Raw genomic sequence first — 92,311 nt, 5'->3', positions numbered from 1 at the left:
AGGAACAGGAAAACCCTGTAGAACAGAGACTGAGATTCCAAGGGCAGTACTACGATCAGGAAACAGGGCTGCACTACAACCGGTTCAGGTACTACGATCCGGATATCGGGCGCTTCATCAGCCAGGACCCAATCGGCTTAAGGGGAGGGATCAATAACTACCAGTACGCGCCGAATCCGGTGGGGTGGATTGATCCCGTTGGATTAATAAGAAAATCTGGTAGATATCATGGTAAAAAGCCGACATACGAAAATGCTGGTCATCACGATCCTGCCTCACCTAACTTTCGTGGGGGTGGGAGTAAAACATCTATTCTTCCTTGTCACCATCGGCAATTAGCCGCAAAAGCTATTCCCGATAACGAAGGCAAGCATTGGTATGCAGTAGACGATAGAGGGATTTTTCATCGCTTTGGAAATAGTAATAACGGAAAGATGCACTGGAATGGTGATTCTGCGCAGGAAAGGGGTTTGGTTATTCCCCCGGACGTCATGAAAAGGCTTAGAGATATGATAAAAGACGGTAAGGTTGTATCTGTATGTTAAATGAATTGTCGTCATTGGGTATTAAATATGATTTTTCTCCAGCTACGGTGGGAGGATATTGCTTTGTCTCTATGTCCATCAGTGTGGATGATTTTGTTGTTGGGGACATGAGGGCAGTATCTGTTCTTGGCTTGATGGTAGGAGAGGCAGAGAAAATAGTTAGTGGCTTGCTGGCCTTAAAAGATGATAATTCTATAGATGTAGGGTTGGATTGCTTTAGTGGTTTTGGTGATCTTTTTGATTATTGTTTTGAGTGTGTTCTTGGTGGGGTTAAGGATCCGGTCAGACATAAAATATTTGGGTGGGTGGTAGATAGGACGATTGTTGCGTTCCCTTTTGCTAATGAGTGCTTCGATGGTGAAATAGGTTTTTTTTCTTACCTAGGGGGTAACAAGGGTTTTTTGATGTGGCGGGATTTTGAAACTCTGCAGATAAACAGTCGACTAATATCCTATTCGTCCTATGTTGACTTGTGGCAGGGGTTTCTTAGGGATGCTAGTGCTTTCGTTGATTAATTCGTGCATTGAAGTTCTCTCGCGTGTGCGGTAAGTCTCTGCTCGGTAACGTTGCGAGGAAATATGAAGGTATCTTTAAGGTGCCTGATTTTCTTGTTGGATGTTATCTAAAAATATGTTGGTCTCCTTGGGTTGTTCGGGTTTTAATAATTACCTTGTTTATGGTTGGTGTGGGGTGGCTTTTGATGGGTTGTTTCTGGGTTTTTCAAGGTTGGAGAAGAATTAGATAGGGTCGGTAATCTTTTTTGCATAAGGCTCTAGGCGAAAGGCTAGGGTTGTCAGGGGTGTTCGATTTTGGTTTTGGCAGAAATTAACTAATTTTTATAATCACTTAGGTGCTAATGATTGATGGGGGAGGGGTAATAGGGAGGGCTAGTAAAGTTCGTAGTAGGGGCTGTGACAATCAGATTGTTATATAGACGAGGTCACGACTGATTCGGAAACTCCCTTTTATTCTTGATGGCGTCATGGCGCTGGCTAAGTAAGGCAGTTATTTTTACCGAAGGTATTTGGCCGGCCTTGGATTGACTACGCAGAGAGCCCGATCAGCCAAAGCAGGCTGAACAAGCAGCCTCTCTAATGGCATTGCTGCAGCACTCAGCGGCCGAAATCGTTACTCGCTATTCACCTGGCTACGCGTTTTCACCAGCGACAGCACCACCCCTCCCGCCAGCAGGCCAAAGGTCACGCCGAGGGAGAGTAGGGCGGGGATCTTGCCGATGAAACCGTGTAGGAAGATCTTGCCGCCGATGAAGATCAGCACCAGCGCCAGCGCGTACTTGAGGTAGACGAAGCGGTGCATCAGCGCCGCCAGGGCGAAGTACAGCGAGCGCAGGCCGAGGATGGCAAAGATGTTCGAGGTGTAGACGATGAACGGGTCCTGGGTGATAGCGAACACCGCGGGCACGCTGTCCACGGCGAACACCAGATCGGCCAGTTCGATCAGCACCAAGGCGAGGAACAGCGGTGTAGCGTAGAGCAGGGGGCGCTCAGCGCCCGGTGGACGGCGGCGGATAAAGAAGTGGCCATCGTGCAGCTCGTCGGTCACCCGCATATGCCGGCGCAGGAAACGCAGCATGGGGTTCTGCGACAGGTCGGGGTGCTGTTCCTCGCGGCTGAACATCATCTTCACGCCGGTGAACAGCAGGAAGGCGCCGAAGAGGTAGAGAATCCACTCGAACTCCTTCACCAGCGCCGTCCCCAGGCCGATCATGATCGCCCGCAGCACGATCACCCCGATGATCCCCCAGAACAGTACCCGGTGCTGGTAACGCCGAGGGATGCCGAAGAAGCCGAAGATCATCGCCATGACGAACACGTTGTCCATCGACAGCGACTGCTCGACAAGGAAGCCAGTGTAGAACTCCAGCGCGTGCTGGCTACCGAGCTCGAACCAGACCCACAGGCCGAACAGCACGCCGACGCTGAAGTAGCCGCTGTACAGCAGCAGACTCTCGCGCATCTCGATTTCGTGCTGATCGCGGTGCAGGATGCCGAGATCGAACACCAGCAGGGCGATGACGATACCGAGGAAGCTCAGCCACAGCCAGGTAGCCGTGCCGAGCAGGGGAGTGGTGAAAAAAACGATGAGCTGATCCAAGAGCGCGCCCCTTAGCCGTTGCCATTTCAGACAATGACTCCGACATCACGGCGAGGGCTCGCCGCCAGAGGGGCCCGGCGTCACTGGCGGCCACCGACCGGCGGCCATCCAGTTACAAGGCTAGAGCGGTTCCAGGGGTTCGGCAATGTGCCTGGTGTCGCAGGAGTAGTGCCTCAGTACACCCACACTTCCACGCGGCGGTTCTTCAGGCGGCCGTCGTCACCGCTGTTGGCGGCGACCGGCATCTGTTCGCCGAGGCCGGTGATCTCACGGAAGATCACCCCGCCCTTGGACAGGTCACGGCGTACGGCCATGGCGCGCAGCTTGGACAGCAGTGCGGCGCGCTGGGGATCGCTCTTGGCGTCGCCGAAGCCGACCAGCACCACTTTCTGGCGCAGTTTGTCGTTGTTCCTCAGGTAGTCCAGTACCCGCGTCAGGTCGCGTTGGGCCTTGTTGTCCAGTTCGGCGCTGCCTTCCTGGAAACGGAAATTGACGGACAGGCGCTGGGCTTCGCCGGTCAGCTTGCGATAGTCGTCCGGCATACCGGCGGAGGGCTCCACCTTGACCGCCTGGACTGTCTGGGGGATGAAGCCGCTCTGCTCGACGATGGCCTGGCCAGCCGGGCTATGAGCGAACTGCACCAGCGACTTCACCCACTCGTTGGTGGTGCCCGGCGGGTTGTAGAGGAACAGGCGGCGGGAGAGCGGGTAATCCTCGGTAGCGATCAGTGTGGCGCTGGGCAGCATTGGCTGCGACTGGCCATCGGCGATGGCCAATGGCTTGCTCTGGCGCACGTACGGCAGACCGATGAAACCTATGCCGCCCGCGTCCTGGCTGACGCCGTCGGATAGTTGGTTGCTCGACTCGAAGCGCTTGGCATTGCCGGCCAGGCTCTTGCCGTTGGCGGCCAGAACCAGTTCCTTGAAGGTGTCGAAGGTGCCGGACTTGTCATCGCGGGCATACAGGTGGATCTCGCCCGGGTTCCCGCCGAGGGCGGCCCAGTCCTTGATCTCACCGGAGAAGATGGCGGCCAGTTGCTCGGTGGTCAGGGCCGATACCGGGTTGCCGGGGTGAACGATGATGGCCAGGCCATCAATGGCGATTACCTGCTCGGCGCCAGCACCCTGCATGTTGCCAAGTGCCTGCAAACTGGCCGCCTCGGCATCCTTGATCGGTCGCGAGGACGCTGCCAGGTCGGCGCTGCCGTCCTGTAGCGCGACGAAGCCAGTGCCCGAGCCGTGGGCCGCCACTTCGCTCTGCAGGGTACGGCCGAGCTTGTCTTCGGCCAGCACCAGTTGCTCGTTCTCGGCTGCACCGGGGGCGACGCGGATATTGCGGAAGCCCTGGCTCTCGTACAACCCACTGATCAGTGCCGGGCCGAGCTTGGCGCCGATGGTGTTGGAGCCCTGGATGCGCATGAGGGTAACGCTCTCGGCTGCGAACACCGACCAGGGCAGGGCGTAGCAGATGAAACCCAGGAACAACCATACGTAGGCATGGTTGAAGATGTGCCGATTGCTGGCTGGCAGGGCTTGCGACATTGAGCGAACACCTTGTGCTAGAGGGGTTAAGGCGTCGCGGAGATTAAGTCGAAAAGATTGCGGGGATGTGACAGGGGGCGCGACTGCGCCCCCTGGATCAGCTCAGTTCCAGCCAGATCGGCGCGTGATCGGAGGGCTTCTCCATCCCGCGCAACTCGTAATCCACTCCCCCGTCCTTGATGCGCGCCTGCAGGGCCATTGTGGTGAGAATCACATCGATACGCAGGCCACGCTTGGGCTCGTCCTCGAAGCCGCGGCTGCGGTAGTCGAACCAGCTGAAGCGGTCGTTCACCGACGGGTTCAGGTGACGGAAGCTGTCCGTCAGGCCCCAGCCCTTGAGGGTCGCCAACCATTCGCGCTCTTCCGGCAGGAAGCTGCACTTGCCGGTCTTCAGCCAGCGCAGGCGATTGGGCTCGCCGATGCCGATGTCGATGTCTTCCGGCGAGATGTTGATGTCGCCCATCACCACCAGCGCCTGGCTCGGGTCGAAGCGCTCCACCAGCAGTTGCTGCAGGTCAGCATAGAAGCGCTGCTTGGCGGGGAATTTCACGGGGTGATCGCGGCTTTCGCCCTGGGGGAAATAGCCGTTCATCACGGTCACCGGGTTGCCATGCTCGTCGGCGTAGGTGCCATAGATGAAGCGCCGTTGGGATTCCTCTCCATCGTTGGGGAAGCCCTTGTGCAGCTCCAGCGGCGCTTGGCGTGAGAGCAGGGCGACACCGTAGTGGCCCTTTTGCCCGTGGTAGTGCACGTGGTAGCCGAGCTGGCGGATTTCCGCTTCTGGGAACTGGTCGTCGGAGACCTTGGTTTCCTGCAGGCCAATCACGTCCGGCTGGTGTTTCTCGATCAGCGCCTGCAGCTGGTGCGGGCGGGCGCGCAGGCCGTTGATATTGAAAGAAACGATCTTCATGAAAGGCTTCCGGCGGTAAAAAAGGCGATGCTAGCCCAGCTCCCTCGCGACGGCCAGCGTCTGGCGAGGGTGGGGTGGCGGTGCTACCTTGGCAGGCGACCCGTCGGATGCATAACAACAAGAAATTCCTAAAAAGAGGTCAGCCTGATGCCCCATCGTACCGCCGAAGTTCGCATGCTCGACCATGGCTACAGTCGCGAGGCACGCTCCCTGCTGTACCACGCCTACCGTCACGACCCGACCTTCGCTTATCTGTTCGAGAGCGAACGCCCCGGTTTCGACCAGCGGGTGCGCGCTACCGTGCGCGAGTTGGTGCATCAGCACTTCTCCGAAGACCTGCCGGCGATAGGCCTGGTGATCGAGGAGCGGCTGGTAGGTATAGCCCTGATCGCACCACCGATCCGCCGATTGGGCATCACGGAGAGCTGGGGCTGGCGTCTGCGTATGCTGATGACCACGGGGTTTCGCTGCACCAAGCGTTATCTGGAATACCACGATGCGGTGCTTGCCTGTTTGCCACCAGGGCCATACCACGTGCTTCCGCTGATCGGTGTGCACCCGCAGTTCCAGGGCCAGCGCCTGGGAGAGCAACTGCTTGCCGCACTGCATGACTGGTGCGCCGCCGATGCAGGTTCGCAAGGCGTGGTGTTGGATACCGGCAATCCGCACTATCTGGAATTCTACAAGCGCCAGGGCTATGAGGAGATCGGTGAGGTGGCGCTAGGGCCCATTCGCGAGCACGTATTCTTCCATCCCAACCCGCAGGCGGCTCGGCAGGCCAGCGCTTGAACTCATAGCGGAGCAGCCCGCTTGCGGCTCGTGATTCGCCGCGAGCGTGCTAGCATCCGCTGCCATGAGTGTTCCAGGAAGGCTCCTCGTCGTTTTCGTTTCGTTCGTCCTCGCGTCCAGCGCCTTGGCGCAGGCCCGTCTCGACCTGCGCATCGAACCGCCCAACGGTGAGCTGAAACACAATATCGAGGGCTACGTCGGCACCTTGCAGGCCGACGATGAGACAGAGCTGCAGCGCCTGGTGCCTATCGTCGAGGCCCAGGCCCAGCGCGCTGGGGAGGCTCTGGGCTTCTACCAGGCTCGAATTGCCAGCGATGTGCGCAGCGGCCGCGACGGCCTGCGCCTGGTGCTGCGCATTACCCCAGGCGAGCCGATTCGCCTGCGTAACGTGGATATCCGCATCGTCGGCGCAGCGCAGAAACTAAAGGGGCTGCGTCTACCCTCCAGCAAGCACCTGCGTAGCGGCGCTCAGCTCAACCATGGGCACTACGAAGACGCCAAGCGGCTTATCCAGAACCAGGCCTCGCGCTATGGATTCTTCCGCGGGCACTTTACCCGGCAGAGCCTGCAGATCGATCCACAGGCCGGCGTCGCCGACATCGAACTGGTCTACGACAGTGGCCCGCGCTACCGGCTCGGCGCGGTGCGCTTCTCCGGCGATGCGCCGTTCGACGAGGAACTGCTGCAGCGCATGGTGCCATTCGAGGCTGACACCCCATACGACGCCGAGCTGATCGCCGATCTCTACCAGTCGCTGCAGGGCAGCGGCTACTTCGACAGTGTGCGGGTCGATGCCGTGCCGGCGCAGGCCAGTGGCGAGAGCATCCCGGTTGCGGTCCAGCTCACCACGCGCAAACCCCGCACCTTCGGCATCGGCGGCGGCTTTTCCACGGATGTCGGCCCGCGTGGACGCTTCAACTGGACTCGCCATTGGGCCAACCCGCAGGGGCACAGCTACGGTGTCGAGAGCGAGCTGTCGGCCCCGAGGCAGAACGTTGGTCTGTGGTACGACGTGCCGCTTGATCCGCCACTGACCGACAAGCTGCGCTTCGCCGGTGGTTACCAGTACGAGGAAATCGCCGATACCGACAGCCTCAGCAAACTGCTGAAGATCGGCCCCGAATGGCATCACCGCCTGGACAGTGGCTGGCAACAGGTGCTGTCGCTCAAGTGGCAGCGCGAGGAGTACGAGCTAGGCGACGACTCCGGGCTGAGCAACCTTGTGATGCCCGGCGCCAGCTACTCCTACCTGCAGAGCGACAACCGCCTGGACCCCAACAATGGCTATCGCATCCAGGCCGACGTGGCGGTAGCCAAGAAAGGCCTGCTGTCGGATGCTGACGTGGTCCACGGCAACCTGATGCTCAAGGGCCTGGTTACCCTGTATGAACGCCACCGCTTCCTCGGACGTCTGCAGCTGGGCGGCACCGAGACCAGCGACTACGACTCGATCCCGCCATCGCTGCGCTACTTCGCTGGCGGCGACCAGAGCGTGCGTGGCTACGACTACCAGTCGCTGTCGCCTGAGGACGACGAGGGCCGCAAGGTCGGTGGCCGCTACCTGGTCGCCGGCAGCCTGGAATACCAGTACGCCTTCGCCGAGAAGTGGCGCGCGGCAGCCTTCGTCGATCAGGGCAACGCCTTCGACTCGCTGGAAATTCCGACCCTCAAGAGCGGTGTCGGCTTCGGCATTCGCTGGGTCTCGCCGGTCGGCCCGCTGCGCCTGGACCTAGCCCGCGCGCTGGACGATGACGGCGGCTTCCGCCTGCACTTCTCCATGGGGCCGGAACTGTGAAGCGGCGCATCGCGTGGGCGGTTTTGCTCGTCGTGCTGGGCGTGACGCTGCTGCTGGCGTCGTTGCTGGGGACGACCACGGGCAGCAGTTGGCTGCTGGCGCGCCTGCCGGGTGTGGCGGTCGAGTCTTTCAGCGGCCGCCTGGGTGGTGACTGGCAGGCCGAGCGCCTGAGCTGGACCCAGGGCGAGCAGCGCGTGGAACTGCTGCGCCCCCGGCTGGAGTGGAGGCCCCGCTGCCTGCTGCGCCTGACCCTGTGCCTGCAGCGCGTCGAGGCCGAGCGGGTTGATCTGCGGTTGCCACCGACGAGCGAGGCGGACGAAGCGCCGCTCGAGCTGCCGGTGTTGCGCCTGCCGCTGGCTATCGAGCTGGAACAGGCCAGGGTTGGCCAGTTGAGCATCGACGATGCCGACCCGTTCAGCGATCTGCAGCTGAGCGCACGCTGGGTGGGCGATGGCTTGCGCATCGAGCGCGCCACGTTGCGCCAGGGCGCCTTGGCGCTGAACCTGAGTGGTCACCTGCAGCCGGAAGGCGATTGGCCGCTGCAGGCCGAGGGCACTCTCGACCTGCCGGCACCGGACGATCAGCCCTGGCGCCTGGCCCTGCGAGTAGAAGGCGAACTGCAGAAGAGCTTGGCGCTCAGTGCCGACAGCAGTGGTTACCTGGCCGGGCGCCTGACAGGCGAGGCACAGCCCCTGGCCGAGCACCTGCCTGCCAGCGCGCATATAGAGGTGGAGGCCTTCAAGGCTGTCGCCGAGTTGCCGGATACGCTGCGCCTGGAAACGCTCGTGCTGAATGGCATCGGCAACCTCGCCGAGGGTTACCGGATCGACGGTAGCGCCAGCCTGCCGGGTGACGGTGGCGCGGTGGCAGTGAAACTGCAGGGCAGGGTGGATGCCGCGGGCGCCGAGATTGCCGCGCTGCGTCTGGATGCCGGCGAGGAGCGGTACGCCGAGCTGAGCGGGCAACTGGACTGGCGAGAGGAATTTGCCGCCGAGGCTGCGCTGGACTGGCGCGACTTCCCCTGGACACGGCTGTACCCGCAGCAGACGCCACCGGCGGTGATTGCCCGCAAGCTGCAGGCACGGGCGCACTACAGCGAGGGCGCGTACCGGGGCCAGGTCGACGCCGAACTGATCGGACCTGCCGGTGATTTCAGCCTGAGCACGCCGGTCGAGGGCGACCTGAGCGTTGTGCGCTTGCCGGAACTGCAGCTACGGGCCGGGCAGGGCGAAGTGTTGGGCAGCCTGGGCCTGCGCTTTGCCGAGGGCGTCGCCTGGACGGCCGATCTGAACGTCGACCGCCTCGACCCTGCGTACTGGCTGGCCGAGCTGCCCGGCAGCCTCGCCGGCAAGTTGCTCAGCCAGGGTGAATGGCGCGCCGGCCAGCTCGCTGCCTCTGCCGATCTCGATCTCAAGGGACGGCTGCGTGGTCAGCCGGCAGCCCTGCAGCTGAAAGGCGCGGGCAACGACAACCAATGGCAGTTGGGCACGCTGGATGTTCGCCTCGGCGATAACCGGATTTACGGTGACGGGGCGCTCGATCAGCAACTCAAGGCGCAGCTGCAGCTGGCTGCGCCCCGGCTTGGCCAGCTCTGGCCAGGGCTGCGTGGCGGTCTGCAGGGCCAGCTGACTTTGGCCGGCAATCTGTCTGCACCGCAGGGCCAACTCGACCTGAACGGCCAGGGCATCGGCCTGGAGGATCGTGAGCTTCGCCAGCTGACGCTCGCCACACGCCTGGACGCGGCGCAGCGCGGCAGCCTGGCGCTGACGGCGGCTGGCATCCGGCTGGGCGATACAAGCCTCGGCACCCTGACGGCCAACGGCAGCGGCGACCGCCGGCAGCAACGCCTGAGCCTGGACCTGCAGGGAGAAAAGCTGCAGGCCGCGCTGGATTTGGATGGCTTGCTCAAACAGGAAGCCGCTGGCTGGAGCTGGAGCGGGCGGCTGGCCTCCGGCGAGCTGCGCAGCGGCGGCCAGGACTGGCGCCTGCAACAGCCGGCCAACCTCACCCGGCTGGCCGATGGCCGCCTGAGCCTGGGCGCACATTGCTGGTTGTCTGGCGAGGCAAGCCTCTGCGGCGAAGCGGCGCGCCTGGCACCGGAACCACGGCTACGCTATCGCCTGCAGGATTTCCCGCTGGCCAGCCTGGCGCCCTGGCTGCCGGAGGATTTCGCGTGGGAAGGGCAGCTCTCGGCCGAACTCGCCCTCGACCTGCCCGCCGCCGGCCCGCGAGGCGAGCTGCGGGTGAATGCCGATGGCGGGCGTTTGCGCGTGCGCGAGCAGGAGCGTTGGCTGGATTTCCCCTACCAGCAGCTGAATCTGCTCACGACCCTGAGCCCGCAGCGTATCGACAGCCGACTGGCCTTCGCCGGCGGGCCTCTCGGCACGCTCGACATGCAACTCAAGATCGACCCACGCTCGGCCAGCCGACCGCTGAGTGGCGACTTCCGTCTGGCCGGCCTCGACCTGGCCGTGGCTCGGCCATTCCTGTCCGGTGTCGAGCACCTGGCAGGGCAGCTGAATGGCAGTGGCCGCTTCAGTGGTGGCCTACTGGCGCCCCGTGTCGATGGCAGTCTGGCGCTCAGTGGCGGGGAGGTCTCCGGTGCGCAGCTGCCGCTGAGCATCGAACAGTTGACCCTGCAGGCATTGATCGCCGGCGAACAGCTGCAGTTGCGTGGAGACTGGCGCAGTGGCGAGCAGGGGCAGGGCAGCCTGACTGGCCAGATCGCCTGGGCGCAGGGCGCGCTGGACGGCGACCTGCGTCTGCGCGGGCAGCGTCTTCCGCTGCGGGTGGAACCCTATGCCGAACTGGAGGTAGAGCCCGATCTGCTTGCACGTCTGAGCGAAGGGCGCCTGGCGATCAGCGGGGCGGTGAACGTGCCACGCGGCGCGATCCGGATTCGCCAGCTGCCGCCCTCGACCGTGGCGGTGTCACAGGATGCCGAGGTGGTCGGGCGCCAGCCCACGCAGCGACAGGCGTTGCAGATGGCCATGGATGTGGATGTCAGCGTCGGACGCGACAAGCTCACCTTCGAAGGCTTCGGCCTGAATGCCGAGCTGGCCGGGCGCCTGCGCATCGGCGACAACCTCGACACGCGCGGTGAGCTCAATCTGAACAAGGGGCGCTATCGCGCCTACGGCCAGCGCCTGGACGTGCGTCGTGCACGCTTGCTGTTCACCGGTCCCATCGACCAACCGTTCCTTGATGTCGAGGCAATCCGTCGGGTCGACGACGTCACTGCAGGCCTGCGCATCAGCGGCAATGCAGCGCAGCCACGTACCCAGGTGTTCGCCGAACCGGCGATGAGCGAGGAGCAAGCGCTGTCCTACCTGGTGCTCGGCCGGCCGCTGGGTGGCAGCGGCGAGGACAGCAACCTGCTGGCCGAGGCGGCGCTAGGCCTGGGCCTGGCCGGTAGTTCGTCGATCACCGGCGATCTGGCCAGCCGCCTGGGCATCAGCGATTTCCAGCTCGACACGGTCGGCTCTGGGCAGAAGGCCAGCGTGGTGGCCAGCGGGCGCTTGTCCGAACGGCTCAGCCTGCGCTACGGCGTTGGTGTGTTCGAGCCGGCGAATACCATCGCGCTGCGTTATGACCTGACCCGCAGGCTCTATCTTGAGGCGGCCAGCGGGCTGGCCAGTTCGCTGGACCTGTTCTACAAGCGCGACTTCTGAAGCGCAGCGAATGCCTGACTGTCAAGCCAGGACATTTGCCGGCGACCGTGCTTAACTCTGTGCCCGATCCAACCTCACCCAACCAAAAAAGGACCCTCTCCATGGCTCAAGTCACCCTCAAGGGCAATCCGATCCAGGTCGAAGGCCAACTGCCGCAGGCTGGCCAACAGGCTCCGGCGTTCAGCCTGGTCGCCAAGGATCTGTCCGACGTCAGCCTCGCCAGCCTGGCCGGCAAGCGCAAGGTGCTGAACATCTTCCCGAGCATCGACACCCCGACCTGTGCCACCTCCGTGCGCAAGTTCAACGCCGAGGCCAGCGCGCTGCCCAACACCGTGGTGCTATGCATCTCCGCCGACCTGCCGTTCGCCCAGGCGCGCTTCTGCGGTGCCGAAGGCCTGGACAACGTGGTCAACCTGTCGACCATGCGTGGCGCCAATTTCCTCAAGGACTACGGTGTAGCCTTCGCCAACGGCCCGCTGGTTGGTGTTTCCGCCCGCGCCGTGGTGGTGCTGGACGAGAACGACAAGGTGCTGCACAGCGAACTGGTTGGCGAGATCGCCGATGAGCCGAACTACGCCGCTGCCCTCGCTGCCCTGAAGTAAGCGAAAGCGCGTCACCGACAACGGCCTGCCATATGCAGGCCGTTGTTTTTTCTAAATTTCCAACTTCCTGTTACGTCTATCTAGGTAAAAAGGCGGTAAAGACCCTTTGCCTGGCCGCTGGGAGTACTTATCGTTCACCTTCCCCAGGACAGTGACCCCGCGCCATGCCCGAATCCCGCAGTATTTCCAGACCTTCCCGTTCCTGGCTGATTGCCCTGATCGTTCTGCTCATCGCCCTGGTTGCCTGGTGGCTGTGGCCGAAGGCACCTGAGCAGAAGCCCGGTGGTGACTTCGGCCCCTGGGGCGGTCCGGTACCGGTGCGGCTGACCGAGGTGGGTAGCGGCGACTTCCACATCGAACTCAAGGCGCTGGGCACCGTCACGGCGCTGAACACCGTCAACGTGCGCTCGCGGGTGGATGGCGAGCTGGTCAAGGTGTTCTTCGAAGAGGGGCAACTGGTCAAGGCCGGCGACTTGCTGGCGCAGATCGACCCGCGCCCCTACCAAGTAGCGCTGCAGCAGGCCGAGGGCACCCTGGCGCAGAACCAGGCGCAGCTGAAGAACGCCGAGATCGACCTGGCGCGCTACCAGGGTCTGTTCGCCGAAGACAGCATCGCCAAGCAGACCCTCGACACCCAGCAGGCGCTGGTCGGCCAGTACAAGGGCACGGTGAAGAGCAACCAGGCTGCCGTCGCCGACGCTCGCCTCAACCTCGATTTCACCCGTATTCGCGCACCGATCACCGGCCGCCTCGGCCTGCGCCAGGTGGACCTCGGCAACCTGGTGCGCAGCAGCGACACCACGCCGCTGGTGGTGATCACCCAGGTCGAGCCGATCGCCGTCAACTTCACCCTGCCGGAGAAGGACCTGCCGCCGGTGCTGGCCAAGGTGCGCGACAACCAGAAGCTGCTGGTGCAGGCTTGGGATCGTGGCGAGCAGCAGTTGCTGGCCGAGGGCGAGCTGCACAGCCTGGACAACCAGATCGACGTGGCCACCGGCACCGTCAAGCTCAAGGGCCGCTTCAGCAATTCCGGCGAGCAGCTGTTCCCCAACCAGTTCGTCAACGTGCGCCTGCGTGTCGAGACCCGCCAGCAGGCCACGCTGATTCCGTCCGCCGCCGTGCAGTTCGGTGCCCGAGGCACCTTCGTCTTTGTCCTGGGTGCCGACGACAAGGTGCAACTGCGTGACATCAAGGTCGGTGCCAGCGATGGCGCCACCAGCCTGATCGACTCGGGCGTCAAGGTCGGCGAGCGTCTGGTGCTGGAAGGTACCGACAAGCTCAAGGAAGGCAGTCAGGTACAGGTGATCGGCAATGAGCCGGGCGCCCTGGCGCAACCGCAAGGCCAGGCCGCACAGAAGCAGGGCGCATGAACGCCTCACGCCTGTTCATCCTGCGCCCGGTCGCCACCACACTGCTGATGGTGGCGATCTTCCTTACCGGTCTGATCGCCTACCGCCTGCTGCCGGTTTCCGCGTTGCCGGAAGTCGACTACCCGACCATCCGCGTGCTCACTCTCTATCCGGGCGCCAGCCCGCAGGTGATGACCAGCGCGGTGACTGCGCCGCTGGAGCGCCAGTTCGGCCAGATGCCGGGCTTGAAGCAGATGTCGTCGACCAGTTCGGGCGGCGCCTCGGTGATTACCCTGCGCTTCACCCTGGATGTGAATCTGGATGTGGCCGAACAGGAAGTGCAGGCGGCCATCAACGCCGCCACCAACCTGTTGCCTGATGACCTGCCGGCGCCGCCGGTGTACAACAAGGTCAACCCGGCGGACACCCCGGTACTGACCCTGGCGATTCGCTCCAACACCTTGCCGCTGACCCAGGTGCACGACCTGATCGATACGCGCATGGCGCAGAAGATCGCCCAGATCAGCGGCGTCGGCCTGGTCAGCCTGGCTGGCGGCCAGCGCCCGGCCGTGCGCATCAAGGTCGACCCCGAGGCGCTGGCCAGCCACGGCCTCAACCTGGCCGACGTACGCACCCTGATCGCGGCGCAAAACGTCAACCAGCCCAAGGGCAACTTCGACGGCCCCACCCGCGTCTCGCAGCTGGACGCCAATGACCAGCTCAAGTCCGCCGCCGAATACCAGGACCTGATCCTCAAGTATGAGAACGGCGCGGCCCTGCGCCTGCGTGACGTGGCCACGGCGGAGGATGGGGCCGAGAACGAGCGTCTGGCCGCCTGGGCCGACCGCAACGAGACCGTGCTGCTGACCATCCAGCGCCAACCCGGCGCCAACGTCATCGAGGTGGTCGACCGCATCCAGAAGCTGCTGCCGCAGATCACCGCGTCGCTGCCGGCCAGCCTGGAAGTGCAAGTGCTCACCGACCGTACCCAGACCATTCGTGCGGCGGTCAAGGACGTGCAGTTCGAGCTGGTCCTGGCCATTGGCCTGGTGGTGCTGGTGACTTTCCTGTTCCTGCGCAAGGTTTCGGCCACCGTCATCCCGTCCATCGCCGTGCCGCTTTCGCTGATCGGCACCTTCGGCGTGATGTACCTGGCCGGTTTCTCGATCAACAACCTGACGCTGATGGCCCTGACCATCGCCACCGGCTTCGTGGTGGACGACGCCATCGTCATGCTGGAGAACATCGCCCGCCATCTGGAGGAGGGCGAGACACCGTTCAACGCCGCGCTCAAGGGCGCCCGGCAGATCGGCTTCACCCTGATCTCGCTGACCTTCTCGCTGATCGCCGTGCTGATCCCGCTGCTATTCATGGCCGACGTGGTCGGACGGCTGTTCCGCGAGTTCGCCATTACGCTGGCGGTGGCCATCCTGATTTCCCTGGTGGTGTCGCTGACCCTGACGCCGATGATGTGCGCACGCCTGCTCAAGGCCGAGAAGGAAGAGGAGCAGGGGCGTTTCTACAAGTCCGCCGGCGCCGTCATCGACGGCCTGATCGCGCGCTACGCAGTGGGTTTGACCTGGACCCTGCGCCACCAGGGCCTGACCCTGCTGGTGGCCATAGGCACCCTGGCGCTCACCGTGGTGCTGTACCTGGCCGTGCCCAAGGGTTTCTTCCCGGTGCAGGACACCGGGGTGATCCAGGGTATTTCCGAGGCGCCGCAGTCGATCTCCTTCAAGGCCATGAGTGAGCGCCAGCAGCGCCTGACCGCCGTGATTCTGCAGGACCCGGACGTGTCCAGCTTGTCGTCCTACATCGGCGTGGATGGCGACAACCCAACGCTGAACAGCGGCCGTCTGCTGATCAACCTCAAGCCGCACCGCGAGCGCGATGTCACCGCCAGCGAAGTGATCGAGCGCCTGCGTCCCGAGCTGGCCAAGGTGCCTGGCATCGCCCTGTACCTGCAGCCGGTGCAGGATCTGACCATCGAGGATCGGGTCAGCCGTACCCAGTTCCAGTTCAGCCTGGAGTCGCCGGACGGCAAGCTGCTGGAGGAGTGGACGCCAAAACTGATCAGCGCCCTGAGCGAGCAGCCGCAGCTGCGCGACATCGCCAGCGACCTGCAGAACCAGGGCCTGCAGGTGTTCCTCAATATCGACCGCGATGCCGCCTCGCGTCTGGGCGTCAGTGTTGGCGACATCGACGATGCGCTGTACGACGCCTTCGGCCAGCGGCAGATTTCCACTATCTTCACCCAGGCCAGCCAGTACCGCGTGGTGCTGGAGAGCAAGGGCGCCGGTGAGCTGGGTCCGCAGGCCCTGCGGCGTATCCATGTGGCCACGGCCAGCGGCGGCCAGGTGCCGCTGTCGTCCCTGGCGCGGGTGGAAGAGCGCCCGGCCAGCCTGCTGGTCAACCATATTGGCCAGTTCCCGGCGGTCACCGTGTCCTTCAACCTGGCTCCGGACGTGTCGCTGGGCGAGGCGGTCGAGGTGATCGAGCGGGTGGAGCAGGAAATTGGTATGCCGGCCGGCATCCAGAGCCAGTTCCAGGGCGCCTCGGAAGCCTTCCGCGCCTCGCTGTCGTCGACCCTGCTGCTGATCCTGGCGGCCATCGTCACCATGTACATCGTGCTGGGCGTGCTCTACGAGAGCTATATCCACCCGATCACCATTCTCTCGACGCTGCCCTCGGCCGGGGTCGGCGCGCTGCTGGCGCTGCTGCTGACCGGCAACGACCTGGGCCTGATCGCCATCATCGGCATCATCCTGCTGATCGGCATCGTCAAGAAGAACGCGATCATGATGATCGACTTCGCCCTGGAGGCCGAACGCAACCAGGGCATGGCCCCGCAGGATGCGATCTACCAGGCCGCGCTGCTGCGCTTCCGGCCGATCCTGATGACCACCCTGGCTGCGCTGTTCGGCGCCATTCCGCTGATGCTGGCCTCGGGCTCCGGCGCCGAGCTGCGTCAGCCGTTGGGCCTGGTGATGGTCGGCGGTCTGCTGCTCAGCCAGGTGCTGACCTTGTTTACCACCCCGGTGATCTACCTGGCCTTCGACCGCATGTCGCGGCGCCTGCTCGGCCGTAGCGCTTCGGGAGTGGCACTGGCGCCATGAACCTATCCGCGCCCTTTATCCGCCGGCCGGTGGCGACCCTGCTGCTGAGCCTGGCGATCATCCTCGCCGGGCTGGTCAGCTTCCGCCTGCTGTCGGTGGCGCCGCTGCCGAACATGGACTTCCCGGCCATCGTCATCAGCGCCAACCTGCCGGGCGCCAGCCCGCAGACCATGGCCTCCAGCGTCGCCACGCCGCTGGAGCGGGCCCTGGGCAGCATCGCCGGCATCAGCGAGATGACCAGCCGCAGCGCCCAGGGCAATACGCGAATCATCATCCTCTTCGAGATCGGCCGGAACGTGGATGCTGCGGCGCGCGAGGTACAGGCGGCGATCAACGCTTCGCGCAATCTGTTGCCCAGCGGCATGCGCACCATGCCGACCTACGAGAAGTTCAACCCGTCGCAGGCGCCGATCATGGTGCTGTCGCTGACTTCGCCGCAGCTGGACAAGAGCCAGCTGTACGACATGGCCTCCACGGTGATCGCGCAGAAGCTGTCGCAGGTGCAGGGCGTGGGCAAGATCGAGATCGGCGGCAGTTCGCTGCCGGCCGTGCGGGTGGAGCTGGAGCCGCGTCTGCTGGACCAGTACGGAGTGGCCCTGGACGAGGTGCGCAACGCCATCGCCGAAGCCAACCGCGACCGGCCCAAGGGTGACCTGGCCGACGCCAACCGCCACTGGCAGATCCAGGCCAACGACCAGATGCACAAGGCGGCCGAGTACCAGGACCTGATCATCCGCTACGAGAACAACGCGCCGGTGCGCCTCAGCGATGTGGCCAAGGTCCGCGACTCGGTGGAGAACCGCTACAACTCCGGCTTCTACAACGACGAGAAAGCCGTGCTGCTGGTGGTCAACCGCCAGCCGGGGGCCAACATCATCGAAACCATCGAGGATATCCGTGCCGATCTGCCGGCCCTGGAGGCGGTAATGCCCGCCAGCGCCAAGCTGGAAGTGGCGATGGACCGCTCGCCGGTGATCCGCGCCAGCCTGCACGAGGCCGAGCGCACGCTGCTGATCGCGGTGGGCCTGGTGATCCTGGTGGTGTTCCTGTTCCTCGGCCGCTGGCGCGCCTCGCTGATCCCGGCGCTGGCGGTGCCGGTGTCGCTGGTCGGTACTTTCGCGGTGATGTACCTGCTGGATTTCTCACTGAACAACCTGTCGCTGATGGCGCTGATCATCTCCACCGGCCTGGTGGTGGACGATGCCATCGTCGTGCTGGAGAACATCTCGCGACACATCGAGGCTGGTGAGAAACCCATGGCCGCGGCGTTCAAGGGCGCTCAGGAAGTGGGTTTCACCCTGCTGTCGATGAACCTGTCGCTGGTGGCGGTGTTCATGTCCATCCTGTTCATGGGCGGCATCGTCGGCAGCCTGTTCGGCGAGTTCGCCGTGACTTTGACGGCCGCCATTCTCATCTCCCTGGCTGTGTCGTTGACCCTCACGCCCATGCTCTGCGCCCGCTGGCTCAAGGCCGAGGAAGAGGAGCGCGAACCGAGTCGCCTGCAGCGCGCCGGTTCGCGTGTGCAGGAACGTGTACTGGGCTTCTACGGGCGCAGCCTGGAGTGGGCCCTGGTGCATTCCAGACTGACGCTGTTCATCCTGCTGTTGACCATCTTCGGCAACTTCTACCTGTTCGCCACGGTGCCGAAGAACCTCATGCCGGAGCAGGACACCGGTCAGTTGATCGGCTTCGTGCGTGGCGACGACGGCCTGTCGTTCCAGGTCATGCAACCGAAGATGGAACAGTTCCGCCGCGGCCTGCTGGCAGACCCGGCGATCCACAGCGTGGCTGGTTTCATCGGTGGCGAGAGCGGTATCAACAACGCCTTTCTGGTGGTGCGCCTGAAGCCTATCGCCGAGCGCGAGCAGTCGGCCCGCGAGGTGATGGACCGTTTGCGCAAGGAAATGCCCAAGGTGCCCGGCGCCCGTCTGATGCTGATGTCCGACCAGGACCTGCAGTTTGGTGGCCGTCAGGGTCGCAGCTCGGACAGCGAATACGTGCTGATGGCCAGCGAGATGGACCTGCTCAAGGAGTGGTTGCCCAAGGTGCGTGATCGCCTGGCCAGCCTGCCGGAGCTGACCGATATCGACGCCAACGAGGGTGAGGGCGCCCAGCAGATCAACCTGGTGGTGGATCGCACCACCGCCCAGCGCCTGGGCGTGGACATGGCGATGATCACCAGCGTGCTGAACAATGCTTTCAGCCAGCGGCAGATATCCACCATCTACGAGACGCTCAACCAGTACAGCGTGGTCATGGAGATGGACCCGAAATACGCTCAGTACCCCGAGGCGCTGGATCAGATCCAGGTGATCGCCGCCGATGGGGCGCGGGTTCCGCTCTCCGGCTTTTCCCGCTGGGAACGCAGCCTGGAAGAGGACCGGGTCAACCATCAGGGCCAGTTCGCCGCCGAGAGCATCGGCTACAGCCTGGCACCGGATGTGACCCAGGACCAGGCCAATGCGGCGATCCGCAAGGCAGTAGACGAGCTCAACCTGCCGACGGAGGTGCAGGGCCAGCTCGGTGGTACCGGCGGCCAGTTCGAGAAGGAGGCCCAAGGCCAGCCGGTGATGATCCTGATCGCCCTGCTGGTGGTGTACATCGTCCTGGGCATCCTCTACGAGAGCTACATCCACCCGTTGACCATCCTCTCCACGCTGCCCTCGGCTGGCGTCGGCGCACTGGCGGCGATACTGCTCACCGGCGGCGAGTTCAGCATGGTCTCGCTGCTCGGCCTGTTCCTGTTGATCGGCGTGGTGAAGAAGAACGCCATCCTGATGATCGACCTGGCCCTGGAACTGGAGCGCAACGAGCACCTGACCCCGCAGGAGTCGATCCGCCGTGCCTGCCTGCTGCGCTTCCGGCCGATCATGATGACCACCCTGGCCGCCATGCTCGGCGCACTGCCGCTGCTGCTGGGCCAGGCCGAAGGCGCCGAGATGCGCCAGCCGCTGGGCCTGGCCATCGTCGGCGGCCTGGTGCTCAGCCAGTTGCTCACTCTCTACACCACCCCGGTGGTCTACCTGTATCTCGACCGCCTGCGCCATCGGGTCAACCGCTGGCGTGGTGTGCGCACTGACGCCGCTCTGGAAACTCCGCTATGAAGTCCGCATTGCCTCGTATTTCCTTCCTGTTCGCTGCCCTGGCCATGGCCGGTTGCGCTGTCGGCCCGGATTACCTGCGCCCGCAGAGCGCGCCCTCGGCCGAGTTCAAGCAGGCCGCCGGTTGGAAGGCCGCCGCGCCGGCGGACACCGCACTGCGTGGCGACTGGTGGAAGCTTTACGGCGACGCCGAGCTGGATGGGCTGATCGAGCGCCTCAACGCCGACAACCAGAACCTTGCCAGCGCGGAGGCCAAGTACCGCCAGGCGCGAGCGCTGGTGCGTGGTGCGAGGGCAGGCTTTTTCCCGACTGTCGGCTTCAACACCGGCGTGACCCGTGCGGGTCAGGGTGGTGGCGACAGCACCATCAGTACCAACGACGGCGTGAGCGTCAGCGGCGCCAATGCCTCGAACGTATCCAAGAGCTACGAGGCCAGCCTCGGCGTGAGTTGGGAGCTGGACCTGTGGGGCAAGCTGCGCCGTCAGCTGGAGTCGGAGAATGCCGGGCTCGACGCCAGCGTCGCCGACCTGGCAGCCGTGCGCCTCAGCCAGCAGTCCGAACTGGTGCAGAACTACCTGCAGCTGCGGGTGATGGACCAGCAGAAACGCTTGCTCGACGAGACCGTGGCGGCCTACAAGCAGGCCTACCGGATCGCCGAGAACCAGTACAAGGCTGGCATCGTGCCGAAGTCCGATGTGACCCAGGCGCTGACCCAGCTCAAGGGCACGGAGGCCGAGGCGGTGGACCTGGAATACCAGCGTGCCCAGCTGGAGCACGCCATTGCCGTGCTGGTCGGCGTGGCACCGTCCGAGTTCGGGCTGGCGGTACGCGAGGACGTGCCGGCACTGCCGAGCGTGCCGGTCAGCCTGCCTTCGACCTTGTTGGAGCGCCGCCCGGACGTGGCTGCCGCCGAACGCCGGGTGATGGCCGCCAACGCCGAGATCGGCGTGGCCAAGGCCGCCTACTATCCAGAACTGAGCCTGTCCGCCACCGGCGGCTACCGCAGCGGTGGCCTGGACAACTGGATCAGCTCGCCGAACCGCTTCTGGTCCATCGGCCCGTCCTTCGCCCTCAACCTGTTCGACGGCGGCCTGATCCGCTCCCGAGTCGAACAAGCCGAGGCCAGCTACGACCAGACCGTGGCCGACTACCGGCAGACGGTGCTGGGCAGCTTCCGCGAAGTGGAGGATTACCTGGTGCAGTTGGCCGTGCTGGAGCGCGAGGCGGTGGTGCAGCAGGAGGCGCTGGATGCCGCCCGCGAATCGCTGCGGCTGATGCTCAACCAGTACCGTGCCGGTACCGTGGAGTTCACTGACGTGGTCAGCGTGCAGACCACAGCATTGTCCAACGAGCGCACCCGCCTGACCCTGCAGGGCAGCCGCCTGACCGCCAGTGTGCAGCTGGTGGCGGCGCTCGGTGGTGGTTGGCAGGGACTGCCGGAGGAAGAATAAGACGCCATCTACAGATGCCGGGCTGTCCGGCATCTGTAGATGGGCCTTTTGCTCAGGGCCGGATGGTTCCCTCGATCCGCACGATCTTCGGCTCACCGTCGATCAGGCGTAGGCTGACGGTCTCGTGCATGCCGGTGCTCATCTCCCGCCCCTGGATGCTCAGGGTCTCCTTGGTGACGTCCTTGACCGTGGCGCTCTGGCCATCGTTGGCAATCTCGATCGATTCGATATCCACCTCCATGCGATAGCTGTCCAGCCCGCTCCAGCCCTGCTTGAGCAGCTGGCGATACTTGTCCGCGTCGAGCTCGATGCTGCCGTTGGGGGCGCTGATATGGATGCGCACGTCGTCGCTCATGTAGGACAGCGTGGCGTCGATGTCGCGCTGCGAGTTGGCGGCAGTCACCTGATCGTACAGGTGGCGAACACTGCTCTCGGTCAGTGCGGAGTCGGCGTGAGCCAGTGGGGCGAACAGGCAGAACAGAGACAGTGCGAGCTTTTTCATCGACCTTCCTTGTGGGGTGCCCCCGACACGAGGGCGATGTGCCGATGCTAGCGGCATCGTGCTGACGAAAGGAACCCCACGGTCGCGGGTTGTGGATCAGTCGCGGTCTGGTGCGCCCAGTGGGAAGAATGCCCGGTACGGCCGCGCTTCCTCCACCGCACGAGCGAAAGATGGCCGTTGTAGCAGGCGCTGGCGATAGGTACGCACGGTCGAGAAGGCCTCGGCTATCGGCAGGGTCCAGTCTGCGTAGAACAGGAACGGCGCCGCGGCGCAGTCGGCCAAGCTGAAGTGCTCGCCGGCTGCCCAGGTGCGTCCCTGCAGTCGCTGCTCCAGCCAGGCGTAGGCAGTGGCCAGCATCTGCCGCGCCTCGTTCACGGCGTAGGCATCGCGGTTTTGCTCTTGGCGCAGAGCATCGAATACGCACTTCTGCTGAGGCGTGGAGATGTAGTTGTCGAACACCCGATCCATCAGGCGCACTTCCAGAGCCTGAACCGGGTCTTCGGGGATCAGCCGCACCGGCCCGGGGCGGTGCAGTTGCAGGTGTTCGATGATGACACTCGATTCCAGCACCACTTGGCCTTCATCCAGCAGCAACGGAAAGCGTTGCAGCGGCCACAGCTCGGCCAGACGCTGCATGTTCTGCGGCTGCTCCGGCGCCAGCAGGCGATATTCGAAGGGCGTGCCGTTCTCGTAGAGGGCGATCAGCACCTTCTGGCAGTAGGAAGAGAAGGGGTGGGCGAAGAGTTCCAGGGCCATGTTGCGCGTCTCCGTGGGATGGGCTTGCTACTGGTCGAATGGCGCCCGGCTCAATCGACAGCCGTCGTGCTTTCTCGCAACACTTCCTCGGCCAGCCAATCCAGCAGTGCCTTGACCGCCGGCTGGCGCTCGCGGCCTGGCACGCACAGCGCCAGGTACGGCGCACCGGGCAGGCTGATATCGGCGTGATACGGGCGCAGCAGGCCGCTGGCCAGGCTGTCCGACACCAGCACCGAGCTGGCCAGTACCAGACCCTGGCCGGCAATGGCCGCCTGCAGGGCGTAGTGCTCGTCTGGATAGTCGCGACGGGTGGCTGCGAGCACCCAGTTCTCGCCAGCCTGTTCAGCCCAGCTCTCCCAGACTGGCAGACCGGACATCGGCGCGTCCCAGCCAACACCGATCAGGTCCGGGCGCCGCTGCGGCATGTCTTCCAGCAACTGCGGCGCGGCGTAGGCAGCGAAGTGTTCGCCCATCAGCTGTTGTTGGTGCAGTTGCGGGTATTCGCCCAGCCCGCAGCGAATCACTAGGTCGAGGCTGGCGTCGCGCTCCAGTTCGACCAGCTCGTTGCTGGTTTCGATGCGTACGCGGATGCCGGGATGGCGTCGATAGAAGCGACCCAGGCGTGGTACCAGCCAAAGCGCGGCGAAGGCTGGCATGGTGTTGAGGCTGACGCACTGCTCGCCACTCGGTGGCCTCAGGGTGTTGAGGCTGCGGTCGATCTCCATGAAGGCGCCGTGCAGGCTGCGTTGCAGTTTCTCGCCGGCTTCGCTCAAGCGCACACCGCGTCCCAGGCGCTCGAACAGCAGAGTGCCGAGCCATTGCTCAAGGCCACGGATCTGATGCGATACGGCGGTAGGGGTGACGTTCAGCTCCATCGCGGCAGCGCGGAAGCTGGCCAGGCGGGCTGCTGATTCGAAGGTACGCAGGGCGGTAAGGGGAAGGCGGGCGAACATCGGTAGCTCGGTATCAGGTGAGTTGAATTCATCCAGGCAAACTATAGGTCATTTGTACCAGCTTCCCGGCACACATAGATTGCCTGGCACTGAGGCTGCCGAATGGAACCGATCCGAAGCCGAACCGGCGCCCAGCTATATCGGAAAGGTGAGGTGAATTATGCAAGGCGCGAAGCGGAAAGTGGTTCAGGCATTGCTCTACGAACTGGTCGCAGCCCTGTTCGTCTCGCCGGTGATTGCCTGGGGCTTCGACGAGAGCCTGGTCTACTCCGGTACCCTGGCACTGCTGCTATCGCTGGTAGCGCTGAGCTGGAACATGGCGTTCAACAGCCTGTTCGAGCACTGGGAGGCACGGCAGAGGCGGCGTACCCGTACGCTGGGGCGGCGTCTGTTGCACGCCCTGGGCTTCGAGGGTGGTCTGGCGTTGCTGCTGATACCTCTCATGGCCTGGTGGCTGACCATCTCGTGGCTGGAAGCGCTGATTGCCGACATGGGCCTGCTGCTGTTCTTCTTTTTCTATGCCTTTGCGTTCCAATGGGCATTCGATCTGCTATTCGGTGTGCCTGACTCCGCTCAGCAGGAGGTAGAGCCCGGCAGGCTTGGCGTCGTGGATTGAGTTGCAGACGGGGCTGATCGATAGAGCGGCCGTTGAGCAGAGAATAAAAAAAGCCCGGCCATGAGGCCGGGCAAGGCAGTGCTCCGCAGGAGCGAAGGGGGGATCAAGCAGTCGCTGCCAGCAGGCTGATCTGCTGCAGTGCCGCCACCTCGCCGATCACCAGGATCGCCGGGCTCTTCAACTGGAAATCGAGCGCCGCCTGCTGCATGTCGGCCAGGGTGCTGCGGCATTCGCGTTGTTGTGGCAGCGAGGCGTTTTCGATCATCGCCACCGGCATGTCGCCGCGCATGCCGCCGGTCAGCAGGCTGTCGCGTACCTCTGGCAGCTTGGCCACGCCCATGTACACCACCAGCGTGGTGCCGCCTTGGGCCAGCGCCTGCCAGTTCAACGTGCTGTCATCCTGAGTGTGGGCGGTGACCAGGGTCACGCCGCGGGCCACGCCGCGCAAGGTCAGGGGGATGCCGCAGTTGGTGGCGCCGGCCAGGCCTGCAGTGATGCCGTTGACCATCTCCACCTCGATGCCATGTTCGGCCAGCCAGTCGGCTTCCTCGCTGCCGCGGCCGAAGATGCAGGGGTCTCCACCTTTCAGGCGCACCACGCATTTGCCCTGGCGCGCATAACGCAGCATCAGGCGATGGATGAAGGCCTGTGGGGTGGAGCGGCAGCCGCCGCGCTTGCCCACCGGCACTACACGGGCATTGGGGCAGTGCTCCAGTACGGCCGGGTTGACCAGATCGTCGATCATCACGATCTCAGCCTGGTTGAGGGCCTTCACGGCCTTCAGTGTCAGTAGCTCGGGGTCGCCGGGGCCGGCACCCACCAGCCAGACTTTTGCGCTCATGTTCGAATCCTCATACTCAGGCAATGGCCGCCACTGGCTGCTTGGCCAGCAGTCTCTTGATCTCGGGGACGCAGGAACCGCAACTTGTGCCGCACTTGAGCTCACGCTTCAACCCGTCTAGATCAAGGTTTTGCGCGATCCCGGCACAAATGTCGTCCTCGCTGACGTTCATGCAGTTGCACACCACCTTGCTGGCCTTGCGCCCGCCCCCCGGTGGCGTGGCCAGGGGCGCCAGCAGCCAGCGGCGCAGATCCATATCGGTGGTGCCCTGTAGCCACAGCCCCTTGAGCCAGTCGCGAGCAGCCGTTTCACCGGCCAGGCGCACGGCGACGATGCGACCTTCTTCGATGCGTACCCGCTTGCCCACGCCACGTTTCGTGTCGTCGTAGGCCATCACCGGGCCCTGGTCGACGCCCAGCAGGGCATCGATCTGCGCCAGCAGCGCGGCGTCCGGTGCCGACTCCGCGGCGGCACGAATCAGCAGAGCGGGGCGCTCCTCTCGGCCGGTCGGCGCCAGGTTGGCATAGGCGAAGCCCTCGAACAGTGGGCGCAAGGCCTCGAAGCGACGCTGCACGTCCTCTTCCACCAGGGCGAACAGCTGCCAGGGCAAATCGGCCTTCTGCACCTCGACGCTGCTGATCTTCAGTTCCGGCTGCTTGGACAGAGGGTCGAAGGCCGGCTGAGTCAGCACGTTGGTGCCCAGGCCCTTGAGGAAGCGGTCGCCCCAGTGCATCGGCAAATACGCCTGGCCAGGACGCAGGGTGTCGTCGGACTGTACCGGCAGCACCAGACCGCCGCGGCGGCTGCGCAGTTGTACTAGATCACCGGACTGCAGGCCGCGCTGGCGCAGCTCGCCCGGGTGGAGGCCGAGTACCGCCTCCGACACGTGGCCGAACAGGCGGGCGGCGGTGCCGGTGCGGCTCATGCCGTGCCACTGGTCGCGCAGGCGGCCGGTATTCAGCAGCAGGGGGAAATCCGCATCGTGCGCCTCGCGTGGTGGCTGATAGGCATCGGCGATGAAGCGCGCACGGCCGCTGGCGGTGGGAAATATCCCATTCCCGTACAGCCGCGCGGTGCCCTGCTGGGCACCGGCCGGGAAGGGCCATTGTTGCGGACCTTGGTCGTCCAGAATGGCGTAGCTGAGACCGGAAAGATCCAGGTCGCGGCCTTGGGTCAGGTGTTTGTACTCCTCGAACAGCGCCTGCGCGCTATCGAAGTCGAACAGGCTGGGCAGGCCGGGGCGTAGCTGTTGTTCCAGGCGACGGGCGAAGTCACAGACGATCGCCCAGTCCGGCCGCGCCTCTGCGGGCGCTGGCACGGCGCGGCGCACATGGGTGATGCGCCGCTCGGAGTTGGTCACGCTGCCTTCTTTTTCTCCCCAACTGGCGGCCGGGAGCAGGAGGTCGGCGTACTTGCAGGTTTCGGTGGTGAAGAAGGCTTCCTGCACCACCACGAAGGGACAAACGGCCAGGGCCTCGTGGACTTTCTGCTGGTCCGGCAGGGATTGCGCCGGGTTGGTACAGGCGATCCACAGGGCCTTGATCTTGCCTTCGCGCACCGCGTCGAACAGCTCGATGGCGGACAGGCCGGTGCTCTCCGGCAGGCTGTCGACGCCCCAGTAACGGGCGACTTCGGCGCGGTGTTCGGCGTTGCCGGCCTCGCGGTGGCCGGGCAGCAGGTTGCTCAGGCTACCGGTCTCCCGGCCGCCCATGGCGTTGGGCTGGCCGGTAAGCGAGAACGGGCCGGCTCCGATCTTGCCGATCTGCCCGGTGGCCAGGTGCAGGTTGATCAGCGCGCTGTTCTTGGCTGAGCCGGCAGTGGACTGGTTGAGACCCATGCACCACAGCGACAGGAATGCAGGTGACTTACCGATCAGTTCTGCGGCGCGGCGCAGGTCGGCTTCGTCAATGCCGCACAGGTGCGCCACTTCGCTCGGCGGATAGTCGGCGGCCAGCTCGCGCAGGGTGTCGAAACCTTCGGTGTGCGTCTCGATATAGGCGATGTCATAGCTGCCGTCCGCCAGCAGCAGGTGCAGCAGGCCGTGGAACAGGGCCACGTCGGTGCCCGGGGCGATGGCCAGGTGCAGATCGGCCAGCTCGCAGGTATCGGTGCGGCGTGGGTCGACCACGATGATCTTCATCTCCGGCCGCGCGGCCTTGGCTGCTTCCAGACGACGGAACAGGATCGGGTGGGCGTAAGCCATGTTGCTGCCGGCGATCAGCAGGCAGTCGGCCAGCTCGATGTCTTCGTAGCTGCACGGCGGGGCATCGGCGCCCAGGCTGCGCTTGTAGCCGACCACGGCCGAGGACATGCACAGGCGCGAGTTGGAGTCGATGTTGTTGGTGCCGACCAGGGCGCGCGCCAGCTTGTTGAAGGCGTAGTAGTCCTCGGTCAGCAACTGGCCGGAGACGTAGAAGGCGACGCTGTCCGGGCCGTGCTCGCGGAGGGTCTCGGCGAACACGCTGGCGGCGTGATCCAGAGCGCTGTCCCAGCCGCTGCGAGCACGGGCCAGGCCCTTGCCCAGGCGTAACTCGGGATACAGGGCGCGGGCGTCCAGATCGCCGGTCAGGTGCAGGGTCGAGCCCTTGCTGCACAGCTTTCCGTGATTCGCCGGGTGACTGGGATCGCCCTGCACGCCATGGATGCGCTCGCCGTCGTGCTCGATCAGTACGCCGCAGCCCACGCCGCAGTAGCAGCAGGTGGCGGCGGTGATCCGGTTCGAATGCGGCAGGGTGTCAGGCATGGGCGGCGTCCTGGGCCAGGCCGGCCGCATCGACACTGGCCTGGCCGAACATCAGGTGGTCGCGCACGCTGCTGATATCAGCCCCCTCACGGATCTGCTGGAAATACCAGCTGCCGTCCAGGGTGTCGCCATACAGGCAGCCACCGACCAGCACGTCGTCCTTGATCACCAGCTTCTTGTACACGCTGCCGAGCGGGTCGGTGAGGGTGATGGTCTCGGTGTCATCACCACCCATGAAATTGCCGGCGGAGAACAGGTCGATGCCGGTGACCTTGAGCTTGGTGGAGATCACCGAACCCTGATAGCGGGCGGTGCCGAGCATGGCCAGGTGATTGGCGCAGACCTTGGCCTGTTCGAACAGTGGCGCCACCAGGCCATAGGCGATCCCGCGGTGGTTGGCGCATTCGCCGACGGCATACACCCGCGGGTCGTAGGTCTGCAGGGTGTCGTCGACCAGGATGCCGCGGTTGCAGGGGATGCCCGCTTTCTCGGCCAGTTCGAAGTTGGGGCGAATGCCGGCGGCCATTACCACCAGGTCGGCGGGGATCACGTCGCCGCCTTTGAACTGCACGGCGCAGACCCGGCCGTTGCCGTAGTCCAGCAGCTCCTCGGTCTGTTCGTTGAGGCGGAAGTGGATACCGCGCTCCTCCAGCGCCTGCTGCAGCAACTTGCCGGCGGTCTTGTCCAGCTGGCGCTCCAGCAGCCAATCGGCCAGGTGCACCACGGTCACGTCCATACCGCGCTGACGCAGGCCGTTGGCTGCCTCCAGGCCGAGCAGGCCGCCGCCGATCACCACTGCATGGCTGTGAGTACGGGCGGTTTGCATCATCAGTTCGGTGTCGGCGATGTCGCGGTAGGCGATCACACCCTGCAGGCGGTTGCCGGGCACTGGTGGCATGAACGGAGTGGAGCCGGTGGCCAGGATCAGCCGGTCGTAGTGGGCCGTGCTGCCATCGTCGGCGATGACCACGCGCTTCTTGCGATCGATGCTCACCACCTTGCGGCCCAGGCGCAGGTCGATACCGTGCTGCTCGTACCAGTCGAGGCCGTTGAGCACGATGTCGGCGAAGGTCTGCTCACCAGCCAGCACCGGCGACAGCAGGATGCGGTTGTAGTTGGGGTGCGGCTCGGCGCCGAACACGGTGATCTCGTAGAGGTCCGGGGCGAGCTTGAGCAGCTCCTCCAGGGTTCTGACTCCGGCCATGCCGTTGCCTACCATCACCAGCTTGAGTTTGTTCATGCCGGTTCTCTCCTGTTGAAATCACGGAAAAATAAAAAAGGCGTCCCGCCAGTTGCCTAGCGAGGACGCCTTTGTCCAGGTCCCGATCGAGCGGGAGGGCACCGTCTTCCGCGTTGAGGGCGGTGCCTTTATCAGATTGTCGAAGTGTCTTTTGCAGTCCTCGTGCCAACTCATGAAACAGCGGTGTTATAGGGGCTGAATGCCCGCTGGCGCAGCCATACCTCTTGTTGTCGCACCTGATTGGTACGCTCTGCGTCGTTGTGGTGCGGGCTTCACGGCTGGTTCTGCATCTGCGATGCCGTCCACCGCACCAGCTGCTCGGCGAGCTGGTCGCCAGCCTGGCCGAAGGCGGCTACTACCGCCGGAATCTCCACCGCATCGCTGGGCTGGCGCACGACGAAGCTATGACTGGCAACAACCCGCTGGGTGCTGGAGCGTACCAAGCGGGCATCGAGCCGTATCGCGATCTCCGGCTTGCCGCCGCGGTACTCGCTCTGGAAGGCCAGCAGGTTGCCGACCAGCAGGAAGTCGCTCTGCAGGTGCTGCTCTGCGCTACTCAAGGTGGCGAAGCGCCCATCGGCCTGGAATGCCTCCAGCAGGCGGTCGCGCAGCAGCGCCGGGGCCGGATCGCTCCAGCGAGCCCCCTTGTAGCTGCTGATCTCGCTGCCTTGGGGAATGACGGCGATCCGCGTGCTGTCCAGCACCAGGCGGGCCTGCGGACGGGCGATGCCCAGCGAATGGGGAAGCGGTGCGGCACGGTCGCTCGCCTGTGCCTGCGACGAGGGCAGGAGGAAGGTTTGCACGGGCTCCGCGTCGGGCAGCAGCGAGCAGCCACCAAGCAGCGCCAGCGTGGCCAGGCAGAGGGAAAGCAGGGGCCGTGTCATGGCTGGAACTCCTTGTTCTGTTGCCGATCCAGCAGTACCGCGCCGGGATTGTCGGAAAGCCTCTGAGTCATCTGTCGCAGCGAGGCCAGCGTGCTGCGCAATTCGAGGATGGCCGGACCGATCTCGCCGATGCCCTGCAGGCCGCCACCGAGCGCGTCCTGATTGCGCGAGAGCAGTTGCTCCAGGTTGGCGCTGGTGCGCTCCAGCGATGCCATGGTCTGCGCGGCACTGTCCATCACGCTGCGGCCCTGCTGGTCGAGCAATTCGTTGGCATCGCCCATGGTCCGGTTGGTCCGCTGCAGCAGCAGGCTCGCCTGGCGGCTGGTCTCGGCCAGTTCGGTCAGAGTCTGACGAATCTCCCCACGCTGGCTCGCCACTGCGCCGGCGGTCTGCTCCAGGCTGGCCAGGGTGCTGCCGACCCGCTCGATGTTCTCGCTGGAAAACATGCGGTTGGCGTTGGCGAGCAGGTGGTTGATGTTGGTGACCAGATCTTCGCCGTTGGTGAGCAGGCGTGACAGGGGCGACGGGTCGGCGACTATCACCGTCGGCCGGTCGTTGCGAGTGGCGAGGGCTGGGCTGGTCGGCGTTCCGCCGTAGAGCTGGATCACCGCACCGCCTGTGATGCTGGTCAGAGCCAGCCGTGCGTGGGTGTTCTCCTTGATCGGCGTATCCTCACCCACGCGTACGATGGCCTGCACCTGCCGTGGGTCCTGCGGGTCCAGGTGCAGGCTGACCACGTCTCCGACCTTGATGCCGCTGTACTGCACGCTGCTACCCACCGAGAGGCCGTTGACCGCCTCCTTGAATACCACTTCGTAGAGCTTGAACTCCCGGTCGATGCTGGACTTGCCCATCCAGAGAGCGAACAGCAGCGCGCTGCCGACCGCCAGGACGGTGAAGAGGCCGATCAGCACATGGTGTGCACGGGTTTCCATCATGGGTTCTCCCTGTTCGTGGCCTGGCTGGCCGCGCGGCCGCGGGGGCCGTGAAAGTATTCGCGAATCCAGGCGTCATCGGTCGCCTCGACCACCGGCAGGCGGTCGGCGACCAGAACCTTCTTCTGCGACAGCACCGCGACCCGGTCGCAGATGCTGTAGAGCGTATCGAGGTCGTGAGTGACCAGAAATACACTCAGGCCCAGCGCATCGCGCAGGGTGAGGATCAACTGGTCGAACGCGGCGGCGCCGATGGGATCGAGCCCCGCGGTGGGTTCGTCGAGGAAGAGGATTTCCGGGTCCAGCGCAATAGCGCGCGCTAGCGCGGCCCGCTTGACCATGCCGCCTGACAGTGAGTCCGGATATTTGTCGCCGGCACTGGCGGGCAAACCGGCCAACGCGACCTTCACCCGCGCCAGGCACTCGGCATCGCGTCGGCTCAGGCCGGCGTGTTCGATCAGTGGCAAGGCGATGTTCTCGATCACCGTCAGCGACGAGAACAGCGCGCCGCGCTGGAACAGCACGCCAAAGCGGCGTTCCAGCTGTGACCGTCGTTCGGGGCGTGCTTCCAGCAGGTTATCGCCGAACACCTTGATGCTGCCAGCGGCAGGGCGCAGCAGGCCGACGATGCTGCGCAGCAGTACCGACTTGCCAGTGCCTGACCCACCGACCACCCCGAGTACCTCGCCACGCCTGATGTCCAGATCGAGGTCGTTGTGCACTACCTGTGTGCCGAACTGGTTACGCAGCGCGCGTACCTGTACCAGTGCCTCGTTCACCAGCCCATCTCCATGAAGAACATTGCCGCCAGTGCGTCGAGCAGGATCACCATGAATATCGACTGCACCACGGCCGAGGTGGTGTGATCGCCGACCGACTTGGCGCTACCTCCGGACTTGAAGCCCTCGAGGCAGCCGATGATGGCGATGATGAATGCGAAGAACGGCGCCTTGGCCAGGCCCACGAAGAGGTGTTGAACCGGCACCTCGGACTGCAGGATACCGAGGAACAGCGTGGGCGAGATGTCCAGCATCAGGGCGCTGACCACGCCACCGCCGAGGATGCCGGACAGGATGGCGATGAAGGTGAGGATTGGCAGGCTGATCATCATCGCCAGGATGCGCGGCAGCACCAGCAGTTCCATGGGGTTGAGGCCGAGCACGCGGATCGCGTCTATTTCCTCGTTGGCCTTCATTGAGCCGATCTGTGCAGTGAAGGCGCTGGCGGTTCGGCCGGCCATGAGGATGGCGGTCAGCAGCACGCCGAATTCGCGCAGAAAGGAGAAGGCCACCAGATGCACGGTGTAGATGGTGGCTCCGAAGTTGGCCAGCACCGTGGCACCGAGGAACGCTACCACCGCTCCGACCATGAAGGTCAACAGCACGATGATGGGGATGGCGTTCAACCCGGTCTGTTCGATGTGGGCGACCAGGGAGGTGACACGCCAGCGGCGGGGTTGCAGCAGCGTGCGGGCAAGGCTCTCCAGTGCCAGGCCAATGAAGCCGAGCAGGGCGCGCCCTCGGTCCCACAGGCCGGTCATGGTGACGCCGACTTCTTCCAGGACTTCGTAGGCGGCGGACTGGTGGGCGGCCCCGGGCGACTCCGGACATTCCTGTAGCGCCTCGCCAACGGTGTGCAGCAGTGCCAGGCGTTCGGGGGTGAGTTCGGGGTTCTGTCGTGCGAGAGATGTCAGTCTTTCGCTGCCCAGCCAGCGCCCCAGTAGCGCAGCTCCGGCGGTATCCAGCTGCCCCAGCAGGGAGAAATCTAGAGGCTGATCAGGCGCCAGGGTCCCCAGGCGGCTCAGTTCCGCCTGCAGATGGCTGTAGTGACCCAGGGTCCAGTCCCCACTGATCTGCCAGCGGGGCGGGGAGTGTGCGGTGTCCTGAACGATGCTGCCGATTTCCGACATGGGCTTCCTGCTGTGTGCTCGAGCGGCCCCGAATGTGAGCGAGCGGGGTGCCAGGCGCAAGTCTTCGGATGTCGCAGGATGTCACGTGAACAGCAGGAGGAGAAGGATGAGATTCACCAGCAAGGAGCACAACGCGACCGTACGCCAGACCTTCAGCGGCTCGCGCTCCAGCAGGGGGCGAGGGCGTACGTTGAGCGCCTGGCGCTCGCCCTGTTCGAGCACCAGCAGCCACTCCTCGGCGGTCTCGAAGCGCTCTTCCGGACTGGCGGCCACGGCGCGCAGCAGGCAGTCGTCGAGCCAGGCGGGCAGGTCCGGGCGGTAGCGGCTGGGCGCGGCCGGCTTGCCGAAGCGCGGGTGCTGGAAGGCCTCGATCTCGCCGTAGGGATAGTGCCCGGTGAGCAGGCGGTAGAGGGTGATGCCGGCGGCGTAGAGGTCCTGCTGGCAATCCGGCGCGGCGCCGGCGAAGGCCTCGGGGGCGATGTAGCTGGGCGTACCGGGCAGGGCGTGCTGTTCATCGCGCGACAGGCCGGGACAGTAGGCCAGGCCGAAGTCGAGCAGGCGCAGCTCGCCGTCGTCGCACCAGAGCAGGTTCTCCGGCTTGATGTCGCGGTGCAGGATGTTGCGCCGGTGCAGCAGGCCGAGGGCCTTGAGCAGGCGCGGGGCCAGGTCCAGCCATTCCGGCAGGCCCAGTTGGCCGCTCAGGCGCAGGTGCTCGGCCAGGGTCTGGCCGGCGTATTCGCGCTGCACGTAGTACAGATGCTGGCGCTGTGGCAGCGGGTGCGCCTCGGCGAAATGGCGGCCGGCGACGCGGCGCAGGAACCATTCCTCCAGCAGCAGGGCCGAGCCGGCCTGGGCCTCGTCGTGGCGGCTGGCTGGCAGGGTCTTGAGCAGCCAGCGCCGGGCCTGGGTGTCGCGCACCCGGTACACCAGCGACTGGCGCGACTCGCCGAGCAGGCGCTCGATCTGCCAGCCCTCGAATTCCTGGCCCTCACGCAGCCTGGGCGGCAGCGGCCATTGCTGCAGCTGGGCCAGGGTGTCGGCCAGGTCGTTGTCCGGTAGGGCGTCGACCTGCACCAGCACGGCGCTGGCATTGTCCTGGCTGCCGGCCAGGTGCGCCGCGGCGACCAGCGCCTGGCAGGCGGCGGCCGGGTCGCTCTCGTCCAGCAGTAGGCTACGGATGCCGGAGTCGCCCAGCGTCGACCACACGCCATCGCTGACCAGCAGGTAGCGCTCGTCCTCACGCAACTCGCCTTCCAGGTAGTCGACCACCAGGTGCTGATCCAGGCCCAGGGCGCGCTTGAGCACGTGCTGCATGCCCGGCTGCTCCCACACGTGGTCCTCGCTCAAGCGCTCCAGCTGGCCGGCGTGCAGGCGATAGACGCGGCAATCACCGACATGCGCCAGGGTGAAGCGGCGACCGCGCAGGACCAGCGCCGAGAGGGTGGTGAGCAGCGGTTGGCCGCCACCATTGGCCTGTAGCCAGCGGTTATGCGCGACCAGCAGGCGGTCCAGTGCCTGGGGCACGGCCCAGGTCTCGGGCGTCGAGTAGTAGTCCAGCGCCAGGGCCTGCAGGGTGGCACGGGCGGCCAGGCCGCCGTCTGCGCACTGGCTGACGCCATCGGCCAGGGAGAACAGGAAGCCCTTGCTGGCCGCCAGCGTCGGCGCAGGGGTGACCACGCGGATGGCGTCCTGGTTCTCCGTGCGCGGGCCGGTAGCGCTTGCTTCGCCGAAACTCAGTTGCAGGGCCATGCGGGCTCTCATGGGCAAGGGCGCCACATGGCGCCCGAAGGTGTGCAAGTCGGTTGAGACAAAGGCCGGGCCGGTGCGCCCCAAGGAGCGTCGCCACTCCACCTTTCCTGACCAGTGCGCGAGCCGCCGCCGGCCCGGCCTTTGTCGCAACCGTCCTCTTCAGTGATGCCGGGCGCACTGGGCGCCCGGCCTCCAACTCAGACGCGAGCGACGGTGACGGCCGCACTGCCCCAGGTGGTGCGCCAGCGTAGCTTGACGCCATGCAGGCCGAACCAGGCCAGCACGCCGAGGCTGGCGAACAGCCACAGGCCCAGCTGGTAGTCGCCGGTGGACTGCTTGATGGCGCCAAGACCTGCGGTCAGGCAGAAGCCGCCGATGCCACCGGCCATGCCGATCAATCCGGTCATCACGCCGATTTCCTTGCGGAAACGCTGTGGCACCAGCTGGAACACCGCGCCGTTGCCGGCACCCAGGCTGAGCATGGCGACCACGAACAGGCCCAGGGCGGCGTAGGCGCTGGGCAGGTTGAAGCCCACCGCGGCAATGCAGATGGAGGCGCAGGTGTACATCACCAGCAGCGAGCGGATGCCGCCAATGCGGTCGGCCAGGGCACCGCCCAGCGGGCGCATCAGGCTGCCGGCGAACACGCAGGCGGCGGTGTAGTAGCCGGCTTTCACCGGGTCGAAGCCGTACTGGTCGTGGAAGTAGCCGGGCAGGGTGCTGGCTAGGCCGAGGAAGCCGCCGAAGGTGATGCTGTAGAAGAACATGAACCACCAGCTATCGCGGTCGCCGAGGGCCTTGAGGTAGTCGGTCATCGACTTGGGTGCCGGGCGCTCGGGAGCGTTCTTGGCCACGCTGGCGAAGATGATCAGGGTCAGCACCAGCGGAATCAGCGCCAGGCCGAACACGTTGCTCCAGCCGAAGGCGGCGGCCAGGCCCGGGGCGAACAGGGCGGTCAGCACGGTACCAGAGTTGCCGGCGCCGGCGATGCCCATGGCCTTGCCCTGGTGCTGCGGCGGGTACCACTGCGAGGCCAGCGGCAGGGCCACGGCGAACGAGGCGCCGGCGAAGCCGAGGAACAGGCCGAGCAGCAGCGCCTGCTCATAGCTGTGGATGCCGTGCTGCCAGGCCACCGTGAGGGCGGCGATGACGATCACCTGGCCGATCAGGCCGGCGGTCTTCGGCGAAGTGCGGTCGGCCAGCAGGCCCATCAGGAAACGCAGCACGGCGCCGGCCAGGATCGGCGTGGCGACCATCATGGCGCGCTGCTGGGTGGTCAGGCCCAGGTCGGTGGCGATCTGTACGCCCAGCGGGCCGAGTACGTACCAGATCATGAAGCTCAGGTCGAAATAGAGGAACGCGGCAAACAGCGTCGGTGCGTGGCCGGCTTTCCAGAAACTTGTATTCATCCAACACCTCATCATCGAGTTAGAGTCCCGCCGGTGGCGCAGCGCCGTGATCGTGGGCACGTTGCCTTGCCGCCTGCGGGATGAGCCCGGCGCTTGTGGCGCCCGGCCCCGTGGCCGAAGCCACAGCCAGGTTGAGAGAGTTACCGGTCGACGTCCGGATCGCGGTCCGCCGACCGCCCCATACGCTGGGGCGGAAACGCAAAAGGCGCCGCACCACTGACCGCCTGAGCGGGGAGGTGCGACGCCTTTGTCGTATCGGGGGCAACCGCCGTTGGATGCCTGTGACAGGGCTTGAGCAATACTCGGGCCAAATTCGCAGAGCCGCGGTAAATGCGGGATCAGCTCGTTTGATGCGGTTCTTCTTGGGTCAAGACGGTGCGTACCGGGGTGGCTGCGCACTGACTCGGGGCGGGCTCAGGGCGCTGGTGGCGCCGGGAAGCGCACGACAGGACCGCTCGGCTCCTGCCCTGGTGGTAGTGCGGCGGGTGCCGGCTGGCCAGCTTCGCCGAGCTGGGCGACGAAGCGGTGGATACTGCGCAAATCGTCTTCGCTCATGCGGTGCAGGGCGCGGTTGGGCATCGGCGGGCGGTAGTTAGCGCTGCGCGCCAGCAGCACCCACTGATCTTCGCTGAGCTTGGGCAGCAGTAGGCGCAGATTGCTCGCGTAGCTGGTGCCCCAAGGGCCATTCCAACCCAGGCTGTCGCCGGTCAGCCAGGCACTTTGCGGAATCCTGTCCGCAGCCACGGTATAGCCGGCGGTGTGGCAGTCGTTGCAGCCCGCTACCTCGACCAGGTAGCGACCATGCTCGGCGGAGGGTTCGGCCAGAACCGGCAAGGCGCAAAGTGTGGCGATCAGAGTGGGCAGGGTACGAGTGAAGCGGGGCATGATGGGGTGCTCGGTGGTGGTCGGGCCTCCGTTATGGCAGGCCAGCGTTCGCCGAGCGTTCGCCCCAGGTGCTTCAGTCTAGCCAGTTGACCTCGGGGAAGGTGGCGCGGAAGGTTTCCGGCATCGGCACCACCTTGTTCTGCTGGTAGTCGAAGAACACGAAGCCGGACTTGGCCAGGGCGATGAGGGTGTTGTCCGCCGGGCGGGTGATGCGGAAGATGATGTCGCCGCCGTAGCGGTTGAAGTCCATCACGCCGACTTCGAACAGCAACTGGTCGCGCGAGTGCGACTCGGCGCGGTACATGGTGGCCAGGTCGGTGACGATGATGCCGTGCGCCTGGTCGGCTTCGCGGATGCCGAAGTCGAACAGGAAGCGCGCGCGGGCCTCGGAGATCATCGAGATCATGGCGTCGTTGCCCAGGTGGTTGCTGGCATTGATGTCGGTGCTGCGCACGGTCATGTGGGTGCTGTAGCAGAACTGCTGCTGGGAGAAATCGAGCTGGAGACGGGCCATGACTGCTGCCTGGTCGGGAGAGGGGGCGACAGTCTACTCTCGGCGCTGCGGTACGAAATCATTGGCGTGGTGAATGGGGAGGTTGCATGACGTTGAACATGACCCTGCAGGCAGGCCTGTGGGGTTGGCTGGCGGCCAGCAGTCTGTTGCTGGGCGCGGCCATCGGCGTGTTCGTCAGGCTGCCGCGCAAGGCGGTGGCATCGATCATGGCCTATGGCAGCGGTGTGCTGATCGCCGCGATCTGCTTCGAACAACTGCCGGACGCGCTGCGCCTGGGTGGACATCTTCCGAGCCTGGCCGGGATGTTCTGCGGTGGCCTGGTATTCGTCCTCGCCAGCCGCTGGCTGGAGCGCCTGCAGGGTGGGCAGGGCGCCATGGCCGGGCTGCTGATCGCGGCGGGAGCCTTTCTCGACGGCATTCCTGAGTCGCTGGGGCTTGGCCTGGGCCTGCTCGACGGCGGTACGGTCAGCCTGGTGATGTTGGTGGCGATCTTCCTCTCCAACCTGCCGGAGGGTCTGGCCAGCGCCGCCGGCCTACGCGACGAGGGTCGCAGTCGGGCCTGGGTGTTCGGCCTGTGGGGCGTGATCGTGCTGCTGTCGGGAATGGCGGCCATGGCCGGGCCTGGGCTGTTCGCCGGTTTGCCGGATACCTGGCTGGCCTTCGTCCTCGGCTTCTCCGCCGGTGCCGTGCTGTGCATGCTGGTGGACAGCATGATTCCCGAGGCCTTTGCCGAAACTCACGCGCTGACTGGCCTGATCACGCTGAGCGGGTTCATGACCGCGCTGGCACTGGACAAGGTGATCTGACCGCGGCGGGCGGCTTCCGCTACAATGCCGCGGTTTTCGATTCCTGCGAGCCCGCCATGTCCTGCCAGACCCCGATCATCGTTGCCCTCGATTTCCCGTCCCGTGATGCCGCCCTGGCGCTGGCCGACCAGCTCGACCCGAAGCTGTGCCGGGTCAAGGTCGGCAAGGAGCTGTTCACCAGCTGCGCTGCGGAAATCGTCTCGACCCTGCGTGATCGCGGCTTCGAGGTGTTCCTCGACCTGAAATTCCACGATATTCCCAACACCACCGCGATGGCAGTGAAGGCGGCGGCGGAAATGGGCGTGTGGATGGTCAACGTGCACTGCTCCGGCGGCCTGCGCATGATGGCGGCCTGCCGTGAAACGCTGGACAAGTTCAACGGCCCGAAGCCGCTGCTGATCGGTGTGACCGTCCTGACCAGCATGGAGCGTGAGGATCTGGCCGGCATCGGCCTGGACGTGGAGCCGCAGGAGCAGGTGCTGCGCCTGGCCGCCCTGGCCGCCAGTGCCGGCATGGATGGCCTGGTGTGCTCGGCCCAGGAAGCGCCGGCACTGAAGATCGCCCAGCCCGCACTGCAACTGGTCACTCCCGGCATTCGCCCGGTTGGTAGTTCGGTCGATGACCAGCGCCGCATTCTCACTCCGGCCCAAGCCCTGCAAGCGGGCTCCGACTACCTGGTGATTGGTCGCCCGATCAGCCAGGCCGCCGATCCGGGTAAGGCCCTGGCCGATATCGTCGCCCAGCTCGGCTGACCGCCTTGCATCCAGAAGAGTGATGACGCCCCCGGTGCCTTCATCACTCCTTTGGATGATCCTGCACATCGCGCCCTGATAGTGCTGCTCGCCGCCGCGCGCGCTGGCTAGACTCCGCTCACTTCCAACTCCTGCGAGGATGCAGAAATGAGCATGACCTTCTCCGGCAAAGTAGCCTTGGTAACCGGCGGTGCAGCCGGCATCGGCCGCGCCACCGCCCAGGCCTTCGCGGCCGAGGGGCTGCAGGTGGTGGTGTCGGATGTCGATGTGGCGGGCGGCGAAGGCACCGTGCAGGCCATTCGCGCTGCCGGTGGCGAGGCGGTCTTCGTGCGTTGCGACGTGACCCGCGATGCCGAGGTGCAGGCGCTGATGGAGCAGATAGTTGCCACCTACGGCCGTCTGGATTACGCCTTCAACAACGCCGGTATCGAGATCGAGAAGGGCAAGCTGGCCGACGGCGACGAAGCTGTGTTCGACGCCATCATGGGCGTCAACGTCAAGGGCGTGTGGCTGTGCATGAAGCACCAGCTGCCGCTGCTGCTGGCCCAGGGCGGTGGTGCCATCGTCAACACCGCGTCGGTCGCTGGCCTCGGTGCCGCACCGAAGATGAGCATTTACGCCGCCTCCAAGCACGCGGTGATCGGCCTGACCAAGTCCGCCGCCGTCGAGTACGGCAAGAAGAAGATCCGCGTCAACGCCGTGTGCCCGGCGGTGATCGACACCGACATGTGGCGCCGTGCCGCCGAAGCCGACCCGAAGAAGGCCGAGTTCGTCGCCGGCATGCACCCGGTCGGGCGCATCGGCAAGGTCGAGGAGATCGCCGCTGCCGTGCTGTACCTGTGCAGTGATGCCGCCGCCTTCACCACCGGCCACAGCCTGGCCGTGGACGGTGGCGCTACCGCGATCTGAGTCGGCTCTTCATTGGCTGAACATGAAAACGCCCGGGGCTTGCCCGGGCGTTTTTCTTTCCGCGCTCAGGAAAGCCCGAGCCTGCGGTCCAGCCCGCTGCGGCGGATCACCAGTTTCTCCAGTTCGGCGATGCAGAACACCAGTACGCCGGCCGCGACTATCTTCAGCCATTCGCTGGCGGCCAGGTCGGTCGAGCCGAACACGGCCTGCAGCGGCCCCCAATAGGTGAAGGCCAGTTGCAGCGGGATGCACGCGGCGATGGCCATCAGCACGTACGGATTGCCCAGCAATCCCCGGCGGTTGAATACCGGTGCGAGGATGAAACGGCTGTTGAGCAGGTAGAACATCTCCGCCACCACCACTGCGTTGACCGCCATGGTGCGCGCCTGCTCGACACTGGTGCCTGAGTGAACTTCCCAGTAGAACAGGCCGAAGGCGCCAAGCATCATCAGCACCGACACCAGCAGCACGCGCCAGATGAAGAAACCCGAAAGCAGCGGCGTGCCTGGCGATCTCGGGCGACGGCCCATGATGTCGCCCTCGGCCGGCTCGAAGGCAAGCGCCAGGCCCAGGGTGCTGGAGGTGACCATGTTGATCCACAGTACCTGCGCCGGGCTCAGCGGCAGGGTCAGTTCGAGCAGGATGGCGGCGATCACCACCAGCGCTTCGCCGCCGTTGGTGGGCAGCATGAACAGGATGAATTTCTTCAGGTTGTCGTAGACCGCGCGACCCTCGCGCACGGCGCGGACGATGGTGGCGAAGTTGTCGTCTGCCAGCACCACGTCGGAGGCCTCCTTGGCCGCCTCGGTGCCTTTCAGGCCCATGGCCACGCCGACATCGGCACGTTTCAGCGCTGGTGCGTCGTTGACCCCATCGCCGGTCATCGCCACCACCTGGCCATCGTCCTGTAGCGCCTGCACCAGGCGCAGCTTGTGTTCGGGGCTGGCGCGGGCGAACACGTCGACCTCCATGGCCACCCGGCGCAGGGCGCTCTCATCCATCATCGCCACTTCGGCACCGGTCACCGCCGGTTTACCGATGCCGATGGCCAGCTGCGCGCCGATGGCACGCGCGGTTTCGGCATGGTCGCCTGTGATCATCTTCACCCGCACGCCGGCCCGGTGGCAGTCGGCGATGGCAGCAATGGCTTCTTCGCGTGGAGGATCGATGATGCCGACCAGTGCCAGCAGGGTGAAGCCTTCACGGGTGTCGTCGAAGTCCAGATTGAGCGTGTCGGCGCCCGCCGGCTTGCGGGCCAGGGCCAACAGACGCAGGCCCTGGGCGGCGGTGTCCGTGGCCATGCGTCGCCAGTAGTCGGCATCCAGCGGCTGATCCAGGCTGCCATGGCCGAGCTGGCGGTTGCACATGTCGAGGATGCGCTCCGGCGCGCCCTTGACCAGGATCCAGCGCTCGTCGTCCAGCCCTCGATGTAGGGTGGCCATGAAGCGGTGCTGTGACTCGAAGGGGATGCTGTCCAGGCGCGGCCAGGCGCTGCAGGTGGCGTCGTGTTCCTGAGCGGACTTGCCGCCGAGCACCAGCAAAGCGCCTTCGGTGGGATCGCCCTCGACCCGCCATAGCCCGTCGTCGTCACGCATGCGTGCGTCGTTGCACAACACGCCGGCACGAATCGCCCACTCCAGGGCGGGGTAGTGGGGGATTTCCACCACGCGGCCGTCGACGCTGAGGTTGCCGACCGGGGCGTAACCGACGCCGCCGACATCGAATACATGACCGGCGCAGACCACTCGCTGCACGGTCATCTCGTTGCGGGTCAGGGTGCCGGTCTTGTCCGAGCAGATCACCGTGACCGAGCCCAGGGTCTCCACCGCCGGCAGGCGCCGGACGATCGCCTTGCGCCGGGCCATGCGCTGCACGCCGAGGGCGAGGGTGACGGTCATGATCGCCGGCAACCCCTCGGGGATCGCCGAGGCAACCAGGGCCACCACCATCATGAACATCTCTTCCGGCGAATGGCCGCGCCACAGGGTGCCGAGCACGAAGGTGAGGGCGCCAATGGCGAGGATGGCGATGGCCAGCATGCGGCCGAAGCGGTCGATCTGCCGCAGCAGCGGCGTTGCCATCAGGCGTACCCCGGCGAGCATGCGGTTGATTTGGCCCAGCTCGGTGGCCACACCGGTACCGACCACCACACCGGTGGCCTGGCCATAGACCACCAGGGTGCCGGAATAGGCCATGCCGTAGCGATCGCCCAGGGGCGCATCCTCGGCCACCGCGTCGACGGCTTTCTCCACCGGCAGGGACTCGCCGGTGAGCGCGGCTTCCTCGACGCGCAGCTCCTTGATCGCGATCAGGCGCAGGTCCGCCGGTACCCGGTCGCCGGAGGCGAGCAGCACGATGTCCCCGGGCACCAGCTCGCCGGCATCGATCTCCTGGCGCTTACCGGCGCGGATCACGGTGGCGTGCGGCGAGAGCATGGCGCGGATGGCGTCCAGCGCGGCCTCGGCCTTGCCCTCCTGAATGAAACCGATGATGGCGTTGACCAGCACTGCGGCCAGCAGCACGCCAGTGTCGACCCAGTGACCGAGCAGGGCGGTGACCAAGGCGGCCGCCATCATCACGTAAAGCAGGATGTTGTGGAACTGCAGCAGCAGGCGCATTAACGGACCGCGCCGTTTGGGTGGAGTGAGACGGTTGGCGCCGTACTGTTGCAGGCGCTGTTCGGCTTCGGCTGGATCAAGGCCACCGGTGCCGGTGGCCAGTTCGTGTTGCACCTCGTCAGCCGCCAGGGCATGCCAGGTACGGGGGCTGGTCTGTTCGCTCATGCGGGGCTTCCTTCTGTCGTCCTTTACACGCTGGGCGAGCCACGAGCGGCTTGCGTTGACCCAGAGCAAGGCTAGACGGCATCGCCGGGCACGACTGCCGGCGAATTTTTTGCATTCTGTAACGAGAAACCCGCATGTTTGGCACGATTGGCCAGTTACATCGCCTAACCGTCTCGTCAAGAATCGGGGTGGTTCAATCGGAGATACAACAATAATGACCGCTTCGCCCTTGCTGACTGCGTTCCTCCCCATTGCCCTTGGCATCATCATGCTCGGTCTGGGCTTGTCCCTGAGCCTGGCTGATTTCGCCCGGGTGGTGAAATTCCCCAAGCCGGTGCTCATTGGCCTCGGCTGCCAGATCCTGCTGCTGCCGTTTGTATGCTTCCTGATCGCCAAGGGTTTCGGCCTGGCGCCAGCGCTGGCGGTGGGCCTGATGCTGCTGGCGGCTTCGCCCGGCGGTACCTCGGCCAACCTCTACAGCCACCTGGCCCATGGTGACGTGGCGCTGAACGTGACCCTCACGGCGGTCAACTCGGTGATCGCCATCCTGACCATGCCTTTCATCGTCAACCTGTCGCTCGCCTACTTCATGGAGGGCGACCAGGCCATTCCGCTGCAGTTCGCCAAAGTGGTGCAGGTATTCGCCATCGTGCTCGGTCCGGTGGCCATTGGCATGGTCATCCGCAAGCTGGCACCGGGCTTTGCCAACGCCATGGAGAAGCCGGTGAAGATCATTTCCGCGCTGTTCCTGGTGCTGGTGATCGTGCTGGCCTTCGTCAAGGACTGGCAGACCGTGGTCGAGTACGCCCCGGTAGTCGGCATGGCCGCGCTGTTGTTCAACCTGCTCAGCCTGGCGGTCGGTTACTTCGTGCCGCGTCTGCTCAAGCTGCCGCAGCGTCAGGCGGTCGCCATCGGCATGGAAATCGGCATCCACAACGGCACCCTGGCCATCGCCCTGGCGCTGAGCCCGGCGCTGCTGAACAACCCGACCATGGGCATTCCGGCGGCCATCTACAGCTTCTTCATGTTCTTCACCGCTGCGGCCTTCGGCTGGTGGGTCAACTACGCCCACGGCAAGGAACTGGCCGAAGAGGCCAAGGCCGCTGCCTGAGTGCATCGTTGAAAACAAAAAAGCCCGGTTTTTCCCGGGCTTTTTTATGGGCGAACAAGGTGTTCGGGAAATGAATCAGCGCTTGCGCCAGTTGAGGATCAGCAGGGTGACCGCGCCGCCGACCAGCCCCCAGAAGGCCGAGCCGATGCCCAGCAGGGTCATGCCCGAGGCGGTGATCATGAACGTGATCAGCGCGGCGTCGCGCTCTGCCGGGGCGTTCATCGCCTGGGCCAGGCCGTTGCCGATGGAGCCGAGCAGGGCCAGCGCTGCGATGGACAGGATCAGGGCACTGGGCAGGGTGGTGAACAACGCGGCCAGGGTGGCGGCGAAGATCCCGGCGATGCCGCAGAACACGCCATTCCACAAGGCGGCGGTGTAGCGTTTGCGCTTGTCCTCGTGGGCCTCGGCACCAGTGCAGATGGCCGCGCTGATGGCGGCCAGGTTGATGCCGTGGGAGCCAAATGGCGCCAGCAGCAGCGAGGCGATGCCGGTGGTGGCGATCAGCGGTGATGGCGGTACGTCATAACCGTCGGCCCGCAGCACGGCCAGGCCAGGGATGTTTTGCGAGGCCATGGCCACCACGAACAGCGGAATACCGATGCTGATGGCTGCGGCAAAGGAGAAACTCGGCGTGGTCCACACCGGCACCGCCACTTCCAGCTTGAGGTGGCTGAAGTCCAGCATGCCCAACACGGCTGCCGTCACTCCACCGACCAGCAGTGCGGCGAGCACTGCGTAACGTGGCGCCAGACGCTTGCCGAGCAGGAAGGTGAAGAACATCGCCAGCACCAGCGTGGTGCTGGTCTGCGCGGCGATGAAGATCTCGCTGCCAATGCGGAACAGGATGCCGGCCAGCAGTGCAGCCGCAAGCGAGGCGGGCAAATGGCGCATGACCCGCTCGAAGGCGCCGGACAGACCGAGCAGGCTGAGCAGCAGGGCGCAGATGACGAAGGCGCCGACCGCTTCTGGATAGCTCACGCCCGGCATGCTGGTGATCAGCAGGGCAGCGCCCGGCGTCGACCAGGCTACTACCACCGGCGTGCGGTAGCGTATCGACAGAGCGATTGTGCAGATGGCCATGCCGATCGACAGTGCCCACAGCCAGGAGGAAATCTGCGCGGCGCTGAGCCCGGCTGCCTGGCCGGCCTGGAACATCAGCACCAGCGAACTGGTATAGCCGGTGAGTGCCGAGACGAAACCGGCCACCACGGCGGAGGGCGAGGAGTCGGCGAGAGGGCGCAGGCGACGCGAGGTATCCATGGCTTCCGTGACGTTGCTCATCAGAAGGTTCCCTTGACGTCGATCAGGATAGGGTAGAGCGAGGCCACCAGCAGCAAAGCCATGCCGATGTTGAACGCGCGCAGCACGCGCGGCTTGTCCAGCCAGCGGCGCAGCAGGCTGCCGGCGACCGTCCACAGGCCGACGCTGGGGCAGTTGACTAGGGCGAACAGCGCGGCGATCAGCAGCACGTTGACCAGGAAGCCTTCCTGCGGGGTGTAGGTGGTAATGGCGCCGATGGCCATGATCCAGGCTTTGGGATTGACCCACTGGAAGGCCGCGGCCTGAAGGAAGGTAAAGGGCTTGCCTGTGCTCTTGCCGTCCGCATCTGGAGCGCCGGAGCCGGCGATCTTCCAGGCCAGGTACAGCAGGTAGGCGGCACCTCCGTAGCGCAGCGCGGTATACAGCGGTGGGAACTGTTCGAACAACTGACCGAGGCCCAGGCCGACGGCCGCCACCAGCACCATGAAGCCCAGGCTGATGCCGAGCATGTGCGGCACGCTGCGGCGCACGCCGAAGTTCACCCCGGACGCCAGCAGCATCATGTTATTGGGGCCAGGCGTCACCGAGGTGACGAAGGCGAAGAGTACGAAAGCGATCAGCAATTCCGAGGTCATGGCAGTTCTCCGTGGATGCTGGCAGCCTATGCGCAGCTCGCCTGGGCGTCGCGATACAGCGACATCGACAATCGTCGGTACAGTTTTTGAGGACTGCCTAGGTAATGGAGACTGTTCCCATCATAAGGATGTTTTGCCATGGACCCGAACAATCCCTATGCCGCCCCTCAGGTTGCATTGATCGATAAGCAAGCGCCGCAGAAGTTGCCGGGGTGGAGTGCTGGGCAGTTGCAGGTGCTGGGCTGGCTGAGCCTGGCAACGGTGACCGCTACGGTCGTGGCGCTGATTGCTGCCTTTTTCTCAGGAGGAGAGGAGGCCAGTACAGCGGGCAAGGTCGGAGATTGGCTGGGGACATCATCGACCATGCTGGGATGCTATCTACTGCTGCGTTTTAAAGCGTTTCTGGAGCAGCGGTTCGCTGCCACCAAGCTGACCGCATCGGTGTATTTGATCATTGTCACCAGTGCACTGAGCGAGATACTGCACTGGGTGTGGGGGGATGCCATCTTCATGAGATTGGGTTGGCAGGCGATGATCTACTTCGGTTTGCTGGCGCTGATGGGGCTGGCAACGATCTGGCTGGGTGCCATGCTGCTGAAGGTGAGAGATCCATATCCTGCCGTACGGGTAATGGCCTGGCTGGAGATCGCTGGCGGTATCATGGCCGCCACGGTGATTCTGATACTTCTGGCCATTATCCCGCTGCTGGCCGGCACCGTTGCATCAGCCGTGGTGTTCTTCCGCGGCGCCAAGGAGCTTGAGGGCTGTCAGGCGGCCTGACTCAGGTCTCGACGCCAACAAAGCGAGCCTTGCCCAGTGCCTGGTTGATTGCCAGCCAGGCCTGTACAGCTGGCTCGCCGGCCTCTTTGAACACCTTCGCCAGCAGCCTTGATTGCTCGCGGCGTAAAGCCTGCTCCAGCTTGGCGCCTGCGGCCGTAAGGCCGAGTTGGCGTTTGCGCTTGTCGTCGCTGGCGGCCACGCTCTCGACCATCGACATTTCCTGCAGCTGCCGCAACGGCGTGTTCAGCGCCTGCTTGGTCACGCCTAGGTAGCCGAGCAGCTCCTTCACGCTCAGCCCGGGGTGACGGGCGATGAAGAACAGGATGCGGTGATGCACGCGCGACAGACCACGGCGCGCCAGCATCTCGTCCGGCTTGGCGGTGAAGGCCTGGTAGCCGAAGAAGAAGGCTTCCATGGCGGCTTGCTGGGAACTTGGCTTTTTAAGGTCAAGCATATTGACGTATCCGTCCTGGCCGTCGTAGTTTCGGTCAAACAGTTTGACCCAATTTATCCTGCCTGTGCTACCGGTGACTCCCATGGCCTTCTCTGAACGCGTTGCCCGCCTGAAAAGCTCCCTGATCCGTGAAATTCTCGCTGCGGCGCAACGTCCGGAAGTGATGTCCTTTGCCGGAGGCCTGCCGGCCGAGCCGATGCTGCCGAAGGTGGACTGGAGCGAGATGCCGACTTCCATCGGCCAGTACGGCATGAGCGAGGGCGAGCCGGCGCTGCGTGAGGCCATCGCCGCCGAGGCCAACAAGCTGGGTGTGAAGTGCGATGCCAGTCAGGTGCTGATCGTCTGCGGCTCGCAGCAGACCCTGGATCTGGCCAGCAAGCTGTTTATCGATCCGGGTACCGAGATTCTGGTGGAAGCGCCGACCTACCTGGCCGCGCTGCAATCCTTCCAGCTGTTCGGTGCCGACTGCATCACCGTACCGCAGGAAGCCGATGGCCCTGAGCTGGAGGCCCTGCGCGAGCGCCTGCAGCAGCACAAACCGGCCTTCGCCTACCTGATTCCGACCTTCCAGAACCCGTCCGCCGTGCGCTACAGCGAGGCCAAGCGCGATGCCGTGGCGGCGCTGCTCGACGAGTTCAACGTCACCCTGATCGAGGACGAGCCGTACCGCGAGCTGGTGTTCGACGCCGGCAGCGCCACGCCCATCGTCAGCCGCCTGCAGCGCGCCAGCTGGATCTACACCGGTACCGTGTCGAAGACCCTGCTGCCGGGCCTGCGCGTCGGTTTCCTGATCGCCAGCCCAGACCTGTTCCCGCACCTGCTGCGCCTGAAGCAGGCTGCCGACCTGCACACCAACCGCATCGGCCAGTGGCAGGCGCTGCAATGGATCGGCACCGAGAAGTACCAGGCCCATCTGGCCGAGCTGCGCGACTTCTACCGCGTACGCCGCGATGCCATGCAGGTGGCGCTGGAAGAGCATTTCGGTGATCTGGCCACCTGGCAGGTGCCCCAGGGTGGCCTGTTCTTCTGGCTGACCCTCAAGAACAAGCTGGATACCCGTACGCTGCTGCAACCGGCCATGGCGCAGAACGTCGCCTTCATGCCGGGCGAGCCGTTCTTCACCGAGCCGGATGCCAACCCTGGCCATCTGCGGCTCAACTTCAGCCATGTGCCGCCGGAAAAGCTGGGCGAAGGTCTGCGCCGCCTGGCTGCCGTCATCCGTGAAGCACAAGGCGCTCTCGACGCTCAGGGAGGGCAATAGATATGCTCAAGGTCTACGGCGATTACCGTTCCGGCAACTGCTACAAGGTCAAGCTGATGCTCAATCTGCTTGGCCACCAGTACCAGTGGCTGCCGATCGACATCCTCAAGGGTGAGACCCAGACCGCGGAATTCCTGGCCAAGAATCCCAATGGCAAGATTCCGGTGCTGGAGCTGGAGGATGGCACCTTCCTCTGGGAGTCCAACGCCATCCTCAACTTCCTCGCCGATGGCAGCGCATTCATCCCCACCGAACCACGCCTGCGCACGCAGATGCTGCAGTGGCAGTTCTTCGAGCAATACAGCCATGAGCCCTATGTGGCAGTGGCGCGCTTCATCCAGCTCTACCAGGGGCTGCCGGAAGAGCGTCGCGCTGAGTATGAGCAATGCCACAAGGGCGGCTACAAGGCATTCAAGGTGATGGAGCAGCAGCTGCAGCGCACGCCGTACCTGGTGGGCGAGCAGTACACCATTGCCGATATCGCCCTGTATGCCTACACCCACGTGGCTCATGAGGGCGGCTTCGACCTGGCGGCTTTCCCGGCGATCAATGCCTGGCTCGACCGCGTTGCCAGCCATCCTCAGCACGCGCCCATGCTTGGCTGAGTGCTGCTCGGGCGGTCTCAAGACCGCCCGTTCCATTACCTAACGAGCGGCGAAGCGCTCGCCCAGGTAAGCGGCGATGGCTTTTGACTCGTAAAGCCAGCGCACCCCGGCCGACTCTTCTATGCGCAGGCATGGCACCTGCACCTTACCGCCCTGTTCCAGCAGCTCCTGACGGCTAGCTTCGTCGTTCTTCGCGTCACGCAGCACCACCGGCACGTTCAGGCGATGCAGGGCGCGGCGTGTCTTCACGCAGAACGGGCAGGCGTGAAACTGATACAGCGACAAACCGGCAGCTTCGTGCTCGACCTGTGCCTGAGCCTCGGGGCTGCGCTGCAGCTTGCGCGGACGAGTGATGAAGTCGAGAAAGATGATGATCTGGCCGAGGCCGATCCGCAGTGCCTTGATGAGCATCGCCGGTCATTCCTGGAATGATGAAAAGGGGCGGCAGGGTACCCCAGTTGCTCGACCTTGGCAGCGCCGGGTATCGACTCGCCGTCGATTTTCTTCGCTTGCGCTGGCGAGCCGGTGACTGGCGAACTAGCTTGCCACTGTCCGAACCACATGCGAGTGCCTGCCATGAGCCACCAGGGAAGTTGCCACTGCGGCAAGATCAGCTTCAGCGTGAGTGGCGAGATCGACAGTCTGACCGAGTGCAACTGCTCGCTGTGCAGCAAGCGTGGCGGCCTGCTCTGGTTCGTTGGTCGTGACCAGCTGCAACTGAAGTCGCCGGATGGCGATCTGCCGACCTATCGCTTCAACACCCTCAAGATTGCCCATCACTTCTGCGACGTGTGTGGTTGCTCGCCGTTCAGCGAGGCACCGGGGCCGGAGGGGCGACTGATGGCCGCGGTGAATGCGCGTTGCCTGGATGGCGTAGACCTATCGGGTCTGCCCATCGTGCCGTGGAACGGCCGCGACCACTGAAACATGAAAAAGCCGGCGCGAGGCCGGCTTTCTTTACCGCACGGAGGTTCAGTCCTTGATCAGGCTGAGGAACTCGCTGCGGGTGGCGGCATTCTCGCGGAACTCGCCGAGCATGACCGAGGTGACCATGGACGAGTTCTGCTTCTCCACGCCACGCATCATCATGCACATGTGCTGAGCCTCGATCACCACGGCCACGCCCAGTGCACCGGTGACCTGCTGGACGGCCTCGGCGATCTGCCGGCTGAGGTTTTCCTGGATCTGCAGGCGGCGGGCATACATGTCGACGATGCGCGCGACCTTCGACAGGCCCAGTACCTTGCCGCTGGGGATATAGGCCACATGCGCCTTGCCGATGAAGGGCAGCAGATGGTGTTCGCACAGCGAATACAGCTCGATGTTCTTTACCAGCACCATTTCACTATTGTCAGAGCTGAACAGCGCGCCGTTGGTGACTTCCTCCAGGGTCTGCTGGTAACCACGGCAGAGGTACTGCATCGCCTTGGCGGCGCGCTTCGGGGTGTCGAGCAGGCCCTCGCGGGAGACATCCTCACCGAGTTGGCCGAGGATCGCGGTGTACTGCTGGGCCAGTTTCTGAGTGCTAGATTCCATGGGGCTTCCAGGGCTATTTGAATAGTTCGGTACTGTCCAGGCTCTCTAACCCGGATAGTTGGCACCACGCGCGGGGCTGGACGCACTCGCAGTGGTCACGCAGGCAATTGAGCGCAGCATCATACCTGTCATCGAACTCATAGTCGCGCAGGGGCTTGTCGGCGGGGCGAGGCGTTCAATTTATCTGTAACAAGCGACAAGCCCAGCGGCTCGAAGGACATAGGGGTGCGCTGTTGCGCCCTTGATGGCGTGCAAACACGGTAAGCGGCCAAGGAGCCGAAGGAGAAGGGGCAATGAGTATTCCGTTTTGGTGTGTGTTTATCGCGGCGCTGCTGATCTATGCCGCCAAGCTGCCCGTCGCTCGTGCGATGAACGCCGAATCCGGTGGCTACGACAACCATAACCCCCGGGCCCAGCAGGCTCGACTGACCGGCCTAGGAGCAAGGGCGCACGCGGCGCACCTCAACAGCATCGAGATGTTCCCGCTGTTCGCCGCCGGAGTGCTGATGGCTCATACCACCGAGGTCTTCGGTTGGTGGGTCGACTTGCTGGCGATTCTATTCATTGTCGCTCGCGTACTGTACCTGGCGTTCTACTGGCGGGATCTGGCCTGGCAGCGCTCGCTGGTCTGGACCGTCGCTCTGGTCTGCTGCCTGCTGCTCATGCTGAGCCCGGCCATACGCTGGCTGCTGGTCATGCCCTGAAACGAACAAGGCCCGCATAGCGGGCCTTGTGGGTTAAGAGAGGTTAGGTCAGCGACCGTCGATGGCATCCTTGGCTTCGTCGCCAGCATCCTCCATGGCGTCGGCTGCATCATCGGCCGCGTCCTGCAGTCGCTCCCCGGTAGTCGGCTCATGGCCAGTGGCTTGATCGATCTTCTTCTCGGCAGCTTCGCCAGTGTTCTCGACGGCATCTCCTATCGATTCAATGGCTTCGGAAACATCCTCCTTGGCTGACTCCATCTTGTCTTCCGGGGTCTTTTCGCAGGCTGCCAGGCCAAGTGCCATGGCGAGGAGCAGGGCATAGGTAAGCGGCTTTTGCACGGTTTGATCTCCTTGTCGATGCGAATGCGGTAAGTGCTGCATCCGTATCGCTTGGAGCGAAGCGGCAGGAAGGAAGTTCCAGATACGACAATGCCCGCGACTGGCGTGGGCATTGTCGTCGGAATCGCTATTGCTGTTGCTGGCCGGCAGGCGGTGGAGTGGTCGGCATGGTGGGGGCGGCGGGTGGTGCCCCATTTTCCTTGGCTCGCTCCTGAGCGGCCTCATCTGCCGCGCGGGCTGCATCATTGCTGTGCTCGGCAGCATCTTTCAGCGACTCACGTGCTTCTGACTGGGCCTCGCGGGCCTCTTCGGCCTTGTCTTCCGAGGGTTTGTCGCAGGCGGCGAGACCAAGGGTGGCGGCGAGCATGAACGCATAGGCAAGGGGTTTGTGCATGGGGATTCTCCTTGTGGATAAGGCCATCGGTGTTTCGAGGTGAGGCCGCAGGAGATGGTTCAGACTGTTTTTGCTGTGGCTGTATCGAGCTCGACGGCGACGCTATCATGCTCGGCTTTCCCCATCGCCACGAGGTATCGACGATGAGCGACAACTCCATTCTGCTGCGTGCCGAGCGGTTTCTTTCGGCACTGCGCCATGGTCAGGTGCTGGGCATCAGCGTGCATGAGGCTACGCCCGACGGGCTGACCCTGCGCCTACCGTACAGCCCCCGCATCATCGGCAACCCCGAGAGCGGCGTCATTCACGGTGGCGCCATCACCACGCTGATGGACACTACCTGCGGAATCTCTACCGTCTGCGTGCTGCCAGAGTTCGAGATATGTCCGACCCTCGATCTGCGTATCGACTACATGCATCCGGCTGAGCCGTACAAGGATGTATACGGTTTCGCCGAGTGCTACCGGGTGACCGAGAACGTGATCTTCACTCGTGGCTACGCCTATCAGGATGATCCGTCTGAGCCGATCGCCCATGTGGTCGGTGCTTTTATGCGCATGGGCAAACCCGGCGACTTGAAGAACTCCGGGCGGGGGAACGTATGATGGACGCGCCCAACTTCAATGCTCTGGTACGCGAAGCACGCGAGAAGAACGACTATGACTCCTTGATAGGGCTGATCCCATATGCGCGCCTGATCGGTGTTGAGTGCCTGCGCTTGGGTGATGACATGGTCTTCCGCCTGCCGGCCAACAAGGACAACATTGGCAACCCGACTCTGCCGGCGCTGCACGGGGGTGTCATCGCCGGATTCATGGAACACTCGGCCATGCTTCATCTGCTGATGTTCATGGGCATCCCACATTTGCCGAAAATCATCGACTTCTCGATAGATTACCTGCGCGCCGGTCATTATCGTGACACCTATGCCCAGTGCCAGGTCTGGCGCCAGGGTCGCCGGGTGGCCAACGTCGCCATCACGGCCTGGCAGACAAGCCAGAGCGAACCCATCGCCACGGCTCGCGCCCATTTCAAGGTCGATGAACCCTGATGATGCGGCGGGCCATCGAATAACGACAAGGAATACCGAATGGATGCGCTGTTGATCCTCGGCGGCCTGCTGCTGATTCTTTCCGGCCTGGTCTGGCTGGTCATGCGGGCCTTCTCCACCAGCCTGCTGTGGGGGTGGGGTAGCCTGATTCCACCTATCACACTGATCTACGTGCTGCGCCATTGGCGTACTGCGCGCAACGCCGTCGGGCTTGCGGCGCTGGGCGTTATTCCCCTGGTGGTGGGCATGGTACTGATGGCCACCCAGGATGCCGCGCGTCTGGAGGCCATTCTCAGTCTGCGATGGCTCAAGGAGCCGCCTGCAGCGCCGGCCGAGCTGCAGATACGCCTGTATGGAGAGCTCAATGGCCAACCGTTCTCCCCGCAATATGCCGAGTTGGTCGACGGCGTACTCAGCCTGCGAGAGGGTGAGGATTTCTTTGCTCGACGCGAGGTGAAGATTCGCCTGCCGCAGACGCAGCCGAAGGCGCCAGTGAAACTGGATGTGCTTCCTGAGGACGAAGGTCAACTGCCCGAGGTCGAGATCAGCTGGTTGCTCCCCGAGCAGGATCTGCCCGAGGCACGCCGGCTGAACAAGGGCTATACCTTGCACCTTGACCTGCAGGTGCTGCCGCCGAACAAGCTGCACGGCGACTTCCACCTGGTGCTTCCACCATCCTTCCAGACCGGCCTGAGTGGACAGTTGGAGTTGTTCGCCGACCGCCTGCGTTATAAGGATGGTCGCCTGGACACCCATTTCGACTCTCGCGAGACCCTGACCAAAGTCGTCGAGGACCATTTGCAGCGGCGGTTCGCTACTCGTCTGGTGCAGTTGGCCGCGCTGCCCGAAGTGGGCTTCCCCGCCGATCGGTTACCGTTGAGCGTGCAGGCCAAGGTCAATGGCAGTGAACAGCGTCTGGAGCTGGTACTGGAGAAAGGCTCGCGCGGCTGGCAGGTGCAAGGCGACAACTATCCGACGCTGGCCGAGGCTCGAGCCGTAGAGACGGCCAAACCGGTAGCCGCTACGGAGGCGGCGGCTCCAGTGGTGCAGGTTGCGCGCCCTGCGTTGGACCGCCGCCAGCGTTTCTCGCTGCCGCGTCTGCAGCGCAACCCTGAGCAGTACCGCACCCTCGCCATGCGCGTGAGCAAGGCCGGCGGCGGCACGGTGGAAGGTCGCTTCATCGGTGTGGACACGGACGGGAGTATCCGTCTGAGCCAGCAGTTAGGCGTCGGTGGCGGCCAAGCCAGCTTCAGTTTCAAGCCGGAAGAGATCGCCAGGATCGAATTGTTGGAGCCGTGATTTCTCCAAGGCCTTGAAATCTCTCTTGAACTCCCCATTTGTATGACATCCGCCGCAATCACGCGGCCTGTCATGCATGTGGAGTTCGACGACCATGAGTGTGGAAACTCAAAAAGAAACCCTGGGCTTCCAGACCGAAGTGAAGCAACTGCTTCACCTGATGATCCATTCCTTGTATTCCAACAAGGAAATCTTCCTCCGTGAGCTGATCTCCAACGCCTCCGACGCCGCCGACAAGCTGCGCTTCGAGGCGCTGGCCAAGCCGGAGCTGCTCGAAGGCGGCGCCGAGCTGAAGATCCGTCTGAGCTTCGACAAGGACGCCAAGACCGTCACCCTCGAAGACAACGGCATCGGCATGAGCCGCGAGGAAGTGATCGCGCACCTCGGCACCATCGCCAAGTCCGGCACCGCCGACTTCATGAAGAACCTCACCGGCGACCAGAAGAAGGACTCGCACCTGATCGGTCAGTTCGGCGTCGGCTTCTACTCGGCCTTCATCGTTGCCGACAAGGTCGACGTGTTCACCCGTCGCGCCGGCAGCCCGGCCAGCGAAGGCGTGCACTGGTCGTCGAAGGGCGAGGGCGACTTCGAAGTCGCCACTATCGACAAGGTCGAGCGCGGCACTCGCATCGTTTTGCACCTGAAGAGTGGCGAAGAAGAGTTCGCCGATGGCTGGCGCCTGCGCAACGTGGTCAAGAAGTACTCCGACCACATTGCTCTGCCGATCGAACTGCCGAAAGACCCCATCTCTTCTCAAGAGCACGGTGAAGAGGCCGACAAGCCGGCCGAGCAGGAGTGGGAGACCGTCAACCGCGCCAGCGCGCTGTGGACCCGCGGCCGTACCGAGGTGAAGGACGAGGAGTACCAGGAGTTCTACAAGCACGTCGCCCATGACTTCGAGAACCCGCTGTCCTGGAGCCACAACAAGGTCGAGGGCAAGCTGGAATACACCTCGCTGCTCTACGTGCCGGGCCGCGCGCCGTTCGACCTGTACCAGCGCGAAGCGCCGAAGGGCCTGAAGCTGTACGTGCAGCGCGTGTTCATCATGGATCAGGCCGACGAGTTCCTGCCGCTGTACCTGCGCTTCATCAAGGGCGTGGTCGACTCCAACGACCTGTCGCTGAACGTCTCCCGCGAGATCCTGCAGAAGGATCCGGTGATCGACGCCATGAAGTCGGCACTGACCAAGCGTGTGCTGGACATGCTGGAGAAGCTGGCGAAGAACGAGCCCGAGCAGTACAAGCAGTTCTGGAAGGCCTTCGGCCAGGTGCTGAAGGAGGGCCCGGCGGAAGACTTCGCCAACAAGGAGAAAATCGCCGGCCTGCTGCGCTTCGCCTCCACCCAGGGCGACGATGGCGAGCAGTCCGTGGGCCTGGCCGACTACATCGGCCGCATGAAGGAAGGCCAGGACAAGGTCTACTTCCTCACCGGCGAGACCTTTGCGCAGATCAAGAACAGCCCGCACCTGGAAGTCTTCCGCAAGAAAGGCATCGAAGTGCTGCTGCTCACCGACCGCATCGACGAGTGGCTGATGAGCTACCTGACCGAGTTCGACGGCAAGCACTTCGTCGACGTGGCGCGTGGCGACCTGGACCTGGGCAAGCTGGACTCGGAAGAGGACAAGAAGGCTCAGGAAGAAGTGGCCAAGGCCAAGGAAGGGCTGCTGGAGCGCCTCAAGGGCGCGCTGGGCGAGCAGGTCGCCGAGGTGCGCGTGTCGCATCGCCTGACTGACTCGCCGGCAATCCTCGCCATTGGTGAACAGGACCTGGGCCTGCAGATGCGCCAGATCCTCGAAGCCAGCGGGCAGAAGGTACCGGACGCCAAGCCGATCTTCGAGATCAACCCGCAGCACCCGCTGATCGAGAAGCTGGATGCCGAGGCCGACGAAGATCGTTTTGCCGACCTGTCGCACATCCTCTTCGACCAGGCCGCCCTGGCCGCTGGCGACAGCCTGAAGGACCCGGCCGCCTATGTGCAGCGTCTGAACAAGCTGCTGGTCGAGCTCTCCGCCTGACCCATAGCTTGCTGCCACGGGGCCCGCTTCGGCGGGCCTCGTCGTTTCTACCTCCGGTCGATTCTACTGGCGCGGTGCCATTATTGAGCTTGACCGATGCGTCACGCCCGGTAGGCTAGGCTCTGCGTGAACCCCGCTTTCTCACCTGTCGTTCCGGTGACCCGCGCCCTGGGTCGTCGCTGGTGCCTGCATGAATTATCTGACCACGTTCTTCCTCGACAACGCCGATCCCAGCCTGTTGCTGCAGGGGACTTACAACCCCTGGCTGGTGCTGCTGTCGCTGGCCATCGCCACCTTCACGTCGGGCATGGCCCTGCAGGTGGCGGGCATGGCGCGTCTGAGCAAGAACACCTTCTACCGGCAGACGGCACTGCTCACCGGTTCGCTGGCCCTGGGCGGTGGCGTATGGGCGATGCACTTCATTGGCATGCTGGCGTTCCAGCTGTGCTCGCCGGTCAGCTATTCGCCGGGGGTGACGCTACTGTCGTTGCTGCCGAGCCTGGGCGCTTCGTGGGTGGCCTTGCAACTGCTGGCCATGCGCAAGGTCACGCGACTCCAATTGATTGGCAGTGGCGTACTGGTGGGCGCCGGTATCGGTGCCATGCACTACAGCGGCATGGCCGCGATGCGCATGTCGCCACTGCTGCGTTATGACCCGGAAATCTTTGCGCTGTCGATCCTGGTGGCCGTGGCCCTGGCGATTGTCGCCCTGTGGGTGCGCTTCGGCCTGCGTGGAAAGCTGTCTTCCGGTAAGGCAATCATGGTCAGCGGCCTGGTCATGGGCCTAGCCATCAGTGGCATGCACTACACCGGCATGGCTGCGGCGCGGTTCGTCGGCGTTGCCGCGCCGATCACGGGGGAGGGCAACTACAGCCTTTTCCTGGCCTTGGCGGTCGCACTGATCACCGTCTCGCTGACGATCTTCGTGGCTGGGGTCAATGGACTGCTGCGCTATCGCCAGCTGTTCTTCCAGATACAGGGCAACGAGGCGCGTTTGCGCGCGATCCTGGAAACGGCAGTGGACGGCGTGGTGATCATCGATGACCAAGGTGTGATCGAGGGCATGAACGCCGCCGCAGAGCGCCTGTATGGCTGGGACAAGCGCGACCTGATCGGCCAGAACATCGACAAGGTCATTCCCGAATCCTATCGGCAGGGCATGGCGGACTACCTGCCGCGTCTACTCAATACCGGTACCAGCCAGATCATTGGTGGTAGCCGTGAGGTGGAGTTGCTGCGCAAGGACGGAACCGAGCTGCCGATCCGCCTGGCTGTCGGCCATGCCAGGCTGCCGGGCAAGACGCTGTTCGTCGGCTTCATCAGCGATATCAGCGAGCGCATTGCCATGGAGCGGGCGATGCGTGAGAGCGAGCGGCAATACCGCTCACTGATCGGCAACATCCCGGGCGTCGCGTTCCGCTGCAGCCTGGATAACGACTGGAGCATGGTGTTCGTCAGCGATGCGGTGGAAGCACTGACTGGCTGGTCGGCGGCGGAGTTCATCGCGGGCCGGCGCTTCTTCACCGAGCTGATCAATGTGGACGATCAGGCGCGGATCAACGATCCGGTGCGCGAGGCCGTGCTGGCCGGTCGCAGCTATCAGGTTGAATACCGCCTGATTCGAAAGGACGGCAGTGAGGTATGGGTCTGGGAGGGAGGCAGCGGCATGACCGACGAGGACGGCGTACCGCGCTGGATCGACGGTGTCATGCTGGATATCACCGAGAGCAAACTGCGCAACGCCGAGTTCGAGGGCACGGTGAACGCAATCAACCGTGCCGTGTCGGTCATCGAGTTCGACCTGCAGGGTCATGTGCTCAACGCCAACCGCAACTTCCTCGATCTGATGGGCTACGAGCTGGAAGAGATCCAGGGCCAGCATCACCGCATCTTCTGCGAGCAGGAATACGTCGACACCCTTGAGTACTGCGACTTCTGGGAGCGGCTGTCGCGTGGCGAACTCGACAGCGGCGAGTACCTGCGGCTGGCCAAGGGCGGCCGCGAGGTGTGGATCCAGGCGTCTTACAACCCGATCTTCGATGCCGATGGCGAGCCGTTCAAGGTGATCAAGTTCGCGACCGACCTCAGCGAACGGCGGGAGATGGAGGAAGCCCTGCGCAACGCCAAGGAGCACGCTGAGCAGGCCGCGGCTTCGAAGACCACTTTCCTGGCCAACATGAGCCATGAGATCCGCACGCCGATGAACGCCATCATCGGCTTCACCGAACTGCTGCTTGGCACCCGTCTCGACACACAGCAGCGCCGCCACCTGAGTACTGTGCGACAGTCGGCACGCTCGCTGCTTGGTCTGCTCAACGACATTCTCGATACCGCCAAGCTCGAACGGGGGGCGGTTGAGCTGGAGCACATGGATTTCTCCCTGCGCGAGCTGTGCGAGCAGGTCTGCGACTCACTGCGTCTAGGCGCCGAGGCCAAGGGCCTGAGCCTGAGCCTGGATTATCAGACAAGCCTCGGTGATCACTTCAAGGGCGACTCGCTGCGCATCCAGCAGGTGCTGACCAATCTGGTGGGTAACGCGGTGAAGTTCACCGAAACCGGCTGGGTGCGCCTGGAGGTGAGCGGCGAGCCGGGTAGGGTAGAGCTCTCCGTTCGAGACAGTGGCATCGGCATCGCCGATGATCGCTTGCAGCGTATCTTCGACCCCTTCGCCCAGGCCGACGCATCCATGAGCCGGCGCTTCGGAGGAACCGGGCTGGGGACCACCATTGCTCGTCAGCTTACCGAGCTGATGGGCGGGCGCATCACGGTGGAGAGTCGCCTGGGCATGGGCAGCGTATTCCATGTGCACCTGCCGCTGCAGGCCGGTGAGGCCCAGTCGGACAAAGTCGAAATCAGGGGCGCGGCACTGCCGGTGCTGAAGATCCTGGCTGCCGATGACGTACCACAGAATATCGAGCTGCTCAGCCTGACCCTTAGCGCATTGGGCCATCACGTCACCACCGTCAACGATGGCGAGCAGGCCGTGGCCGCATTCGTCGATGGCCAGTTCGATGTCCTGTTGATGGATGTGCAGATGCCGCGCCTGGACGGCCTGGAGGCCACCCGGCGCATCCGCCAGCATGAGCAGGCCAATGGTCTTGCGGCGACGCCCATCATCGCCCTGACCGCTAGCGTACTGGAGCAGGACCGTCGGGCCGCTCGTGAGGCGGGCATGGACGGCTTTGCCTCAAAGCCACTGGAGATGGACAAGCTTCTGGCCGAGATCGCGCATGTCATCGGGGTGCAGACCGCACCGCATGAGCCGAGCTCAGCTGTTGAGCACCATCCCGACGTAGATATCGATTGGGTGCGAGGCCTGCAATTATGGGGGAACGATGTGGCGATGGTGGCGGCCATCCGCCGCTTCCTTGACGAGCATCTGGGCAGCTGTGTCCAGGTCGAACGTTTGCTGCACGGGGGCGAGCAGTTGGCGGCCATTGAGCTGGTCCACCGCCTGCGCGGCGCCGCAGCCAACCTGGCCCTGCTGCGTACCAGTCGTCTGGCCGGCCAGTTGGAGCATGCGCTCAAGGGGGCAGTACCGGCCTCGGTGGAGGAGCTGCTGGCCAATTTGTCGAAAGCGCTGATCGATCTCCTGCCGCAATTGCCGGAGTCCGAGGCTACAGTGGAGTTCGACGCTGCCGACACACTGTCCACGGACGAACTGCTGGCCCTGGTGAAACAGCTGCGTACCGCGTTGCAACACGGCGAACTGGACGAGCAGGCCCTGAAACACCTGGTTTCCTCGCTGGCGGCGCTGACGCAGCAGGCGCGGGCTGAAGCCCTGGAGGGGGCGATAGACGATTTCGAATTCGAGCGTGCCGATGCACTGCTGGCTGACCTGTTCGGCTGGCTGGAGCAGAAGGCCGGAGCAAACATCTGATGAGCAACACCCCCGACGCCCGCCCGAAACTGCTACTGGTGGATGACGAGCCGACCAACCTACAGGTGCTGCGGCAGATCCTGCAGGACGATTATCGGCTGCTGTTCGCCAAGGACGGTGAAAAGGCGCTGGAACTGGCCGAGCGCGAGAGCCCGGCGCTGATCCTGCTCGACGTGATGATGCCAGGCATGACCGGCCACGAAGTGTGCACTCGCCTGAAGGCCCAGCCTAGTACCTCAGCCATTCCAGTGATCTTCGTGACTGCGCTGGCCGATGTGGATGATGAGGCCAAGGGCTTCGAGGTCGGCGCTGTAGACTACATCACCAAACCGGTGAGCCCGCCCATCGTGCGGGCGAGGGTGCGCACCCATCTGTCGCTGGTACGAGTCGACGAACTGCACCAGACACGCCTGCAGATCGTCCAGCGCCTCGGCCTGGCGGCGGAGTACAAGGACAACGAAACCGGCCTGCACGTCATTCGCATGAGCTATTACACCCATATCCTGGCCAGGGCTGTCGGCCTGGACGAGAGAGCGGCCGATGATCTGCTCAATGCGGCTCCAATGCATGACGTGGGCAAGATCGGTATCCCCGATGCCATCCTGCAGAAGGCTGGAAAGCTGGACGACTCGGAGTGGGCGGTCATGCGCAACCATGCACAGATTGGTGCCGAGATCATCGGCGAGCATGATTCACGCCTGTTGCGGATGGCTCGCAGCATAGCGCTGACGCACCATGAGAAGTGGGATGGCAGCGGCTATCCAAATGGCCTGAAAGGTACGGAGATTCCGCTGGAGGGACGCATCGTCGCCATTGCCGATGTGTTCGACGCCCTTACCAGCGTGCGTCCCTATAAACCAGCCTGGTCGGTAGAAGAGGCAGTCGCCTTGTTGCGCCGTGAGAGCGGCAACCATTTCGACCCTGAGCTGGTGGAGCTGTTTCTCGCCCAGATGCCGGCAATCCTGGAGATCAAGGAGCGCTGGGCCGAGATGGAGTAGATCTATTGCGATTGATTACACGTAGCGTGGTGAAACCTGCATTCGAGGCTTGGCTCATTGTCTGATGGTCCGAGCTATTTCGATTTACCAGGTGATCAGCCAGAGCGATTGTGATTGGGTTATCGAGCATGAAGAAAAGGAGCGAGGTGATTAAGCAATTACCGGCATGCAGATTAATATGTTATTTAACATAATATACATTATGCGAAGTTATGTATGATGCGCTTGTGCGTATCGCATCTACATCTGCGCGAAGCCTTCGCGTTTGCCAGGGATTATCATTTTGGCTACAGTCGCCGCCTTTACGCACGCTCGGCTAGCCAAAGGATTGTCCATGTTCCGACTCGATGCGGTCAGCTTCAGTTTGCCGGAGCGCACGCTCCTGCATCCGTTGTCGCTCGACATTCCCCAGGGCCAGATGGTTGGCCTTATTGGCCACAATGGCTCCGGGAAATCGACGCTGCTGAAAATGCTGGCTCGCCAGCAACCCGCCAGCACTGGTTGTGTCCTTCTGGATGACAAACCATTGGCTGACTGGAAAGACCGCGACTTCGCACGCCAGGTGGCCTATCTGCCGCAGCAACTGCCAACCGCCGACAGCCTGACGGCTAGCGAGCTGGTCGGTTTCGGTCGTTATCCCTGGCACGGTTTGCTCGGTCGGTTCGGTACCGATGATCATGCCAAGGTACAGGAAGCCATGGAGCTGACCGATACGCTGCGCTTTGCCGAGCGCATGGTCGACAGCCTGTCCGGCGGCGAACGCCAGCGCGTTTGGCTGGCCATGCTATTGGCACAGAACAGTCGCTATCTACTGCTCGACGAACCAACTTCGGCACTCGACATCGCCCACCAGGTCGATGTGCTGGGCCTTGTGCACCGCCTCAGCCAGCAACTGGGCCTGAGCGTTATCGTGGTGCTTCACGACATCAATATGGCCAGCCGCTACTGCGACCGCCTCATTGCGCTGCACAGTGGACGTCTACTACTGGATGGCAGTCCGGCCGAACTGATGACCGATAGCAATCTTGAAGCCATCTATGGCCTGCCGATGCAGGTGCTTAGCCATCCGCGTGGCCAACAACCGATTGCCGTGGTGGTCTGATGCGCAGGCTGCTTTGCATGCTGATTATCCTGTCGGGCCTGGCTCAGGCCGCACCGCATCAACCGCGGATCGCAGTGATCGACTGGGGACTGACTGAGACTTTACTGGGCCTAGGTATTACGCCGATTGCCGTGGCCCAGACCGAAGGTTACCGGCGCTGGGTACAGGCCCCCGAGTTACCGGCTGAAGTCGTCGACCTCGGCCTGCGTGTAGAACCCAATCTCGAGCTGTTGAGCCAGCTGAAGCCGGACATGATCCTTATCACGCCACAGTTCGCAGCCAGCCGGCCGCAGCTGGAGCGTGTAGCACCGGTGCATATGCTGGCCATCTATACGCCGGAGGCAGAAGCCTATGTCGGCGCTCAACGTGTAACCCGGGAACTGGCGAAATTGCTCGACCGCCAGCCCGAAGGCGAAGCCATGATCGCTCGTATCGATGCCAATATGGTTCGGGTCAAGCAACGTCTGGCTCCGCAATTGCTGCCACCTTTCTATGTGATGACCTTCCTCGACCAGCGTCATGTCCGCCTGTTCGGCAAGCAAAGTATCTACCAGGGTGTGCTGGATCGCGTTGGCCTGCGCAATGCCTGGACAGGACCAACCAACTACTGGGGCTTCAGTCAGCAAGGCATCGAGCGCCTTGCCGAAGAGCCCAGTGCTGCCCTGCTCTATCTGGAGCCCATGCCGCCAGGCACCGAGAGCGGGTTGGCGGGCAGCGCGTTGTGGCAACGCCTGCCCGCCGTGCAGGAGCAGCGTCTGTACCCTCTTCCACCGGTCTGGAGCTTCAACGGTTTGATGGCCGCCGAGCGCTTTGCCAACCTGCTGGACGCGCAATTCGTGCCGGAGCGCGCGCCATGAGCAACCTGCTGGCCGAAGGGCCACTGCCTACGAGGGCTCGCTGGAGCTTCTCCGGTCATCCGGTCTGGCTATGCAGCCTGCTGTTTGTGCTCGCCCTGGGTCTGGTCTTCAGCGATCTGGGCCGCCGGCTACCGAGTGCGCAGTGGCTGCAAGCGCTGGCCAACCCTGCGGATGGCGACATGCAGCAGATGATTCTGCACTTTAGCTGGTTGCCGCGTCTGGCCATGAGCCTGCTCTGCGGTGCAGTGTTGGCGCTGGCCGGAACGCTGATGCAGCAGGTTTTGCGCAACCCTCTGGCGTCGCCTACGACGCTGGGTGTATCCAGCGGCGCACAGTTCGGCTTGCTGATCGCCACTCTCTGGGCGCCCTGGACCTTGGAGTACGGTCGTGAGTGGGTGGCGCTGGCAGGTGGTGGATTGGCGTCTCTGATGGTGTTCGCCCTGGCTTGGCGACGTGGCTTGGCACCCCTGACGCTGATCCTGGCCGGATTGGTCGTCACCCTCTATCTCAGCGCTCTGAATGTCACCTTGATGCTGATTCAGCAGCAGGACCTGAATGCGGTCTTCATCTGGGGCTCCGGCTCGCTCAGCCAGAATAGCTGGGCTGGAGTCGAGTTCCTGCTGCCGCGCCTGGCTGTCGGCATGTTGATTCTGTTGCCACTGTTGCGTCCTCTGGCGCTGCTGGAACTGGATGACAGTGGTGTGAAGAGCCTGGGTGTTCCGTTGCGCTTCCTGCGCATCGTCACCCTGACGATCGCCGTGTACCTGGCGGCCTGTGTGGTCAGCAGTGTGGGTGTGATCGGTTTCATCGGCCTCGCCGCACCAGCGTTGGTGCGGATCCTCGGTGGGCGTACCTTCTCCCAGCGCTTGCGCTGGGCGCCGCTGCTCGGTGCTCTGCTGCTATGCGTCACCGACTTGGGCATCCAGCGTCTGGCTGGCAACCTCGCCGAACTGGTGCCGACAGGCGCGGCCACTGCCCTGCTTGGTGCGCCGTTGCTGCTCTGGTTGCTGCCTCGGCTGCGCCTGAGTGGAGGGCAACCGCAGAGCGGCGATGCCCACCATTTCATGCGCCACCCCCTCCCCATCCGACGACTACTGCCTCTCGCGGTCTTACTGGCGCTAGCCCTACTGATCGGGCTGGGATTGGGACGAGGTCTGGAAGGTTGGCAATGGGCTCTCGGCGACACCAGTCTGCTCGACTGGCGCTGGCCGCGAGTGATGGCTGCAGCTGCTGCTGGCTGCATGCTGGCCTTGGCCGGCTGCATGATCCAGCGCCTGACCGGCAACCCGATGTCCAGCCCCGAAGTGCTTGGCATCAGTGCGGGGGCTGCCCTGGGCCTGATCGCCCTCCTCTTCCTGCTGCCTTATTCGGGGCCCCTTGCCCAGCTGGCTCTGGGCGGTCTCGGCGCCGGCCTGACGCTGCTTCTGCTGCTCGGATTGTCGCGGCGCTCCGGATTCGCGCCCGAGCGGGTATTGCTGATCGGCATCAGCATCACCGCATTGTTCGACGCCCTGCAGGTGATCCTGTTGGCCGGTGGCGACCCGCGTGGGCAGAACCTGCTCAGCTGGATGTCCGGTTCGACCTATTTCGTCAGCCCGCAGATGGCCGTCTGGGTCTTGTGCTGCAGCGTGCTGTTGCTGCTGATAGCCCTGCCATTCGGCCGCTGGCTAGAGCTGCTGCCGCTGGGCGAAGGCACGCCACGAGCGCTGGGCGTGCCACTGGGGCGCAGCCGTTTCGTGTTGCTGATGCTGGCTTCATTGCTGACCGCAGGCGCCACATTGATTGTCGGACCGCTGAGCTTCATCGGCCTGCTGGCGCCGCACCTCGCCCGCCTGCTAGGACTGGCCCGGGCAGTGCCGCAGATGCTGGGTGCAGCACTGCTGGGCGCATTGATCATGGTGTTGGCGGACTGGCTCGGACGCACACTGCTGTTTCCTGCGCAGCTACCGGCAGGGCTGCTGGCATCTTTGCTGGGCGGCGCCTATTTCATGCTCTGTCTTTACAGACGCTAGAGAGGATGGCGCTGAGCATGCACCGCACGGGCTCAGCTGATCAGTCGAGTACCGCAGTGCCTTCGGCTGGCGGTTCTTCCAGCAAGGGACAGTTGTCGCACATGTCCATACCCAGCTCATTGCGGATGCAACACAGCTTGCGCTGGCGCCAGGGCGCGCAGCCCTCTCCCTGCGCCACATACTGCACCGGCTCGAAGAGTGGGTTGCGTGCTCCATCCGGTCGCAGCCTGGACTCCAGCACCTCGAAACCCTGCGCCAGCATCGGCTTGGGAAACGGCAAGCCGCCTAGCGTCGACATGAACCACTCGAAATAATTGCCGGCGTTGCTCCACAACACCCGTGCTGCAATCTTGCGATGGGCACGCAGGCCATCAATGAAAGGCAGCAGGTTGTCGTCCAGCAGCCCGGCGAAACGCTCGAAGCCATTGACCGGTGGCGCACTCCAGCGTTCGCCGGCGTGCGGCAGCTTGAAGGCCTCGGGCAATCCGTCGGCGCCGACCACCACCTGGATCTCCTCGAAATCCAGTGGTAGACGCCAGTTGAGGATCAACCCTGCAGCCAGCACCGGTGGAATCAGGCGCAGGAAGTAGTACTTGGACCACAGCGACATCAGCGCACGCCGATCCCCCTCGGCATGCTCGGGACCGAAGCGCAGCATTTGCTCTTCAAGACGCTCAGGGCTAACGAACTCACGCCCGGACAGTGCCGGGCGTGGGTCATCGATAAGTGTGAGGACGTCGCGGTAGTGCGCGAAAGGCCCTTGGAACAGCGGGGCGATGGCCGGAATCATCGCCCTATTCCTCGGCTCTGAACCGGTCTGTGATCTCTTGGTCGTCGGCGATACAGCATTGACGTAGGGCTGCTCATTTACGGTATGTAGACTCCGCGCCCTCGCCCCATTTCACCTGGCCAGGAGATCGCAAACAGGTTCTCACGCACATGCGCTGGCAACTCCAGCAGTCTGCCGATGTCGGCGATCATCCATCAGGGCATCGACGACTTCCTGGGAACGGACTGCCAATACCGACAATAGCGTATCGCTCAAACCATGGCTGGCCTCACAGCAGCCCTGCAGATAGATACCGGCGCTCATCTGCGGTTCACAGCACAGACGATAATCGCGTTCCACACCATCACCGAGGTGCTGTTGCAAACCTTCTAACAAGCGCTTGTAACCATCGCGACGGTAGCCGGTGGCCAATACCACGGCATCGAACAGGCGATCCTCTCGCCCCTCCGGCCCCTGTAGCGTCAGTCGAATACCTTCGGCACCGGGCTGCACTGCCTCGATGCTGCGCTGAGGCAACAGATTGTGCGGGGCATGCCCTGTCACTTTCTGTAGATACAGGCGGTGGTAAATGCTCTCGATCAGGTCCAGGTTGACCACCGAATAGTTGGTCTGGGCATTAGCCTGAATGAAGGCCTCGCGCTCTTCCGGAGCCTGTCCGTAGACAACATCGGTATAGGCCGGATCGAAGATCTCGTTGATGAATGGGCTATCGTCAGCCGGGCGCAGAGCCTGGCTGCGCATCACCATGCTCACCTCCGAGGTTGGGAAGCGGCCACACAGATCGCTGAAGATCTCCGCAGCACTCTGCCCAGAACCAATCACGGCGATCCGCTTGGGCTCGGCGCAGCCATGGATGCACTCAAGGTAGTTGGAGGAATGGATCACGCGCTCGTCGCCGCGCAGCGGACGGAATGCGTCAGGTATCACCGGCTCACCACCGATGCTGACCACCAGGTTGCGGGTGATGCGTGCACGGGTACGGCCATCGGCCAGTCGCGAGATCACTTTGACCCGGGTCACCTCACCACCATCGAGCACCGGCTCGACGCCAATGACTTCCTCACCGTAGTGCACGCGATCAGTGAAGTGGCTCGCGGCCCAGGTCAGGTAGTCGTTGTATTCAAGACGCGACGGCGTGAAGGTGCTGATATTGATGAACGCTTCCAGCCGACGCTTCTGGTGCAGATAGTTGACGAAGGTATAGGGGCTGGCCGGGTTGCGCAGCGTTGCCAGGTCCTTGAGGAAGGAAATCTGCATGCGGCTGTCGTCCAGCAGCATGCCGCCGTGCCAGGCAAAGGCCGGCTTCTTCTCCAGGAAGCAGTAGCGCAGGCCGTGCTCACGCACTCTGCGATCCTCGTCCAGGGCCACCGCAATGGCCAGGTTGGCGGGGCCGAAGCCCAGGCCGATTACATCGTATTCCAGCGTTTCTATGCTCATGTCAGGCCCCGATCCTCTGCGGATGGTTTATTTGAAGGCCGAGTCAGCCTATGGAGGCACTCGCCTCGCCCAACCTCATCAGTTCACGGCCGCGCTCGGGCGCGGCTCTTTTGTTCTGCGGCTCGTGGGAGCCGTACTGCTATGCCAAGCAGCAGCGCTCGAAGAACACCTCGCGGGACTGCACCATGAGTGCCGCGCGCTTGTGCGGGAAATCGAATTCCTTGGCCTTGTGATAACCCTGCGCCTGCATGTGGCCAATCATCTTGGCGTTGTCGGCGCGAGGTTCGGCGACCACCCGCTGGGTACGCGGATCGTCGAGGAACAGGTAGTGGGTCAGCGCACTGAGCCAGCTGGCAACCTTGTGCGGGCCGCGATGGCTTTCCTCCCCCACCAGCATATGGATGCCCCGGTCGTAATCACCTACGTCGTAGAACGGTGCGATGCGATCTTCCTTGGCCCAGTAAGCCTCGTAGTAGGCGAACGGCTCATCGTCGAAACAGCCGATCAGTGTCAGCACGCGCGGGTCCGCAGCCAGCTCTTCGAGGTACTGGCGATGCTTGGACAGGTCGCCCTCCTCCTGCCAGAACGCGGCCACGCGGGCGCTGTTCTGCCAGCGGTTGAAGCGCGCAAGGTCGTCGTCGATATCCAGCGTGCGCAGGGATATCCAGGCACCCAGATTGGCATCGAAGCGCCGGTAAACCTCACCTGACGGTTTCGGTGCACGACGCGGATGGCGGCGCCCGGTTGCGTGCATCACCATCTGTTGTGGGTAATCGGCGCTACTGAGGCCACGAAGGAACGTCCCCGGCAATTGCCAGAATAGCGAACGGTCCATGCGCAGGCTCTCGCCGGTGCCGACCAGCTGCCCATTGGCCAGCAGGGCCGGATCGACCTCTTCCAGCTGGACTCGCTGCTGCTGCAGCTGCGGGTCGCTGGCGAAACACCAGTAGGCCAGCAGCCAGAGGGCCACGGCCTGATCCTTGAGCTCCAGCTCATGGGGGACCAATACCTCACCCCTTCGGTGAGCGCGCAGTAGCGCGCGCTCGTTCAAGTGGAGGGCCAGGCTGGCACCATCGTCGCGGGCGACGAGCCGCTGTCCCGAAGGCAGCGGCAGGCTTTCGAGGGATTTAGAAGTCATAACTCACACTGGCGATGACGTTGCGGCGGTTGCCGTACCAGCAGTAGTAGTCACAGGCGGTGACGTACTCTTTGTCGGTCAGGTTATTCGCGTTGAGTTGCAGGCGGATGTCCTGGATCCGGTAGCTGACCATCGCATCCAGCAGCGTGTAGGACGGCACTTCCAGGGTTTCGGTGTTATCGCCGTAGCTGGAGCTGGTGTGTCGTACGCCTGCGCCAAAGGCCAGGCCGTCGAGGACTCCACCGTGGAACTGGTAGTTGGCCCAGAGCGATGCCATCTCATCGGCGATGTTGGCTGGCGTCTTGCCCTTCTCTGCCTGACGGGTGGTCTTGGTGGTTTCCGGATCGAGCTTGGTGTAGCTGGCGATCAGGCTGACGTTTTCGGTGACATTGGCCTGCGCTTCCAACTCGATACCACGACTGCGTACTTCTCCCAGCTGGGTCGGCACGCTGCCGGTCGGGGTGGCCAGGTTCTTCCTGACATTCTCCTGAGTCAGCTCGAATAGGGCTGCGGTGAACATAGCGTCCATGCCCGGCGGCTGGTACTTGATGCCGATCTCCTTCTGGTCTCCCTTCTCGGGCTCGAACGGATCGCCGGTGACGGCGTTCAGGTCGGTAATCGGCAGGAAGAACTCGGAATAGCTGATGTAGGGAGTCAGGCCGTTGTCGAACACATAGGCGATGCCGCCGCTCCAGGTGAAATCCTCGTCACGCACGTCATGACCGACGCCGGTAGTCTGGTTGTCGAAGTCGGTTCGCGACTTGTCGTAGCGGCCACCAAGCAGGAACACCCAGTTGTCGTATTTGAGCTGCTCCTGAATGTAGTAACCCATCTGGTCGGCGCGGGTGTCCTTGTCTTGCAGGGCGAAATCACCGATCGGCTGGTGGTAAACCGGGTTGTAGATGTCCAGTGGCGGAATGACCGGGAAGTTCGGGTAGCCGTTGGGACTGCGGTCCTTGATCTTCAACTGCTGGTAGTCGACGCCAAGCAGCAGAGTGTTCTCCCAGCGATCACCGAACCAGTTACCGAGCAGACGGTTATCTACCGACAGGTTGTCGGCCTTGCCGTCGTTGTAGGTCAGACCGCGATTGATCACCCGATCGGTGATGTTGCCGTAGAAGAACAGCTGACGCAGCTCCAGGTCCATGTGGCCATAGCGCAGGTTCTGCTGGAAGTCCCAGTTATCGCTGATGCGATGGTTCAGCTCGTAGCCCAGGGTGTACTGGTCGCGATCGAAAGTCTCGTAGCTGGGGTCGCCAACGGCGGTATCGGTATCGATGTCACCGTTCGGATTGTGGGTGATGGTGCCGCTGGAGGGCAGGAACTGCAGCTGAGGATCGGATCGGTCCTTCTGCATGCTGGCCAGCAGGGTCAGGGAGGTGTCCTCACTGAAATTGATGGTCATGGAGGGGGCAAGCAGGATACGCGCGGCGTCCACATCATCGACCTGAGTGCCGGTGTCGCGGCTCAGTGCCACCAAGCGATACAGCAGGTCGCCTTCCTCATCCAGTTTGCCGCCTACGTCCAGATTGATCTGTTTGCGGTCGAAGCTGCCGTACTGGATACCGATCTCGTTCTTGCTGTCGGCGGTTGGGCGCTTGCTCTGCAGGTTGATCAGGCCACCTGGCGGGGTCTGGCCATAAAGAACGGAGGCCGCGCCCTTGAGTACTTCTATGCGTTCGAGCATGTAGGGGTCGATCTGCCAGCTGTAGAAAGCGCTGGAGTAGATGCGCGAGCCATCCATGAACAGGCCGTTGTTGGCCTGCTTGAAGCCACGGATGATGAACCAGTCCTGCTTGTTGTCCTCACCATAGAAGCCGGCCTGCACGCCACCGGAGTAGCGCAGTGCCTCGCTAATGGTCTGGACGTTGCGATCATCCATCTGCGCTTGGGTTACTACCGATATCGAGCGCGGAGTCTCTCTCAGCGGTGTGTTGATCTTGGTGGCGCTTCGACTGTTTTTGGCCACATATCCCTGATCTTCGCCGACCGGGCTATCCAGTTCGCCACTGATGTTGATTGCCTCAAGCTGAACGGCCTGGTCTTCGGCATGCAGCCCCATGCTGAACGCACTCAGCGCGCAGGCCATGGCTAGCGGAAGACGGGCACGCGTGAATGGCACTTTGGCCTGGCATTTCGACTGATCCATCAGGGCTCCCCAGCAAAATCAAATTAGAAGAATTCGCATTTATATGTCTTGCCTCTACTAGACGCACGAGGCCGAACGAAATTTAGTAACCGGATGGCAGTTTCTCCAGCCATCTCCGTTATTCGTTACCCAGCACGGCCGCCAGATCCTGCAGTACCTGCGGATGGCGCACGATGCTCTGATGATCGGTGTCGACCAAGCGATGGCTGGCCGCCCTGCCCTGCACCTGCTCCAGACCACCTTCAAGCAACTGCGCACGCCCTGTCGGCTGTGCCGCCCACCAGCAATGCAGGCGCACCTTGACCTTAGGCAGTGCGTAACCAGCACATAGACGACGCATGTGCTGCTCCACGGACCAGGCGAACAGCAGTTCTTCCAGGCTCTGGCGGGTCATGCCGTCCAGCGGCTGACCGGCGAACCAGGCGCTGCAGGCTTGCGGCCATTCCAGCGGCTCCAGTTGCAGTAGGCGTTCGAACAGGCTGTCCCAGGCTTTGGCAGGCAGTTCCGGAGCCAGCAGTTGCAGGTGTTCGCCTAGCTTGGCGCGGGCCTGCGGATGGCGGGCGTCATCGCCAGCGATCTCGGTGCCCGGCACATAGCAATCGAGAAGTCCGAGGAAGGCCACTTCATGGCCACGGGCCTCCAGGCGTGCAGCCAGCTCCAGGGCCAGGCTGCCGCCCAGTGACCAGCCAACCAGGCGGTACGGCCCCTGTGACTGCTGCTTGAGCAGCGCGTCCAGGTAGGCATCGGCCATCTCGCCCAGCGAGGCATCGCGCCAGGCCGGATCGAGGAAGCTGCGGCATTGCAGGCCGAACACGTCGCGCACGCCGTCCAGGCGTGCGGCCAGCGGCTGGTAACCGGTGACCCGACCAGTGACCGGATGCGGACAGAACACCGGTGCCGCAGCGGCAGCCTGGCGGGTCAGGCGCAGCAAGGGCGATGGGCCCTGCACGCTCTGGCCGCGGGCCAGTTCCAGCAAGGCCAGCAATTCCTGGCGATAGCTCGCGGCCAGGCGCTCGATGGTCGCCGCACTGTACTGCGTGGCCGCGTATTCCCAGGACAACTGAAGCAGGCCGTCGAATACCTGGCCATTGACCCCCAGACGGCTGGCCAGCGGATTGTCCGCGGCCACTGCCGCGCCACCGCCGCCGGCCGGGCGGAACCAATCCGCCGCTGCGCCGGCCTGGTATTGGCCTAGGTAGTTGAAGGTGACTTCCGCACTCGGCAGGTCAGCCAAGGCGGTCTGTGCTTCAGCAGAGCCCAGCCAACGCAACACGCCGTAGCCCTGACTGCCGTGCTCGATCTGCTGCAAGCGTTGCTGAACCTGCTGCAGGTGCTCGCTCACGTCGATGACGTGTGGCAACTGCAGCGGATACAAGCTGGTGAACCAACCGACCGTGCGCGACAGGTCCAGCTCGCCGGCCAGTGCCTCGCGGCCGTGACCTTCGAGGTTGATCCGCAGGCCCGGCTGGCCGCTCCAGCGGCACAGGGCGCGGGTCAGCGCGGTAAGCAGCAAGGCGTCGATGCGCACGCCGAGCTGCGCCGGCGCCTGCAGCAGGCGCTTGGTATCGGCGGCATCCAGGGCCAGGCGCACTTCGCGCTTGTCGCCGTGGGTGACGGTGGCTCCATCCAGCTCACGCGGCAAGGCCAGGGCCGAACCGCTCAGGCGGCTGCACCAGGCATCCAGTTCGACCTGTGCAGCTTCGCTGCCTGCCCAGCCCTGCAACGCTTCGCTCCAGGCCTTGTAGGACACCGTTTTGCTCTGCAGACGCGGCGTTTGCCCGGCTTCCAGTTGGCGATAAGCAGCGAGAATGTCTTCCAGCAGGATGCGCCAGGACACGCCGTCCACCACCAGGTGGTGTACCGCCAGCAGCAATCGCTCGGGTTGGCCGGACTGTTTGAGGTAGAGCGCCCGCAGCAGCGGGCCGTTGGCCAGGTCGAGGCTCTGCTGGGCCTGCTGGTAAAGCTGCTCGGCCTCGGCATCACTGCCGGCTTCGCGCAGCCACAGCAACGGTTGCTCGACGTCCACTTCGGCATAGTGTTGCCGCCAGTAGCCCTGCTCCTCGCTGAAGCGCAAACGCAGGCCGTCGTGATGGGCGACCAGGGCCTGCAGGGCCTGCTCCAGCAATTGCGGATCGAGCGAGCGCAGCAGTTCCAGGTTCAACGCCTGGTTCCAGTGTGCCGGCTGGGCCTGGCCCATGGCGAAGAAATGCGCCTGGATCGGCGTCAGCGCCAGCTCGCCGGTTACCGGCTCTTGCGCTTCCTCCGCTCCGGCCAGCCGCGCAACCTTGGCCAGTTCGGCCAGGCGCGGGAACTGGAACAGCTCGCGCGGTGCCAGCTGCAGCCCTTGCTGGCGGATACGGCTGACCACCTGCAGCGCGACGATGGAGTCGCCGCCCAGTTCGAAGAAATGGTCCTGGCGCCCTACCCGCTCCACTCCGAGCACTTCGGCCCAGATGGCGGCGAGGATGCGTTCGTTGTCGGTCTGTGGCGCTTCGTAGGACTGGCTCTGCCACGTCGGTTCGGGCAGCGCGGCACGATCCAGCTTGCCGGCCGGAGTCAGCGGCAGTTTTTCCAGGGCGATAATCTGCGCCGGCACCATATAGTCCGGCAGCACCTTGGCCAGTTCGCTGCGCAAGGCATTGGCGTCGGTGTTATTGCGAGCGACCACATAACCCACCAGCTGCTTGCCGGTCGGCGTCTCACGGGCGATCACCGCCGCTTCCTGCACGCCTTCCAGGGCCAGCAACTGGCTTTCAATTTCACCAAGTTCGATCCGGAAGCCACGGATTTTCACCTGATGGTCGACGCGGCCGAGGTAATCCAGGGTGCCCTCTTCGCGCCAGCGCACCAGGTCGCCGGTGCGGTACATACGCTCGCCAGCAGCGCCAAACGGATCGGGCAGGAAGCGTTCGGCGGTCAGTTCCGGGCGCTGGAAGTAGCCACGGGCCAGGCCCACTTCGCCGCCGATATACAGTTCGCCGGCGACGCCGATGGGCAGCAGGTTCAGCTCGGCATCCAGCACATACAAGCTGCGCGGACCAACCGGATTGCCGATGGGCGCATAGGCGGCTTCGAAGGAGTCACCCGGATAGGCTTCCCAGATCAGCGGCGTAACTACCGTCTCGGTCGGGCCGTAGCCGTTGATGATGCGTTGCGGTTGCAGGACTTTCTGCAGCCGTTCGTAGGTCTCGCGGGTAAAGGCTTCGCCACCCAGGGTCCATGACCTGACAGGCAGCTTGAGGTTCTGCGACTCGACCCAATCCAGCAGCTGCTGGGCGTAGCTCGGCGGCAGACAGGAGATGGTCACGCCTTCATCGGCGATTACCTGACAGGTCTTCTCGGCGCTCCACAGCTCCTGATCGCGGATCACCAGGCGGCTGCCGAAGGCCAGCGGCACCGTCCAGCGTTCCAGGGCGCCATCGAAACTGATCGAGGCGAAGTGCAGTTCTACATCGTCCGGCGTCATGCCATAGCGCTGGCCGATGGTCTGTACATGCATGGTCAGGCCGAGATGGTTCACCGCCACGCCCTTGGGCTGGCCGGTGGAGCCGGAGGTGTAGATCAGGTAGGCCAGATTGAGCGGATGCAGCTGGATGGCTGGAGTCGAGGCCTCGAAAGCGGACAGGCCCAGCTGATCCAGATACAGCGGCTCAACGGCTGAAGACAGCGGTAGCCGCTCGGCCAAGTCGGACGAAGTGATCAGCCACTTCAGCCCCGAGTCCTCGACCATGTAAGACAAACGCTCGCGCGGGTAGTCTGGGTCCAGCGGCACGAAGGCACCGCCGGACTTCAGCACCGCCAGCATGGCCACAATCATCGCGCTGCCACGCTCCAGTGAGACGCCGACACGTGACTCTGGCTGCACGCCGTGGGCCACCAGCAGATTGGCCAGGCGATTGGCGCGAGCTTCCAGTTCAGAGAGCGAAATGCGTTCCTCGCCATGCACCAGGGCGATGGCTTCGGGGCGCAGGCGCGCCTGCTCGGCGATCAGCTCCGGCAACAAACTCGCAGCATCGAAGCCCTGTCGTGGCGTGTTCCACTCGGCCAGGCGCGTCTGGTCGCCGGCATCCAGCAATTGCAGGCGCACCAGGGGCTGATCCGGCATGGCGCTGACCTGCTCCAGCAGGCCCAGCAAATGGGCAGTCATCTGCTGCATCTGCGCATTGTCGAGGCGCTCGCGGGCCCAGGTCAGGGTCAGGTGCAGGCGGCCGCTGCTGTCTTCGTGGCTGTCCAGCGCCAGGTCGAACAGCGCATGCGGCACGCCCTGGGCCAGTGGTTGCAAGCTCAGGCCCGGCAGCTGCAAGGCGCCGAGATCGCGTTTCTGGTGGTTGAACAGCACCTGGAACAGTGGCGTCTGGCCCAGGCTGCGTTCTGGGGCCAGGGCCTCCACCAACTGGTCGAACGGCAGATCCTGCTGATCCTGGGCATCCAGGGCGTGGCGGCGTACGTCGGCCAGCAACTGGCGGAAACTCATGTCCGCGCTGATCTCGGCGCGCAGCACCTGGGTGTTGACGAAGAAGCCCACCAGCGGCGCCGTCTCGGCGCGTTGACGGTTGGCTACCGGCACGCCGACGCGGATATCGCGCTGGTTGCTGTAACGGGCCAGCAGCAGCTGGAAGGACGCCAGCAGCAACATGAACAGGGTCGCGCCCTCGCCCTGGGCCAGTTGGCGCAGGCGTTCGGCCAGGGCCTGCGGCACCTCGATGGCCTGGCGCTGGGCGTGGCGCTGGCCGGAGGCATCCAGCTTGTAGGGCAAGGCCAGCACCGGCTGCTCGTCGCCCAGGCGCTCACGCCAATAATCCAGCTGCCGCTCGCGTTCGCCGGCGGCCAGCCAGGCGCGTTGCCACTGGGCATAGTCCGGGTACTGGATCGCCAGTTCGTCGAGCTGCGGTTGCTGGCCCAGACGCAGGGCGGCATAGGCACGGCCCAGCTCCTCGGCGAACACACCGATCGACCAGCCATCGGAGACGATGTGGTGGCAAACGATCTGCAGGCGCCACTGGTTCCCGGCCAGGCGCAGCAACTGCACGCGCAGCAGCGGCCCTTCGACCAGATCGAAAGCGCGCGCCGCATGGGCATCGGCCAGAGCCTGCACCGCCTCCGGTCGGTCTTGTACATCCTGCTCGTCGAGGGCCAGCGGCCCCGCCGGGTCGATGTGCTGGCACAGCTGGCCGTCGTGCTCGTAGAAGCGCGTACGCAGCGCCTCGTGGCGCCCAACTATCAGTTCCAGCGCCGCCAGCAGCGCACCGCGATCCAGCTCGCCCTCCAGGGAGAAGGCGCCGACCATGTGGTAAGCGCTGCTGTCCGGTTCCATCTGCGCTACCAGCCACAAACGCTGCTGGGCATGCGAGGCGACCAGATGTTCGCCACGCGGTGCAGGCACCAGTGGCAGGCGGTCGAAGCGGATGCCCTTGCCCGCCAGCAGTTCGAGAAAACGCTTCTGCTCGGGGGCGCCGAGGGCAAGGAAACGGCGCGCCAGGGCGGCCTTGTCGATGGGCGCGGTCACAGGGCCTCCAGTTCGTCGAGCAGCGCAGCCATGTCGCGCAGATCTTGGTCTTCTTCCTCGGCGGCGGCCGGAGCCAGGCCGTCAAGGGATGCGGCCAGGGCGGCCAGGTCTTGCGCCTCGAAGAAGGCCCTCAGCGGCAACTCCAAGTACAGGCGTTGGCGCAGCAGCGCCACGGCCTGGGTGGCCAGCAGCGAGTGGCCGCCTAGCTCGAAGAAGTTGTCGTCGAGGCCGACCTGGGCCACTTCCAGCACCTCCTGCCAGATACCGGCCAAGGCGATTTCCAGCTCTGACTGTGGCGCGCGATAGCTGCGCGCCTGCCACATCGGTTCGGGCAGTGCGCGGCGTTCCAGCTTGCCGTTGGGTGACAGCGGCATACGGTCGAGGCGCATCAGGATCGACGGCACCATATGCTCAGGCAGCTCGCTCTTCAGCGCGGCCTTGATCCCGGCCAGCCAGGTGGATTCATCCACCGGCAGCGGATCGGCCACCAGATAACCCACCAGCTGCTTGCCGATCTGGCTGTCGCGGGCCACCACCACCGCCTCGGTAACGCCCGGCTGGGCGCTGAGCTGGGCTTCGATCTCACCCAGTTCGACGCGGAAGCCACGGATCTTCACCTGATGGTCGATACGCCCCAGATAGTCGATGGCGCCGTCGGCGCGCCAGCGCACCAGGTCACCGGTGCGGTACATGCGCGAGCCGGCCGGGCCGTACGGGTCGGGCAGGAAGCGCTCGGCGGTCAGTTCCGGACGGCGGTGGTAGCCGCGCGCCAGACCAATGCCGGCGATATACAGCTCACCGGGCACGCCCTGCGGCACCGGGTTGAGCTGGGCATCGAGGATATGCAGGCGCAGGTTGGCGATAGGCCGGCCGATTGGCACGGCGTGACGGCCCTCCTCCACACAGGTCCAGTGGCTGACGTCGATTGCCGCCTCGGTCGGGCCGTACAGGTTGTACAGGGAGGCACCCGGCAGGCGCTGGAAGGTGCGCACCTGCAGCTCCGCCGGCAGTGCCTCACCACTACAGATGACGCGGGTCAGACTCTGGCACTGTTCCACATCCGGATGCAGCAGGAAGGCCTGCAGCATCGACGGCACAAAGTGCAGCGTGCTGACCTTGTGGCGCTGGATCAGCTCCACCAGCTTCTGCGGGTCGCGATGGTCGCCCGGTGCAGCCACGGCCAGGCAGGCGCCGGTTATCAGCGGCCAGAAGAACTCCCACACCGACACGTCGAAGCTGAACGGGGTCTTCTGCAAAACCACGTCGCCGGCACCCAGTTGGTAGGCCTCCTGCATCCACAGGATGCGGTTGGCCAGGGCCAGATGGCTGTTGCCGGCGCCTTTGGGCTTGCCAGTGGAGCCGGAGGTGTAGATGACATAAGCCAGGTCGTCGGCCTGCAGGGGCACGTCGGGGGCGATGGTGCTTTCGCCACCGCAGTCCTCGCAATCCAGGCTCAGCACCTTGAGGCCGGCCGGCAACGGCAGGCGCTCGACCAGCAGGCTGTGCGACAGCAGCAGTTCGACGCCGGAGTCCTCCAGCAGATAGGCCAAGCGTTCCAGCGGGTACTCCGGATCGAGCGGTACATAGGCGCCACCGGCACGGACGATGGCGTGCAGGCCGATCACCAGCTCCAGCGAACGCTCCAGGCTGATGCCGACCAGGCTGCCGCGCTGCACGCCGAGACGGTGCAGGCGGTTGGCCAGTTGGTTGATGCGCTGCTCCAGCTCTACGTAATTGAGCACCTGCTCGCCGAACACCAGGGCAGGCGCCTGTGGCGTGCGCATGGATTGTTCGGCGATGCGCTGGCTGAGGTTGACCAGCGGGCCGTAGTCCTTGCTGGTGTCGTTCCAGCTGGCGAGCTGCGCCTGTTCGTCCTCTTCCAGCAGCGGCAGCAGACCGATGGGCTGAGTCGGATCGGCGCAGATGCCTTCCAGCAGGCGCACGAAATGCCGCGCCAGGCGAGCGATGGTACGCGCCTCGAACAGCTCGGCGGCGTAGCTGACGAAGCCGCTCAGGCTGCCGTCGGCGGCTTCTTCGGTGTCCAGCGCCAGGTCGAACTGCGCGCCAGCGGCGCCCGGATCATGCGGTTGTACGCGCAGACCCGGCAGGTTGCCGAGGGCGCTGAAATCCACCTGCTGGTGGTTGAACGCTACCTGGAACAGCGGGTGATGACTCAGGCTGCGGCTCGGTTGCAGCGCTTCCACCAGTTGGTCGAACGGCAGCTCTTGATTAGCCAGAGCATCGCGGCTGGCTGCAGCCAGTTCGCCGAGCAGCTCGCGGAACGGCTTAAGCCCGCTCGGCTCGCCGCGCAGCACCAAGGTGTTGATAAAGCAGCCGAGCACACCATCCATTTCCGCCAGGCTGCGACCGGCCACCGGTACGCCGACGCGGATGTCTTCCTGACCACTGTAACGGTGCAGCAGGCTCTGCCAGGCGCTCAGCAGCAGGCTGAACAAGGTGCTGCCCTCGCGCTGAGCCAGGGCGCGTAGTTGCGCGGTGAGAGCGTCGCTCAGCTCGAAACGCCAGCGCATGCCCTGGCGCGCGCCATGGGCCGGGCGCGGGTGATCGGTAGGCAGTTCCAGCAATGGCTGGTGCTCGCCCAGTCGCGCCTTCCAGTAATCCAACTGGCGCGTGGCTTCGCTGGACTTCAGCCAGTCGCGCTGCCACTGGGCATAGTCGGCGTATTGCAGCGGCAATGCGGTGAACTGTGCAGTGCGGCCCTCAGCGAAGGCCGCATAGGCGGCAGAGAACTCGCCGATAAAGCGCTGCATCGACCAGCCATCGGAGACGATGTGGTGCTGGATCAGCAGCAGGCGGTATTCCTGGTCGCCCAGGCGCAGCACGGCAACCCGCAGCAACGGTTCGCTGGCCAGGTTAAACGGCCGTTTGAGCAGTTTCTGTGCGTAATCACGGGCCTCGGCTTCACGTTCGTTGGCAGCCAGCTCACGCAGGTCGAGCCAGTCGATACGCTGACCCTGGGCCGGCAGGATGCGCTGGCGTGTTTCGCCGTTGACCTCGACGAAACGGGTACGCAGCGCCTCGTGACGTGCTTCCAACTGGTCGAAGGCGGCCTGCAGCGCCTGGCGATCCAAGCGGCCCTGCAGGTCGAGACCGGCCGGCATATGGTAGGCGCCGTTGTTCGGGTCGAGGCGGTTGAGGAACCACAGGCGCTGCTGGGCATGGGACAACGGCAGGTCGCCGCCACGCGGCAAGGCGCGCAGCTTGGGGGCATCCAGGCTCTCGCGCTGCAATGCGGCCGCGCAGTCTGCCAGGCGGCTCTGCTCGAACAGCGCCTTGAGCGGCAGCTGCAGGCCTTGCTGGCGAATGCGGCTGACTACCTTGAGCGCGACGATGGAGTCGCCGCCCAGTTCGAAGAAATGATCCTGGCGCCCTACTCGCTCCACTCCGAGGACTTCAGCCCAGATGGCGGCGAGGATACGTTCGTTGTCGGTTTGCGGCGCCTCATAGCTCTGGCTCTGCCAGGTTGGCTCCGGCAGTGCGGCGCGATCCAGTTTGCCAGCCGGGGTCAGCGGCAGTTTTTCCAGGGCGATGATCTGCGCGGGAACCATATAGTCCGGCAGCACCTTGGCCAGCTCGCTGCGCAGGGCATTGGTATCGGTATCGGTGTTGTCACGAGCAACCACATAACCGACCAGCTGTTTGCCGGTTGGCGTCTCGCGGGCGATCACTGCCGCTTCCTGCACACCATCCAGGGCCAGCAACTGGCTTTCGATCTCACCCAGTTCGATACGGAAGCCGCGAATCTTCACTTGATGGTCGACGCGACCGAGATAATCCAGGGTGCCGTCTTCACGCCAGCGCACCAGATCACCGGTGCGGTACATGCGCTCGCCGGCTGCACCAAACGGATCGGGCAGGAAGCGCTCGGCAGTCAGCTCCGGGCGCTGGAAGTAGCCGCGGGCCAGGCCGATTTCGCCACCGATATACAGCTCGCCGGCCACGCCGATGGGTAGCAGGTTCAACTCGGCATCCAGCACATACAGACTGCGCGGCCCTACCGGATTGCCGATGGGGGCATAGGCGGCTTCGAAAGAGTCGCCCGGATAGGCTTCCCAGATCAGCGGAGTCACCACCGTCTCGGTCGGGCCATAACCGTTGATGATGCGCTGGGGCTCCAACACCTTTTGCAGACGCTCGTAGGTCTCGCGGGTAAAGGCTTCGCCACCCAGAGTCCACGATCTGACAGGTAGCTTGAGGTTCTGCGACTCGACCCAGTCCAGCAATTGCTGGGCATAGCTCGGCGGCAGGCAGGAGATGGTCACGCCTTCATCGGCGATCACCTGGCAGGTCTGCTCTGCGCTCCACAGCTCCTGGTCGCGAATCACCAGGCGGCTGCCGAAGGCCAGCGGCACGGTCCAGCGCTCCAGGGCGCCGTCGAAGCTGATCGAGGCAAAGTGCAGCTCGACATCGTCGGTGGTCATGCCGTAGCGCTGGCCGATGGTCTGCACATGCATGGTCAGGCCAAGGTGGTTCACCGCCACGCCTTTCGGCTGGCCGGTGGAGCCGGAGGTGTAGATCAGGTAGGCCAGATTCAGCGGATGCAGCTGCACGGCAGGCACCGAGACCTCGAAAGCGAACAGATCGAGCTGATCCAGATACAGCGGTTCGACTCCCTCGCCCAGCGACAGGCGCTCGGCCAGATCGGAGCTGGTGATCAACCACTTCAGCCCCGAGTCTTCGACCATGTAGCTCAGACGTTCGCGCGGATAATCCGGATCGAGCGGGACAAAGGCGCCACCCGACTTCAGCACCGCCAGCATGGCCACGATCATCGCGTTGCCACGTTCCAGCGAGACGCCAACGCGCGACTCGGGCTGCACGCCGTGGGTCACCAGCAGATTGGCCAGGCGATTGGCGCGGGCTTCCAGCTCAGCAAAGCTGATGCGCTCGGCGCCATGCACCAGGGCGATGGCATCCGGATGCAGGCGCGCCTGCTCGGCGATCAGCTCGGGTAACAAGCGGCCGGCATCGAAGCTCTGCCGTGGTTTGTTCCACTCGCCCAGCAAGAACTGCTCGGCCTCGCCAACCAGCGCCAGACCGCCCAGTGGCTGGGCCGGATCGCCGCACACCAGCTGCAGGGCCTGACGCAGCAGTGCTTCGACCTGGGCGATGCCGTTGGTATCGAAGTGCGCGCGATCATAGGCCAGCAACAGCTCCAGGCGGTTGCCCGGCAGCACGGCCAGGGTCATCGGGTAATGGGTGAACTCATGGCTCTGCGGCATGCCCAGGCGCAGCTCGCCGCGCTCGGCCTGCTTGAGCGCATCGCCCAGCGGGTAGTTCTCGAACACCAGCAGGCTGTCGAACAGCGCCTCGCCAGCGCTGCCGACCCAGCGTTGGATATCGTGCAGCGGGCTGTGCTCATGCTCGCGCAGCTGCAGGTTCTGCACCTGCAGCGCGGCCAGCCAGTCGCCCAATGGCTGCTCGGCCGGCAGCTGGATCGCCACCGGCAAGCTGTTGATAAACAGGCCGAGCATCTGCTCGCTGCCGGTCAGCTCGGTCGGACGACCGGCCACGGTGGCGCCGAAGCACAGGCTGCGCTTGCCGGTCAGGCGCGCCAGCAGCAAGGCCCAGGCGGCCTGCACCAGGGTGTTGAGGGTCAAGCCGTGGCGCTGGGCGAAGCCACGAATCTGTTGTTCGCTGGCAGCGTCCAGCGGCAACGGATGGCGGGCATGGCCCTGCTCCGGTGCGCGGCATGGCAGGCAACCAGCGATGCGGGTAGCACCGTCCAGCGGGGCCAGCTGTTCGCGCCAGAAGGCTTGCTCGGCCTCCGCATCCTGGCCGTCGAGCCAACTGATGTAATCACGGAACTGGCTGCTCGGCGCCGGCAGGCGATCGCCGTGGTACAGGGCGAGCACTTCGGCGAACAGCAGGCCGTTGCTCCAGCCGTCCAGCAGCAGGTGGTGCAGGGTCCAGGCCAGCACGAAGTCGCCGGCGCCGCGCTGGATCAGCGCCAGGCGCAGCAGCGGCGCCTGATCGAGGGCAAAGCCGCGCTCGCGCTCGGCGCTGCAGAAAGCCTGCAGCTGCGCATCAAAATCGGCGACACCGCGCCAGTCGAGATCCTGCCAGTCCAGCTCGACGTCGGCCTGCACCAGTTGCAGCGGGCGTTCGCCCAGCAGGAAACGGCTACGTAGCACGCCATGACGCGCCAGCACCTGGCGCCAGGCGTTCTGCAGACGAGCCGGGTCGAGGCCGGTGAACGGCAGCAGCAACTGGCTGACGTAGCTGCCGGCGCCTTCCAGCTGGCTGTGGAACAGCAGGCCCTGCTGCAGCGGCGACAGCGGGTGGATGTCCTCCACGCCGGACAGCGCATCCAGCTCGGCCTGGCTCAAGCCGGCCAGCGGTACATCGCTGGGGGTCAGGCTGGCCGGAGCTTTCTGGCAATGCTGGGCGATGGCCTGCAGTTCGTCCTGCAGGCGGGCCAGCAGACCTTCCAGGGTCGGTCGTGCCAGTTGCTGCGGGTTGAAGTCCAGATGCAGATGCAGGGCGCCGCCACGCTGCTCGGCGTTGATCACCAGCGGTGCGTCCAGTGGCGCATCGGCTTCGCGCCACAGGCCGCCTTCGCGCAGACGCAGGCCATTGCCGCCCTCGTCGAACTGGCCGAGGTAGTTGAACAGCAGTTGCGGCGCGCGCTCGTCCAGCTGTTCACGCTGGCGTAGCAGACCGTAGCCGAGGCCCAGGTCGGGCACGGCGCGCAATTGCTCCTTGATCGCCTTGAGGCTGGCGGCCAGCTCGGCTTCGGGTTGCAGGCGCACGGGGTAGAGACTGGTGAACCAGCCGACGCTGCGCGACAGGTCGATATCGTCGAACAGCGGCGCGCGGCCGTGGCTTTCCAGGTGCACGGTCAGCGTTGGCTGCTCGCTCCAGCTGCACAGCACGCGGCTGAGGGCGGTCAGCAGCAGTTCGTCGGCACGCAGGCGATAGGCCTGCTGGCCGGCCTGCAGCAGGTCGCGGGTAAAGCCGGCATCCAGGCTCAGCTCCAGGCGCTGGCGAGTGCCCTCGCTACCGACATCGCTGCTCAGCAGCGGCAGTTCGCCACCGGCGGCCTGCTGGGCCTGCCAGTACGGCAGTTGTGCATCCACGTTCCAACCGGCCAGGCGCTCGCCCCAGGTCTTGAAGGCGCTGGTCTTGCTTGGCAGCTGTACCGGCAGGCCGCTGGCCAACTGCAGGCAGGCGCGCTGCAGATCTTCCAGCAGCACGCGCCAGGACACGCCATCGACCACCAGGTGATGGATGGACAGCAGCAGGCGATCGGCCTGACCAGGCTGGGTTAGGTAGAGGCCACGCAGGTGCGCGTTGATGGCCGGGTCGATACTGCGCTGGATGGCGTCATAGTGCGGCTGCGGGTTTTCGCCGGCGGCCAGTTCGACCTGTTGCAGCAGAGGGCTGCCTGCTTCGGCGGCGTGTACTTGCTGCCACTGGCCATCGCGCTGCTCGAAGCGCAGGCGCAGGGCGTCGTGGTGCTGAACCAGGGCTTGCAGGGCCTGCTCCAGCTGAGCGACTGGCAGTGGCTCGGCCAACTCAAGCAACAGGTACTGGTTGCACGACGCCAGGCCCTCGCGCTGCAGCAAGCGAGCCTGGATCGGCAGCAGCGGCGCTGCGCCAGTTACCGGGCCTTGGTCGACCAATGGTGCGGCGACGCTGCGGGCAACGCCGGCCAGCTGCATCAGGGTCTGTTGCTGGAACAGGTCCTTGGGCGTCAAGCCCAGACCTTGCTGGCGAGCACGGCTGACCACCTGCAGCGCGACGATGGAATCGCCGCCCAGTTCGAAGAAATGATCCTGGCGTCCTACTCGCTCAACACCAAGCACTTCGGACCAGATGGCGGCGAGAATGCGTTCGTTGTCGGTCTGCGGGGCTTCGTAGCTCTGGCTCTGCCAGGTCGGCTCCGGTAGCGCGGCGCGATTCAGCTTGCCAGCCGGGGTCAGCGGCAGTTTTTCCAGAGCGATGATCTGCGCGGGAACCATATAGTCCGGCAGCACCTTAGCCAGCTCGATCTTGAGCTGCATGGTGTCGGTGCCGTCTTTGGCCACGACATAGCCGACCAGCTGCTTGCCAGTCGGTGTCTCGCGGGCAATCACCGCCGCTTCCTGCACGCCATCGAGGGCCAGCAACTGGCTCTCGATTTCACCCAGCTCGATACGGAAACCGCGGATCTTCACCTGATGGTCGACCCGACCCAGATAGTCCAGGGTGCCGTCTTCGCGCCAGCGCACCAGGTCGCCGGTGCGGTACATACGCTCGCCGGCAGCACCGAATGGATCAGGCAGGAAGCGCTCGGCAGTCAGCTCGGGACGCTGGAAGTAGCCACGAGCCAGGCCCACTTCGCCACCGATATACAGCTCGCCGGCCACGCCGATGGGCAGCAGGTTCAGCTCGGCATCAAGGACGTAGAGGCTGCGTGGGCCGACCGGGTTGCCGATCGGCGCATAGGCAGCCTCAAAGGAATCACCGGGGAAGGCTTCCCAGATCAGCGGGGTCACCACAGTTTCAGTCGGGCCGTAGCCGTTGATGATGCGTTGCGGCTGCAGCACTTTCTGCAGGCGCTCGTAGGTCTCGCGGGTAAAGGCTTCACCACCCAGGGTCCAGGAACGTACCGGCAGTTTCAGGTTCTGCGACTCCACCCAATCCAGCAACTGCTGGGCATAGCTCGGCGGCAGGCAGGAGATGGTCACGCCTTCGTCGGCGATCACCTGGCAGGTCTTCTCCGCACTCCACAGTTCCTGGTCGCGTATGACCAGACGGCTGCCGAAAGCCAGCGGCACTGTCCAACGTTCCAGCGCGCCGTCGAAGCTGATGGAGGCGAAGTGCAGCTCCACATCGTCCGGAGTCATGCCGTAGCGCTGGCCGATGGTCTGCGCATGCATGGTCAGGCCAAGGTGATTCACCGCCACGCCTTTCGGCTGGCCGGTGGAACCCGAGGTGTAGATCAGGTAGGCCAGATTCAGCGGATGCAACTGCACTGCAGGTTTCGAAGCTTCGAATGCCGACAGATCCAGCTGGTCCAGATATAGCGGCTCGACGGCCTCGCCCAGCGGTAGACGCTCGGCTAGATCGGACAAGGTAATCAGCCACTTCAGCCCCGAATCCTCGACCATATAGCTGAGGCGCTCGAGTGGGTAATCCGGATCGAGCGGCACGAAGGCACCACCCGACTTCAGCACCGCCAGCATGGCCACGATCATGGCGTTGCCACGTTCCAGCGAGACGCCGACGCGGGACTCGGGTTGCACACCGTGGGCCACCAGCAGATTGGCCAGGCGATTGGCGCGGGCCTCCAGCTCGGCGAAGGCAATGCGCTCGCCTCCATGCACCAAGGCGATGGCGTCTGGACGCAGACGTGCCTGCTCGGCGATCAATTCGGGCAGCAAACGCGAGGCATCAAAGTCCTGCCGTGGCGTATTCCACTCGCGCAACTGTGCCAGCTCAGATGCAGTCACCAGCGCTACTTCGCCCAGCAGTGCCTGTGGTGCACTGGCGAAACCGTCGAGCACTTCGAGGAAGCCGGCGATCAGGCGTTCGATGCTGTTTTCGGTGAACAGATCGGCGGCGTAGGCGAAGTTGATTAGCAACTCGTCGCCACGGTCGCGCACGGCATCCAGGGCCAGGTCGAAGGGAATCTGGCTGGACGGCAGTTCTGCCAGCCGGGTCTCGATGCCCGGCAGCCAGTTGGCCGCCAGCGGGTGCTGGCGACGATAGTTGAAGGCCACCTGGAACAGCGGCTGCTGGCCCAGGCTACGACTCGGCGCCAGCTCTTCCACCAGGCGTTCGATAGGCATTTCCTGGTTGGCCTGGGCCAATTTCAGGCCTGCACGGGCCTGCTCCAGCCACTCCGCCACCGACTGCTCGGGGCGCGGCTCGGCCTTGAGTACCAGGGTGTTGACGAAGAAACCGACCAGGCGCTCGTAACCCTTGGCGCGACCGGCCACCGGTACACCAATACGCACTTCGCGCTGGCCGGACAGGCGCGCCAGCTGCAGCTGCAGAGCCGCCAGCAGCACGGTGAACAGGGTCGCGCCATTGGCCTTGGCCAGATCACTGAGGCGGGCGACCAGAGTCGGCTCCACCTGTAGCGTGCGATAAGCGGCGCGGCGTGCGGCCTGGGCGTTGTGCGGGTAGTCCGGGGCCAGGCTCTGCGGCGGTTGCTCGCTGCCCAGATGCTCGCGCCAGAAGGTCATCTGCTCGACACCAGCCTCGCTGGCCAGCCATTCGCGCTGGCCGACGGCGTATTCGCTGTACTGCACCGGCTGCGGGGTCATGAACGGCTGGCGGTTCTGCAGGCGGGCACGATAGAACTCGGCCATCTCCTCCACCAGCACGCGTACCGACCAGGCATCGGAGATGATGTGGTGCATGCCCACGGCGAAAGCGTGGCTGTTCTCGCCCAGGCGATACAGGGCGCAGCGCACCAGCGGGCCACGGGTCAGGTCATAGTCGCCCTCGATGAAGTCACGGGCCAGGGCCTCGACCTGCTCGGCGCCGCCGTCCAGATCGATGATCTCCAGCGGCATCGAGCCGATCGGCAGCACCGCCTGCTGTGCCAGGCCGTCATGCTCGCGGAACACGGTGCGCAGAGCCGCATGGCGCGAATACACCTGATCCAGGCCATGGCGCAGGCTGTCCATATCCAGCTGACCTTCGAAACGCAGCACGCCGCCTATGTTGTAGGCGGTGCTGCCGCTTTCCAGGCGGCTGAAGAACCACAGCCGCTGCTGGGCGAAGGACAGCGGCGCCCATTCCAGGGCAACGTTCGACAGGACTTGCGCGTTCATCACAGTACCTCGCAAAGAGTGGCCTAGGCGCCCAGGGGCATGCCGGCCGCCTCGCGCCGCAGCAGGCGCGAAGCATGGAATTCGATCAGGGGCAGCAGTTCGTCTTCCTGGGGGCGCAGGTAGGCGTGATCGCCATCCAGCCATTCCAGGGTGAAGGGGCCACGGGTCTCACGGCGCCAGGCACGCAGGTCGTCCTCGCTTAGGCAGTCACGCCGCGCGCCGAGCACATGCAGCGCACAGGGCAAGGGCGCGCGGCGCTGGTAGCGATAGCTCTCGGCCACGGCGAAATCACTGCGTAATACCGGCAGTAGCTCGCGGCGGAACAGCGGGTCGGCCAGCAGCTCGCGCGGCAGGCGTGCGAAACCATCGAGGCCGGCGAACAGCTCGCCATCGCTGCGCGAAGTCATGCGCGGCGCCTGCAGGCGGCGAGACGGCGCACGCGAGGCCGATGCGAACAGCGCCAGCGGCGCCTCGTAGCCATCGGCAATCAACGCCTGGGCCAGCTCGAAGGCGAGCATGGCGCCCAGGCTGTGGCCCCACAGCAGATAGGGTCCATTGCATTCGCGTAGCCAGGCCTGCTTGAGGTCGGCCAGCAACGCCGGCAGCTCCTGGCACAGCGGCTCGCCCTCGCGGGCACCGCGGCCTGGCAATTCCAGCGGGCAGACTTCCAGCCAACGAGGCAGGCGCTTGCGCCAGCGTGCATAAGGCATGGCGCTGGCGCCGGCATGAGCCAGGCAGAACAGCTGCATCAGGCGTCCATGGCCTCGCGCAGGCTGCGCGGGCGCATGTCGGTCCAAACGCTGGAGATGTGCGCCAGGCAGGTCGGCTTGTCGCCACGTACGCCGTCTTCGCGCCAGCCGGCAGGAACGGCCTTGTAGGCCGGCCAGATGGCATATTGCTGCTCGTCGTTGACTACCACCAGGAAGGTGGTTTCGGGGTTATCGAGACTCATAGGGCATCCCTCATGAAAAGTGGCACGCTTTAAAGACGCATGAAGCTGCGAATAATTTGCATTTAATTCGATTGCGCGGACATGACAGTGCCCGACGAGCCAATTACAGCCCGCCCATCATTGAAATCAGAAAAGAAACTCGGGTGAGGCATCTGCGGAGCGCCCACTGCGTGAGCACTCCGAAAAGCGAATCGAGGCGGGCCTCAGGCCGGAACGGAGCCACCGATCTCGCGCACCGCGTCTTGGGTGGCGCGATCACGGGCTTCCCCAGTTAGCTCGGACAGGCGCCCGCCATCCATCTTCAGCAGGCGATCGGCCTGGTCGAAGTAGTGGTCGTCGTGGGTGATAGCCAGCACGGTCTTGCCGGCAGCCTTCAGCTGCGGCAGCAGTTCGCGGTAGAACAGGCGCCGGAACAGCGGGTCCTGGTCGGCCGCCCACTCGTCGAGGATCAGGATGTCGCGGTCCTCGAGCATCGCCAGCATCAGCGCCAGGCGCTTGCGTTGGCCCTGGGAGAAGCGCGTGTCGGCCAGGCGGCCGGCGGCGAACTTGACCTTGTGACGCAGGCGCAGGCGATCCAACCACTGTCCGACCAGCGACTCGTCCACTTCCGCCGCCGCCGGACCGAGCAGGCGGGAAAACAGGTGGAAATCGGTGTACACGCTGGCGAACAGCTGACGATAGGACTGCCACTGGTGCGGCTGCACAATGTGACCATCCAGGCGGATCTCGCCACTGGCCGGGCGATGCAGGCCTGTGAGCAGGCGTGCCAGGGTCGACTTGCCGCTGCCGTTGCCGCCGACCAGGAACACCAGTTCGCCGCGGCGCAGCTCCAGGTCGATGGGGCCAACATCAAAGCCGGCCTCGTCGCCCTCCCCCGGATAGCGATAGACCAGGCCATCCAGCTGCAGGCTCTGCCAGTCCCCCAGGCTGGATACGGCGGCGATGTCGCTGGTTTCCGGCGCCAGGTCCAGCGCTTCCAGCTTGTCCAGCGAGATACGCGCGGCCAGCAGGCTGGGCAGCGCGGCGACGGTGGCAACCATCGGTGCGCGCAGGAACAGCACGGTCAGAGCAAACGTGGCAGCGACTTCCCCGGAGGCCCAGCCCAGGCCGCTGGCACAGAAAAACACCAGGCCGATGCTGCCCAGCACCATAGCGTTGGCCCAGTTACCGGCTAGGCCGTTGAAGATGTCAGCACGGGTGACGTTGTCGCGATAGGCGCGTGCGTCGCGGTCGAACTCTTCGTCGTAGAGCATGCGCGCGCGGTCACGGTTGAGCGCCAGCTCCTTGCGACCGTCGATGATCGCCTGGTAGTCCTGATACAGGTGGTCTTCCGCTTCGCGCAACAGACGGATGTGATGATTGACCTTGCCGACAAAGAACCAGCCCACCAGCAGGGTGAGCGCCAGCCAGCCAGCGGTGATGCCGAACAGCGCCGGCGATAGCCAGGCCAGGTAGCTGAAAGCGGCGATGCTGAGGATCAGGCCGTAGGTCAGCTCCGGCATATAGACGAAGGCGATGGTGATGTTGCGGATGTCGCTGGACAGGCTGGCGAGGATGCGTGCCCCGCCGATCTGCTCCAGGCGCTCGATATCGGTGTCCAGCACGCGGCGCACCAGGCTGCGACGCAGGCGGTAGACGAAGCGGTGGCCAAGCGTGTGCAAGGCCACCTGCCCCGCTCCCGAGCTGATCATCAGCAGCGCCAGCAGGCCGAGGAAACTGAGCAGCGTGGTCGCCAGCTCTCCTTCCAGGCGTATCAGCTTGAGGTTGATGAAGGCGATCACGCCAACGCTGAGCACCGCGCTGCACAGGCTCAGCAGTACGATGCCAGAGAGCGGCAGGCGGTTTTCACGGAACAGCAGCTTGAGCAGTTTCATGTCAGATCCAGAACGGCGAAAACATCAGGCCGCCTCGGCGTCGAGGCGGCTGCGGCAATGGCTGAGCGCATCGCGCAGCAGGAAGTGCACCAGGGTCGGCGAGGCGCTGAGGTAGGTCGCCACCTCACGCTGGCTGTAGCCTTCCAGCTGACTCATGGTGAATACGGTTCGGGTGCGCTCCGGCAATTCGCCCAGTGCGTACTGAAGGCGCTGCCACTCCAGCTGCCCGATGGCGCGCTGCTCGGGGCCGGACTGCGGCGCGGGAAGCTCGTCGAGCAACTCATCGTCGGCGCTGTAGCGACCCTCGAGGGACTGCCGGCGCAGGCGGTCGATGGATAGATTGCGCACCATGCGAAACAGGTAGCGCAGCGGGTCTTCGATGGCGTGGCGGTCACCGCTTTCCCACAATTTCAGAAATGCATCGTGCACTACATCTTCGGCACGAGCACGGCAACTGAGTACGCCTTGAGCAGCGTCGATCAGCACTCGCCGATGTTCTGTGTACAGGTTCTCCAACCCGATATCCCTGGTGTTGGCGCCCAAGCCTAGCGGCTTGCCAGCAGGCTCCTGCCAACGGCGAAACGTCCCCATTGCCCAATCCTCGGTTGCAACGTGAGGCGCATCTTAATGATAATCCTTATCAATTCAAGCATCGCGGTAGACTTTTTCTGCATAAACAAAAACGCCGCCAGAAGGCGGCGCTTTGCCAGCATGATCGCGATTTTTTACAGCTAGATGATCATCACTACACGACCGCCGGTTGGACAGGTTTCCATGAACTGATTGGCTGCTACGAACTCCTCGAAGGCGAACGACCTGGCAATGGTTGGCTTGAGCAGGCGATCCGCAGTCAGCTGATTGATCCGCACGATGGCCCGCTGTACGGCCTCCTCGTCCCGCTGCAGGCCCAGCTCCGGCTGGCCGGTGAAATCCATCACGCAGTGGCGGAAGAACTGCAGGTGTTTCTTGAACGCTGCACAGGCTGGGAAGGCTGCATCGTTGCCGCCGTTGACGCCGTAGATGATCAGCTTTCCGCGAGTCGCCGCGACATCGCCGAGCAACTTCATCTGTGGGCCGGCGCACTGGTCAAGCACCACTTCCACACCTTTGCCGTCAGTGAAGCGCTCGACCTCGAGGACCAGATCCTGCTCCTCGGTATCGATTATCTTGTCGGCACCTAGGTCGCGAAGATAGCTGCGAGTATCCCCTTCGCTGGTGGCTGCGATGACCACTGCGCCCAGGGCCTTGGCCATCTGTACTGCCTGCGGCGCCAGGCAATGGGCCGCCTCGGTGATCAGCACGCGCTGCCCTGGCTGGATCTCGGCCAGTTCGACCAGAGCGAAATACGCCAACATATAAGGGGTGTAGTGCACGGCCGCTTCGGCCGGCGTGAGCACATCGGGATAGCGAGCCAGCGCACTGCTTGGCATCAGTACCAGATCGCCCCAGGCGGGATACTGATTGGTACTGAAGGCCGGGAAACTGGCCACCGCCATGCCAGGAGCGAGATTCTCGACGCCAGGCCCTACACCCTCGACCACACCAGCCAGCTCGAAGCCCACGCCTGCAGGCAGTTGCGCAGACTGATCGGGCGCCAGATTCTGCCGCCACAGGACATCGCGCCAGCCGACGCCAAGTGCCTGGGTACGCACCAGCACTTCGCCGTGACCGGGAATCGGAGTAGGTAATTCCTCCAGACGCAGCACACTGGCATCGCCGAACTGGTGGAAGCGGATCATGCGGGACATCACACACCTCGCCTTTGGACTCTATGGCCACGGACTCTATACGGGCTTTACTCGGGGTACCACCCGCAGCGATTGATAGTCACCATAAACGGGGCTGATCGGCGAGTTCATCCGGGCTTGACGTTATCTTGCCATGGACGCACCTTTCACACACCCAACGTGGAATAAGACCATGAACCGCAACGACCTGCGTCGTGTCGATCTCAATCTGCTGATCGTGTTCGAGACGCTGATGCACGAGCGCAGTGTGACCCGGGCGGCGGAGAAGCTGTTCCTAGGGCAGCCGGCGATCAGCGCGGCCCTCGCCCGCCTGCGTAGCCTGTTCGACGACCCCCTGTTCGTTCGTACCGGGCGCAGCATGGAGCCTACGGCCCGTGCCAACGAAATCTTCGCCCTGCTTTCTCCGGCTCTGGACTCCATTTCGACGGCGGTCAGTCGTGCTACGGATTTCGATCCAGCCACCAGCAACGCCGTGTTCCGTATCGGTCTTTCCGATGATGTCGAGTTCGCCCTGCTGCCCTCCTTGCTGCGCCGCCTGAGGGCGGAAGCCCCTGGCGTAGTATTGGTGGTGCGTCGCGCCAACTATCTGCTCATGCCGAACCTGCTGGCTTCAGGCGAGATATCGGTCGGGGTGAGCTATACGGATGAGCTTCCGGCCAACGCCAAACGCAAGATTCTGCGCCGTAGCAAGCCCAGGCTGCTCAGGGCCGACAGTGTTCCGGGAGCGATCAGCCTGGACGACTTCTGCGCGAGACCCCATGCGCTGGTTTCTTTCGCCGGTGACTTGACGGGGTTCATCGACGAGGAACTCGAGAAGCTGGAGCGCAAACGACGAGTCGTGCTGGCTGTGCCCCAGTTCAACGGGCTGGCCACCCTGCTGGCTGGCACCGATATCGTCGCCACCGTGCCCGACTACACGGCTGCAGCGCTCACCGCTGCGGGAGGCCTGCGTGCTGAGGAGCTACCGTTGCCATCGCGCACCTTCGAATTGCATATGGCCTGGCGTGGCGCCCAGGACAATGATCCGGCGGAGCGTTGGCTGCGTTCGCGCATCCAGATGTTCTGCGGCGACCCGGACAGCCTGGGCTGACTTAGAGGAGCCGCGGGTCGAGCGCCAGATCGACCTCGCACGCGGTCGCCTGACAATGTGCGAAACCAGAGTGACGCGGGTTGAGCAGGACGTTGTATTCCGGCGGCACGATCACCGAAGGCACCACTAGGCCGAGTGAGCTCAGGCTTTCCAGCCAGGCGTCACCCGCTTGCTGGGAATCGGAGGTGAGCGGTTCGGCACTCCACTGCTCCGGTAATGGGAACAGGCGCATCAGGCTGTCGTCGGGTACCTGGATCTCCAACACGACGAAATCGTCCAGTGCCTGCTCGTCCTTGAGGTGAACCAGCACCTCGAGGATGGCGAGAGAGATACTGGTGGCACAGTACACCGCGCGGCGTCCCGGACTGTTCCAG

At 64.2% G+C, this 92,311-nt stretch carries 66 protein-coding genes and 1 pseudogene (1 of these 67 cut by a window edge); 30 read left to right on the top strand and 37 right to left on the bottom strand.

The window, feature by feature from the left end:
* A partial coding sequence (locus IB234_RS17075) for an RHS repeat-associated core domain-containing protein (RefSeq protein WP_192320047.1) occupies positions 1–545 on the top strand: 545 nt, incomplete at its 5' end.
* Positions 539–1,060 (top strand): hypothetical protein, encoded by a 522-nt coding sequence (locus IB234_RS17070; RefSeq protein ID WP_192320046.1) that lies wholly within the window; start codon positions 539–541, stop codon positions 1,058–1,060. The genes IB234_RS17075 and IB234_RS17070, both read left to right, overlap by 7 nt.
* A gap of 613 nt (positions 1,061–1,673) precedes the next feature.
* On the opposite strand, the gene IB234_RS17065 is transcribed toward IB234_RS17070, so the two are convergent.
* The 3 genes from IB234_RS17065 to xthA form a co-directional block, all read right to left on the bottom strand.
* Positions 1,674–2,660, bottom strand: coding sequence for a TerC family protein (locus IB234_RS17065; protein WP_192320045.1), 987 nt, complete (start codon positions 2,658–2,660; stop codon positions 1,674–1,676).
* Between the two features lie 173 nt (positions 2,661–2,833).
* Positions 2,834–4,201: a substrate-binding domain-containing protein gene (locus IB234_RS17060; protein ID WP_192320044.1), complete on the bottom strand. Its 1,368-nt coding sequence runs from the start codon at positions 4,199–4,201 to the stop codon at positions 2,834–2,836.
* A gap of 97 nt (positions 4,202–4,298) precedes the next feature.
* Positions 4,299–5,111, bottom strand: coding sequence for an exodeoxyribonuclease III (gene xthA / locus IB234_RS17055; protein ID WP_192320043.1), 813 nt, complete (start codon positions 5,109–5,111; stop codon positions 4,299–4,301).
* A 147-nt stretch (positions 5,112–5,258) separates the two neighbouring features.
* On the opposite strand from xthA, the gene IB234_RS17050 reads away from it, so the two are divergent.
* The 8 genes from IB234_RS17050 (at position 5,259) to IB234_RS17015 (ending at position 20,985) form a co-directional block, all read left to right on the top strand.
* Positions 5,259–5,900, top strand: coding sequence for a GNAT family N-acetyltransferase (locus IB234_RS17050; RefSeq protein WP_192320042.1), 642 nt, complete (start codon positions 5,259–5,261; stop codon positions 5,898–5,900).
* A gap of 64 nt (positions 5,901–5,964) precedes the next feature.
* The gene (locus IB234_RS17045; RefSeq protein WP_192320041.1) at positions 5,965–7,695 is read left to right on the top strand and encodes an autotransporter assembly complex protein TamA; all 1,731 of its coding nucleotides are present in this window, start codon (positions 5,965–5,967) and stop codon (positions 7,693–7,695) included.
* Positions 7,692–11,366, top strand: coding sequence for a translocation/assembly module TamB domain-containing protein (locus IB234_RS17040; RefSeq protein ID WP_192320039.1), 3,675 nt, complete (start codon positions 7,692–7,694; stop codon positions 11,364–11,366). Before IB234_RS17045 ends, IB234_RS17040 begins: the two co-directional genes overlap by 4 nt.
* Positions 11,367–11,467: 101 nt before the next feature.
* A complete protein-coding gene (gene tpx / locus IB234_RS17035; protein WP_192320037.1) occupies positions 11,468–11,968 on the top strand; it encodes a thiol peroxidase in 501 nt (166 codons plus the stop codon).
* Between the two features lie 164 nt (positions 11,969–12,132).
* Positions 12,133–13,338, top strand: a complete 1,206-nt coding sequence (locus IB234_RS17030) for an MdtA/MuxA family multidrug efflux RND transporter periplasmic adaptor subunit (protein WP_192320035.1) — start codon at positions 12,133–12,135, stop codon at positions 13,336–13,338.
* Complete coding sequence (locus IB234_RS17025) at positions 13,335–16,433, top strand: MdtB/MuxB family multidrug efflux RND transporter permease subunit (RefSeq protein WP_192320033.1); 3,099 nt, start codon at positions 13,335–13,337, stop codon at positions 16,431–16,433. Before IB234_RS17030 ends, IB234_RS17025 begins: the two co-directional genes overlap by 4 nt.
* The gene (locus IB234_RS17020; protein ID WP_192320030.1) at positions 16,430–19,537 is read left to right on the top strand and encodes an efflux RND transporter permease subunit; all 3,108 of its coding nucleotides are present in this window, start codon (positions 16,430–16,432) and stop codon (positions 19,535–19,537) included. Before IB234_RS17025 ends, IB234_RS17020 begins: the two co-directional genes overlap by 4 nt.
* A complete protein-coding gene (locus IB234_RS17015; RefSeq protein WP_192320028.1) occupies positions 19,534–20,985 on the top strand; it encodes an efflux transporter outer membrane subunit in 1,452 nt (483 codons plus the stop codon). Before IB234_RS17020 ends, IB234_RS17015 begins: the two co-directional genes overlap by 4 nt.
* 52 nt (positions 20,986–21,037) lie before the next feature.
* On the opposite strand, the gene IB234_RS17010 is transcribed toward IB234_RS17015, so the two are convergent.
* The 3 genes from IB234_RS17010 to IB234_RS17000 all read right to left on the bottom strand — a co-directional run bounded on the left by IB234_RS17010 (position 21,038) and on the right by IB234_RS17000 (position 23,196).
* Complete coding sequence (locus tag IB234_RS17010; protein WP_192320026.1) at positions 21,038–21,487, bottom strand: YybH family protein; 450 nt, start codon at positions 21,485–21,487, stop codon at positions 21,038–21,040.
* Positions 21,488–21,583: 96 nt separating this feature from the next.
* A complete protein-coding gene (locus IB234_RS17005; protein WP_192320024.1) occupies positions 21,584–22,243 on the bottom strand; it encodes a glutathione S-transferase family protein in 660 nt (219 codons plus the stop codon).
* Between the two features lie 50 nt (positions 22,244–22,293).
* Positions 22,294–23,196 (bottom strand): LysR substrate-binding domain-containing protein, encoded by a 903-nt coding sequence (locus IB234_RS17000; RefSeq protein ID WP_192320022.1) that lies wholly within the window; start codon positions 23,194–23,196, stop codon positions 22,294–22,296.
* A 160-nt stretch (positions 23,197–23,356) separates the two neighbouring features.
* Here IB234_RS17000 and IB234_RS16995 point away from each other — a divergent pair, with 160 nt between their 5' ends.
* A complete protein-coding gene (locus IB234_RS16995) occupies positions 23,357–23,812 on the top strand; it encodes a PACE efflux transporter (protein ID WP_192320020.1) in 456 nt (151 codons plus the stop codon).
* Positions 23,813–23,915: 103 nt separating this feature from the next.
* Here the strand turns inward: IB234_RS16995 and cobA are convergent, their stop codons facing one another.
* From cobA to IB234_RS16940, 11 genes and pseudogenes are all read right to left on the bottom strand, one after another.
* Positions 23,916–24,653 (bottom strand): uroporphyrinogen-III C-methyltransferase, encoded by a 738-nt coding sequence (gene cobA, locus IB234_RS16990; protein WP_192320017.1) that lies wholly within the window; start codon positions 24,651–24,653, stop codon positions 23,916–23,918.
* 16 nt (positions 24,654–24,669) lie between these two features.
* Positions 24,670–27,396 (bottom strand): nitrate reductase, encoded by a 2,727-nt coding sequence (locus tag IB234_RS16985; RefSeq protein ID WP_192320015.1) that lies wholly within the window; start codon positions 27,394–27,396, stop codon positions 24,670–24,672.
* 19 nt (positions 27,397–27,415) lie between these two features.
* A pseudogene (locus IB234_RS16980) lies at positions 27,416–28,636 on the bottom strand (NAD(P)/FAD-dependent oxidoreductase); the annotation flags it as partial.
* 272 nt (positions 28,637–28,908) lie between these two features.
* A complete protein-coding gene (locus IB234_RS16975) occupies positions 28,909–29,520 on the bottom strand; it encodes an ABC-type transport auxiliary lipoprotein family protein (protein WP_192320011.1) in 612 nt (203 codons plus the stop codon).
* Positions 29,517–30,455 (bottom strand): MlaD family protein, encoded by a 939-nt coding sequence (locus IB234_RS16970; protein ID WP_192320090.1) that lies wholly within the window; start codon positions 30,453–30,455, stop codon positions 29,517–29,519. The genes IB234_RS16975 and IB234_RS16970 overlap by 4 nt, the downstream gene beginning before the upstream one ends.
* Positions 30,455–31,237, bottom strand: a complete 783-nt coding sequence (locus IB234_RS16965; RefSeq protein ID WP_192320087.1) for an ABC transporter ATP-binding protein — start codon at positions 31,235–31,237, stop codon at positions 30,455–30,457. The genes IB234_RS16970 and IB234_RS16965 overlap by 1 nt, the downstream gene beginning before the upstream one ends.
* A complete protein-coding gene (locus tag IB234_RS16960; protein ID WP_192320009.1) occupies positions 31,231–32,364 on the bottom strand; it encodes an MlaE family ABC transporter permease in 1,134 nt (377 codons plus the stop codon). The genes IB234_RS16965 and IB234_RS16960 overlap by 7 nt, the downstream gene beginning before the upstream one ends.
* Positions 32,365–32,445: 81 nt before the next feature.
* Entirely contained in the window at positions 32,446–34,113 is a 1,668-nt protein-coding gene (locus IB234_RS16955; protein WP_192320007.1) for a bifunctional protein-serine/threonine kinase/phosphatase, read from the bottom strand.
* A 197-nt stretch (positions 34,114–34,310) separates the two neighbouring features.
* Positions 34,311–35,522 carry a nitrate/nitrite transporter gene (locus IB234_RS16950; RefSeq protein WP_192320005.1) on the bottom strand — a complete coding sequence of 404 codons (1,212 nt, stop codon included), beginning with the start codon at positions 35,520–35,522 and terminating at the stop codon, positions 34,311–34,313.
* A gap of 414 nt (positions 35,523–35,936) precedes the next feature.
* Positions 35,937–36,407: a cytochrome C gene (locus IB234_RS16945; RefSeq protein ID WP_192320003.1), complete on the bottom strand. Its 471-nt coding sequence runs from the start codon at positions 36,405–36,407 to the stop codon at positions 35,937–35,939.
* Positions 36,408–36,480: 73 nt separating this feature from the next.
* Positions 36,481–36,921, bottom strand: coding sequence for a thioesterase family protein (locus IB234_RS16940; protein WP_192320000.1), 441 nt, complete (start codon positions 36,919–36,921; stop codon positions 36,481–36,483).
* Positions 36,922–37,007: 86 nt separating this feature from the next.
* Here IB234_RS16940 and IB234_RS16935 point away from each other — a divergent pair, with 86 nt between their 5' ends.
* From IB234_RS16935 to IB234_RS16925, 3 genes are all read left to right on the top strand, one after another.
* On the top strand, positions 37,008–37,727 hold the full coding sequence (locus tag IB234_RS16935) for a ZIP family metal transporter (RefSeq protein ID WP_192319998.1): 720 nt from the start codon (positions 37,008–37,010) through the stop codon (positions 37,725–37,727).
* 56 nt (positions 37,728–37,783) lie between these two features.
* The gene (gene pyrF / locus IB234_RS16930; protein ID WP_192319996.1) at positions 37,784–38,479 is read left to right on the top strand and encodes an orotidine-5'-phosphate decarboxylase; all 696 of its coding nucleotides are present in this window, start codon (positions 37,784–37,786) and stop codon (positions 38,477–38,479) included.
* Positions 38,480–38,626: 147 nt separating this feature from the next.
* A complete protein-coding gene (locus IB234_RS16925) occupies positions 38,627–39,388 on the top strand; it encodes an SDR family oxidoreductase (RefSeq protein WP_192319994.1) in 762 nt (253 codons plus the stop codon).
* Between the two features lie 65 nt (positions 39,389–39,453).
* Here the strand turns inward: IB234_RS16925 and IB234_RS16920 are convergent, their stop codons facing one another.
* A complete protein-coding gene (locus IB234_RS16920) occupies positions 39,454–42,171 on the bottom strand; it encodes a cation-transporting P-type ATPase (protein WP_192319992.1) in 2,718 nt (905 codons plus the stop codon).
* Between the two features lie 214 nt (positions 42,172–42,385).
* Between IB234_RS16920 and IB234_RS16915 the strand changes: the two genes are divergently transcribed.
* Positions 42,386–43,282: a bile acid:sodium symporter family protein gene (locus IB234_RS16915; RefSeq protein WP_192319990.1), complete on the top strand. Its 897-nt coding sequence runs from the start codon at positions 42,386–42,388 to the stop codon at positions 43,280–43,282.
* A gap of 75 nt (positions 43,283–43,357) precedes the next feature.
* Here IB234_RS16915 and IB234_RS16910 read toward each other — a convergent pair whose 3' ends face one another.
* Together IB234_RS16910 and IB234_RS16905 are read right to left on the bottom strand one after the other, a co-directional pair.
* Positions 43,358–44,563 carry a benzoate/H(+) symporter BenE family transporter gene (locus IB234_RS16910; protein ID WP_192319988.1) on the bottom strand — a complete coding sequence of 402 codons (1,206 nt, stop codon included), beginning with the start codon at positions 44,561–44,563 and terminating at the stop codon, positions 43,358–43,360.
* A complete protein-coding gene (locus IB234_RS16905) occupies positions 44,563–45,177 on the bottom strand; it encodes a LysE family translocator (RefSeq protein WP_192319986.1) in 615 nt (204 codons plus the stop codon). Before IB234_RS16905 ends, IB234_RS16910 begins: the two co-directional genes overlap by 1 nt.
* Positions 45,178–45,315: 138 nt before the next feature.
* Between IB234_RS16905 and IB234_RS16900 the strand changes: the two genes are divergently transcribed.
* The gene (locus tag IB234_RS16900; RefSeq protein WP_192319984.1) at positions 45,316–45,957 is read left to right on the top strand and encodes a hypothetical protein; all 642 of its coding nucleotides are present in this window, start codon (positions 45,316–45,318) and stop codon (positions 45,955–45,957) included.
* A 1-nt stretch (position 45,958) separates the two neighbouring features.
* Here the strand turns inward: IB234_RS16900 and IB234_RS16895 are convergent, their stop codons facing one another.
* A complete protein-coding gene (locus IB234_RS16895) occupies positions 45,959–46,411 on the bottom strand; it encodes a MarR family winged helix-turn-helix transcriptional regulator (protein ID WP_192319982.1) in 453 nt (150 codons plus the stop codon).
* Between the two features lie 82 nt (positions 46,412–46,493).
* Between IB234_RS16895 and IB234_RS16890 the strand changes: the two genes are divergently transcribed.
* Together IB234_RS16890 and IB234_RS16885 are read left to right on the top strand one after the other, a co-directional pair.
* Entirely contained in the window at positions 46,494–47,672 is a 1,179-nt protein-coding gene (locus IB234_RS16890; RefSeq protein WP_192319979.1) for a PLP-dependent aminotransferase family protein, read from the top strand.
* Positions 47,673–47,674: 2 nt separating this feature from the next.
* Positions 47,675–48,277: a glutathione S-transferase family protein gene (locus IB234_RS16885; protein WP_192319977.1), complete on the top strand. Its 603-nt coding sequence runs from the start codon at positions 47,675–47,677 to the stop codon at positions 48,275–48,277.
* 39 nt (positions 48,278–48,316) lie between these two features.
* Here IB234_RS16885 and IB234_RS16880 read toward each other — a convergent pair whose 3' ends face one another.
* Positions 48,317–48,688: a glutaredoxin domain-containing protein gene (locus IB234_RS16880; protein WP_192319975.1), complete on the bottom strand. Its 372-nt coding sequence runs from the start codon at positions 48,686–48,688 to the stop codon at positions 48,317–48,319.
* A gap of 165 nt (positions 48,689–48,853) precedes the next feature.
* Here IB234_RS16880 and IB234_RS16875 point away from each other — a divergent pair, with 165 nt between their 5' ends.
* Entirely contained in the window at positions 48,854–49,201 is a 348-nt protein-coding gene (locus IB234_RS16875; protein ID WP_192319973.1) for a GFA family protein, read from the top strand.
* A gap of 48 nt (positions 49,202–49,249) precedes the next feature.
* Here the strand turns inward: IB234_RS16875 and folE are convergent, their stop codons facing one another.
* Positions 49,250–49,813, bottom strand: a complete 564-nt coding sequence (gene folE, locus IB234_RS16870; protein ID WP_192319971.1) for a GTP cyclohydrolase I FolE — start codon at positions 49,811–49,813, stop codon at positions 49,250–49,252.
* 293 nt (positions 49,814–50,106) lie between these two features.
* Between folE and IB234_RS16865 the strand changes: the two genes are divergently transcribed.
* Positions 50,107–50,517, top strand: a complete 411-nt coding sequence (locus IB234_RS16865) for an MAPEG family protein (protein ID WP_192319969.1) — start codon at positions 50,107–50,109, stop codon at positions 50,515–50,517.
* Between the two features lie 48 nt (positions 50,518–50,565).
* Here IB234_RS16865 and IB234_RS16860 read toward each other — a convergent pair whose 3' ends face one another.
* Positions 50,566–50,856, bottom strand: coding sequence for a hypothetical protein (locus tag IB234_RS16860; protein ID WP_192319967.1), 291 nt, complete (start codon positions 50,854–50,856; stop codon positions 50,566–50,568).
* 127 nt (positions 50,857–50,983) lie between these two features.
* Positions 50,984–51,250 (bottom strand): hypothetical protein, encoded by a 267-nt coding sequence (locus IB234_RS16855; protein WP_192319965.1) that lies wholly within the window; start codon positions 51,248–51,250, stop codon positions 50,984–50,986.
* A 143-nt stretch (positions 51,251–51,393) separates the two neighbouring features.
* Here IB234_RS16855 and IB234_RS16850 point away from each other — a divergent pair, with 143 nt between their 5' ends.
* From IB234_RS16850 to fhuB, 9 genes are all read left to right on the top strand, one after another.
* The gene (locus IB234_RS16850) at positions 51,394–51,855 is read left to right on the top strand and encodes a PaaI family thioesterase (protein ID WP_192319963.1); all 462 of its coding nucleotides are present in this window, start codon (positions 51,394–51,396) and stop codon (positions 51,853–51,855) included.
* Positions 51,855–52,301 carry a PaaI family thioesterase gene (locus IB234_RS16845; RefSeq protein ID WP_192319961.1) on the top strand — a complete coding sequence of 149 codons (447 nt, stop codon included), beginning with the start codon at positions 51,855–51,857 and terminating at the stop codon, positions 52,299–52,301. Before IB234_RS16850 ends, IB234_RS16845 begins: the two co-directional genes overlap by 1 nt.
* 39 nt (positions 52,302–52,340) lie before the next feature.
* Positions 52,341–53,600 carry an MFS transporter gene (locus IB234_RS16840; RefSeq protein WP_192319959.1) on the top strand — a complete coding sequence of 420 codons (1,260 nt, stop codon included), beginning with the start codon at positions 52,341–52,343 and terminating at the stop codon, positions 53,598–53,600.
* Between the two features lie 94 nt (positions 53,601–53,694).
* Entirely contained in the window at positions 53,695–55,614 is a 1,920-nt protein-coding gene (gene htpG, locus IB234_RS16835) for a molecular chaperone HtpG (RefSeq protein ID WP_192319957.1), read from the top strand.
* Positions 55,615–55,804: 190 nt separating this feature from the next.
* The gene (locus IB234_RS16830) at positions 55,805–59,494 is read left to right on the top strand and encodes a PAS domain S-box protein (protein WP_192319955.1); all 3,690 of its coding nucleotides are present in this window, start codon (positions 55,805–55,807) and stop codon (positions 59,492–59,494) included.
* Entirely contained in the window at positions 59,494–60,492 is a 999-nt protein-coding gene (locus IB234_RS16825) for a two-component system response regulator (RefSeq protein ID WP_192319953.1), read from the top strand. Before IB234_RS16830 ends, IB234_RS16825 begins: the two co-directional genes overlap by 1 nt.
* 334 nt (positions 60,493–60,826) lie before the next feature.
* Entirely contained in the window at positions 60,827–61,594 is a 768-nt protein-coding gene (locus tag IB234_RS16820; RefSeq protein WP_192319950.1) for an ATP-binding cassette domain-containing protein, read from the top strand.
* A gap of 17 nt (positions 61,595–61,611) precedes the next feature.
* Positions 61,612–62,451, top strand: coding sequence for an ABC transporter substrate-binding protein (locus IB234_RS16815; RefSeq protein ID WP_225580638.1), 840 nt, complete (start codon positions 61,612–61,614; stop codon positions 62,449–62,451).
* The gene (gene fhuB / locus IB234_RS16810; RefSeq protein WP_192319946.1) at positions 62,448–64,463 is read left to right on the top strand and encodes a Fe(3+)-hydroxamate ABC transporter permease FhuB; all 2,016 of its coding nucleotides are present in this window, start codon (positions 62,448–62,450) and stop codon (positions 64,461–64,463) included. The genes IB234_RS16815 and fhuB overlap by 4 nt, the downstream gene beginning before the upstream one ends.
* Before the next feature lie 40 nt (positions 64,464–64,503).
* On the opposite strand, the gene fhuF is transcribed toward fhuB, so the two are convergent.
* From fhuF to IB234_RS16755, 11 genes are all read right to left on the bottom strand, one after another.
* Positions 64,504–65,253 carry a siderophore-iron reductase FhuF gene (gene fhuF, locus IB234_RS16805; protein WP_192319943.1) on the bottom strand — a complete coding sequence of 250 codons (750 nt, stop codon included), beginning with the start codon at positions 65,251–65,253 and terminating at the stop codon, positions 64,504–64,506.
* Between the two features lie 141 nt (positions 65,254–65,394).
* Complete coding sequence (locus IB234_RS16800) at positions 65,395–66,690, bottom strand: lysine N(6)-hydroxylase/L-ornithine N(5)-oxygenase family protein (protein WP_192319941.1); 1,296 nt, start codon at positions 66,688–66,690, stop codon at positions 65,395–65,397.
* Between the two features lie 139 nt (positions 66,691–66,829).
* Positions 66,830–67,828, bottom strand: a complete 999-nt coding sequence (locus IB234_RS16795) for a GNAT family N-acetyltransferase (protein WP_192319939.1) — start codon at positions 67,826–67,828, stop codon at positions 66,830–66,832.
* On the bottom strand, positions 67,818–69,977 hold the full coding sequence (locus IB234_RS16790; RefSeq protein WP_225580637.1) for a TonB-dependent siderophore receptor: 2,160 nt from the start codon (positions 69,975–69,977) through the stop codon (positions 67,818–67,820). Before IB234_RS16790 ends, IB234_RS16795 begins: the two co-directional genes overlap by 11 nt.
* 118 nt (positions 69,978–70,095) lie before the next feature.
* Entirely contained in the window at positions 70,096–75,483 is a 5,388-nt protein-coding gene (locus tag IB234_RS16785) for a non-ribosomal peptide synthetase (protein WP_318652031.1), read from the bottom strand.
* Positions 75,480–86,273 carry a non-ribosomal peptide synthetase gene (locus tag IB234_RS16780; RefSeq protein WP_192319937.1) on the bottom strand — a complete coding sequence of 3,598 codons (10,794 nt, stop codon included), beginning with the start codon at positions 86,271–86,273 and terminating at the stop codon, positions 75,480–75,482. The genes IB234_RS16785 and IB234_RS16780 overlap by 4 nt, the downstream gene beginning before the upstream one ends.
* Positions 86,274–86,296: 23 nt before the next feature.
* Positions 86,297–87,022, bottom strand: a complete 726-nt coding sequence (locus IB234_RS16775; RefSeq protein WP_192319935.1) for a thioesterase II family protein — start codon at positions 87,020–87,022, stop codon at positions 86,297–86,299.
* Positions 87,022–87,225, bottom strand: a complete 204-nt coding sequence (locus tag IB234_RS16770; protein WP_192319933.1) for an MbtH family protein — start codon at positions 87,223–87,225, stop codon at positions 87,022–87,024. Before IB234_RS16770 ends, IB234_RS16775 begins: the two co-directional genes overlap by 1 nt.
* 203 nt (positions 87,226–87,428) lie before the next feature.
* On the bottom strand, positions 87,429–89,099 hold the full coding sequence (locus IB234_RS16765) for a multidrug ABC transporter permease/ATP-binding protein (protein ID WP_192319930.1): 1,671 nt from the start codon (positions 89,097–89,099) through the stop codon (positions 87,429–87,431).
* A 24-nt stretch (positions 89,100–89,123) separates the two neighbouring features.
* Positions 89,124–89,690: a sigma-70 family RNA polymerase sigma factor gene (locus IB234_RS16760; RefSeq protein WP_192319928.1), complete on the bottom strand. Its 567-nt coding sequence runs from the start codon at positions 89,688–89,690 to the stop codon at positions 89,124–89,126.
* Positions 89,691–89,830: 140 nt separating this feature from the next.
* Positions 89,831–90,847 (bottom strand): zinc-dependent alcohol dehydrogenase family protein, encoded by a 1,017-nt coding sequence (locus IB234_RS16755; RefSeq protein WP_192319926.1) that lies wholly within the window; start codon positions 90,845–90,847, stop codon positions 89,831–89,833.
* A gap of 172 nt (positions 90,848–91,019) precedes the next feature.
* Here IB234_RS16755 and IB234_RS16750 point away from each other — a divergent pair, with 172 nt between their 5' ends.
* Positions 91,020–91,937 (top strand): LysR family transcriptional regulator, encoded by a 918-nt coding sequence (locus IB234_RS16750; RefSeq protein WP_225580636.1) that lies wholly within the window; start codon positions 91,020–91,022, stop codon positions 91,935–91,937.
* Between the two features lies 1 nt (position 91,938).
* On the opposite strand, the gene IB234_RS16745 is transcribed toward IB234_RS16750, so the two are convergent.
* Positions 91,939–92,311, bottom strand: the 3' portion of a protein-coding gene (locus IB234_RS16745; protein ID WP_192319924.1) for an RES family NAD+ phosphorylase. Its footprint extends 80 nt past the window's final position; the window shows 373 of its 453 coding nt (coding positions 81–453); its start codon lies off the right edge, out of view; the stop codon is at positions 91,939–91,941.

This window comes from Pseudomonas sp. PDM16, assembly GCF_014851865.1.
Taxonomy (GTDB): Bacteria; Pseudomonadota; Gammaproteobacteria; order Pseudomonadales; family Pseudomonadaceae; genus Aquipseudomonas.
This window is presented reverse-complemented; position numbering and strand designations above follow the sequence as displayed.

Coding starts and splice junctions, on each gene's coding strand:
- IB234_RS16890 (WP_192319979.1), top strand. CDS start 46,494: ATGGCCTTCTCTGAACGCGTTGCCCGCCTGAAAAGCTCCCTGATCCGT.
- fhuF (WP_192319943.1), bottom strand. CDS start 65,253: ATGATTCCGGCCATCGCCCCGCTGTTCCAAGGGCCTTTCGCGCACTAC.
- IB234_RS16770 (WP_192319933.1), bottom strand. CDS start 87,225: ATGAGTCTCGATAACCCCGAAACCACCTTCCTGGTGGTAGTCAACGAC.
- IB234_RS16790 (WP_225580637.1), bottom strand. CDS start 69,977: ATGGATCAGTCGAAATGCCAGGCCAAAGTGCCATTCACGCGTGCCCGT.
- IB234_RS16820 (WP_192319950.1), top strand. CDS start 60,827: ATGTTCCGACTCGATGCGGTCAGCTTCAGTTTGCCGGAGCGCACGCTC.
- IB234_RS16920 (WP_192319992.1), bottom strand. CDS start 42,171: ATGAGCGAACAGACCAGCCCCCGTACCTGGCATGCCCTGGCGGCTGAC.
- IB234_RS16915 (WP_192319990.1), top strand. CDS start 42,386: ATGACCGCTTCGCCCTTGCTGACTGCGTTCCTCCCCATTGCCCTTGGC.
- IB234_RS16800 (WP_192319941.1), bottom strand. CDS start 66,690: ATGAGCATAGAAACGCTGGAATACGATGTAATCGGCCTGGGCTTCGGC.
- htpG (WP_192319957.1), top strand. CDS start 53,695: ATGAGTGTGGAAACTCAAAAAGAAACCCTGGGCTTCCAGACCGAAGTG.
- IB234_RS16855 (WP_192319965.1), bottom strand. CDS start 51,250: ATGCACAAACCCCTTGCCTATGCGTTCATGCTCGCCGCCACCCTTGGT.
- IB234_RS16950 (WP_192320005.1), bottom strand. CDS start 35,522: ATGAATACAAGTTTCTGGAAAGCCGGCCACGCACCGACGCTGTTTGCC.
- IB234_RS16750 (WP_225580636.1), top strand. CDS start 91,020: ATGAACCGCAACGACCTGCGTCGTGTCGATCTCAATCTGCTGATCGTG.
- IB234_RS16900 (WP_192319984.1), top strand. CDS start 45,316: ATGGACCCGAACAATCCCTATGCCGCCCCTCAGGTTGCATTGATCGAT.
- IB234_RS17005 (WP_192320024.1), bottom strand. CDS start 22,243: ATGGCCCTGGAACTCTTCGCCCACCCCTTCTCTTCCTACTGCCAGAAG.
- IB234_RS16780 (WP_192319937.1), bottom strand. CDS start 86,273: ATGAACGCGCAAGTCCTGTCGAACGTTGCCCTGGAATGGGCGCCGCTG.
- IB234_RS16910 (WP_192319988.1), bottom strand. CDS start 44,563: ATGAGCAACGTCACGGAAGCCATGGATACCTCGCGTCGCCTGCGCCCT.
- IB234_RS16970 (WP_192320090.1), bottom strand. CDS start 30,455: ATGGAAACCCGTGCACACCATGTGCTGATCGGCCTCTTCACCGTCCTG.
- IB234_RS16795 (WP_192319939.1), bottom strand. CDS start 67,828: ATGACTTCTAAATCCCTCGAAAGCCTGCCGCTGCCTTCGGGACAGCGG.
- IB234_RS16765 (WP_192319930.1), bottom strand. CDS start 89,099: ATGAAACTGCTCAAGCTGCTGTTCCGTGAAAACCGCCTGCCGCTCTCT.
- IB234_RS17010 (WP_192320026.1), bottom strand. CDS start 21,487: ATGAAAAAGCTCGCACTGTCTCTGTTCTGCCTGTTCGCCCCACTGGCT.
- IB234_RS17020 (WP_192320030.1), top strand. CDS start 16,430: ATGAACCTATCCGCGCCCTTTATCCGCCGGCCGGTGGCGACCCTGCTG.
- IB234_RS16755 (WP_192319926.1), bottom strand. CDS start 90,847: ATGTCCCGCATGATCCGCTTCCACCAGTTCGGCGATGCCAGTGTGCTG.
- folE (WP_192319971.1), bottom strand. CDS start 49,813: ATGGAATCTAGCACTCAGAAACTGGCCCAGCAGTACACCGCGATCCTC.
- IB234_RS16945 (WP_192320003.1), bottom strand. CDS start 36,407: ATGCCCCGCTTCACTCGTACCCTGCCCACTCTGATCGCCACACTTTGC.
- IB234_RS16955 (WP_192320007.1), bottom strand. CDS start 34,113: ATGGCCCTGCAACTGAGTTTCGGCGAAGCAAGCGCTACCGGCCCGCGC.
- IB234_RS16825 (WP_192319953.1), top strand. CDS start 59,494: ATGAGCAACACCCCCGACGCCCGCCCGAAACTGCTACTGGTGGATGAC.
- IB234_RS17000 (WP_192320022.1), bottom strand. CDS start 23,196: ATGTTCGCCCGCCTTCCCCTTACCGCCCTGCGTACCTTCGAATCAGCA.
- IB234_RS16975 (WP_192320011.1), bottom strand. CDS start 29,520: ATGACACGGCCCCTGCTTTCCCTCTGCCTGGCCACGCTGGCGCTGCTT.
- IB234_RS16995 (WP_192320020.1), top strand. CDS start 23,357: ATGCAAGGCGCGAAGCGGAAAGTGGTTCAGGCATTGCTCTACGAACTG.
- IB234_RS16880 (WP_192319975.1), bottom strand. CDS start 48,688: ATGCTCATCAAGGCACTGCGGATCGGCCTCGGCCAGATCATCATCTTT.
- IB234_RS17060 (WP_192320044.1), bottom strand. CDS start 4,201: ATGTCGCAAGCCCTGCCAGCCAGCAATCGGCACATCTTCAACCATGCC.
- pyrF (WP_192319996.1), top strand. CDS start 37,784: ATGTCCTGCCAGACCCCGATCATCGTTGCCCTCGATTTCCCGTCCCGT.
- IB234_RS16935 (WP_192319998.1), top strand. CDS start 37,008: ATGACGTTGAACATGACCCTGCAGGCAGGCCTGTGGGGTTGGCTGGCG.
- IB234_RS16905 (WP_192319986.1), bottom strand. CDS start 45,177: ATGACCTCGGAATTGCTGATCGCTTTCGTACTCTTCGCCTTCGTCACC.
- tpx (WP_192320037.1), top strand. CDS start 11,468: ATGGCTCAAGTCACCCTCAAGGGCAATCCGATCCAGGTCGAAGGCCAA.
- IB234_RS16840 (WP_192319959.1), top strand. CDS start 52,341: ATGGATGCGCTGTTGATCCTCGGCGGCCTGCTGCTGATTCTTTCCGGC.
- IB234_RS16850 (WP_192319963.1), top strand. CDS start 51,394: ATGAGCGACAACTCCATTCTGCTGCGTGCCGAGCGGTTTCTTTCGGCA.
- IB234_RS16895 (WP_192319982.1), bottom strand. CDS start 46,411: ATGCTTGACCTTAAAAAGCCAAGTTCCCAGCAAGCCGCCATGGAAGCC.
- IB234_RS16925 (WP_192319994.1), top strand. CDS start 38,627: ATGAGCATGACCTTCTCCGGCAAAGTAGCCTTGGTAACCGGCGGTGCA.
- IB234_RS17050 (WP_192320042.1), top strand. CDS start 5,259: ATGCCCCATCGTACCGCCGAAGTTCGCATGCTCGACCATGGCTACAGT.
- IB234_RS16775 (WP_192319935.1), bottom strand. CDS start 87,022: ATGCAGCTGTTCTGCCTGGCTCATGCCGGCGCCAGCGCCATGCCTTAT.
- IB234_RS16960 (WP_192320009.1), bottom strand. CDS start 32,364: ATGTCGGAAATCGGCAGCATCGTTCAGGACACCGCACACTCCCCGCCC.
- IB234_RS16815 (WP_225580638.1), top strand. CDS start 61,612: ATGCTGATTATCCTGTCGGGCCTGGCTCAGGCCGCACCGCATCAACCG.
- IB234_RS16940 (WP_192320000.1), bottom strand. CDS start 36,921: ATGGCCCGTCTCCAGCTCGATTTCTCCCAGCAGCAGTTCTGCTACAGC.
- IB234_RS16985 (WP_192320015.1), bottom strand. CDS start 27,396: ATGCCTGACACCCTGCCGCATTCGAACCGGATCACCGCCGCCACCTGC.
- IB234_RS16875 (WP_192319973.1), top strand. CDS start 48,854: ATGAGCCACCAGGGAAGTTGCCACTGCGGCAAGATCAGCTTCAGCGTG.
- IB234_RS16845 (WP_192319961.1), top strand. CDS start 51,855: ATGGACGCGCCCAACTTCAATGCTCTGGTACGCGAAGCACGCGAGAAG.
- IB234_RS17025 (WP_192320033.1), top strand. CDS start 13,335: ATGAACGCCTCACGCCTGTTCATCCTGCGCCCGGTCGCCACCACACTG.
- IB234_RS16760 (WP_192319928.1), bottom strand. CDS start 89,690: ATGGGGACGTTTCGCCGTTGGCAGGAGCCTGCTGGCAAGCCGCTAGGC.
- IB234_RS17015 (WP_192320028.1), top strand. CDS start 19,534: ATGAAGTCCGCATTGCCTCGTATTTCCTTCCTGTTCGCTGCCCTGGCC.
- IB234_RS17070 (WP_192320046.1), top strand. CDS start 539: ATGTTAAATGAATTGTCGTCATTGGGTATTAAATATGATTTTTCTCCA.
- cobA (WP_192320017.1), bottom strand. CDS start 24,653: ATGAGCGCAAAAGTCTGGCTGGTGGGTGCCGGCCCCGGCGACCCCGAG.
- IB234_RS16865 (WP_192319969.1), top strand. CDS start 50,107: ATGAGTATTCCGTTTTGGTGTGTGTTTATCGCGGCGCTGCTGATCTAT.
- xthA (WP_192320043.1), bottom strand. CDS start 5,111: ATGAAGATCGTTTCTTTCAATATCAACGGCCTGCGCGCCCGCCCGCAC.
- fhuB (WP_192319946.1), top strand. CDS start 62,448: ATGAGCAACCTGCTGGCCGAAGGGCCACTGCCTACGAGGGCTCGCTGG.
- IB234_RS17045 (WP_192320041.1), top strand. CDS start 5,965: ATGAGTGTTCCAGGAAGGCTCCTCGTCGTTTTCGTTTCGTTCGTCCTC.
- IB234_RS17030 (WP_192320035.1), top strand. CDS start 12,133: ATGCCCGAATCCCGCAGTATTTCCAGACCTTCCCGTTCCTGGCTGATT.
- IB234_RS16885 (WP_192319977.1), top strand. CDS start 47,675: ATGCTCAAGGTCTACGGCGATTACCGTTCCGGCAACTGCTACAAGGTC.
- IB234_RS16830 (WP_192319955.1), top strand. CDS start 55,805: ATGAATTATCTGACCACGTTCTTCCTCGACAACGCCGATCCCAGCCTG.